Annotated in this window: 94 protein-coding genes and 4 pseudogenes (2 of these 98 running past the window's edge); 34 read left to right on the top strand and 64 right to left on the bottom strand. The window is 70.5% G+C overall.

Annotated features, from left to right (window positions below):
• Nucleotides 1-41, top strand: the end of a protein-coding gene (locus tag M2157_RS41210; protein ID WP_280856028.1) for a class I SAM-dependent methyltransferase. The gene continues 559 nt to the left of window position 1, outside the view; only the last 41 of its 600 coding nucleotides appear in the window; its start codon lies beyond the left edge, outside the window; it ends in the stop codon at nucleotides 39-41.
• A gap of 6 nt (nucleotides 42-47) precedes the next feature.
• Here the strand turns inward: M2157_RS41210 and M2157_RS41205 are convergent, their stop codons facing one another.
• Nucleotides 48-803: an alpha/beta hydrolase gene (locus tag M2157_RS41205; RefSeq protein ID WP_280856029.1), complete on the bottom strand. Its 756-nt coding sequence runs from the start codon at nucleotides 801-803 to the stop codon at nucleotides 48-50.
• A 108-nt stretch (nucleotides 804-911) separates the two neighbouring features.
• Here M2157_RS41205 and M2157_RS41200 point away from each other — a divergent pair, with 108 nt between their 5' ends.
• Complete coding sequence (locus M2157_RS41200; protein ID WP_266524326.1) at nucleotides 912-1,445, top strand: PadR family transcriptional regulator; 534 nt, start codon at nucleotides 912-914, stop codon at nucleotides 1,443-1,445.
• A 57-nt stretch (nucleotides 1,446-1,502) separates the two neighbouring features.
• Here M2157_RS41200 and M2157_RS41195 read toward each other — a convergent pair whose 3' ends face one another.
• Nucleotides 1,503-2,861, bottom strand: coding sequence for a monooxygenase (locus M2157_RS41195; protein WP_280868340.1), 1,359 nt, complete (start codon nucleotides 2,859-2,861; stop codon nucleotides 1,503-1,505).
• A gap of 279 nt (nucleotides 2,862-3,140) precedes the next feature.
• Here M2157_RS41195 and M2157_RS41190 point away from each other — a divergent pair, with 279 nt between their 5' ends.
• Entirely contained in the window at nucleotides 3,141-3,437 is a 297-nt protein-coding gene (locus M2157_RS41190; RefSeq protein WP_280867692.1) for a hypothetical protein, read from the top strand.
• Between the two features lie 135 nt (nucleotides 3,438-3,572).
• Nucleotides 3,573-4,550 carry a hypothetical protein gene (locus M2157_RS41185; RefSeq protein WP_280856032.1) on the top strand — a complete coding sequence of 326 codons (978 nt, stop codon included), beginning with the start codon at nucleotides 3,573-3,575 and terminating at the stop codon, nucleotides 4,548-4,550.
• Between the two features lie 53 nt (nucleotides 4,551-4,603).
• On the opposite strand, the gene M2157_RS41180 is transcribed toward M2157_RS41185, so the two are convergent.
• Both M2157_RS41180 and M2157_RS41175 read right to left on the bottom strand, forming a co-directional pair.
• Nucleotides 4,604-4,786: a hypothetical protein gene (locus M2157_RS41180; protein WP_280856033.1), complete on the bottom strand. Its 183-nt coding sequence runs from the start codon at nucleotides 4,784-4,786 to the stop codon at nucleotides 4,604-4,606.
• A 132-nt stretch (nucleotides 4,787-4,918) separates the two neighbouring features.
• Nucleotides 4,919-5,977 carry an acyl-CoA desaturase gene (locus tag M2157_RS41175; RefSeq protein WP_280867691.1) on the bottom strand — a complete coding sequence of 353 codons (1,059 nt, stop codon included), beginning with the start codon at nucleotides 5,975-5,977 and terminating at the stop codon, nucleotides 4,919-4,921.
• Nucleotides 5,978-6,209: 232 nt separating this feature from the next.
• Here M2157_RS41175 and M2157_RS41170 point away from each other — a divergent pair, with 232 nt between their 5' ends.
• Together M2157_RS41170 and M2157_RS41165 are read left to right on the top strand one after the other, a co-directional pair.
• Complete coding sequence (locus M2157_RS41170; protein ID WP_348541837.1) at nucleotides 6,210-9,047, top strand: DEAD/DEAH box helicase; 2,838 nt, start codon at nucleotides 6,210-6,212, stop codon at nucleotides 9,045-9,047.
• A complete protein-coding gene (locus tag M2157_RS41165) occupies nucleotides 9,044-10,312 on the top strand; it encodes an SWF or SNF family helicase (protein ID WP_280867690.1) in 1,269 nt (422 codons plus the stop codon). Before M2157_RS41170 ends, M2157_RS41165 begins: the two co-directional genes overlap by 4 nt.
• Here the strand turns inward: M2157_RS41165 and M2157_RS41160 are convergent.
• Nucleotides 10,292-11,467, bottom strand: a complete 1,176-nt coding sequence (locus M2157_RS41160) for a cytochrome P450 (RefSeq protein ID WP_280867689.1) — start codon at nucleotides 11,465-11,467, stop codon at nucleotides 10,292-10,294. The genes M2157_RS41165 and M2157_RS41160 overlap by 21 nt on opposite strands.
• Before the next feature lie 52 nt (nucleotides 11,468-11,519).
• Entirely contained in the window at nucleotides 11,520-12,365 is an 846-nt protein-coding gene (locus tag M2157_RS41155; protein ID WP_280867688.1) for a patatin-like phospholipase family protein, read from the bottom strand.
• Nucleotides 12,366-12,465: 100 nt separating this feature from the next.
• On the opposite strand from M2157_RS41155, the gene M2157_RS41150 reads away from it, so the two are divergent.
• The gene (locus M2157_RS41150; RefSeq protein ID WP_280856040.1) at nucleotides 12,466-13,146 is read left to right on the top strand and encodes a TetR/AcrR family transcriptional regulator; all 681 of its coding nucleotides are present in this window, start codon (nucleotides 12,466-12,468) and stop codon (nucleotides 13,144-13,146) included.
• Nucleotides 13,147-13,284: 138 nt separating this feature from the next.
• Entirely contained in the window at nucleotides 13,285-14,625 is a 1,341-nt protein-coding gene (locus M2157_RS41145) for an esterase-like activity of phytase family protein (protein WP_280867687.1), read from the top strand.
• Nucleotides 14,626-14,633: 8 nt separating this feature from the next.
• Here M2157_RS41145 and M2157_RS41140 read toward each other — a convergent pair whose 3' ends face one another.
• Nucleotides 14,634-15,089, bottom strand: coding sequence for a hypothetical protein (locus M2157_RS41140; RefSeq protein ID WP_280867686.1), 456 nt, complete (start codon nucleotides 15,087-15,089; stop codon nucleotides 14,634-14,636).
• 181 nt (nucleotides 15,090-15,270) lie between these two features.
• Complete coding sequence (gene xylA / locus M2157_RS41135; RefSeq protein ID WP_069762445.1) at nucleotides 15,271-16,437, bottom strand: xylose isomerase; 1,167 nt, start codon at nucleotides 16,435-16,437, stop codon at nucleotides 15,271-15,273.
• Nucleotides 16,438-16,599: 162 nt separating this feature from the next.
• Here xylA and xylB point away from each other — a divergent pair, with 162 nt between their 5' ends.
• From xylB to adh, 6 genes are all read left to right on the top strand, one after another.
• A complete protein-coding gene (gene xylB, locus M2157_RS41130; RefSeq protein ID WP_280856043.1) occupies nucleotides 16,600-18,045 on the top strand; it encodes a xylulokinase in 1,446 nt (481 codons plus the stop codon).
• A 7-nt stretch (nucleotides 18,046-18,052) separates the two neighbouring features.
• A complete protein-coding gene (locus tag M2157_RS41125) occupies nucleotides 18,053-19,261 on the top strand; it encodes an ROK family transcriptional regulator (RefSeq protein WP_280856044.1) in 1,209 nt (402 codons plus the stop codon).
• A gap of 197 nt (nucleotides 19,262-19,458) precedes the next feature.
• The gene (locus M2157_RS41120; protein WP_280856045.1) at nucleotides 19,459-20,472 is read left to right on the top strand and encodes an acetamidase/formamidase family protein; all 1,014 of its coding nucleotides are present in this window, start codon (nucleotides 19,459-19,461) and stop codon (nucleotides 20,470-20,472) included.
• A gap of 29 nt (nucleotides 20,473-20,501) precedes the next feature.
• Nucleotides 20,502-21,101, top strand: a complete 600-nt coding sequence (locus M2157_RS41115; protein WP_280867685.1) for a peptidoglycan recognition family protein — start codon at nucleotides 20,502-20,504, stop codon at nucleotides 21,099-21,101.
• 279 nt (nucleotides 21,102-21,380) lie between these two features.
• Complete coding sequence (locus M2157_RS41110) at nucleotides 21,381-22,661, top strand: GAF domain-containing protein (RefSeq protein WP_280867684.1); 1,281 nt, start codon at nucleotides 21,381-21,383, stop codon at nucleotides 22,659-22,661.
• Nucleotides 22,662-22,716: 55 nt separating this feature from the next.
• Entirely contained in the window at nucleotides 22,717-24,240 is a 1,524-nt protein-coding gene (adh, locus tag M2157_RS41105; protein WP_280867683.1) for an aldehyde dehydrogenase, read from the top strand.
• Between the two features lie 232 nt (nucleotides 24,241-24,472).
• Here the strand turns inward: adh and M2157_RS41100 are convergent.
• Nucleotides 24,473-24,804: pseudogene (locus tag M2157_RS41100) on the bottom strand (transposase); the annotation flags it as partial.
• A gap of 296 nt (nucleotides 24,805-25,100) precedes the next feature.
• On the opposite strand from M2157_RS41100, the gene M2157_RS41095 reads away from it, so the two are divergent.
• The 7 genes from M2157_RS41095 to M2157_RS41065 all read left to right on the top strand — a co-directional run bounded on the left by M2157_RS41095 (nucleotide 25,101) and on the right by M2157_RS41065 (nucleotide 32,606).
• Nucleotides 25,101-25,925 (top strand): IS5 family transposase, encoded by an 825-nt coding sequence (locus tag M2157_RS41095; RefSeq protein ID WP_280867682.1) that lies wholly within the window; start codon nucleotides 25,101-25,103, stop codon nucleotides 25,923-25,925.
• Nucleotides 25,926-26,221: 296 nt separating this feature from the next.
• Nucleotides 26,222-27,046 (top strand): IS5 family transposase, encoded by an 825-nt coding sequence (locus tag M2157_RS41090; protein ID WP_280867682.1) that lies wholly within the window; start codon nucleotides 26,222-26,224, stop codon nucleotides 27,044-27,046.
• 1,001 nt (nucleotides 27,047-28,047) lie between these two features.
• A complete protein-coding gene (locus M2157_RS41085) occupies nucleotides 28,048-28,158 on the top strand; it encodes a keywimysin-related RiPP (RefSeq protein WP_106409850.1) in 111 nt (36 codons plus the stop codon).
• Between the two features lie 26 nt (nucleotides 28,159-28,184).
• Nucleotides 28,185-30,035 carry a lasso peptide isopeptide bond-forming cyclase gene (locus M2157_RS41080; RefSeq protein ID WP_280867681.1) on the top strand — a complete coding sequence of 617 codons (1,851 nt, stop codon included), beginning with the start codon at nucleotides 28,185-28,187 and terminating at the stop codon, nucleotides 30,033-30,035.
• Nucleotides 30,036-30,067: 32 nt separating this feature from the next.
• Entirely contained in the window at nucleotides 30,068-30,322 is a 255-nt protein-coding gene (locus M2157_RS41075; RefSeq protein WP_280867680.1) for a lasso peptide biosynthesis PqqD family chaperone, read from the top strand.
• Nucleotides 30,319-30,756, top strand: coding sequence for a lasso peptide biosynthesis B2 protein (locus tag M2157_RS41070; protein ID WP_280867679.1), 438 nt, complete (start codon nucleotides 30,319-30,321; stop codon nucleotides 30,754-30,756). Before M2157_RS41075 ends, M2157_RS41070 begins: the two co-directional genes overlap by 4 nt.
• The gene (locus M2157_RS41065) at nucleotides 30,753-32,606 is read left to right on the top strand and encodes an ABC transporter ATP-binding protein (RefSeq protein WP_280867678.1); all 1,854 of its coding nucleotides are present in this window, start codon (nucleotides 30,753-30,755) and stop codon (nucleotides 32,604-32,606) included. The genes M2157_RS41070 and M2157_RS41065 overlap by 4 nt, the downstream gene beginning before the upstream one ends.
• Nucleotides 32,607-32,713: 107 nt before the next feature.
• On the opposite strand, the gene M2157_RS41060 is transcribed toward M2157_RS41065, so the two are convergent.
• Nucleotides 32,714-33,262 carry a hypothetical protein gene (locus M2157_RS41060; protein WP_280867677.1) on the bottom strand — a complete coding sequence of 183 codons (549 nt, stop codon included), beginning with the start codon at nucleotides 33,260-33,262 and terminating at the stop codon, nucleotides 32,714-32,716.
• 517 nt (nucleotides 33,263-33,779) lie between these two features.
• Here M2157_RS41060 and M2157_RS41055 point away from each other — a divergent pair.
• Nucleotides 33,780-34,154 carry a hypothetical protein gene (locus M2157_RS41055; protein WP_280867676.1) on the top strand — a complete coding sequence of 125 codons (375 nt, stop codon included), beginning with the start codon at nucleotides 33,780-33,782 and terminating at the stop codon, nucleotides 34,152-34,154.
• A gap of 69 nt (nucleotides 34,155-34,223) precedes the next feature.
• Here the strand turns inward: M2157_RS41055 and hypE are convergent, their stop codons facing one another.
• The 21 genes from hypE to M2157_RS40950 form a co-directional block, all read right to left on the bottom strand.
• A complete protein-coding gene (gene hypE / locus M2157_RS41050; RefSeq protein ID WP_280867675.1) occupies nucleotides 34,224-35,303 on the bottom strand; it encodes a hydrogenase expression/formation protein HypE in 1,080 nt (359 codons plus the stop codon).
• Nucleotides 35,296-36,423 carry a hydrogenase formation protein HypD gene (hypD, locus tag M2157_RS41045; protein WP_280867674.1) on the bottom strand — a complete coding sequence of 376 codons (1,128 nt, stop codon included), beginning with the start codon at nucleotides 36,421-36,423 and terminating at the stop codon, nucleotides 35,296-35,298. Before hypD ends, hypE begins: the two co-directional genes overlap by 8 nt.
• Nucleotides 36,420-36,728, bottom strand: coding sequence for a HypC/HybG/HupF family hydrogenase formation chaperone (locus M2157_RS41040; protein WP_280867673.1), 309 nt, complete (start codon nucleotides 36,726-36,728; stop codon nucleotides 36,420-36,422). Before M2157_RS41040 ends, hypD begins: the two co-directional genes overlap by 4 nt.
• A gap of 31 nt (nucleotides 36,729-36,759) precedes the next feature.
• A complete protein-coding gene (hypF, locus tag M2157_RS41035) occupies nucleotides 36,760-39,150 on the bottom strand; it encodes a carbamoyltransferase HypF (protein WP_280867672.1) in 2,391 nt (796 codons plus the stop codon).
• Nucleotides 39,147-39,902 carry a hydrogenase nickel incorporation protein HypB gene (hypB, locus tag M2157_RS41030; RefSeq protein WP_280867671.1) on the bottom strand — a complete coding sequence of 252 codons (756 nt, stop codon included), beginning with the start codon at nucleotides 39,900-39,902 and terminating at the stop codon, nucleotides 39,147-39,149. The genes hypF and hypB overlap by 4 nt, the downstream gene beginning before the upstream one ends.
• A 3-nt stretch (nucleotides 39,903-39,905) precedes the next feature.
• Nucleotides 39,906-40,304, bottom strand: a complete 399-nt coding sequence (locus tag M2157_RS41025; protein WP_280856066.1) for a hydrogenase maturation nickel metallochaperone HypA — start codon at nucleotides 40,302-40,304, stop codon at nucleotides 39,906-39,908.
• A 261-nt stretch (nucleotides 40,305-40,565) separates the two neighbouring features.
• The gene (locus tag M2157_RS41020; RefSeq protein WP_280867670.1) at nucleotides 40,566-41,111 is read right to left on the bottom strand and encodes a hydrogenase maturation protease; all 546 of its coding nucleotides are present in this window, start codon (nucleotides 41,109-41,111) and stop codon (nucleotides 40,566-40,568) included.
• A complete protein-coding gene (locus M2157_RS41015; protein ID WP_280856068.1) occupies nucleotides 41,108-42,538 on the bottom strand; it encodes a hypothetical protein in 1,431 nt (476 codons plus the stop codon). The genes M2157_RS41020 and M2157_RS41015 overlap by 4 nt, the downstream gene beginning before the upstream one ends.
• Nucleotides 42,535-43,218 (bottom strand): DUF6084 family protein, encoded by a 684-nt coding sequence (locus tag M2157_RS41010; protein WP_280867669.1) that lies wholly within the window; start codon nucleotides 43,216-43,218, stop codon nucleotides 42,535-42,537. Before M2157_RS41010 ends, M2157_RS41015 begins: the two co-directional genes overlap by 4 nt.
• Nucleotides 43,215-43,856 carry a DUF5947 family protein gene (locus M2157_RS41005; RefSeq protein ID WP_280867668.1) on the bottom strand — a complete coding sequence of 214 codons (642 nt, stop codon included), beginning with the start codon at nucleotides 43,854-43,856 and terminating at the stop codon, nucleotides 43,215-43,217. Before M2157_RS41005 ends, M2157_RS41010 begins: the two co-directional genes overlap by 4 nt.
• On the bottom strand, nucleotides 43,853-44,371 hold the full coding sequence (locus M2157_RS41000) for a hypothetical protein (protein WP_280856071.1): 519 nt from the start codon (nucleotides 44,369-44,371) through the stop codon (nucleotides 43,853-43,855). The genes M2157_RS41005 and M2157_RS41000 overlap by 4 nt, the downstream gene beginning before the upstream one ends.
• Nucleotides 44,368-46,152, bottom strand: a complete 1,785-nt coding sequence (locus M2157_RS40995) for a nickel-dependent hydrogenase large subunit (RefSeq protein ID WP_280856072.1) — start codon at nucleotides 46,150-46,152, stop codon at nucleotides 44,368-44,370. Before M2157_RS40995 ends, M2157_RS41000 begins: the two co-directional genes overlap by 4 nt.
• Before the next feature lie 80 nt (nucleotides 46,153-46,232).
• Nucleotides 46,233-47,321, bottom strand: coding sequence for a hydrogenase expression protein HypE (locus M2157_RS40990; RefSeq protein ID WP_280856073.1), 1,089 nt, complete (start codon nucleotides 47,319-47,321; stop codon nucleotides 46,233-46,235).
• Nucleotides 47,322-47,384: 63 nt separating this feature from the next.
• Nucleotides 47,385-49,160, bottom strand: coding sequence for an enoyl-CoA hydratase-related protein (locus M2157_RS40985; RefSeq protein WP_280867667.1), 1,776 nt, complete (start codon nucleotides 49,158-49,160; stop codon nucleotides 47,385-47,387).
• A gap of 146 nt (nucleotides 49,161-49,306) precedes the next feature.
• Nucleotides 49,307-49,564 carry a hypothetical protein gene (locus M2157_RS40980; RefSeq protein WP_280856075.1) on the bottom strand — a complete coding sequence of 86 codons (258 nt, stop codon included), beginning with the start codon at nucleotides 49,562-49,564 and terminating at the stop codon, nucleotides 49,307-49,309.
• Nucleotides 49,551-49,817, bottom strand: a complete 267-nt coding sequence (locus M2157_RS40975; protein WP_280856076.1) for a DUF6400 family protein — start codon at nucleotides 49,815-49,817, stop codon at nucleotides 49,551-49,553. The genes M2157_RS40980 and M2157_RS40975 overlap by 14 nt, the downstream gene beginning before the upstream one ends.
• Nucleotides 49,818-50,031: 214 nt before the next feature.
• On the bottom strand, nucleotides 50,032-51,849 hold the full coding sequence (locus M2157_RS40970; protein ID WP_280867666.1) for a glycoside hydrolase family 15 protein: 1,818 nt from the start codon (nucleotides 51,847-51,849) through the stop codon (nucleotides 50,032-50,034).
• Between the two features lie 25 nt (nucleotides 51,850-51,874).
• Nucleotides 51,875-53,293 carry a DUF2252 domain-containing protein gene (locus tag M2157_RS40965; protein ID WP_280867665.1) on the bottom strand — a complete coding sequence of 473 codons (1,419 nt, stop codon included), beginning with the start codon at nucleotides 53,291-53,293 and terminating at the stop codon, nucleotides 51,875-51,877.
• Nucleotides 53,290-54,876, bottom strand: a complete 1,587-nt coding sequence (locus tag M2157_RS40960) for a GMC family oxidoreductase (protein WP_280856079.1) — start codon at nucleotides 54,874-54,876, stop codon at nucleotides 53,290-53,292. The genes M2157_RS40965 and M2157_RS40960 overlap by 4 nt, the downstream gene beginning before the upstream one ends.
• A gap of 80 nt (nucleotides 54,877-54,956) precedes the next feature.
• Nucleotides 54,957-55,871: a YhjD/YihY/BrkB family envelope integrity protein gene (locus tag M2157_RS40955; protein ID WP_280856080.1), complete on the bottom strand. Its 915-nt coding sequence runs from the start codon at nucleotides 55,869-55,871 to the stop codon at nucleotides 54,957-54,959.
• Nucleotides 55,872-56,058: 187 nt separating this feature from the next.
• A complete protein-coding gene (locus tag M2157_RS40950) occupies nucleotides 56,059-56,991 on the bottom strand; it encodes a cyclase family protein (protein WP_280856081.1) in 933 nt (310 codons plus the stop codon).
• 131 nt (nucleotides 56,992-57,122) lie between these two features.
• Here M2157_RS40950 and M2157_RS40945 point away from each other — a divergent pair.
• Nucleotides 57,123-58,086 (top strand): annotated as a pseudogene (locus M2157_RS40945) (DUF389 domain-containing protein).
• A 15-nt stretch (nucleotides 58,087-58,101) separates the two neighbouring features.
• Here the strand turns inward: M2157_RS40945 and M2157_RS40940 are convergent.
• The 10 genes from M2157_RS40940 to M2157_RS40895 all read right to left on the bottom strand — a co-directional run bounded on the left by M2157_RS40940 (nucleotide 58,102) and on the right by M2157_RS40895 (nucleotide 69,582).
• Nucleotides 58,102-58,644: a gluconokinase gene (locus M2157_RS40940; protein ID WP_280856084.1), complete on the bottom strand. Its 543-nt coding sequence runs from the start codon at nucleotides 58,642-58,644 to the stop codon at nucleotides 58,102-58,104.
• Nucleotides 58,645-58,660: 16 nt separating this feature from the next.
• Complete coding sequence (locus M2157_RS40935; RefSeq protein ID WP_280856086.1) at nucleotides 58,661-59,086, bottom strand: hypothetical protein; 426 nt, start codon at nucleotides 59,084-59,086, stop codon at nucleotides 58,661-58,663.
• A 204-nt stretch (nucleotides 59,087-59,290) separates the two neighbouring features.
• A complete protein-coding gene (locus M2157_RS40930) occupies nucleotides 59,291-61,069 on the bottom strand; it encodes a cation:proton antiporter (RefSeq protein ID WP_280856088.1) in 1,779 nt (592 codons plus the stop codon).
• Between the two features lie 248 nt (nucleotides 61,070-61,317).
• Nucleotides 61,318-62,358, bottom strand: coding sequence for a cytochrome d ubiquinol oxidase subunit II (locus M2157_RS40925; RefSeq protein WP_280867664.1), 1,041 nt, complete (start codon nucleotides 62,356-62,358; stop codon nucleotides 61,318-61,320).
• A complete protein-coding gene (locus M2157_RS40920; RefSeq protein ID WP_280856090.1) occupies nucleotides 62,358-63,842 on the bottom strand; it encodes a cytochrome ubiquinol oxidase subunit I in 1,485 nt (494 codons plus the stop codon). The genes M2157_RS40925 and M2157_RS40920 overlap by 1 nt, the downstream gene beginning before the upstream one ends.
• 54 nt (nucleotides 63,843-63,896) lie before the next feature.
• Entirely contained in the window at nucleotides 63,897-65,216 is a 1,320-nt protein-coding gene (locus M2157_RS40915; protein ID WP_280867663.1) for an NAD(P)/FAD-dependent oxidoreductase, read from the bottom strand.
• A gap of 6 nt (nucleotides 65,217-65,222) precedes the next feature.
• Nucleotides 65,223-66,059: an SDR family oxidoreductase gene (locus M2157_RS40910; RefSeq protein WP_280856092.1), complete on the bottom strand. Its 837-nt coding sequence runs from the start codon at nucleotides 66,057-66,059 to the stop codon at nucleotides 65,223-65,225.
• A 286-nt stretch (nucleotides 66,060-66,345) separates the two neighbouring features.
• On the bottom strand, nucleotides 66,346-66,630 hold the full coding sequence (locus M2157_RS40905) for a hypothetical protein (RefSeq protein ID WP_280867662.1): 285 nt from the start codon (nucleotides 66,628-66,630) through the stop codon (nucleotides 66,346-66,348).
• A 116-nt stretch (nucleotides 66,631-66,746) separates the two neighbouring features.
• The gene (locus tag M2157_RS40900) at nucleotides 66,747-68,120 is read right to left on the bottom strand and encodes an RICIN domain-containing protein (RefSeq protein ID WP_280867661.1); all 1,374 of its coding nucleotides are present in this window, start codon (nucleotides 68,118-68,120) and stop codon (nucleotides 66,747-66,749) included.
• Between the two features lie 31 nt (nucleotides 68,121-68,151).
• On the bottom strand, nucleotides 68,152-69,582 hold the full coding sequence (locus tag M2157_RS40895; RefSeq protein ID WP_280856095.1) for an endo-1,4-beta-xylanase: 1,431 nt from the start codon (nucleotides 69,580-69,582) through the stop codon (nucleotides 68,152-68,154).
• A gap of 447 nt (nucleotides 69,583-70,029) precedes the next feature.
• On the opposite strand from M2157_RS40895, the gene M2157_RS40890 reads away from it, so the two are divergent.
• Complete coding sequence (locus M2157_RS40890) at nucleotides 70,030-71,496, top strand: non-reducing end alpha-L-arabinofuranosidase family hydrolase (RefSeq protein WP_280856097.1); 1,467 nt, start codon at nucleotides 70,030-70,032, stop codon at nucleotides 71,494-71,496.
• Between the two features lie 136 nt (nucleotides 71,497-71,632).
• Nucleotides 71,633-72,853: a metallophosphoesterase gene (locus M2157_RS40885; protein ID WP_280867660.1), complete on the top strand. Its 1,221-nt coding sequence runs from the start codon at nucleotides 71,633-71,635 to the stop codon at nucleotides 72,851-72,853.
• An 11-nt stretch (nucleotides 72,854-72,864) separates the two neighbouring features.
• Here M2157_RS40885 and M2157_RS40880 read toward each other — a convergent pair whose 3' ends face one another.
• From M2157_RS40880 to M2157_RS40860, 5 genes and pseudogenes are all read right to left on the bottom strand, one after another.
• Nucleotides 72,865-73,713 (bottom strand): endonuclease/exonuclease/phosphatase family protein, encoded by an 849-nt coding sequence (locus M2157_RS40880; RefSeq protein WP_280856099.1) that lies wholly within the window; start codon nucleotides 73,711-73,713, stop codon nucleotides 72,865-72,867.
• Between the two features lie 64 nt (nucleotides 73,714-73,777).
• Nucleotides 73,778-76,711, bottom strand: a complete 2,934-nt coding sequence (locus M2157_RS40875) for a hypothetical protein (RefSeq protein WP_280867659.1) — start codon at nucleotides 76,709-76,711, stop codon at nucleotides 73,778-73,780.
• Nucleotides 76,712-76,713: 2 nt separating this feature from the next.
• A complete protein-coding gene (locus tag M2157_RS40870; RefSeq protein ID WP_280867658.1) occupies nucleotides 76,714-78,570 on the bottom strand; it encodes an HSP90 family protein in 1,857 nt (618 codons plus the stop codon).
• A gap of 49 nt (nucleotides 78,571-78,619) precedes the next feature.
• Nucleotides 78,620-79,606, bottom strand: a complete 987-nt coding sequence (locus tag M2157_RS40865; RefSeq protein WP_280856102.1) for a hypothetical protein — start codon at nucleotides 79,604-79,606, stop codon at nucleotides 78,620-78,622.
• A gap of 118 nt (nucleotides 79,607-79,724) precedes the next feature.
• Nucleotides 79,725-79,994, bottom strand: a pseudogene (locus tag M2157_RS40860) (gamma-glutamyl-gamma-aminobutyrate hydrolase family protein); the annotation flags it as partial.
• On the opposite strand from M2157_RS40860, the gene M2157_RS40855 reads away from it, so the two are divergent.
• Nucleotides 79,932-80,060 (top strand): hypothetical protein, encoded by a 129-nt coding sequence (locus M2157_RS40855; protein WP_280867657.1) that lies wholly within the window; start codon nucleotides 79,932-79,934, stop codon nucleotides 80,058-80,060. The pseudogene M2157_RS40860 and the gene M2157_RS40855 sit on opposite strands and share 63 nt — an antisense overlap.
• 6 nt (nucleotides 80,061-80,066) lie before the next feature.
• On the opposite strand, the gene M2157_RS40850 is transcribed toward M2157_RS40855, so the two are convergent.
• The 5 genes from M2157_RS40850 to M2157_RS40830 form a co-directional block, all read right to left on the bottom strand.
• Nucleotides 80,067-81,800 (bottom strand): trehalase family glycosidase, encoded by a 1,734-nt coding sequence (locus M2157_RS40850; protein ID WP_280856103.1) that lies wholly within the window; start codon nucleotides 81,798-81,800, stop codon nucleotides 80,067-80,069.
• A gap of 58 nt (nucleotides 81,801-81,858) precedes the next feature.
• The gene (locus M2157_RS40845) at nucleotides 81,859-82,668 is read right to left on the bottom strand and encodes a carbohydrate ABC transporter permease (protein ID WP_280856105.1); all 810 of its coding nucleotides are present in this window, start codon (nucleotides 82,666-82,668) and stop codon (nucleotides 81,859-81,861) included.
• Nucleotides 82,665-83,618: a sugar ABC transporter permease gene (locus tag M2157_RS40840; RefSeq protein ID WP_280856108.1), complete on the bottom strand. Its 954-nt coding sequence runs from the start codon at nucleotides 83,616-83,618 to the stop codon at nucleotides 82,665-82,667. Before M2157_RS40840 ends, M2157_RS40845 begins: the two co-directional genes overlap by 4 nt.
• A gap of 20 nt (nucleotides 83,619-83,638) precedes the next feature.
• Nucleotides 83,639-84,886, bottom strand: a complete 1,248-nt coding sequence (locus M2157_RS40835; protein ID WP_280856109.1) for an extracellular solute-binding protein — start codon at nucleotides 84,884-84,886, stop codon at nucleotides 83,639-83,641.
• 125 nt (nucleotides 84,887-85,011) lie between these two features.
• Nucleotides 85,012-86,043, bottom strand: coding sequence for a LacI family DNA-binding transcriptional regulator (locus M2157_RS40830; protein ID WP_280856110.1), 1,032 nt, complete (start codon nucleotides 86,041-86,043; stop codon nucleotides 85,012-85,014).
• A 395-nt stretch (nucleotides 86,044-86,438) separates the two neighbouring features.
• Here M2157_RS40830 and M2157_RS40825 point away from each other — a divergent pair, with 395 nt between their 5' ends.
• Nucleotides 86,439-90,044, top strand: coding sequence for a LamG-like jellyroll fold domain-containing protein (locus M2157_RS40825; protein WP_280858942.1), 3,606 nt, complete (start codon nucleotides 86,439-86,441; stop codon nucleotides 90,042-90,044).
• Between the two features lie 18 nt (nucleotides 90,045-90,062).
• Here M2157_RS40825 and M2157_RS40820 read toward each other — a convergent pair whose 3' ends face one another.
• Nucleotides 90,063-91,139 carry a LacI family DNA-binding transcriptional regulator gene (locus M2157_RS40820; protein ID WP_280856111.1) on the bottom strand — a complete coding sequence of 359 codons (1,077 nt, stop codon included), beginning with the start codon at nucleotides 91,137-91,139 and terminating at the stop codon, nucleotides 90,063-90,065.
• Nucleotides 91,140-91,362: 223 nt separating this feature from the next.
• Between M2157_RS40820 and M2157_RS40815 the strand changes: the two genes are divergently transcribed.
• A complete protein-coding gene (locus M2157_RS40815) occupies nucleotides 91,363-91,914 on the top strand; it encodes a CGNR zinc finger domain-containing protein (RefSeq protein ID WP_280856112.1) in 552 nt (183 codons plus the stop codon).
• Nucleotides 91,915-92,016: 102 nt separating this feature from the next.
• Here the strand turns inward: M2157_RS40815 and M2157_RS40810 are convergent, their stop codons facing one another.
• Entirely contained in the window at nucleotides 92,017-94,122 is a 2,106-nt protein-coding gene (locus M2157_RS40810; protein ID WP_280856113.1) for an alpha-galactosidase, read from the bottom strand.
• Between the two features lie 19 nt (nucleotides 94,123-94,141).
• Between M2157_RS40810 and M2157_RS40805 the strand changes: the two genes are divergently transcribed.
• The 6 genes from M2157_RS40805 (at nucleotide 94,142) to M2157_RS40780 (ending at nucleotide 102,132) form a co-directional block, all read left to right on the top strand.
• On the top strand, nucleotides 94,142-94,975 hold the full coding sequence (locus tag M2157_RS40805; RefSeq protein WP_348541820.1) for a LacI family DNA-binding transcriptional regulator: 834 nt from the start codon (nucleotides 94,142-94,144) through the stop codon (nucleotides 94,973-94,975).
• Between the two features lie 411 nt (nucleotides 94,976-95,386).
• Nucleotides 95,387-96,697, top strand: coding sequence for an extracellular solute-binding protein (locus M2157_RS40800; RefSeq protein ID WP_280856115.1), 1,311 nt, complete (start codon nucleotides 95,387-95,389; stop codon nucleotides 96,695-96,697).
• Nucleotides 96,698-96,862: 165 nt separating this feature from the next.
• Entirely contained in the window at nucleotides 96,863-97,819 is a 957-nt protein-coding gene (locus M2157_RS40795) for a sugar ABC transporter permease (protein WP_280856116.1), read from the top strand.
• Nucleotides 97,816-98,670, top strand: coding sequence for a carbohydrate ABC transporter permease (locus M2157_RS40790; protein ID WP_280856118.1), 855 nt, complete (start codon nucleotides 97,816-97,818; stop codon nucleotides 98,668-98,670). The genes M2157_RS40795 and M2157_RS40790 overlap by 4 nt, the downstream gene beginning before the upstream one ends.
• Nucleotides 98,671-98,728: 58 nt before the next feature.
• Nucleotides 98,729-101,305 carry a CBM35 domain-containing protein gene (locus M2157_RS40785; RefSeq protein ID WP_280867656.1) on the top strand — a complete coding sequence of 859 codons (2,577 nt, stop codon included), beginning with the start codon at nucleotides 98,729-98,731 and terminating at the stop codon, nucleotides 101,303-101,305.
• A gap of 35 nt (nucleotides 101,306-101,340) precedes the next feature.
• Nucleotides 101,341-102,132 carry an IclR family transcriptional regulator gene (locus tag M2157_RS40780; protein ID WP_280867655.1) on the top strand — a complete coding sequence of 264 codons (792 nt, stop codon included), beginning with the start codon at nucleotides 101,341-101,343 and terminating at the stop codon, nucleotides 102,130-102,132.
• A 57-nt stretch (nucleotides 102,133-102,189) separates the two neighbouring features.
• Here the strand turns inward: M2157_RS40780 and M2157_RS40775 are convergent, their stop codons facing one another.
• The 11 genes and pseudogenes from M2157_RS40775 to M2157_RS40725 all read right to left on the bottom strand — a co-directional run.
• Complete coding sequence (locus tag M2157_RS40775) at nucleotides 102,190-104,628, bottom strand: FAD-dependent oxidoreductase (protein ID WP_280867654.1); 2,439 nt, start codon at nucleotides 104,626-104,628, stop codon at nucleotides 102,190-102,192.
• 181 nt (nucleotides 104,629-104,809) lie between these two features.
• Nucleotides 104,810-105,775 carry an ABC transporter substrate-binding protein gene (locus tag M2157_RS40770; RefSeq protein ID WP_280867653.1) on the bottom strand — a complete coding sequence of 322 codons (966 nt, stop codon included), beginning with the start codon at nucleotides 105,773-105,775 and terminating at the stop codon, nucleotides 104,810-104,812.
• A gap of 13 nt (nucleotides 105,776-105,788) precedes the next feature.
• Nucleotides 105,789-107,798 carry an ABC transporter permease subunit gene (locus tag M2157_RS40765; protein ID WP_280867652.1) on the bottom strand — a complete coding sequence of 670 codons (2,010 nt, stop codon included), beginning with the start codon at nucleotides 107,796-107,798 and terminating at the stop codon, nucleotides 105,789-105,791.
• Nucleotides 107,798-108,886, bottom strand: coding sequence for a glycine betaine/L-proline ABC transporter ATP-binding protein (locus M2157_RS40760; RefSeq protein WP_280856124.1), 1,089 nt, complete (start codon nucleotides 108,884-108,886; stop codon nucleotides 107,798-107,800). The genes M2157_RS40765 and M2157_RS40760 overlap by 1 nt, the downstream gene beginning before the upstream one ends.
• Nucleotides 108,887-108,906: 20 nt before the next feature.
• Entirely contained in the window at nucleotides 108,907-110,376 is a 1,470-nt protein-coding gene (locus M2157_RS40755; protein WP_280867651.1) for an aldehyde dehydrogenase family protein, read from the bottom strand.
• 196 nt (nucleotides 110,377-110,572) lie between these two features.
• Nucleotides 110,573-112,243 carry a choline dehydrogenase gene (gene betA / locus M2157_RS40750; protein WP_280856126.1) on the bottom strand — a complete coding sequence of 557 codons (1,671 nt, stop codon included), beginning with the start codon at nucleotides 112,241-112,243 and terminating at the stop codon, nucleotides 110,573-110,575.
• A 145-nt stretch (nucleotides 112,244-112,388) separates the two neighbouring features.
• Entirely contained in the window at nucleotides 112,389-112,820 is a 432-nt protein-coding gene (locus tag M2157_RS40745) for a tetratricopeptide repeat protein (RefSeq protein ID WP_280856127.1), read from the bottom strand.
• A gap of 57 nt (nucleotides 112,821-112,877) precedes the next feature.
• Nucleotides 112,878-113,984, bottom strand: a complete 1,107-nt coding sequence (locus M2157_RS40740; protein WP_280856129.1) for an LLM class flavin-dependent oxidoreductase — start codon at nucleotides 113,982-113,984, stop codon at nucleotides 112,878-112,880.
• 106 nt (nucleotides 113,985-114,090) lie between these two features.
• Nucleotides 114,091-114,321: pseudogene (locus tag M2157_RS40735) on the bottom strand (MarR family transcriptional regulator); the annotation flags it as partial.
• A 177-nt stretch (nucleotides 114,322-114,498) separates the two neighbouring features.
• Entirely contained in the window at nucleotides 114,499-114,837 is a 339-nt protein-coding gene (locus M2157_RS40730; protein WP_280856130.1) for a GNAT family N-acetyltransferase, read from the bottom strand.
• 21 nt (nucleotides 114,838-114,858) lie between these two features.
• Nucleotides 114,859-115,343: the 3' portion of a pirin family protein gene (locus tag M2157_RS40725; RefSeq protein ID WP_280856131.1), read on the bottom strand. The gene runs 442 nt beyond the window's last position; 485 of the gene's 927 nt are visible here — the last part of the coding sequence; its start codon lies beyond the right edge, outside the window; the stop codon is at nucleotides 114,859-114,861.

The raw sequence follows: 115,343 nt of genomic DNA, 5'->3' as shown, positions 1-115,343 counted from the left end.
AGGACGCCCGCTTCCTGGCCCTGGCCGTCCGCGAGGACTGACCGGGCTCACTCCGTCCCGGCGACCGCCGCCGCGAAGGCGTCGGGGTTGTCGAGCATGACGTTGTGCCCCGCGCCGGGGACGGTCACCACTCGCACTCCTGTCGCCTCCAGTGTCTTTCGCCCCTCCAGTTCACCGCTGACCTCGCCCTGGAGATACACGCGGTCGATGGACAGCCCTTCGAGGATCGCGCGCATCATGGGCGCCGATCCGCGCCTGAGCCCGGTCGCGCTGCGGTGCAGGGCGCGCGGGTCGGCCAGTCGCATGGTCGCCGCCCACAGAGGGCCGGCCTTCTCGAGCACGCGCGCGTGGGCGCCGGCGACGAAGTCGTCCTCCTCATAGGCGTCGATCCAGGTGCTGCCCGCCGTGGCCGGAGGCGAGGCGTCGAGGTTGGCCTCGGTGAGGACCAGCCGGGAGACGAGTTCGGGCCTGCGGTGGGCGAGCACGAGCGCGACGGACCCGCCCATGCTGTGCGCGATGAGTTCGACGCCGGTCAGATCCGCGGCGTCCAGAGCGGCGGCCAGGGCGTCCGCGTGGTCTTCCAGCGTGTATCCGAAGTCCTCGGGGCGGTCGCTGATCCCGTGCCCGGGCAGATCGACGAACAGGCTGCGCCGACCCGCGAGTTCGGGCCGGGCCGCGATGTGCGCGTGATAGACGGTCGAGATCGATCCCAGCCCGTGCACGTACACGCGTGCCGGCTCCTCGCCGGGCGTCTCGGTCCAGCGGATGCAGCTTCCCTTGCCGTCGAACTCGGCATGCTTCATGGTGCCCTCCCTCGATGTGCCACCGAGGACAATACATCGTCACCGATGTATAGCGAAGCATAGGTAATGCGGCAGGGATGTACAGCGCCGATGCGGCAGAATGTGTGCATGCTGGAGCTCGCCATCCTCGGATTCCTCTACGACACCCCGCTGCACGGTTATGAGCTGCGCAAACGCATCACAGCGCTGGCCGGTCACGTGCGGCCCGTGGCCGAGAGCACGCTGTATCCGGCGATCAAGCGTCTGGAGAAGGCTGGGCTGCTGGCGCGCGCGACGGAACCCGGTGCCGTGGCCGCGCCTCGCCATGTCCTGACGCTCACCGATGAAGGCCGTCAGGAGTTGCGCCGCCGGCTCGCCGAACCGGCCGCGCGCGACATCACCGACGAGAACCGGTGGTTCACGGTCCTCGCCTTCCTACGGCACCTGGACGACGCGGGCGCGCAGGCGGCCGTGCTGCGGCGCCGACTCGCCTTCCTGGAGGAGCCGGCGAGCTTCTTCTACGAGGGCGACCGGCCGCTGAGCGCCGAGGAGTTGGACGATCCCTTCCGGCGCGGTGTGCTGACCATCGCGCGCGCCACCTCCCGGGCCGAGCTCAGCTGGCTGCGGGAGACGATCGCGTCACTCGACGGGGCCTCTTCGTAGGCGTGGCCGAGCGCCGGAGGATCGGCACCGAAGCGCACAGCCCGAGTGAGCTGATCACTACGCCCGGGACCCGGGCTCCTCCGGTGCCGCGGGCGGCTCGGTGGGCGTCGGCGAGGGTGGCCGGAAGAGGACGGCCCGGGCGACGGGCGGAGCGAACAGGGCGGTGACGGGCGCGGAGAGGGTCAGCACGGCACGGAAGGCCCGCCCCACGACAGGGTCGCCCGGGGCCCGTTCCTGGACGCGCCTCAGGTACCAGCCGGCGACCTGGTCCGCGGGCCCACCGTCGATCGCCGTGCCGACCGCGCCCGGCATCTTGCGGTCCGCCCCGGCGGAGATGTCCCACGCCAGCCGGGACGCCGCGAGGAGCGCCTGCTGCACACGCCGTGTCGTGGGCGTCCGGCGCCGGTCGGCCAGCGCGTCACGCAGGGCGACCGCGCTCATCGCGGCAACGGCCATGCCCTGCCCGTAGATCGGGTTGAAGGTGCACAGGGCGTCGCCGGTGGCGAGGAACCCCGCCGGATGGCCGGGAAGGTCGTAGCGGCGGCGGATGTTCGCGGTCCGTCGGAAGCCGAAGGCCGGGGAAAGCGGTTCGGCCTCGTCCAGCCACCGATGCAGGAGCGGATGCGGCAACCTCTTGGCGTACGTCACGAACTCGTCGTCGTCGGTGGGCGGTTCGTCACCGCGCAGGCCCGAGACGATCACCAGGTGGCTGCCGTCCTCCAGTGGCAGTGCACCGCCGGCGTGCACCTGCTCGGGGTCGGGATAGGCGTAGTAACCGCGGGTCTCACCGTCGAGGGCGCCGTTCGTGCCGCGGTAGACGCGGGAGGCGTAGGCGAGTCCCGTGTCGATGGTCTCCTCCTGCGGGCCCTCGGCGCCGATCGCCGCAAGCCACTGCGGACCCTTCGTGCCGCTGCCGGAGGCGTCGACGACCAGATCGGCCTCCCGGGGCCGGGACTCCGCACGGGCGTCGCCGGAGCGGTCCCGCACCAGCACACCCCGCACGCGCGAGGCGTCACCGAGGAACCCGACGACGTCGGTCCCCGCCAACACGCTGATCACCGGGTTGGCGAGAACCCGCCGCCGCACCAGGTCCTCCAGCTGCGCGCGGGAACCGGTGTAGATGTGTGTCGTCGCGGGCAGCCGGCGGAACCAGCGGCCGGTCTGCCACATCACCATGTCCGACGGCATGCCCACCCGAGGCGCCCCCGCCTCCCGCAGCTCCGTCAGGAATCCCGGCAGCAGCGACTCCATGGCCACCTGCCCGCCCTGCAGCAGGACGTGCGGATGCCGGCCCTGCGGCACACCGGGCCGCGGCTGGGGGCCGTCCGGCAACCGGTCGCGCTCGACGACGGTCACCCGGTCGGCGTGCCCGGCCAGGACGTGCGCCGCGAGAAGCCCAGCGAGGCTTCCGCCCACGACGACGGCGTGCCGACCGCCCCGGTCGCCGCTCGCGTCCCAACGGGCCTTCTCTCCGGCAGAGTTCACCGAACCACTCCCCTGGTAGTCATGTCGCGAGAAGGCACAAGTATCCCGTCCCGCAAGACGGGTTGGCCGTTTTCCGGCCCTTCCGAGCGTCACCCGGACTGAGGCTTCGCCGCCCCATGCCCCTTCTGCGGCGAGGGCTCCGACCTTACGTTGAGTAGCAGAAGATGAACGTTCGACAGGACCACGTCGCTCAGGGGGAAGGTAGTCGCCATGTGGGGCAGGATCCGCAAGTCCAGCGTCAGATTCATGAATGGGTCGCGCACCGAGGAGGCCGCCGGCCGGGAGGGCCGCACGCACAATCTGTTCGAGGCCGCCGCCGCGTACGTCTCGGCCTGCGCGGAGGACGATCAGGACCGGATCGACGAGGCCTCGGCCTGGGTATCGCCGGAGGCACTGTCGTTCGGGGTCAACGAGCTCGCGTGCCGGGCCGTCATCGCCCTCGCGCGGGAGCGCGACGAGTCGCCGCGTACGGTGGCACGTGCGCTCCTCGGACTGCCGGCGGCGTGACTCGCCGGCAAGGGATGGTCGATTCGCCCCGTGCAGCCGGAAAACTGCAGCTCCGGGTGTGCTTGGGAGTCGTGACAAGGGCCTTCCGCGCACACTAGGGTGCGCGCCGTTGGACGAACCGATGGGGAGGCTGGGATGGCCGGGACGGACGAGGACGCCGTCGCCGCTGCGGACGACGCGCTCTATGTGCTGACGGCGGTGCTGCTGACGCCGGCGAAGTTCCCGAGCGTGCTGGGCGACGACTATCCGGAGGCCTGCGCGGCGCTCGGGCTGGCACCGCTGGCCGACGGGTACGGCCTGGTGCTCGGCCAGGACAGCGGCGGTGCCCGATGGACGGTCGTCATCGACGACGTCTCATTGGTCGCCGTCGCCATCGCGTCCTGGGACTGCGGCATGGAGTACGACCTGTCGCCCGACGAGCGCACGGTCGTGGCCGCGCTGCCCGGCTGGCCGCTGGCGGTCGCTGTCGCCGCGCCCGGTGTGCCGGCGCCGCACGACCCCGATCCCGAGGCCGGCGACGGCCCGCCGCTGGCGCCGCCGGACACGTCCACGTGGGGATCCGCCCAGCGGCGGCTGGGCGCCGACGAGATCGCGCTCCAGTGGGCGATGTGGCGGGAGCAGATCAACGACGCGGACTTCTCGAACCCGAACGGCGGGTCCACCGGGGGCGACAAGGCCGTGGCCGGCAAGGTCTCCGACGGCGAGACCGCGGACAGCGATGCCCCGCAGGACACGGCCACGGGCGACGAGGGCTCGGCCCACGAGGGCTCGGGAGAAAAGGCTGCGGGAGACCAGGCTGCTGGAGACAAGATTTCGGGCGGTGCCGAGAAGAAGGCGCGCAAGGGCCACAACGGCATCCGGCGTGTCCTCGCGGAGGCTCGCGCCTACGTGGATTCGCCGCCGCCCCTCGGGCGGGTCCGGTCGTCCTTCGCGTCGGGAGACGCGCGGACCCTGCGCGCCGACGGTCCCGGCTGGTCGCTGGTGGCCAGGACCGACGACATCGCGTTCGTGCTGCTCGATGACGAGCCCGGGGAGGTCCTGCCGGTGGGCCGGGGCCCGGAGCTGCCGGGGCTGCTGGAAGCGCTCGACAAGATGGCCGTACGTCCCAGTTGAGCCGCCGCGCCGCACCGTCCGGGCCTGTCGTGCTCCCGGCCGGTGCGGGTGCGTCAGCGGCCGAGTTCCTTGCGGGTGACGCGGCGCAGCCGGCGCCGCTGCGAGGGGTCCAGGGTCAGGTACGCGGCGGCCGGGACTCCCAGGATGATCAGGACCGAGGCCCACCAGGGCAGCCAGAACAGCAGGAGCAGCCCGACCGCAACTCCCCCTGCGGCGATCTTCGCGTTCTTCGACATGTGCGTCGCCTCCTTCGCGGCGGTTGCCGCTCTCTGTCCAGAGAAACGGGTCCGCGCCTCTGGCAGTTCCGAACCGCGACCCTGAGACATCCCTGAGACCTCGCCCTGAGACGCCCCGGATGGGCGCGCTTCCTAGCGGTCCGCCCGCAGTGGCTCGCCCACCTCGTGCATGTGGCCAAGGGCCTGTCGGTAGGAGTCGACGAGTCCGGTCTCCGTATAGGGGATACCCAGATCCCGGCAGTGGGCGCGCACCAGTGGCTGTGCGAGGCGCAGATGGGGCCGGGGCATGCTGGGGAAGAGGTGGTGCTCGATCTGGTAGTTGAGGCCGCCGAGGAACCAGTCGGTGAGGGTGCCGCCGCGGATGTTGCGGGAGGTGAGCACCTGACGGCGCAGGTGGCCCCAGGACTCGCCGTCCGGGTCCGGCATCTCCATGCCCTTGTGGTTGGGGGCGAAGGCCATCCCGAGGTGCAGGCCGAACAGCGCCTGGTGGATCGCGGCGAAGGCCAGCGCCCTGCCGGGGGACATGGTCGTCAGCAGCAGGGTGGCGTAGGCGGCGAGATGGCCCACCAGGAGGGCGCCCTCCACGGCACGCTCCCCCGGCGCCTGTCGGCGCAGGTCCCTGAAGCCCTGGACCTTCAGGGCGACGCCTTCGAGGAGAGTGAGCGGGAAGAACAGCCATGCCTGATGGCGGGTGAGCCAGCGCCTGAAGCCCGTACGTCCCTTGGCCTGCTCGCCGGTGAAGACGAGGACGTCCGCGGCGACGTCGGGGTCCTTGTCGATGTGGTTGGGGTTGGCGTGGTGGCGATGGTGTTTGTGGTTCCACCAGGAGTAGCTCATCCCGAGCAGCAGGTTGCCGTGGACAAGGCCGATGGTGCGGCCGGCCGCCTTGTCGCCGGTGATCTGCGCGTGGCCCGCGTCGTGGCCTATGAAGGCGGTGCGGGCGGAGAACACGGCGAGGAGTGGGGCCAGCAACAGGGTCCGCCAGGAGTCGCCGGACAGGGCGACGGCGGTGACGAGACCGGCGAGGGCGAGTGCGTTGACGGCGATGGCCCGGGCGTACCAGCCGTGGCGGCGGTCCAGGAGGCCCTGGCCCTTCACCGCGCGCAGGAGGGGTGCGAACTCGCTTCCGCCGGGCGGGGAGCCGGACGTACCGCGCGGGCGGGGTGCGACGGTTGCGGTGCTCTGCGGCATGTCCGGGCTCCGGCTCTCTCAGGAAACGTGCTGACCTGAGGAAACGTACGGACCGGTGACCGGTCGCGACCATGTGGCGACCCCCCGTCTCCATGCGGGGGGTTGCACCGGCCGCACCGGGGGGTTGACAACACCCTGGCGTGAATGTGATACAGCCCACTCGGCGGTGGGCCCGAGCGGTGATGTACCCTCGACCACTCCGCCGACGTAGTCAAGTTTGAGGAGTCTCGCGATCTCTGTCCAGAGGTTCCCCGCGGCATCACCGTCCGAGATCTCCGAACTGGCTTTGTGCTGTGCCGTGTTCGTGCCCGGCGACCCGGCCCGCACGGGCAGTGTGGCCTTCTGGCGGCCCGACGGTGCTCCTCCTCCCGCTGTCGTGGCAGGGACGATCGAGGATCTGGCGCTCGTGGTGCCGGGGAACCGCGGTGTGGATCTGGTGAGCCTGCCCGCGGTGCTGCTGCCGGTCCGCGCCGCCCTGCCGGTCCTCACGCGTGCGCGTGCCTCCACGCACGGGCACCGGGCGACCCTCTTCTGGGGCGCCGCCGCCGTGCTGGCCCTGCAGTGCGCGGCCCGCGGGCTGCTGCTGCCCGGACTGTCCCCCGCCGACCACGACGCCTGGCGCATGGGTCCCCTGGGGGCGGCCGACATCGAGCGGGTCCGCCGGCTCGCCGCGGCGATGCCGCCCGAGGCACACGCCGTACCCCTGAGCGCCGTCGAGCCGCTCCGGCTGCCCGACCCCGAACGGCTGGTGCGCGCCTTCCTGGACGCGGTCGCCGACACCCTGCCCCGCTCCCCGGCGGCGCCCCTCGTGACGGGCGGACCCGCCTACGCCGCCCAGGCACCGCAGCACCTGCCCGAGCAGCGCGCGTGGGCGGCGGATGTCGCCGCGGGCCACGACGCGGGCGTACGCGTCTCGTTGCGCATCGAGGCGCACGGCCTGGCCACTGGTGAGGCGCCCTCCTTCCGGGCCGTTCTCCAGGTGCACAGCGTGAGCGATCCGACGACCGTCGCGGACGCCGCCGACGTGTGGGCCGGGTCCACGGCCTTCGGCCCTCACACGCAGCTGGACTGCCTGCTCGCGCTCCGCAGGGCCGCACGCGCGTGGCCCCCGCTCAACCCGCTGCTCTCGGCCACCGTCCCGGACGCGGTCGAACTCGCCGACGAGGAGATCACCGATCTGCTCGGAGCGGGCGCGCGCAGTCTCGCCGACCTGGGGGTCGAGGTGCACTGGCCGAAGGAGCTGGCCAGGAACCTCACCACGCGCGCGATGGTCGGTCCGCCGGAAGGCAGCGACCGGATCGGGTCCGGCACTCCGTCGTTCCTGTCCGCCGACGCGCTGCTCGCGTTCGACTGGTGGTTCGCGCTGGGCGACCAGCAGCTCACGCGCGAGGAACTGGACCGGCTCGCCGAGGCCAACCGGCCTGTGGTGCGGCTGCGTGACCAGTGGGTGCTGGTCGACCCGCACGAGGTACGCCGGGCCCGTGCCCGGCAGGACCGCAAGGTGACGCCCGTGGACGCCCTGAGCGCCGCTCTGACGGGCTCGGCCGAGGTCGACGGCCGCAGGGTCGAGGTGCAGCCCACCGGGTGGCTGGCGGCGCTGCGGGACCGGCTGGCGGACCCGGAGGCCCAGGAGCCGGTCCCGCAACCCGCCGCGCTCGCCGCACCCCTGCGTGACTACCAGCGCCGGGGCCTGAACTGGCTGGCCCGTATGACGTCCTCGGGGCTCGGCTGCTGTCTCGCCGACGACATGGGACTCGGCAAGACGATCACCCTGATCGCGCTGCATCTGCACCGGCAGACCGACACGGCCACCGCGGGCCCCACCCTCGTGGTGTGCCCGACGTCCCTGATGGGCAACTGGCAGCGCGAGATCGAGAAGTTCGCACCGGGTACGCCCGTGCGCCGCTTCCACGGTCCGCGGCGCGAGCTCGACGGCCTGGCCGACGGGGAGTTCGTGCTCACCACGTACGGCACGATGCGCCTGGACGCGCCCCGGCTCGCCGAAACCGCTTGGGGGATGGTCGTGGCGGACGAGGCGCAGCACGTGAAGAACCCGTATTCGGCGACCGCCCGGGAACTGCGCTCGATCGGGGCACGCGCACGCGTGGCGCTCACCGGAACCCCGGTGGAGAACAATCTGTCGGAGCTGTGGGCGATCCTCGACTGGACGACTCCCGGTCTGCTGGGCCGCCTCGGCGCCTTCCGCAGCCGGTACGCGCAGGCCATCGAGAGCGGTCAGGACCCGGCCGCCGCGGAACGTCTCGCCCGGCTGGTGAGCCCCTTCCTGCTGCGGCGCCGCAAGTCGGATCCTGGAATCGCCCCGGAGCTGCCACCGAAGACCGAGACCGACCGTGCCGTGTCACTCACCCAGGAACAGACCGGCCTGTACGAAGCAGTGGTGCGCGAGACCCTGGCCGAGATCTCCGGGGCGGACAGCATGGCGCGGCGCGGTCTGATCGTGAAGCTGCTGACCGGGCTGAAGCAGATCTGCAACCACCCGGCGCAGTTCCTCAAGGAGGATCAGCCGAGGATCGCCGGCCGTTCCGGCAAGCTGGAACTGCTGGACGAGCTCCTCGACACCATCGTCGCCGAAGGAGCGAGCGTCCTGGTGTTCACGCAGTACGTGCGCATGGCCCGACTCATCGAGCAGCACCTCGCGGCGCGTGGCCTGCCGTCGCAGTTCCTGCACGGCGGGACACCGGTCCCCCGGCGGGAAGCGATGGTGCGGCGGTTCCAGGAGGGTGAAGTGCCCGTGTTCCTGCTGTCGTTGAAGGCGGCCGGCACCGGTCTGAACCTCACCCGGGCCGAGCACGTCGTGCACTACGACCGCTGGTGGAACCCGGCCGTCGAGGCGCAGGCCACCGACCGCGCGTACCGCATCGGCCAGACGCGGCCCGTGCAGGTGCACCGGCTGATCGCCGAGGGGACCGTCGAGGACCGCATCGCCGACATGCTGCACCGCAAGCGGGAGTTGGCCGACGCGGTACTCGGTTCCGGCGAGGCGGCACTGACCGAGCTGACGGACGCGGAGCTGGCCGATCTGGTCGAGCTGCGAGGGGGTGCACTGTGACCGGACACGACGGTGACACGGAGCGCACGTTCGCGGCGCTGCCGCCCGCGCACGGGCGGGGTTTCGCACAGACCTGGTGGGGCCAAGCCTGGCTGCGGGCACTGGAGGACGCCGCGCTGGACTCGGGGCAGGTGAAGGCGGGCCGCAGGATCGCACGCGCGGGCGCTGTGGGCGCGGTGTCGGTACGTCCCGGGCGCATCACGGCCGTCGTCCAGGATCGTGATCGCACCGCGCACCGCGCCGACGTTCTGCTGGCCGAACTGTCTGCCGAGCAGTGGGACCGCCTCCTCGACATGGCCGTCGAGCGGGCCGGTCACGTCGCGGCCCTGCTGGACCGTGAGATGCCGCCGCATCTGGTCGAGGACGCGGCGTCCGCGGGCATCGAACTCCTGCCGGGGCTGGGCGATCTGGAACCGGAGTGCGATTGCGGCGCCTGGGACCACTGCGGGCACACGGCGGCTCTCTGCTATCAGGTGGCCCGGCTGCTGGACCAGGACCCCTTCGTACTGCTGCTGATGCGCGGTCGCGGCGAACACGCCCTCCTCGATGACCTCCAGGACCGCAGCGCCGCGCCCGTGGAGGAAGCTCCCGAACCGGAGGGGGTGGACGCCGCCGAGGCGTATGCGGCCGGCGACATCCTGCCGCCCCTGCCCGTGACCGCGGAGCGGCCCGAGAAGCCCGGCCCGCCTCCCTCTCTGGACACCGAGGCCCTACCCGGAGCGGGAGTCGACCCGGTCGCCGTCCGCCATCTGGCCGCTCGGACCGCCGTAGAGGCTCATCGGCTGCTCACTGAGGCTCTCCGGCAACCGTCCGAACAGCTCGCCGCCGTACGTGAACTGACGGTCGATCAGGACGCGGCACGTCTCGCCGTCGACGCGCCCGACCCGGCGCTGACGGAACGGCTCGCCGTCGGATCGGGACGTGATCCGCAGTCGCTGGCGGACGCCACGCGCGCGTGGCGGCTCGGTGGTGCGGAAGCGCTGGCGGTGCTGGAGGAGGAATGGGCGCCCTCGGGCGGCACGCTCGCACGCGCGCGTGCCGCTCTGGACTCGGCCTGGGACGAGGACGAACGGCCGTCGCTCAGGGCAGAGGGCAACCGGTGGACGGTCGTCGGCGCACCGGCCCAGGTGCGCCTGGGGCGGGACGGGCGGTGGTGGCCGTACCGCCAGGAGCGGGAACGCTGGATACTCGCGGGCCCGGCTGCCCTGGATCCGGCCACGGCTCTGTCCTCGGCGGAGCTCTCCTCAGCCGAACCGCAGCGGTAGTTCGGCCAGGCCCCTCAGGAGCGTGCTGCTGCGCCAGGTCAACGCGCCCGGGTCGGTCCCGAAGGCGAGAGCGGGCCGGTGGCGCAGCAACAGGCGCAGAGCGACGGCCGCTTCCACGCGGGCCACCGGGGCGCCCAGGCAGTGGTGCGGGCCGTGGCCGAATGCCAGATGCGCGCGCGTGGGACGCCGTAGGTCGAAGCGGTCGGGGTCAGGAAAACGCAGCGGATCGCGGGAGGCCGCGGCGAGTGAGACCTGCACGGAGTCGCCCGCCGGGATCCGGGTGCCGTCGATGTCGAGCGGCTCGGCCGCGAAGCGGAACGCGGTGGCGTGGACGGGTGAGTTGTAGCGCAGGGACTCCTCGACGGCCGGGCCGGTGAGGTCCGGGTCGGCGCGGAGCAGGGCGAGTTGGTCCGGGTGGTCCAGCAGCGCGTGGACGGTTCCGGAGATCAGGTCGACGGTCGTCTCGTGGCCTGCGACGAGGATCAGGAACGCCATGCCGAAGAGTTCTTCGGAGGTGAGGTCCGAGGCCGCCACGAGGTCGCCGAGCAGGCCTGTCGCCCGCCGTTCGCGTCCTCGGGCGAGCAGACCGGCGAGGTACTCGGTCAGTGACGCCGCGGCGGCGGTCGCCGTCTCGGCCGAGGCGGGCATGACGAGTTCGTCGGCCCAGGCGTGGAACACCGCGCGGTCGGCCGCGGGCACCTCCAGAAGGTCACAGATCACCGTGACGGGCAGCGGCAGCGCGTACCCGGCGACCAGGTCCGCCGTACCCCGCTCCGGCAGCGCGTCCAGGAGTTCGAGGGCGGTGGCCTCGATTCTCGGTCGCAGCGCGGTGATCCTCCCTGCCGTGAAATGGGCCGCCACCACTCGGCGCAGCCGGGTGTGCTGCGGGGGGTCGCTCTGGAGCATGTTGCGGCCGACGGCGTGTCCGCCGTCGCTCCGCCAGGACGAGGAATGCCGGATGTCGTTGCGCAGGCGCGGGTCGGTCAGCGCGGCTCGCGCCGCGTCATGGGCGACGACGAGCCAGCTCTCACCGCTTCCGGGGACGAGGACGCGGTGCACGGGGCCTTTGGTCCGCAGCGCGGCATAGACGGGGTACGGGTTCGAGGCGAAGTCATGGCCGTCCGGGGTCAGCTCCTCCAGAGTGGGCGCGGGCACGGTGGTTCCTTTCGGTAGTGGTCGTCAGGCTGACGGCGTCCCGACCCGGCCTTCACCGCTCGGCGCGCCAGAGCGGGTGCACCGAGGCCGCGAGGGCCGTCGCCTGGGCGTGGCCGGCCCGGGCGGCCGCGGGGCGGCGCGTGTCGGACGTCATGTCGCGGCCCATGGCCCGGCGTGCGGCGCGGTCCGGCGTCACGAGGGTGACGTGGGCGCCTTCGGCGGCGAGGACGGCCGCCTGCTGTTCGGCACTGGGATGAGGTCCCACGGCGGCGGGGATGGGGGCGATGGCCAGGACGTGGTGATGGCCACGCGCGAGGTGGATGTTGGCCGTGGAGCGGCTGCCCCCGTCCATCCAGCGGCGCCCGGTCAAGGTGATCGGGGGCCAGACCACGGGCACCGCGCAGCCCGCGACGACGGCTTCGAGGAGCGTGACCTCCGAGTCGGCGTCGAAGGCCGTCAGTCGCCCGGAGAGGGCGTCGACGGCCGTGATCCGCAGTGCGCGGTCGGGCCAGTCCCCCACACTCCTCAGCAGCGGACGCAGGGCGTCGTACACATCGGACTCGGGACCCGCGCGGGCCCTCAGCGCCGCTCGCCCGAGGCGCAGCACGGAACGCTCAGGATCGCGGGAGCCCAGTGCTGCCCACAGAAAGCGAAGCGTCTGACACGACGTCACAGCGAGGCCCACCCGGTCGGCGCCGGCCAGTTGGCGTTCGTACAGCTCGCGCGCGGGCTCGCCCGCGAGGAGACGCGACCCGAAGATCGCACCGGCCGAGGTCCCGATGACGACATCCGCGCGGGCCGGGTCGACACCGGCGTCGCACAGGCCGGCGAGAACTCCCGTCATCCAGGCTCCGCCGACGAGGCCACCCCCGCCGAGGACGAGCGCCGTACTGCCCATGTCCCACCCCTCCCAGCAAAGTGGGGAGTGGTCCCCACTTCACTGGACGACGATAGCATCACTACCGGGGAACACTCCCCGGTAGTGCGAAGGGGCGATCATGGCGGACGACGCGACGGCGCCGGTACGGCGTCGCGATGCGCGACGCAACCGGGAGTTGCTGGTCGAGGCCGCTCACGAGGTGTTCACGGAGCAGGGGTTGGAGGCACCCCTGGACGTCATCGCGCGGCGGGCGGGGGTGGGAAACGCCACGCTGTACCGGCATTTTCCGAGCCGTGCCGCCCTGGTCGACGCGGTCTTCCGTGACCCGCTGGCGGGCACCATGGCCGCCGGCGAGCAGGCCCGGACCGCCGCTGACCCCTGGGCGGGACTCGTCGGCTACACGGAAGCCGTGTTCGCCGTCCTGGCGACCGATCGCGGTACGAACGACCTGATGACCACGCACCTCGAGGGCGTCGAGTCGTTGCAGGCCGTGCACGCACACAACCGGGCGACCATGGAACTGCTGCTGCGCCGTGGGCGCGAGGAGGGAAGCATCCGGGCGGACGTCACGACGGAGGACGTCCTCTTCGCACTGGCCGCGCTCGGCCGGGCCGTCCCCTCCCTCGCCACGGCCGTCGGCCCCGAGGCCTGGCGTCGCCCTCTCGCCCTGCTCCTCGACGGTCTGCGCGCCTCGCCGGCCGTCGCGTCCCTCCCGTCCCCCGCGCTCACGGCGGACGAACTCGGCGACGTACTCCAAGGACTGGGACCGCACCGGCCACCTCGCAGCTCGCCCGGCTGAGCACGCGCCACGCGCGCGCGTGCCGCGATGCCGGGCCGACGCACGGCCGACGCCAGCCGTTCACTCTTCGGTCGTACGGCGTTCCGAGCGAGGCCCAAATCTGGCCGCTGTCACCGAACTTGGTTCCCAGGAGGCCCCATGTCCCCGCACGCCGACGGCCGACGCCCCGCCAGACGCACCGCAGCGGCGGGTGTACCCCTCGCCCTGATCGCCGCCCTGATCGCGGCGGGGCCCGCCATGGGTGCCCCTTCGGGCGAGGCGCGTGTCGTCCGGACGGCGACGCTCGGCGACATCCCGCTGGGCGCGTTCAGCAACAGGCTCCTGCCGGGCACGGTGGCCGACGACCGCGGGGTGGACCTCGGCGGCATCGGCAGTGACATCTACCCGGCGGGACGCAAGGGCGAGTTCTGGACGATCACCGACCGCGGACCCAACGGCCAGATCAAGGTGGCCGGCACCAAGCGCCGCACGTTCCCGGTCCCCGACTTCGACCCCGCGATCGTGAAGATCCGCGTCTCCGGCGACACCGTGAAGGCGCTGGACGCGATCCCGGTCACCACCTCCTCCGGCAAGCCCGTCACGGGGCTGCCCAACCAGCAGGGGCGCGACGAGACGCCGTACGACTACAACGCGCTCACAGCGCTGTCGTACAACCCGAACGGCCTGGACACCGAGGGCATCGTGCGGGCCTCGGACGGGACGTTCTGGCTTGTCGACGAGTACGGGCCGAGCCTGGTCCACGTCTCCGCGCGCGGGAAGGTCCTCACGCGCTATGTGCCCAAGGGGCTGAACCTCACCGGCGCCGGCTACCCGGTGGTGGAGGCGCTGCCCTCCGTCCTGCTGCACCGGAAGATCAACCGGGGCCTCGAGGGGCTCGCCCAACTGCCCGGCGGCGATCTGGTACTGGCGGTGCAGAGCCCGTTGTCCCTGCCGGACACGGACGCCGGAGAGGCCTCCAGGACCACCCGGCTGCTGCGTTTCTCGCCGAAGAGGAAGGCGGTCACCGCCGAGTACGCGTACCGCTTCGACCCGGTGAACGTCGTGGACCCGAGCGAGGACGACACCTCCGAGCTCAAGATCTCCTCGGTGGTCGCGGTGGGCGGTGACCGGCTGCTGGTCGAGGAGCGCACCGACAAGGCGGCACGGCTGCAACTGGTGCGCCTGGACCGGTCCTCGAACATCCTCGGCGGCACCTGGGACGACGACACCACGTCTCCGTCGCTGGAGCAGCTCGCCGATCCGGCCGCCTCGGGCGTGCCCGTACTCGCCAAGAAGCCGGTCGTCGACCTGGGCACGGTCGCCGGGGTGCCCGGGAAGATCGAGGGCGTCGCACGGGTGGACCACGACACACTCGCTCTGATCAACGACAACGACTTCGGGATGACGGACGGAGCGGGGGCGTTCGACGCCGACGGCCGACTGGTCGACAGCGGGGTGGAGACGACGGTGACCTACGTCAGGCTGCCGCGCGGTCTCTGAGGCCCGCGTCAGCCGATCAGGGACGGCAGCAGCGACTCCAGGTCGCTCGGGAACTCGCTGGGTATGTCGGTCGGGAACTGCGACGGCAGCTCGCTGGGCAACTCGCTGGGAAGCCGGGTGGGCAGGCTGAACGACGGCTTGGGAGAACCGCTCGTACCGGTCGCCGGGGCCGGGTCCTTGTCCGGCGAGTCGTCGTTCCCCGAGGCCATGAAGACCACCACGAGGGCGACGGCCACGCCCGCCGCGATCACGGCGAGCAGGGCGAACAGCGGGCTCCGGCGCTTTCTCGGCCCGCTCGCCCCGGGGTCGCCGACCGGACCCATCCGCTGGGTCGACGGCAGACTGCCGTACGGGTTCGGGCCGTTGCGCCCGAAGTCGTCAGGAGGTGGTCCGAAGCCACCGCCCGGAGGCGGTGTGTCACCCGGCGGTCCGGGCGGCTGGGGCGGTACCGGCGGCATGGCCATACCGCCCAGAGTCGCCTCGAACCGGTCATGGGGCGACCCCCGCGCGGAAGTTGATACGCCCCCATGGCGTGGATCGCATGGTTCCGGCACATTCCCCGCGGGGGGTCGCTGCAAGGCCGCACGCGCGCTTGCCGTCGGCGGAGGCCACTCAGGGCCGACGGCACACGCGCGTGAGTCTCATTCAGCCGCGCGCACCCAGCAGGTGGTCCATGGCGAGCTGGTCGAGCTGCTCGAAAGCCATGCCGCGCGCGGCGGCCGCCTCCACGTCGAAGTCCTCGAAGGCGCTGCGGTCCGCGAGCAGCGACTTCAGTCCGTCCGCCGCCGTCTGCTGCGCCAGCTCGTCCAGACGCGAGGCACGCAGCGCCTCCTGGACCTGCGGGTCGGCACGGAAGGCAGCAGCACGCTCCTTGAGGATGAGGTAGTTGCGCATGCAGCCCGCGGCCGACGCCCACACACCGTCGAGGTCCTCGGTCCGCGGCGGCTTGAAGTCGAAGTGCTTGGGGCCGGCGTAGCCGGCGCTCTCCAGGAGGTCCACGAGCCAGAAGGCGGCCCGCAGGTCGCCCGCGCCGAAGCGGAGGTCCTGGTCGTACTTGATGCCGGACTGGCCGTTGAGGTCGATGTGGAAGAGCTTGCCCGCCCACAGGGCCTGCGCGATGCCGTGCGGGAAGTTCAGCCCGGCCATCTGCTCGTGGCCGACCTCGGGGTTCACGCCGTACAGCTCGGGGCGCTCCAGTCGCTCGATGAACGCCAGGGCGTGGCCGACGGTGGGCAGCAGGATGTCGCCGCGCGGCTCGTTCGGCTTGGGCTCGATCGCGAACTTCAGGTCGTAGCCCTGCTCGGTGACGTACTCGCCCAGAAGGTCGAAGGCCTCCTTCATGCGGTCCAGCGCGACGCGTACGTCCTTGGCCCCGCCGGACTCGGCGCCCTCGCGGCCGCCCCAGGCCACGTAGGTCTCGGCGCCGAGCTCGACCGCCAGGTCGATGTTGCGGATCGTCTTACGCAGCGCGTAACGGCGCACGTCGCGGTCGTTCGCGGTGAACGCGCCGTCCTTGAAGACGGGGTGCGTGAAGAGGTTGGTGGTCGCCATCGGCACCTTCATGCCGGTCGCGTCCAGTGCCTCACGGAAGCGCTTGATGTGACCCTCGCGGGCGCTGTCGGACGATCCGAAGGGGATCAGATCGTCGTCGTGGAAGGTCACGCCGTGGGCGCCGAGCTCGGCCAGGCGCTGCACCGTCTCGACGGGGTCGAGGGCACGGCGGGTGGCGTCGCCGAACGGGTCCCTTCCCTGCCAGCCGACGGTCCAAAGGCCGAAGGTGAACCTGTCCTCGGGGGTGGGCTGGTAGTTCATGACGCGGCTCCTTGCTGCTGCGGACTATTTCGTCATGGCGGTTTACAAATTAGTATGCACACACGTCCCCGGGAAGAGACAAGACGTCTCCCGATGGAGACAAGAGCCGCATCAAGGTCACGAGCCGTATTACGGTCAAGAGCCGCAAAAAGGGAGAGCCCGATGTCAGCAGCCGAGGGTCCGCTCGTCGTCGGCGTGGACACGTCCACCCAGTCCACCAAGGCGCTGGTGGTCGACGCGGCCACCGGCCGGGTCGTCGCACGCGGCCAGGCGCCGCACACTGTGACCTCCGGGGCGGGCCGTGAGAGCGATCCCCGCCAGTGGTGGGACGCTCTGTCAGAGGCGCTGCGCCAGTGCGGGGACGCGGCCCGCGAGGCCGCCGCGGTGTCGATCGGGGGGCAGCAGCACGGCCTCGTCACGCTCGACGCACAGGGCGAACCGGTGCGCCCGGCCCTCCTGTGGAACGACGTGCGCTCAGCTCCCCAGGCCCGGCGTCTGATCGAGGAACTGGGCGGCCCGAAGGCCTGGGCGGAGCGGACCGGCAGCGTGCCGGGCGCCTCCTTCACGGTCACGAAGTGGGCCTGGCTCGCCGAGCACGAGCCGGAGGCCCTGCGTGCCACGAAGGCCGTGCGACTTCCGCACGACTACCTCACGGAGCGCCTCACCGGCGAAGGCACGACGGACCGGGGCGACGCCTCCGGCACCGGCTGGTGGGCGTCGGCGACGGAGTCGTACGACGACGAGATCCTCGCGCGCGTGGGCCTCGACCCCGCCCTGCTCCCCCGCGTGGTCCGGCCCGGCGAGGTGGCAGGCACCGTGCGCGACGGCCATGACCTGCCGTTCTCCAAGGGCACCCTGGTCGCCCCCGGCACCGGCGACAACGCCGCGGCCGCGCTCGGCCTCGGGCTGCGCCCCGGCACGCCGGTGATGAGCCTGGGCACCTCGGGAACGGTGTACGCCGTCTCGAAGCACCGCCCCACCGACCCCACCGGCACCGTCGCGGGCTTCGCCGACGCCCACGGAGACTGGCTGCCGCTGGCCTGCACCCTGAACTGCACGCTCGCCGTGGACCGCGTCGCGGCGCTGCTGGGCCTGGACCGCGAGGCCGTCGAGCCGGTCTCGGGGGTCACCCTGCTGCCCTACCTGGACGGCGAGCGGACCCCGAACCTGCCGAACGCCTCCGGGGTACTGCACGGCCTTCGCCACGACACCACCGGCGGCCAGCTCCTCCAGGCGGCCTACGACGGCGCCGTGCAGGCACTGCTCGGAGCGCTGGACCTGGTGCTCGACCAGGACGCGGATCGTTCGACGCCCCTGCTGCTCATCGGCGGCGGCGCTCAGGGCACCGCCTGGCAGGAGACCGTACGGCGGCTCTCGGGGCGTCCGGTCCAGGTGCCCGAGGCCAAGGAACTGGTCGCGCTCGGCGCCGCCGCGCAGGCCGCCGGACTGCTCACCGGCGAGGACCCGGGCGCGGTCGCCCGGCGCTGGAACACCGCCGCCGGGCCGGTGCTGGGGGCTGTGGAGCGGGACGACGAGACGCTGGCCAGGATCGCCGGGGTACTCTCCGACGCGGCGCCGCTGCTGGAGCGGGGGACCTCTGAGGGGTGAGGGAGGCATGACGGCACCGCTGCACGACGCCCACCCGGCGGGTCCGGGGCGTGGCCTGCCCGACACCCAGCAGGGCATGCGCCGCCGCAACCTGGCACGGGTCATGCACACCGTGAGCGCCGAGGGACCGCTGTCGCGCGCCGCGGTCGCCTCGCGCATCGGGCTGACCAGGGCCGCGGTGTCGACTCTCGTCGACGAGCTCATACGCTCGGGGCTGCTCGAGGAGCTGGGTCCCGAGCGTCCCGGCCGGGTCGGCAGGCCGGGCTCCGCGCTCGCGGTCAGTGGGCGGGGGCCGGCCGGGATAGGCGCCGAGGTCGGCGTGGACCACCTCGCGGTCTGCGCGGTCGATCTGCGCGGGCAGGTGCGCTCGCGGGTGGTGCGGTACGCCGCGAACCGGGGCCGCTCCCCCGAGCCGGTGATCGCGGAACTCACCTCCCTGGTGCACCAGGTGGTGGCCGAGGCGGAGGCCGAGGGCCTGTGGCCCGCGGGCCTCGCGGTGGCGGTGCCCGGTCTGGTGGCGCGTGACGCCCGGACCGTCGTCCGGGCCCCGAATCTCGACTGGCACGACACTGATCTGGGCGCCCTGCTGCCCGAGGACCTCCCGCTGACCGTGGGCAACGAGGCCAACTTCGGCGCGCTGGCCGAACTCTGGCTCGGCGACGGCACTCCCCACGACTTCCTGCACGTCTCGGCGGAGATCGGCATCGGCGCGGCGCTCGTGGTGGACGGGCAGCTGCTGCGCGGCACCCGCGGTTTCGCGGGCGAGCTGGGCCATGTGCCGGTCCGCCCCGACGGCCCCCGGTGTCCGTGCGGCGGGCGCGGCTGCCTGGAGCAGTACGCCGGCGAGGAGGCGGTGTTGCGGGCGGCCGGCCTGGAGCCGGGCGAGGACCGGGTCGGGCTGCTCGCGGAGCACGCCGCGGAGGGCGACGAGGACGTACGGGGTGCCCTGCGCGAAGCCGGCGAGGCGCTCGGTATCGCGCTGACCGGGGCGGTCAATCTGCTGGACCCCGAAGCCGTTGTGCTCGGCGGCGCGCTGGCCGGGCTCGCGCCCTGGCTGCTGCCCTCCCTGCGGGACGAGCTGGCCCGGCGCACGGCGGGTCCGGCCTGTCCGGTGTCCGTGTCCCGCCTGGGTTCGGAGGGTCCGCTGCTGGGGGCCGCACATTCGGTGGTGCGGGCCGTGCTGGACGACCCGGCGGTTGTGGGCGAACGGGCCTGAGCCGCGGCGACCTCACCCCATCGGGTGAGGAAGTTGTCCACAACCCCAAGGTTGTCCACCGAAACACCAAGCGCTCTACTGCCCAACCGGCCGCCGCCGTACCGTGATTCACGCGAGGCACCCAGCGGCCTCCGGAGCGCATGGCCGCCACCGCCCGTGGCCACCTCGCCGACCCCGCAGAACGGAGCTGTACAGCCATGAGGGACCCCCGGATCCTGACCGTACGGCCCGAACCCGACGAGTACGCCTGGACGTTCGGCGGCGCACCGCCCGTGGCCCGCATCGTGCCCGGCACGGTCCTCGACCTGTACACGGAGGACTGCTTCGCGGGGCGGGTACGGTCCGAGAAGGACCTGGTGTCCGAGGTGTGCGAGTTCCCCTTCTTGAATCCGCAGACCGGTCCCTTCCACATCGAGGGAGCGGAGCCGGGTGACACGGTCGCCGTGCACTTCGTGTCGATCGAACCGGCCCGGGACTGGGCCGCGTCGACCACGGTCCCCCTGTTCGGCGCGCTCACCTCGACGCACACCACCGCCACGCTGCAGCCCCCGCTGCCGGAGACCGTGTGGATCTGGCAGTTGGACCGTACCCGGCGCACGGCACTGTTCCGGGCGCGCGACAGCGACATCGAGATCGAGCTGCCCATGGACCCGATGCACGGCACCGTGGGAGTGGCTCCCGCCAATCTGGAGGTGCGTTCGGCGCTGGTGCCCGACGCGCACGGCGGGAACATGGACACACCGGAGATGCGGGCGGGTGTCACCTGTTATCTCGGGGTCAATGTGGAGGGCGCCCTGCTCAGCCTCGGCGACGGGCATGCCCGCCAGGGCGAGGGAGAGACCTGCGGGGTCGCCGTCGAGTGCGCGATGAACACCGTGGTGATCGTCGAGCTGCTCAAGGGGCTCGCCACACCCTGGCCGCGCATCGAGTCGGACACCCACATCATCTCGACCGGTTCGGCACGCCCGCTGGAGGATGCGTTCCGGATATCCCAGCTCGACCTTGTGCAATGGCTGGTGCGCGACTACGGGTTCAGCGAACTGGACGCGTACCAGTTCGCCACCCAGGCGGTGGAGTCGCCGTTGGCCAATGTGTGCGACACCAACTACACCTGCGTGGCGAAGATCCGCAAGGAATGGCTGCCGGCGCGCGAGACTCACCGCGGAGTACACGACCGGCTCCGTGAGACCGCGGTGGCCCTGCTTGGCTGAACACCGCTGAGACGAAAGGCACTTGATTCATGGAACGCGCCAGACCGCTGCTCGGCAGACGGCGGTTGCTGAAGGGGGCCGTCCTGGCCGCCGCACCGTACGCGCTGCTTCCCGAAGCCCAGGCCGGGGCGACCCCGCAACCCGTCGACCACCCGTTCGCCGAGTGGCAGCCTGCCACCCCGTCCAACTTCACGGCGGCGGAGCGACCCTGGTCCTACCGGGTGGACCGGGTGATCATCCACGTCACGCAGACCGCCTACACCGGCACCCTGGCCATCTTCCAGAACCCGGCGAAGCAGGTGTCCGCGCACTATGTCGTGCGATCGGCCGACGGGCACATCGCGCAGTGCGTGCGGGAGGCGGACATCGCCTGGCATGCCGGGAACTGGGACTACAACACCCGCAGCATCGGTATCGAGCACGAGGGATGGGTGGACAAGCCCGCCTACTTCACCGAGGCCATGTACCAGGAGTCCGCGAAACTCACGGCGGGGATCTGCGGGAGATACGGCATCCCCAGGGACCGCACGCACATCCTCGGGCACTACGAGGTACCGGGCACCGACCACACCGACCCGGGGCCGTCCTGGGACTGGGAGCGCTACTTGCGCATGGTCGAAGCCGTGTGAGCCGCCGGGTGGAGGCCAACGACCCCGCCCCGATCGGCACGCGCGCCCACGAGATCCCCATCTCGGCCGCCCTCTGGCGACAAAGGCGCGCTGGTCCGCCCTGCCGGCAATCGATGCCCGGGCGCTGGTCGACTTGGCTGAGCAATCCGGCGTGCGGGGTGCCCTCGGCGATACGGGTCCGTTCGGCGCATCGTTCGGGTGATGCCGGTCGAGGAGGTTGTTTGCGCGCGCACCCGGAGTGACGATGGTCGCAGCCGCGTCGCGTTCCGGGAGGCCGAGTTGACCGATCCATGGGTGGCCCTGGAACCGGGGGCCGACCCTGCCGAGCATCTCCGGCTGCTGCGGCGCGCGCACGAGACGTTCACCGAGGCGGGCACGGTGCAGCGGCCGGTGCGCCCGGTGGTGGCCGACTCGTGGCGGCGTTCCGCGCAGGCCGGTGTCGGGCCCGATGGGACCGCGAGCGTCGAACTGAGCGACGGGGACCTCGGCTCGTATCGGGCCGAGCACCCGCTGGCGCGGGTCATGCCGCTGTTCCGTGAGCTGATGGGGACCTTCGCCTCCGACGGGGAGCACCTGCTCGCGGTGTGCGACGAGCACGGCAGGCTGCTCTGGGTCGAGGGCCACACAAGGACCCGGCGGCAGGCTGAGTGGATGAACTTCGTGCCGGGCGCGCGGTGGGCGGAGACCGCTGTCGGGACGAACGCGCCGGGTACCGCGGTCGCGGTGGACCGGCCGGTGCAGGTGTTCGCGGCGGAGCACTTCATCCGCCGGGTGCAGCCGTGGACCTGCGCGGCGGCGCCGGTGCACGATCCCCGGACCGGGCGGGTCCTGGGGGCCGTGGACATCACCGGCGGGGACGGGCTCGCGCATCCGCACAGCCTGGGCTTCGTCCAGGCGGTCGCGCGGGCCGCCGAGTCGCAGCTGGCGCTGCTCCTCCCGCAGCAGCCCGCCACCGACACCTCTGAGCTGACCGCACTGGGCCGGGACGAGGCGCTGCTGGTCGGCGCCGGCCGCACGGTCAGGCTCAGCCGCCGGCACAGCGAGATCCTGGTGCTGCTGTCCCGGCACCCGGAGGGTCTGACCGGGGACGAGTTGCTGTGTGCGCTGTACGAGGACGAGTCGGTGACACCGGTGACGCTGCGGGCCGAACTGGCGCGGCTGCGCAGGGTGCTGGGGCCGGTGCTGTTGTCGTCGCGGCCCTACCGGCTGACCGTGCAGGTCGAGTCGGACGTGGCCGCCGTGGAGCGGCGGCTGGAGAGCGGCGCGGTCACCGCGGCGGCGCGGGGATACACCGGTCCGCTGCTGCCGGCCTCGCAGGCACCGGCGGTGGTCAGGCTCAGGCGCCGGATCGCCGACGGGCTGCGGACGGCTTTGATCGCCGGCCGCGACCCGGACCTGCTGGCGGACTGGGCACACGCGCCGTGGGGCGAGGACGACGTCGACGTGTGGCGGGCTCTCGCCGCCGTGCGGCCCACGGCGAGCGTCCGGGCCCGGCTGGCCGCGCTGGAGTCCGAGCTGGCCGCGCCGACGGCAACGTGGTTGCAACGTCCGCGCTCCTAGCCTCACGCCAGAGCTGCCCAACGGCGGGCAGCGCTGCTGAAGGAGGCTGGCCGGCATGACCCGTTACGCGGCACCAGGCACCGAGGGCGCGATCGTCTCCTACCAGGCGCGCTACGAGCACTTCATCGGTGGCGAGTACGTGCCGCCGGTGCGCGGACAGTACTTCGAGAACCCGTCCCCGGTGAACGGGCAGCCGTTCACCGAGGTCGCGCGGGGCACCGCGGAGGACGTGGAGCGGGCGCTGGACGCCGCGCACGCCGCCGCTCCGGGCTGGGGCCGGACCTCGGTGACCGAGCGGTCCGACATCCTGCTGAAGATCGCCGACCGCATGGAGGCGAACCTCGAAAAACTGGCGGTCGCCGAGAGCTGGGAGAACGGCAAGCCGGTGCGGGAGACGCTGGCGGCCGACATCCCCCTCGCCATCGACCACTTCCGGTACTTCGCGGGGGCGATCCGCGCGCAGGAGGGTTCGCTCGGCGAGCTCGACGACGACACGGTGGCGTACCACTTCCATGAGCCGCTGGGTGTCGTCGCGCAGATCATCCCGTGGAACTTCCCGATCCTCATGGCGGTCTGGAAACTGGCCCCGGCCCTCGCGGCGGGCAACGCGGTCGTCATCAAGCCCGCCGAGCAGACCCCGGCGTCCCTCCACTACTGGATGAGCCTGATCGCGGACCTGCTGCCGCCGGGCGTGGTGAACATCGTGAACGGCTTCGGTGTGGAGGCGGGCAAGCCGCTCGCGTCCAGTCCGCGGGTGGCCAAGGTGGCGTTCACCGGCGAGACCACCACGGGGCGGCTGATCATGCAGTACGCCTCGGAGAACATCAAGCCGGTGACCCTCGAACTCGGTGGCAAGTCACCGAACATCTTCTTCGACGACGTCTGGGCGCGGGACGACGACTTCCGCGACAAGGCGCTCGAAGGGTTCACGATGTTCGCCCTGAACCAGGGCGAGGTCTGCACCTGCCCCTCCCGGGCACTGATCCAGCGCGGCAACTACGCCGAGTTCCTCGAGGCCGCCGTCGCCCGCACCGAGCTCATCAAGCCGGGCCATCCCCTCGACACCGACACGATGATCGGCGCCCAGGCCTCCAACGACCAGCTGGAGAAGATCCTCTCCTACCTGGACGTCGGCCGGCAGGAGGGCGCGAAGGTCCTCACCGGCGGCGAACGCATCGAGTACGACGGCGAGTTGAAGGGCGGCTACTACGTCCAGCCGACGATCTTCGAGGGTGACAACCGGATGAGGATCTTCCAGGAGGAGATCTTCGGCCCTGTCGTCTCGGTGACCTCCTTCGACGACTTCGACGACGCCCTGAAGATCGCCAACGACACGCTGTACGGGCTCGGGGCGGGCGTGTGGACCCGGGACATGAACACGGCGTACCGGGCAGGTCGCGCGATCCAGGCGGGCCGCGTCTGGACCAACTGCTACCACGCGTACCCGGCGCATGCCGCCTTCGGTGGGTACAAGCAGTCGGGGATCGGGCGGGAGACGCACAAGATGATGCTGGAGCACTACCAGCAGACGAAGAACCTTCTTGTTTCATACAGCCCGAAGAAACTTGGGTTCTTCTAGAGCCTGAAGTCGGTTGCCTGGAGGCTTCGTTGCGCTCCAGGCAACGCGACATGAGAGTACCCAATGTAATGATTTGGATTCTTCTCGTTACTCTATGGCGTCCTTTGGAGTTCCACCCGGAGCAGTCGCGGACCAATTGGCGTCGGAGAACATCGCCCCGCGAGCCGCCTGCTCATGTGTGCAGCGACCAGACGAATACCCGTAGGCAGCACTCGAACCCGTACACCACTTCCCTGGACGCAACCGAGTCGATCGCGCACCGTGACCAGTCCAACTCTCCGCTCGCGCCGAGCTGATCCAGCATGACGCGATGCAGTTTGGCCCACACCCGATTCTTCGACCAGTACGTGAAGCGACGATGGACCGTCTGCCAGGAGGCGCCGAAGACCGGCGGTAGTTGTCGCCAGGTGCATCCCGACGTGGCTACGAACACGATCGCGGCCAGCACGGCGCGGTCATCACATCGACGACGCCCCCACCCTGCAAACGAGTTGGCGCCTTCGGCGCCACGTTCAGGAAGATCTCCCACAACCCATCAGGCACGAGTCGTGCCGCCATCCCCATACCGCAGCAACGACTCAACGCCAATCAAGACATCTTCTAAGTGAGCGTTTGGTTATGGTATTGAATGGTTCATGGCGAATTTCGGGAGCCAGATCGAGCGCCCAACGAAGTGATTCGCCGGAAACGCCGCTTCTGCGGCAATCAGCAGAACGGTAATGCGCCGGTTTCCTGGTAAGAGCTCCTGTCTCATTCAGGAACCTACCGGTTCGTACCGAGTTGAGAATGCACGCCCCGGTGCACCCAGCACCCCCGCACACGCCCTGCTCAGACCGACGGCCACCGCATACCCAGGCATCATGCAGCCCCCGCGGCCCTACCCCAGCGACCTGTCCGACGCCCGCTGGGAACTCATCCGCCCCACCCTCGAAGCCTGGCGCCAGGCCCGCAACGGCATCCGCAAACCCACCCACGACCTGCGCGCCCTGATGAACGCCATCCTCTACGTCGACCGCACCGGCATCCCCTGGCGCTACCTGCCCCACGACTTCCCGCCCCACCAGACCGTCTACGGGTACTTCGCCCACTGGGAAGCTGACGGCATCTTCGACCAGCTCACCGGGCTATTACGCGGCAAAGTCCGCCAGGCCGAAGGCCGCACCAGCGAGCCCAGCGCCTGCCTGATCGACAGCCAGAGCATCAAAACCTCCGCCACCGTCCACCTGACCAGCCAAGGCATCGACCCCGCCAAGAAAATCATCGGACGCAAGCGGCACATCGCCACCGACACGCTCGGCCTCCTGCTGGCCGTCGCCGTCACCGCCGCCAGCGTCCACGACTCCGCCGCCGGCACCCAGCTCCTGACCAACGTCCGCGAGCGCCACCCCACCATCACCAAAGCCTGGGCCGACAACGGCTACAAGACCAAAGCCGTCGAAGAAGCCGCCCACCTCGGCATCGACCTCGAAATCGTCCAACGCGACCCCACCACCCGCGGCTTCCACGTCCAGCCCCACCGCTGGGTCATCGAACGCACCCTCGGCTGGCTCATGCACCACCGCCGCCTGGCCCGCGACTACGAAACCCACCCCCACCGATCAGCAGCCATGATCCAAATCGCAGCCATCAACCTCATGACCCGCCGCCTCGCCCACGAAACCACCACCAACTGGCGCGACAGCTAAGCCAAACGAAACAGACAACGGAGAACCAAACGCTCACTAAGTGAGCGTTTGGTTCTGGTATTGAATGGTTCATGGCGAATTTCGGGAGCCAGATCGAGCGCCCAACGAAGTGATTCGCCGGAAACGCCGCTTCTGCGGCAATCAGCAGAACGGTAATGCGCCGGTTTCCTGGTAAGAGCTCCTGTCTCATTCAGGAACCTACCGGTTCGTACCGAGTTGAGAATGCACGCCCCGGTGCACCCAGCACCCCCGCACACGCCCTGCTCAGACCGACGGCCACCGCATACCCAGGCATCATGCAGCCCCCGCGGCCCTACCCCAGCGACCTGTCCGACGCCCGCTGGGAACTCATCCGCCCCACCCTCGAAGCCTGGCGCCAGGCCCGCAACGGCATCCGCAAACCCACCCACGACCTGCGCGCCCTGATGAACGCCATCCTCTACGTCGACCGCACCGGCATCCCCTGGCGCTACCTGCCCCACGACTTCCCGCCCCACCAGACCGTCTACGGGTACTTCGCCCACTGGGAAGCTGACGGCATCTTCGACCAGCTCACCGGGCTATTACGCGGCAAAGTCCGCCAGGCCGAAGGCCGCACCAGCGAGCCCAGCGCCTGCCTGATCGACAGCCAGAGCATCAAAACCTCCGCCACCGTCCACCTGACCAGCCAAGGCATCGACCCCGCCAAGAAAATCATCGGACGCAAGCGGCACATCGCCACCGACACGCTCGGCCTCCTGCTGGCCGTCGCCGTCACCGCCGCCAGCGTCCACGACTCCGCCGCCGGCACCCAGCTCCTGACCAACGTCCGCGAGCGCCACCCCACCATCACCAAAGCCTGGGCCGACAACGGCTACAAGACCAAAGCCGTCGAAGAAGCCGCCCACCTCGGCATCGACCTCGAAATCGTCCAACGCGACCCCACCACCCGCGGCTTCCACGTCCAGCCCCACCGCTGGGTCATCGAACGCACCCTCGGCTGGCTCATGCACCACCGCCGCCTGGCCCGCGACTACGAAACCCACCCCCACCGATCAGCAGCCATGATCCAAATCGCAGCCATCAACCTCATGACCCGCCGCCTCGCCCACGAAACCACCACCAACTGGCGCGACAGCTAAGCCAAACGAAACAGACAACGGAGAACCAAACGCTCACTTAGAGGTCGTTTTCATCGGCAGAGCCTGTTTCATCCCAACAAGTCCCCGTGGCGGAGCGGCCCTTCGGGGACTTTAGGGGCTGGCGTGATTGACGCGGCTTGAGGGACGCCTCTATTGCCCGTCTCATCCCGTGAAGCCTGTCTCATTCCAAGGGCAGTTGATATCGGCCATTACTCCCGCCGCCCTGTACAGGAACCCGAAACGTGAGAGGTACGAGTATCCATCCGTGACGCGTGAAGCGACACAAAGTAGCTAAAAACGACCTCTAAGGCCATCACCGTGGTGTTGACGAACTCGGGCGACCGGCCCATGAGCCCGAGTCGGCATCGGAGACGATCCGGAACGCCTCATGACGGGCACGGGGGTCCTCGGCCGACCTCGGTGGCACGAACGCGATCGGGACCGGGACGTGGCGCCGGGCAGGCGTCGGCGGACGCCGCCCCACCGGCTCACCGAGAACCTGTCCATTCATGTCCAGCGGGCTGCGGCCCCGTCCCGGCAGGGCGCCTCCGGTTCCGCGCCTGCGCTCGGCCCCGGCGAGATGTCCGGGGACAGTCCGGAGGGTGGAGCGAAGGGAAGCGGCGCACGTCCAGGAGCCAAGAGTGCGCCCGGCGGCGCTGCCCGTGACCGCCGTCGGGCGCACTCCGAGGGGAACGGCAGGCATCTGCCGAGACTCAGGTCAAAACGCTTCTTTGAACAAGCGCATACCCGACGCTCGAAACAATGCCGTGCAAAAGCAATCCGGGGGAATGGGCGCGCACTCCGAGGAGTTCAAATTCTCCATATTAACTGAGCTTCGTAAACGCTCTTGCCCTGGGCTCACGGTCTGCAGCTAGCTAGGTGCTGCGCCCACTTCCTGGTCCGGGTTCCCGATGAGCCTTGGGCAGACCGACGGCACGCCGGGCAGTCCCGGGGCCGTCGGTCAGGGAGGCGGTCGGGAAATCCGTACGTGAGGAGTAGTCATGAAGAAGGCCTACGAGGCGCCGACGCTCGTCCGGCTCGGTACGTTCCGCAAGGAGACGGGTCTGCTGGGCAAGCACGGCAACGACCGGCTGATCCTGAGCAAGAACTGACGACCGACGGTCCCTGACTCGACGTCATGACTGAACTGCACGAAAGTGCGGGGACGGGCCCCGGCGACGCGCACTTCGCGGTCTTCACCGACCGTGCGGACGCGGCCGCTGTGGCCCGCTCCTTCGCCCGTCCCGGAAGCCGGACCCTCGCGCACCCGTCGGGCCGGCCCTGGCTGGTCGGCCACTGGCACGACGACGAGGTCGTCACGGCGAACACCGGCACCGCCGCCGTCGCCCTCGTCGGCTGCTGCCCGATCGAAGCCGACGACCTGCGGCGCCGGATCGCACGGCTGCGTGATCTCGCGGAGCTCGACGCACTGGCCCGTTCCCTCCCCGGCAGTTTCCACCTCGTCGGCGCCCTCGACGGACAGGTCAGAGTGCAGGGCACCGCCTCCGGACTGCGCCTGGTCTTCCACGCGGAGATCGACGGCGTACGGGTGGCCGCCAGCCGCGCCGACACACTCGCCGCCGTCCTGGGCCTCGAACCCGACGTGGAGGAGCTGGCCGTACGACTGCTGTGGCCCGCCCCGTATCCGCTGTTCGAGACGTCCCTGTGGCGCGCGGTCACCGCCGTTCCCCCGCAGGACGCCGTGGTCGTCGCCGCGGACGGGCGCACCGTCCGGCACACCCGTTGGTGGACGCCGGCCGAGCCGATCCGACCGCTCGCCGAAGCGGCGCCGCAGATCCGGAAGGTGCTGGAGGAGGCGGTCGGCGCGCGTACCCGGCAGGGCGGTGTGGTGAGCTGCGACCTGTCCGGCGGCCTGGACTCCACCTCCGTCTGCTTCCTGGCCGACCGGTCCCCGGCCCGCGTGGTGGCCAGTACGTGGCCGGGACGCGATCCGGCGGACACCGACCTGTACTGGGCCGAACAGGCGGCGAGCCACCTCCCGGACGTCGAGCACGTGATCTGGGACGCCGACGACTCTCCGCTGGTCTACGAGGACCTGCTCGGCATCGACGACCTGCTCGACGAGCCCACCATCGGCGTCATGGACCGCTCCCGGGTCCTGCACCACCTGCCCGGCCTCGCCGCACGCGGCAGCCGACTGCACCTGACCGGCATCGGCGGCGACCACGTGGCCTGGTGCTCCGAGGCGTCCTACCACCGGTTGCTGCGCACCCGTCCGCTGTTCGCCCTGCGGCAGCTGCGGGGGTTCCGGGCGCTGTGGCAGTGGCCCCTCGGCGGCACGGTCCGCGCGCTCGCCGACTCCCGGCCGTACGGGAAGTGGCTCGCCGACGCGGCCCGCCAACTGCGTGACCCCATGCCGACGTCCGTCGCGACGGGTCTCGGCTGGGGCATGGCCCCGCGCCTCTTCGACTGGGTGACCCCCGAGGCCGAGAGGATGGCCCGCCGGGCACTGCTGAAGGCCGCGACGACGGCTTCGCCGCTCCATCCGGACCGGGGCCTGCACACCGACCTGGAACAGATCCGCTCGTGCACCCGCGTCATCCGGCAATGGGACTGGATGGCGGCCCGCGCCGGCCTCCCGATGGCGTCCCCGTTCTTCGACGACCGCGTCATCGAGGCGTGTCTGGCCGTCCGCCCGAGCGAGCGCGTCACGCCATGGCGGTACAAACCCGTCCTGAGCGCCGCGATGAGCGGAATCGTGCCCGAGGCCTGCCTGCGGCGGACCAACAAGGCCACGGCCTCCATGGACGCCTCCAACGGGCTGCGCGAACACCGCGCCGAGTTGCTGGCGCTGTGGGAGGGCTCCCGGCTTGAGGAGCTGGGGCTGGTGGACGGTGCCGAGCTGCGCCACCTGGTCCGGCGACCCGCCTCCCGCGGGCTGTCCGACGCCATCCTCTACTCCACGATCGCCGCCGAGGTGTGGCTGCGGGGACTCGCCCGCGACCGCGGCCGCGTCCCGCGCCCCTGACCACATCCGCCACGTCAGAAAGGCCCACCCACATGCCCTTGCGGTTCGGTGACAATGTCTCCACGGCCGAGACCGACTACGGCACGGTGCTGCTGGACGAACGGGCCGGCGCCTACTGGGAGTTGAATCCGACCGCCACCCTGGTCGTGCGGACGCTGCTCGACGGCGGCGAGGAGTCGGACGCGGCCGCCGCCCTGGTCCGGGAGTTCGACATCGACCAGGCGCAGGCCATGCAGGACGTCGAGACGCTCGTACGGGAGCTGCGGTACTCGGGGCTCGCCTCATGACGACACCCAGCGCGCTGCAACGACCCACCGGTGTTTCCCTGGCCCGACGCCTGGCCGCCCGCCTCGTCCTGCTCCCCGCCGTCGCCCTCGCCCTCCTGCCACCCCGCAGCATCCGTACCGTACTCGGCATCCTGCGACGCGGTGCCGCGCCGGCCACCACGGCGCAGGCTCAGAACGCGCGCGACGCCATGTGCGCCGCCAGCCTGCGCTGCGCCGGACCGAAGGGGTGTCTGCCGCGCTCTCTGGGGGCGGCACTGCTGTGCCGGCTCGGCGGAACGTGGCCGACCTGGTGCACCGGCGTACGCGTCGTCCCACCCTTCACCGCGCACGCCTGGATCGAGGCGGAAGGCAGTCCCGTCGGCGAGGGTGTACCGGAGGGCTACTTCGCCCGGCTGGTGGCCGTCCCCCCGCTGTCGCGACCGACGGACCGATGACCGGCACGACGGTCGCGAACGGCGGCCGGGCCCGGGTCGCAGAGGGGGACAAGTCCACCCGGACGGCGGTGGCCACGATGTACCGGCTCACCGCCGGGCACCGGAGCGCCATCGCCGTCGCCACCGTACTGACCCTCGTGGGCTCCGCCCTGGGTCTGGCCCAACCGCTCGTCGCCAAGCACGTCGTGGACGCGAGCGGCCGTGGACAGGTCATCTGGCCACTGCTGGCACTCCTTGGCGCGCTGTTCGTCACCGAGGCGGCGACGGGAGCCGCCGGGCGCTTTCTTCTGGAGCGGATGGGCGAACGTGTCGTACGGCAGCTCCGGCACGGGCTGGTGGGGCGGCTACTCCGGCTGGAGATGAGGGAGTACGACCGCCAACGGGGCGGCGACCTCATCTCTCGGGTGACGGCCGACACCACCTTGCTCCGGGAGGTCGTGTCGCAGGCCCTCGTCGATCTGGTGACGGGAAGCCTTGTCGCCGCAGGGGCGATCGTCCTCATGGCGTGGCTCGACCCCCTGCTGCTGCTCATGGTCGCCGTCACCGTGGCCGCGGCGGCCCTGGTCGTCGCCTCGCTGCTCACGCGCATCCGATGCGCGTCCGAACAGATGCAGGACTCGGTCGGTGCCATCGCCGCCGACCTTGAACGCGCCCTCGGTGCCCTGCCGATGGTCCGCGTGCATTGCGCCGAGGAGCGCGAGGCAGCGGGCATCGGCGCACGCGTCGAGGAGGCCTACGGCGCGGGGGTACGCACCGCGAAGATCGCATCTGTCATGAGCCCCGCTGTCGAACTCGCCGTCCAGGGCTCCTTCCTCATCGTCCTGGTCGTCGGCAGCCTGCGTGTCAACGGCCATGCCGGCTCCCTCGGAGATCTCGTCGCCTTCCTGCTGTACGCCTCGTACCTCGTCCTGCCGCTGTCCTCCGTCTTCCATGCCATGGGCCTCATCCAACGCGGGATGGGCGCCTACCAGCGCATCGACCAGACGCTCCGTCTGCCCGTCGAGCCCACCGCACCGCGGATCCCACGAGTCCCCGTCGCCACACCCCCGCCGGCCGGGCCGTCCGACACCCCCGAGCAGCCCGCCCTCGCCCTGCGCGACGTCCACTTCGGCTACCTCCCGGACCTGCCAGTCCTCCGCGGCGTCTCGTTCGCCGTCGCGCACCGGCAGCACGTCGCCCTGGTGGGTCGGTCCGGAGCCGGCAAGAGCACGTTGTTCGCCCTGGTGGCGAGGTTCTACGAGCCGGATGCGGGCCACGTGCTCTTCGACGGGCGGCCCGCGACCGAACTCACCCGTGCCGCATGTCGCCGACACATAGCGGTCGTCGACCAGAACGCGCACGTCGTCCGCGGCACCCTGCGCGACAACATCGCCTACGCCGTGCCCGACGCCTCGGAAGCGGAGATCCGGCGCGTCATGGAACTGGCCCGACTCGAAGAAGTCGTCGACCGGCTGCCCGGCGGGCTGACCGCCGTCATCGGTGAACGCGGCGCCACCCTCTCTGGCGGCGAACGCCAACGTGTCGCCCTCGCCCGCGCGTTGCTGGCCCGCCCCACGCTGCTCCTGCTGGACGAACCCACCTCCCACCTCGACGCGATCAATGAATCGGCGCTCACCACCGTCATGAAGGACGTCGCCCAGGAGTGCGCTTTGCTGGTCATCGCGCACCGCCTGTCCACCGTGCAGCACGCCGACCACATCGTCGTGCTGCACGAGGGCCGCACCGCCGCCGGCGGACGCCACGAGGAGCTACTGGCCGACAGCGCCCTTTACCGCGAACTGGCCGTGAGCCAGATACTCAGGCCTGGCGGGCGCCCCGGAAGGGGCAACCGAGCGGGGACATCGGGTTGAAGCCGTCCCGTCCTCGCGGCCCAGCCGGCCCGAGAACCGGACCACGCATGGGCCAACGGCCCGGCGGTCGCGGACATGGACATGGACATGGACATCGTTCCTGCTGGTCAATCGCGGTGCGGCAGCTGGACCACCATGAGATGAAGAACCTCGAGATGGGCCTGCCAGGATTCGGCCTCGAAAGACTGGCCGACATCGCCCACGGCGGCGCCTGGCACATCGGTGTCCTCGCCGCACCCGGCATCCCCGAGATGCTCCTGGCCGACCGCGAGCGGGAATTTTGGGGACAGTTCGCGTGGCCATGCAAGCGTCCCATCAGCCGGCCGACCGTCAGTATCAGAAGGCGGCACGGGTGCCGTCGGCGTCGGCGGGGCCGGGAAAGCCGGAATGGACGTTCCGCCGTCTTGCAAGCGCCGGGACCTCCTGGTGCACTTCCGCACCTTTGGCGGGACCTGGCGGAGCGCTGCCGGGAACAGGTCCACGCTGACGTGCTTCGGCAACTCGGCCTCGATGTCAGCCCAGTACTGCTGGATGTCGTGTCCGTGCCCGGCGGTCGTCTCGTTGACGCCCTCACCACGGTCGTGCCGGAAGTCCTCGGGGCCGGCGACATTCGCCGCCCGCTGCTGGACGCGTTCCGTCAAGGTGGTCAGGGCCATCACTGCTCCTTCTTGGGCACGCGCAGCACACGGGCGCAGCACGCCTCGTACTCGGTGGGGTACTTCTCCTTGATCAGGTCCATGTCGAGGACCTCCGGCCGCCGTCCGACACTCGGCGGCGATCTCCGGGTACATCTGCGCGAACCGCTTCTTCGCTGCCGCAGACCAGGCGCATCTGAGCGTTGCGTCGATCGGGAGGGCAGTCCGAGACCAAGATCCGGGCCATTCTCGGACCACGTTGCCACCCGTCGGCCGACAGCGCACCGTCACCGCAGGTCAGCGTGGGTACTGCTCATGTACCACCAAGAGACGAAGAACCTCTTGGTCAGTTACTCGCCCAAGAAACTGGGCTTCTTCTAGATCACCTCGACCACTTACATGAGGGCCTCTCCGGGAGGCCCTCACCCACGTCAAGGACACGCATAGCGTGCCCAAAATATTACAAGGTGGGATAATTTACTTAACTTGAGACGCGTTACCGGCGCTCCCCACCGACCGTGAAAAGGCGGATCCGACCATGTCGAAGAAACCACGTTCGTCCGAGCCACCGCACGGAAAGGGCCCCAGTCGGCACCAGGACACCGAACATCACGGCTGGTCACCCGACGTGGACGAGACCCGCCAGCAGGACAACCCGAGCGCCGAGCGCTCCTTCCGTGCCGAGCATGCCGGAAAGCGCGGCCCGGGCCGGACGAAGTCCGCCGAGGAGACGAAGTCCGTCCCCGGTGACACGGTCGAGAGCCCGAACGCGAGCGGCGAGGAGTACGGCGACGCGGACGAGAAGGGCAGGCGCGACACCGGACGCAAGGGCCGCTCCCAGCGCCCCAGCGGCACGAAGGACGCTGCCGCCAAGACCGGCGTGGACCCACAGGATCCGCCGTCCGGGCGCTGACCGGATCAGCCCCTCCGATCGGGCCCGGTCGGTCCCGGACGGCAGGTTCTTCGCCGAGCGCCATCCCTGTCAGCAGATCCGCGGCAGTTGCTCCCCGATCGGCAGATCGACCACCCGCGTTCCTCCCAGGCCGGTCCGTGCCACGACCATGCCGGGATGCGCCTCCACGGCCTCACCGATGATCACGGAGTCCGCGCCCAGCGGATGGGTGCGCATCGCCCCGAGGACGGCGTCGGCGTGCTCGCGCGGGACGAAGGCCACCAGCTTGCCCTCGTTGGCGATGTACATGGGGTCCAGTCCGAGAATGGCGCAGGCGTTGGCCACGGCCGGCGGGACCGGGACATCACGTTCCTGGATGACCACCCCGGTGCCGGAGGCCTGCGCGATCTCATTGAGCGAGGCGGCCAGGCCGCCCCGGGTGGGGTCGCGCAGGACGTGCAGATCCGGGGTGACGGCGAGCATGGCGTCGACCAGGCCGCCGAGCGCCGCGCAGTCGCTCTTGATCTCCACCCCGAATTCCAGTCCCTCGCGGACGCTCATGACCGCCACCCCGTGGACGCCGATGGCGCCGCTGACGATCACGACGTCGCCGGGGACGACCCGCTGAGGGCACAGATCGACGCCCGCCGGGACGAGACCGATGCCCGCGGTGTTGATGTAGATCCCGTCGCCGTGGCCGGCCTCCACCACCTTGGTGTCGCCGGTGGCCACCTCCACACAGGCGGTGCGCGCGGCCGCGCCCAGCGCCTCGGACACGCGCGTGACCACGTCGAGCTCGACGCCCTCCTCCAGGATGAATCCGCAGGAGAGGTAGGCGGCGCGGGCGCCGCTCATGGCGAGGTCGTTGACGGTGCCGTTGACCGCCAGGTCGCCGATGCTGCCGCCGGGGAAGAACAGCGGCCGCACCACGTAGGAGTCGGTCGAGAACGCCAGCCGGGCACCGCCCAGGGACAGGACGGCGGCGTCACCCATCTGGGCGAGCACCTCGCCCCCGAAAGCGGGAGCGAAGATCTGCTGGACCAGTTCGGCGGAGAGCACTCCGCCGCCGCCGTGGCCCATGACGACACGCGGCCGGTCCCGCAGGGGCGCCGGACACGTCCACGCCTCGACGTCCAGGGCGGGGACGGGGAGATCGGTGGTGTCAGACAACGGGGGTCGCCTCCTGTGCCTTGGTGGCGGGCATGTCCAGCCGGCGGTAGAGGTAGTACGCGGCGCAGGCTCCCTCGCTGGAGACCATGGTGGCCCCCAGCGGCGTACGAGGCGTGCACAGAGTGCCGAAGGCCTCGCACTCGTGCGGCTTGAGCAGTCCCTGCAGGACCTCTCCGCTGCGGCACTCGGCCGGCTCCTGGGTGCGGATGCCCTCGACGGAGAAGCGGTGCTCGGCGTCGTAGGCGCGGTATTTCGGTGCCAGCCGCCAGCCGCTCTGCGGGATCACCCCGATGCCGCGCCAGGCGCGGTCGGTGACCTCGAAGACGTCCTCCAGCATGGCCCGGGCGGCCGGGTTGCCCTCCGCGCGAACGGCACGGGCGTAGGCGTTGTCGACGGTGTGCTCACCGCGTTCCAGCTGCCGGACGGTACGGCGTACGCCTTCGAGGATGTCCAGTGGCTCGAAGCCCGTCACGACGATCGGCACCCGGAAGCGCTCCGCCAGTTCCGGGTACTCCCCCATGCCCATCACGCTGCAGACATGGCCGGCCGCGAGGAAGCCCTGCACCCGGCAGCTCGGCGAGGACATGATGGCCTCGATGGCGGGCGGTACGCGGACATGGGACACCAGCATGCTGAAGTTCGGGATGCCCAGTTTCCGGGCCTGATGGACCGTCATGGCGTTGGGGGGTGCGGTCGTCTCGAAGCCGATGCCGAAGAACACCACCTCGCGGTCCGGGTTCTGCTGGGCGATCCGCAGCGCGTCGAGCGGTGAGTAGACGACGCGCACGTCACCGCCCTCTCCGCGGACCTGGAACAGGTCCCGTCCGGTGCCCGGCACGCGCAGCATGTCGCCGAAGGAACAGAAGATCACCTCCGGTCGGGAGGCGATCTCCAGAGCCTTGTCGATGACCTCCAGCGGAGTGACGCACACCGGACAGCCGGGTCCGTGGATCAACTCGACCTTGTCCGGCAGGAGTTGGTCGATGCCGTGCCGGATGATGCTGTGCGTCTGCCCTCCGCACACCTCCATCAGCGCCCACCGCCTGGTCACCGTGGCGTGGATGTCGTCGAGCAGCCGGCGGGCCAGCTCCGGGTCCTGGAACTCGTCGATGTACTTCACTTGTTGCCCACCTCTTCCACCGGTTCCGAGCCCGCCGCCTCCGCCGCCGCGGTTTCCCAGGGGTCACCGAACTCCTCCTGCAACAGGCCGAGTTCGGCGAAGAGTTCGAGCGTCTGTCGCGCCGACTCCTCGTCCAGCCGTTGCAGGGCGAACCCGACGTGGACGATGGCGTACTCGCCGACCTGGAGGTCGGGCAGATACTCCAGGCACACCTCCTTGACCACGCCGCCGAAGTCGACGGTGGCCATCCGGGTGCCGTCCCGTTCCTCGATGTCCAGCACTCTGCCGGGTACCGCCAGGCACATGAGCCTCTCCTCGCTGTGGTCGCGCGTTTGCTCAGTCGGTGGGAGTGAGTGTGGGAGTGACGCGGGCGGCCACCATCAGTTGGCCCAGGGCCAGGCCACCGTCGTTGGGCGGCACCAGGTGGTGCCGCAGGACCGTGAAGCCGTCCTCGCGCAGGGTGGCGGCACAGGCCGAGGAGAGCAGCGTGTTGGCGAACACGCCTCCCGTCAGGGCGACCGTCTCCAGCCCGTGCCGCTCTCGCGCCCGCGCGCACATCCGGTGCACCAGGCCGGTCACGCCCCGGTGGAAGCGCGCGGCGACCAGGGCCGGCTCGACGCCCGCGCGCAGGTCGCCGACGATCGCCGCCAGTACGGGTGCCGGATCGGCCCGTACGGCGCCGTCCCGGTTCTCCTCCGGCGCGTGCAGGGCGAAGGCGTACGCGGTGGTGTCGTCGGCCGGTGCGTGCAGAGCCGCCCCCTCCAGTTCGACGGCGGCCTGTGCCTCGTATCCGGCTCGGTGGCACACCCCGGCGAGAGAGGACACGGCGTCGAAGAGCCGGCCCATACTGGACGTGGGGACACAGTTCAGGCCGCGCTCCAACTGCCTTTCCAGGACGTGGAGTTCGTCGGGCGGGCAGGCGGTCGTACAGACGAGGTCGTCGGACCAGTCGATCCCGGCCGCCCGCAGATGGGCCAGCGCCATGCGGTACGGCCGGCGCACCGCGGCGTCACCACCGGGCAGTGGAACATACGCGAGATGCCCGAACCGGGTGAAGCCGTCGTAGTCCGCGAGCAGGAACTCCCCGCCCCACACGGCGCCGTCGTCGCCATGGCCGGTGCCGTCGAAGGCGACGCCGATCACCGGCCGGGTGCCGTCCAGTCCGTGCTCGGCCATGGCGGCGGCAATATGCGCGTGATGGTGCTGGACGCGTACGACGGGCCGGTGCACCGCGTTCCGGTCGGCCCATCCGGTGGAGCGGTAGCCAGGATGCCGGTCGCAGACCAGGGCCTCGGGGTGCACCCCGGTAATGGACTCCAACTGCGCCACCGCGCGCTCGAAGACCCGCTGTGTGCCGACGTCGTCCATGTCGCCGATGTGCGCCGACAGCCAGGCCTGCCGGCCCGCCCCGAGACAGAAGGCGTTCTTCAGGTCTCCGCCGACGGCGAGGGCCGGCCGCACGGGCAGCGGGAGGGAGACCGGCAACGGGGCATAACCACGCGAGCGGCGGATCACGAGTGGCTCCCCGTCGCAGACGCGGACCACGGAGTCGTCGCACGGGACGTGGATCGGCCGGTCGTGGGTGAGCCAGGCGTCGGCCAGGTGCGCGAGTCGCTCCAGCGCCTCGTCGTCGTCGGTGACGATCGGCTCACCGGACAGGTTGCCGCTGGTCATGACGAGCAGCCCGGGACCGTCCGGGTCGCCTGGCAGACCGAGCAGCAGATGGTGCACGGGCGTGTAGGGCAGCATCACGCCGAGGTCGGGGCTGCCGGGTGCCACGGCCTCGGCGGGCCGGGGATCCCCGCCGGCGTGCGGACGCCGCCTCAGCAGGACGACCGGCCTGGCACGGCCTTCGAGCAGGCTCCGCTCCGCCGGACTCAGCCGGACGAGGTGACGGACGTCGTCCGCGGTCCTGGCCATGACAGCGAACGGCTTGTCCCCGCGTGCCTTCCGTCGGCGCAGGAGGGCGACCGCCTCCTGGTTCGAGGCATCGCAGGCCAGGTGGTAGCCGCCCAGGCCCTTCACGGCGAGGATCGCGCCCCGCTTCAGCAGCGCGCGGGCCTCGGTGACCGGGTCCGCCCCCTCGGCATTCCCGAGCCGTGCCTCCTGCGCGAGGACCAGCCGCAGACGGGGCCCGCAGGCCGGGCAGGCGACCGGCTGCGCGTGGAAGCGGCGGTCGGCCGGATCCGCGTACTCCCGGGCGCAGTCGGGGCACATCGCGAAGCCGGCCATGGTGGTGTTCGCCCGGTCGTACGGCACGCCCGTGACGATCGTGAAGCGCGGGCCGCAGTGAGTGCAGTTGACGAAGGGGTGCCGGTAGCGCCGGTCCGCCGGGGCGGCCAGTTCGGCGAGGCAGTCGGCACAGGTGGCGGAGTCGGGGGAGACCAGGGTGCGGGCCGGTCCGCCGGTGCGGGAGGTGAGGATGGTGAACGCGGTGCCGCCGCCGACGGGAGGCATCTCCCGGTGGTGGACGGACTCCACGCGGGCCAGCGGCGGTGCCTGGGCGGCGATCAGGTCGCAGAACCGGGCCACGGCCGAGGCGCTGCCCTCGACCTCCGCGACGACGCCCTCCGGGGTGTTGGTCACGTGTCCGGCCAGGGCGAGTTCGGTGGCAAGGCCGTAGAGGTAGGGCCTGAAGCCCACGCCCTGCACCACTCCCCGGACGGTGACCCGGCGGCGTCGCAGGGTGTTCTCGGCGACGGCGGTCGGAGCCTGCGGACCGCTCACGAGTGGGTGTGGGCCATGGTGCCGGTGGCCTCCGGGTGCGTGTGCGGGTGACCGTGGTGATGAGGCTGCCGGGCCATGACCGGTGAGTGGACGGGTGTGCCGTCCACGGCGGCCAGCGCCCGGTCGAGCAGCGCGCCGACTCCCTGCCCCCGGCGTGCCGACGTCAGGATCACCTCGACTCCGGGGTTGACCTGCTCCACATTCGCGCGGAACGCCGCCTCGTCGAACTCGACGGCCTCCGCGATGTCGGTCTTGGTGACCACCACGAGGTGGGCGAGGCCGAAGGCGGTGGGGTACTTGAGGGGCTTGTCCTCGCCCTCCGTCACGGAGGCGAGGGTGACCCTCAGTGTCTCCCCCAGGTCGTAGGAGGCCGGGCAGACCAGGTTGCCGACGTTCTCCACGAACAGCAGCCGGGTGTCGTCGGGCAGCCACCCGTCCAGGTGTCCGGCGAGCATCCCCGCCTCCAGATGGCACAGTCCGTCGGTGAGCACCTGCTTGACGGGGACCCCCGAACGCGCCAGCCGGGCCGCGTCGTTCTCGGTGGCCAGATCGGCGCTCAGCGCCGCGACGGGAACGGCCCTCTCCCGTGCCCGCAGCAGTTCGCGCTCCAGCAGCGCGGTCTTTCCGCTGCCCGGACTGGACAGCAGGTTGACGACCGCGGTGCCTCGAGCCGCGAGGTGCGCGCGCAGTTCGTGGGCGCTCGCGTCGTTCTTCGCGAGTACGGCCTGCCGCAGGTCGACGACACGACACATGGTTCAGCGCTCCTCGGAGATCGGTTCGCGGGTGGGTGTGTGCGTGGGGTCGCCGTCCTCCCAGTGGACGTCGAGGATCTGCAGTTCCCGGCCCGCGAGCAGGTCGGTCTGCGTACCGCCGCACCTGGGGCAGGTCAGCCGGGGCGGCATGCCGACGGCCCATTCGTGTGCGCAGGGGGTGCAGCGGGCCCGCCCCGGCACCGCTTCTGTGATCAGTTCGGCGCCTTCCAGCAGGGTTCCGGCGCAGGCCAGCTCGAAGGAGAAGGCGAGCGCATCGGGTACGACGCCGGCCAGTTCGCCCACCTGGAGCCGTACCGATCGCACCGCTGTGACGTCACCCGCCCGCGCGGCGGCCTCTTCCACCTGGTCGACGACGGCCAGCGCGACGGACATCTCGTGCATGGTTTCCGTCCTTCCGTCCGCGGCTGCCTCCGGTCGGCCTTCATTAGAGGCGCGCGCGGCCGGGTCGCACGGCCCGGCACGCCGTTGCCGGCCGCCGGGTAAGCCGTTCGACCCAACCGCGCGGCACACCGGAGGCGGCCACGATTCACATCCGTCTGATGCGCAGGTAGCGCCTCAGGTCGGGAAGTACCTCGACGACGACAGCGACCATGGCGGCGACGGCCGCCCCGCCGATGACGATCTTCTTCATCCCGTCTCTCCTCATGTCGGAGCCTCAGCGGTTGAGGCCCGTGCCACGGACGGCTCGCCGTCCCGCAGCAGCTCTTCGATCAGCCGGACGGCCTCCGGTACGGCGTCGGACACCGGCGGACTGAGACCGATGCCCTCGTCCACCGAGGCCGGTTCACATCCCACGACCAGGACGCGACGTGGTGGCTCGCCGCCGGTCCCGGCGCACAGGGTGCCCAGCAGTGCCAGGACGGTGTCCGGGGTCATCCGGTGGCCGTCCAGCGCGGGGGCGGCGGGTGAAGGGCTCCCCCCGCCGACGTCGTGTTCGATCACGTACAGCGTCCCAGGGGCTTCGCCACGTGCCGTGGCGTCCACGAGGACGAGGGTGTCGTAGCCGTCCAGCAGCTGATAGGCGAGGTGCACCCCGCGGACCCCGATGTCCACGACCTCGATGTGTCCTGGCAGGTCGAGCTCGGCGAGCCGGCGGGTGATCTCCACGCCGAAGCCGTCGTCCCCGAGGAAGATGTTGCCGATGCCGGCGACGAGGGTCCTGGGGCCCGACTGCGGCGAGGGGTTCATACGTCGTCCTCCAGCGGTGTGACCTCGTCCGGCTGGAAGTACAGGAACCGTCCCTGCTCGCGGCGGACGTCGGCGCCCGGGTCGCCCTCCACCGTGACCGCCAGGTGCACCCCGCCGTCCACGTCGTGCAGCACCGCCTCGACCTTCGCGGTGCGGCCCCGCAGGAAGATGTCCTGCGCGTCGGTGCGCCGCAGGCCCGGGTGCAGCTCGACGCGGCTGCCCTGGCCCACCGACCGGCCGTCCACGACCACCCGGTCCCGCGCCGGGTCGAAGCCCGCCTCGCTCGCGGGGTCCCACCAGGGGGTGTCCGGCCGGATCACCCCGTATTCGTCGGGGAAGCCGCCGTCCGGGGCGGCGGGGCCGGGACCGGTCACCTCGCGCAGGCTCCGCACCGCCCCGTGCAGACGCTCCAGAACCTCGGGCGGCATCGAGTCCGCCAGCTCGATCACGGCGGCCGCCCGCTCGTCCGTACCCCGGGCCTCGCGTTTCTCCTCGTCGGTGAGGGCCGCGGTGCGCAGCGCGAGGATCTCGTCGATCTCGGTGGCGTCGTAGAGCGCGCCGGGACTCTCCGGCGCGATGGCCGGATGGTCCTGCAGGATGATCGGCGAGGACAGCACGAGGTCGTCGCGGCCGGGCTCGCCGGCGAGTACGGGCCAGGTGTGCAGGTTGCGGCAGGCGGCGACGGCGCCTTTCGCCCACTCGGGGGGATCGGTCATCGACAGGAATGATCCGGCGCTGAGAGCCATGAGGAGGTGGGTGGCCACGAGGGAGTGAGGCAGCGCCGCCTCCCGGTCCGCGCCGCGGCCCGCGGGCGGTGTCCAGTCGCTGGTGTTCTCGACGACGGCGGTCAGCCGCACGGTCCGGTAGGGGCCGTCGAGTTCGAGGGCGGAGAGCCGTACCGTCCCGCTGATCTCCTCGCAGCGCCTGACCAGTCGGCCGACGGCACGGCCGGTCTCGTCCAGGACCGGCGCGGTGTCCTCGCGGGCGGGGAGCCGGAAGGGATGCGTGACGCCGTCGCCGAGGAGCTCGTCCATCGACGCGACCACCTCGACGCGCTCCTCGCTTCCCTCGTCCCAGGGCACCAGCACCCGGTCGTCGAGGTGGAGTTCGGGCACCGTGTCGAAGCCGCCGCCCGGACGGGCCCGCTGCACCGTGCGCCTTCGGGCGTGCAGGAAGCGCACCTCGACCGAGAGGGTCGCCCCCGCCTTCGGTTCCATCAGGCATTCGGTGTGCTGGAAGTCGTGCTCCTCGCACTCGGCGCCCCAGCCGGGCGGCACGAGCACACCGAACTGCCAGCGCAGCCGGTTCTTGGCCGCCGAGGCGCGGTACGGGTAGAGGACATAGCCCTCGAAGAGGACGGCGTCGGCCACCTGCCGGGCGAGAGCGAAGCGCTCCTCGGTCTCGGGGGCGAACGCGGTCACGGTCACGGTTCGGTCCTTCCGGTGGTGGCGGTGAGGGCGCGCAGCGGGTCGTGCGCGGGCGGGTCGGCACCCTCCAGCAGCGCCGCGACGGTCGCCTCCCAGGAGGGCAGGGCGTGCCGGGAGCGGTAGGCGAGGAGGGCGTCCATGGTGTCGCGGGGCAGCCGGATCCAGCCGCAGCCGGGGAAGTGCTGCTCGACCATCTCGCGCCAGGCGGTGACAGGCATCCGGAAGGCCGCCTCGCGGTCCCACGGGACGGGCTCCACCTGGAAGCCGCCGGTTCCGGTGAACGCCGTACCGGAGAAGAGCATCAGCAGGGGGACCTCGCCGTCGGTGAGGGCGGTGAGATAGCGGGTGGCGGCGATCTCCATGTCGTAGGTGCAGGGCACCACGAGGTCGGTCTCGATCTCTCCGGTGAAGCTCGGGACCATGACCGAGACCTGCGCGAACTGCACCGGCTGGAGCGTGCTGCCCCAGCGTGAGCGCTCGCCGAAGAGGTCCGCGAGACCGTCCGCCTCGGCGGGCGCGTAACCGCGGCGGGCGGGTTCGATGCGGATCTGGCAGCGCAACGCGAGGGCGTGCACGCGCGCGTTGTCGGCGGCGGTGACGCGCAGCCGGAAGACGAGGGTCGGTCCGGCGGCGTACTGGTCGGCGCGAACGCCGGTGCAGGCGAAGGAGAACGCGGTCACGGGCGCACCGCCTCGTCCACGGGCCGGGCACGTCGTGAGACGTCCGCGAAGAACGCGTCCAGCGCGGCCCGGGCCTCGGCTCCGCCGTCGAAGCCCTGCCACAACAGGCGCATACGGCCCACGAGTTCGTAACAGATGTCGATGGGTACGAGGTGGCACTCGCAGCCGCCGTTCGTGCGGCGCAGCAGCAGCGCCTCCACGTCGGGTTCGAGGAGTTCGGCGAGGCGGCTGTCACCGAGGACGTCCGTCCAGGTGGCCGGGTCGAGTTCGCTCTCGGTGGCTCCGGCCGGGCTCGGGTAGAGGGCGACCAGCCGGTCGAGCGCCGCGTTGCGGAAGAGGAAGGCGACGCCGACCGGGATCTGCAGCGCCTCCCACGCGCTCTCGTCGAGGCGGTGTCCGGGGTCGGTGAGGTAGCGGGCCGGGACCGTACGGAAGCGGCCCTCGGCGGCGCCCGGCTGCTCCATCAGCAGCGCGCACGGGGCGCAGGCGCAGACGAGGGCGCGTTTCTCGGTGTCGACGAGATGACGGTGACCCGCCTCCACCGCCACAGCGCACAGCTCACACCGTTCGGGCTGCGGAGGCTTCTCGGTGAGGAACCTCCGCAGGCCGGGCGGGCGCGTCGCCGGGGACGCCGTCATCGGGCCCCCGTCGGTGCGGTGCCGATCTGGAGGAGCGTGGGCCCCGCGGGGGCGGTCTGTACGTCGACCGCCCTCACCTCCGGTGCGAAGCAGGCGAGCGCTGCCTCCGCGGCCTCCCGGGCGCCCGTGCCGGAGCCGCAACCGCAGCCGTCGGCCTCCCGGGCCCGCAGCGTCAGGGTGCCGCTCTCGTCGTCGAAGCCCACCACCTCCAGGGCGTGTTCCCGGACACCGTCGAGGGCGCGGGCGATGCGGGTGTCGCGGTCCTCGGGGTGCAGGTCGTGCAGGACGAGCAGGCTCGCGACCAGGTCGTCGCCCAGGAGGCGTGCCGCTGCCTCGCCGGGAGCGGCGGACAGCAGGTGGAGGATGCGGGCGAGACCGGCACCGTAGAAGTCCATGAGGGAGCGGACGAGTTCCTCCGCGGCCGCGGCGGCGGCCGTGTCGCCGCGCTCGGCCAGCCTGTCGAGGACCTCCTCGACGCGGCGCCCCGTCTGCTCCGCGGAGCTGACCGCGCTCATCCGCCCAGTCCGCTCAGGCCGGTGGGCACGTGCATCGACTTCACCGTCTTGCCGCCCCCGACGTACATGTGGACGCCACAGGGCAGACAGGGGTCGAAGCTGCGGACGGCGCGCATGATGTCGATGCCCTTGAAGTTCTCCGGGGTGTTCTCCTCGAAGATGGGCGTGTTCTGCACGGCGTCCTCGTACGGGCCGGGCGTGCCGTAGGTGTCCCGGACGCTGGCGTTCCAGGGGGTCGGCGGGTACGGGTGGTAGTTGGCGATCTTGCCGTCCCGGATCACCATGTGGTGGGAGAGGACACCGCGGACCGCCTCGGTGAAGCCGACGCCGATGCTCTCGTCCGGAACCTCGAACTTCTCCCAGGTCTGGGTGCGTCCGGCGCGGACCTCCGCCAGCCCCTTCTCCGCACAGTGCAGGGCGACGGCGGCGGCGTACGCCTGGAAGTAGGTGCGGGCGCGGTTGCGCTCCAGCGCGTTGGACCACTTCGGGATCTTCCACTCGAAGGTGGTCTCCGGCTTGGTCATGGTGCGGGGCAGGTTGATGACCACGCTCTGGCCGGTGGCCTTGACGTACCCGATGTCGACGAGACCGGACAGGGCGGTCGACCACAGGCGGGCGATGGGGCCGCCACCGGTGTCCAGGGCGAGGTGGTCCTTGCCGTCGAACCAGCGCGGGGACATGACCCAGCTGTACTTGTCGTCGAAGTTCCGCTTCTGCGGGGTGGGGATGGTGTGCTGGTTCCACGGGTGGCGGGGGTCCACCGGGTTGCCGAGCGGGTCATGGGTGACGAACTGCTCCTGGCCCTGCCAGTCCTCGTAGTAGGAGCTGCCCAGCAGGATGCGGATGCCGAGGTTGATCTCGGTGAGGTCGTTGGTGACGAGCTTGCCGTCGACGATGATGCCGGGCGTGACGAACATGCGCCGGCCCCAGTCGGTCATGTTGGCGTAGGTGAAGTCGCAGTACTCGGGGTCGTTGAGCGCGCCCCAGCACCCGAGCAGGACACGCCGGCGGCCCACTTCCTCGTACCCGGGCAGCGCCTCGTAGAAGAAGTCGAACAGGTCGTCGTGCAGGGGCACGACCCGCTTCATGAACTCCACGTACCGCATCAGGCGGCTGAGGTAGTCCGTGAAGAGCTGCACGGAGGCGATGGTGCCGACGCCGCCCGGGTAGAGCGTGGAGGGGTGCACATGGCGGCCCTCCATCAGGCAGAACATCTCCCGCGTGTAGCGGCTGACCTGGAGGGCCTCGCGGTAGAACTCGCCCTCCAGGGGGTTGAGCGAGCGCATGATGTCGGCGATCGTGCGGTAGCCGTGCTCCGCGGCGTGCGGGGCCTCGGTGCGCTCGGCGAGCTCGAGGACGCCGGGGTTGGTCTCCTTGACCATCTTCTCGCAGTAGTCGACCCCTACCAGGTTCTCCTGGAAGATGTTGTGGTCGAACATGTACTCCGCGGACTCGCCGAGGTTGATGATCCACTCAGCGAGGTGCGGGGGCTTCACGCCGTACGCCATGTTCTGCGTGTACACCGAGCAGGTGGCGTGGTTGTCTCCGCAGATCCCGCAGATGCGGCTGGTGATGAAGTGCGCGTCGCGGGGGTCCTTGCCGCGCATGAAGACGCTGTAGCCACGGAAGACCGACGAGGTGCTGTAGCACTCCGCGACCCGCTTCTGCTTGAAGTCGATCTTCGTGTGGATGCCCAGGCTGCCCACGATCCGGGTGATCGGGTCCCAGGCCATCTCCACCAGGCCGCTGCCGTCGCCGGCCGCCTTCGTCGTCGGTGCCATCTGTGTGCCGTGCCCTTCGTTGCGCGGGAGGTTCGGGTGGGGGTGCACGAAGCGGGGAGCTGATTACGGGGGGCGGATGCTCACCAGGGGGGCCGGTATCCGGTGGTGATCTTGTCTCCGGTGCGGCGCCACTTGGGCTCCTTGTCCACCGTCTTCGCGGTGATCGACCGCAGCTTGCGGACCACTGCGCCGTAGGCTCCGCTGGCGCCGCTGGACACCTTGGCGCCGGGGGGCTCGTCCATGAACGGCATGAACTTGTCGGGGAACCCGGGCATGGTGCAGGCGATGCAGATGCCGCCGACGTTGGGGCAGCCGCCGATCCCGTTCATCCAGCCGCGCTTGGGCACGTTGCACTTGACGACCGGGCCCCAGCAGCCGAGCTTGACCAGGCATGTCGGTGAGTCGTACGACAGGGCGAACTGGCCCTGCTCGTAGTAGCCCGCGCGGTCGCAGCCCTCGTGCACGGTGGCCCCGAACAGCCAGGTCGGGCGCAGCTTGTCGTCCAGCGGGATCATCGGGGCGGCGCCGGCCGCCTGGTAGAGCAGGTAGGTGAGCGTCTCGGAGAAGTTGTCGGGCTGGATCGGACAGCCGGGGACGCACACGATGGGGATGCCGGCGTGGGACTTCCAGTCCCAGCCGAGGTAGTCCGGCACGCCCATCGCGCCGGTCGGGTTGCCCGCCATCGCGTGGATGCCGCCGTAGGTGGCGCAGGTGCCGATGGCGACGACCGCCAGGGCCTTCGGGGCGAGGCGGTCGATCCACTCGCTGGTGGTGATCGGCTGGCCGGTCTCCGGGTTGTCGCCGAAGCCGCACCAATAGCCCTCGGGCTTGATCGCCTCGTTGGGGATGGAGCCCTCGACGACCAGGACGAACGGGTCGATCTCGCCCCGCTCCCCCTTGAAGAACCACTCGATGAACGTGTCCGAGCCGCCGACCGGACCGCACTCGAAGTCGATGAGCGGCCAGTGGACGGCGATCTTGGGAAGGCCCGGCAGCACACCGAGCACGATCTCCTCGATGCTGGGCTGCATGGCCGCCGTCAACGCGACCGAGTCACCGTCGCAGCTCAGGCCCGCGTTGATCCAGAGAATGTGGATCGTGGGTGTCTCGTCGGCGGGCGCGCCGCTCGCGTCCGCAGCGTCGACCGTGTCCGTCGTCGCCTCAGTCATGGGACCGCCTCCTGGGGAGGTAAGGGATGAAAGCCCAGATTTCGACCATCGCTTTTCTTCGTATCAGCCGTTCGGCCGCGATGAGATGCCATGGAGGGCCGTTCCGGTGACATCCGCGGCGGAGGGGGTCGGCCCGGTTTGCGCAACCTGGGCGGGACCGAGGTGCGGCGGGGTGCACGCCGGCCGCTCCTTGTGGACGAAGGCACGACGCAGCGAGTGGTACGGGGCATCCGGGTCGTCGAAGGTCCGGCGCATCCGGGCCAGCTCCTGCTCACGGAAGCCGGCCAGCGGGGTCACGCTCTCCAGCCGGTCCAGCTCCGTCTTCTTCGCGGTGATCCGTGACGCCGTCGCAGGCAGTGACGCCAGACGGGCCGCCAGGCCGCCGACCTCCCGCGCGAACTCGTCAGGAGAGCAGTCGACCACCCGGTCGACGAGCCCCAGGCGCAGTGCGCTCGCCGAGCTCACGGGCAGTGCCTCATCGAGGAGCCGTTCGGCCGTCGCGGCACCCACCCTGCGCGGCAGGGTGTGCGTCCAGTACTCGGAGCCGTACAGGCCCATCAGGCGGTAGTGGGGGTTCAGCACGGCGCCCGAGCGGCACCACACCTCGTCGGCCGCCAGGGCGAGCATCACCCCGCCCGCGGCGGCGTTGCCCGCGACCGCCGCGACCACCAGCCGGTCCGTCGTCGTGAGGACCGCCTCGACCAGATCGTCGATGGCGTTGATGTTCGCCCAGGACTCGGCAGCGGGGTCGTCCGCGGCCTCGATGACGCCCAGGTGGATCCCGTTGGAGAAGAAGTCCCGTTCGCCGCCCAGTACCAGTACGGACGTGGGTCGCTCGCACGCTTCCCGGTAGGCGTCCAGCAGACGTCGGCACTGCTCCGTGCTCATGGCACCGCCGGGGAAGGAGAACGAGAGGAACCCGACGTTCCCGTCCTCCCGGTAGCGGATGTCCGCCCAGGTACGGTGCCGCACCTCGGGCAGCAAGGGCAGGGCCTGATCGGGCAGGGGCGGCAGCAGGTCGCCCAGTGCCCGCACGGCAGGCAGTTTGTACGTGGGCGGCTGCCCGGGCACGCGCCGGGGCCGCAGCTCGGGGATCCACACGGCGCCGTCCTTGGTGGCCCGGCACACCGCCCCGGCCCTGGTGGCCAGCAGCTCGCCCGGGCGGCCGCGCAACACGCGCTCGGGATGACCGCCATGCAGGTACCACTCACGGCCGAGCAGTACGTCCAGCACACCGGGCTGCGAGTCCGCCGCTCTCAGCTTGCGCAGGACGTCGTGTGTGGAGTCCTCGGCCCAGTCGATCCGCCGGACGCTCTGGTCGAGGTAGGGGCGCGGGCGAGCCTCGGCCGTTTGTGCCCCGTCCTGCTCGCGCGGTACGTAGGTGCTCCCGGCGAAGCGCTCGACGGCCAGCAGGACGGCCTCCAGCGCGGCGTCGGCGATCTCGCCGCGGTACAGCTCGCTCTTGGAGACAGGAGGGACCCGGCACGGTACGGAGGCCCACACGTCACCGGCGTCCATCTCCCCGTCGGCCTGCAGGACGGTGACGCCCCACTGGTCGACGCCCTCGTGGATTGCCCAGTCCAGGGAGGAGGGTCCGCGGTCGCCCACGGGCCCCGGATGGACGACGAGGCAGGTGTGCGCTGTCCATACCTCCTCGGGAATCGCCGTCTTCAGCATCGGCGCCACGACGAGCCGCGGTGCATGCCGCCGCACGGTTTCGGCCAACCGGCTGTCGGGCAGGGCGAGTTCCACCGCCACGGCGTGGCCACGGTCGCGCAGCTCGGCGTGGACACGCTGGGTGAGGCTGTTGAACGCACTGGCCAGGATCAGGATGTGCACGGCTGCCTCCGGGACGGACGAACGGCAGGCAGGGGTGGCCGCCGAACGCGATCCTCGGGCAAGACGACCTGCCGTCCCCGACGACAGGCGGTGAGATCATCCGAAAGCGGGCGCCGCTCCGCCGTCCGGCCTCACCGGGTGAACGATCACATGCGTCGCAGGCCGCTGGTTATGCGCTCCCACCGGGAGCGGGTGGCGCCGAAGTGGGTCTCGTGCGACCAGATGTGGGTGCACGACCGGCACTGCAGGTGGAGCAGGCTGCCGACGTGGGAAAGCAGGTAGCGCCAGTGCTCGGAACAGGTGCGCCCCTCCTCGCAGGTCGCGCACCCGCGACGGTCGTCGCAGTTCGGGCAGGCCACCCAGGCACGACGCCCGATGTCCGCCTGCGGGTCAAGCGGCAGCATCGCTACCGCCTCTCCGCGGCAGGACACCGGCCGAGACGAGCTCGTCGTACACCTGCTGTTGCTCCGCGCTGAGGCCGGAATACAGCAGCTCGTACGCCGCTTCCTCGCCGCGCAGCGCGGCGACGGGGTCCCAGTCGGGGCCGAGGGCGTCCAGGACATGGGCGCGCCGGAGCATTTCATGTGAGCTCAGGTCGACGTCCAGGTCGACCGTCGGGAGCTGTTCGCCCGGAAGGGCGCGGCCATGGGAGGACATGGGACCGAACGTAGGCAAGCGCTTCTCGCCCCGGCAAGAGCAGGTGGGAGAAGTCACAGCAGGCCCACGCCCTCGTGGAACGTCCGGAGGCGACCCGTATGTGCCAGGTCCGGCGGGCCATGGTGTGCTGCGGCATCATCGGGATCCCGGAGTCGGCGCCATCGTGTGGATCGCGGCGCGCCTCGTGGCCGCGCACCCGCTCAGGAGCCCCCGTTCAGCGCGGAGCCCGGTCGAGCGCCTCGTCCAGCGTCGTCGCGGCCATGATGAGGGAGAGGTGGGTGAAGGCCTGGGGGAAGTTGCCGAGTTGCTCGCCGCTCGGGCCGATCTCCTCGGCGAACAGGCCGACGTGGTTCGCGTACGTCTGCATCTTCTCGAAGGTGTAGCGGGCCTCCGGGAGCCGGCTCGCGCGGGCCAGGGCGTCGACGTACAGGAACGTGCACAGGCTGAAGGTTCCCTCGGAGCCGCGCAGTCCGTCGGGAGAGGCCTGGGGGTCGTAGCGGTAGACGAGGCTGTCGGAGACGAGGACCCGCTCCATGGCGTCGAGGGTGTTGAGCCAGCCGGGGCTGCGCGGGGACACGAAACCCACCCGGGGGGCCAGCAGCAGGGAGGCGTCCAGGACGGCGCCGCCGTAGTGCTGGACCATGGCCTGCTCCTTCTCGTTCCAGCCGCGTTCCATGACCTGTTCGAGGATCTCGTCGCGGGCCCGTGTCCAGCGCACGGTGTCGGCCGGCCTGCTGAACTCCGCCGCCATCTTCAGGCCGCGGTCGAAGGCCGCCCAGCACATCACCCGGCTGTAGGTGAAGTCCTTGCGTCCGCCCCGGGTCTCCCAGATGCCCTCGTCGGGGCGGTCCCAGGAGTCGGCGAGCCAGTCGAGGGTGCGGGTCATGCCCTTCCACCCGTGGTAGCCCGCCTGCTCGCCGACCTCGCGGCCCTCGGCCAGGGCGTAGAGGGCCTCGCCGTAGATGTCGAGCTGGAGCTGGTCGGAGGCGGCGTTGCCGGCCCGGACCGGGTACGAGCCGCGATAGCCCTCGAAGTGGTCCAGGATCTCCTCGGTCAGATGCGGGTCGCCGTCGACCCGGTACATGATCTGGAGCGGCTCGTCGTCCGGTCCTTCGCGGGCCTGGAGACGGTCGCCGAGCCAGTGGGTGAAGCGGGTCGCCTCCTCCACGAAGCCGAGGTCGAGCAGCGCCCGCACCGAGAGGGAGCCGTCCCGGACCCATGTGTAGCGGTAGTCCCAGTTGCGCTCGCCGCCGACCTGCTCGGGCAGCCCCATGGTGGCGGCGGCGACCGGCGCGCCGCTGGGGGCGTAGGTGAGGAGCTTGAGGGTGATCGCCGAGCGGTGCACCATCTCCGTCCAACGGCCGCGGTAGTTCGAGGTGCGCACCCACTTCTGCCAGAAGTCGACGTTCTCCCAGAGCTCTTCGGTGATCTGTTCGGTGGTGGGGGGCGGTGGCGCCTCCCCGTCCTGCGCGCACACCGTGAACACCACGGCTGCCGAGTCTCCGTCGCTGAGGGTGATGCCGCCCCGGACGTCCTGGCCGTCCCGTTCGAGCGGGATGCTGCCCTGGAGGTAGGCGGTCGTGCCCGGGGCCCGGAACGTGGCCGTGCCGTCCGTCAGGTCGAGGTCGTGGGTGGCCCGCGCGTAGTCGAACCGCGGCCGGCATTCGAGGGCGAAGTGCACGGTGCCGCGCACCGCGCGGACGACGCGCACCAGTTGATGCCGGTCCGTGGGCGTCGGGCCCGTCAGGACCGGCATGTGATCGACGATCTCGCCGACTCCGTCGGGTGACATGAACCGGGTCACCACGACGGCGCTGTCCGGGTAGTAGAGCTGCTTCCAGGTGCCCTCCGGATGATCGGGCGCTAGGAGGAAATGGCCGCCACCGTCATGGTCGAGCAGGGCGGCGAAGACACTCGGCGAGTCGAAGCGCGGTGCCGCGAACCAGTCGATCACGCCCTGGGACGACACCAGAGCTGCGGTCTGCAGATCCCCGACGAGTCCGTGATCGGCGATGGGCGGGTAGCGTTCCATGGCGTTCTCCCTGCTGCTCGCCCCGTCAGGCCGCCTGAGCCGTAACCCGTCCCGAACGGACGGCATCGACGAGCGCCTGGTGGTCCTTCTCGTTCTGGTCGGCGTAACGCTCGGCGAAGGTCACGAGCGCCCGGTCGAAGGAGTCGCCCCCGCCCAGGTACGCGGCGATGGCGATCCGGTCGCCCGACCGCGCGTGTGCGCGGGCCAGCGTGGCGCCGCACAGCTCGCCGAAGGTCCGCATTCCGGCCGGCACCATCGCCTCGGGTTCGGCGATGCCCTTCCAGTCCCGCAACTGCCGTACATAGAAGTCCCGTCGGCGACCGTCGATCCCCTCGACCCGCTCCCAGCCGAGGAAGATGTCACTGGTGGCCTGCATGAGCCGCTGGCCGGAGACCACGCGCTCGCCCTGCGTTCCGTAGGCGCTGGCGCCCGCGAAGGGCGCCAGCACCGACTGGTCGGCCTCCTTGGCCTGCATGAGCAGCGGATCCTGGTCGTCCCGGCCGAGCAGGAGCACGATCCAGCAGCGGGTGCCCACGCTGCCGACCCCGACCACCTTGCGGGCCATGTCGGCCACCCGGTACTGCTCCAGAAGGGACCGCCGGTCCGACTGCAGGGTGCGGCCGTACCGTTCGATCAGCCGGTGGATCTCCTTCTCCAGCGCGTCGCGTTCGACGCCCTGAAGCAGGTCCTGGAGCGGGGTGATCAGCGGTGGAACCGCGGCGATGCGGACCTGCCCGTCGACGATGTGGGTGAGCTTGCCGAAGGCCTGGAGACCGTCCCGGCTGCGTGCCTTGGTCACCGCCTGCGACCAGCGGTCGCGGCCCCGTGCGCTCAGTTCCGCGCCGAAGTGCTCCCGCACCCACGCCTCGTCGAACTGGGCGTACCACACGGCGAGATTGCCCATCTTGGCGAAACGTCGCATCCACTCGCGGTAGGACCGCACCGTCGCCCGTACGATGCCGGCCCGCTCCTTGGTGCTGAAGCCGTTGGCCCGGCCCGCGATGACGAAGCTCGCCGACAGGCGTTTGACGTCCCACTCCCATGGGCCGGGCAGCGTCTCGTCGAAGTCGTTGATGTCGAACATCATGCGGCGCTCGGGCGAGGCCAGCAGCCGGAAGTTCAGCAGGTGCGCATCTCCGCACAACTGCGCCCTGATCCCGGACACGGGGGTGTCGGCGAGGTCTCCGGCCATGATGGCCGCGGCACCGCGGTAGAAACGGAACGGCGACTCGGTCATCCGTCCGTAGCGGATCGGTACGAGCTCGGGAACCCGCGTCGCCGACTGTGCCTCGATGATGTCCACAGGGTCGGGCCGTTTCACCGTGGGCGCGAACTCCACGTGGCTGGAGCGGGGCACGGACGACCGGACGGCCTTGCCGCGTTCGGCTCGCTCCTGAGGTGTGCGGTGCCGCATTTCGCTGTTGTCCGGGTGGTTCGACGTCATTGAAGTCGCTCCGCGATGTGGTCGCCGACACGCAGGGCGTTGGCGATGGCGGTCAATGAAGGGTTGACCGCTCCGATGCTCGGGAAGAAGCTCGTGTCGACGACATAGAGGTTGTCGAGGTCGTGGGCCTTGCAGTTGACGTCGAGGGCGGAACTTTCGGGGTCGCGGCCGAAGCGAACGGTGCCCGCCTGATGCGCGGTGGCGCCGATGGGCATGCCCTTGTGCAGGTAGATGCTGTGCGACAGCAGATGGTGTTCGTGCATGCCCAGGTGGCTGAGCATGCCTTGCAGCTTGTGCCGCAGGCGCTTCAGCCCGGCGATGTTGTTCTTCTCGTCGAGGGCCAGGTGGATGTCGCCGTCCCGGTCCAGGGTGACGCGGTTCTCGGCGAGGGGCAGGTCCTCTCCGCACAGCCAGAAGTCGACCGCGTGGTGGGCGAGCACCTCGAAGGGCATGTCGGGGGCGACCGCCCCGGCCCAGCGGGGCGCTTCGCCGTGGATCTGCTCGGAGTCGGACTTGCCCAGCATCTGGATGCCGCCGAGGGGGTAGTCCCAGTCGTCGGATCCCAGATACCAGTCGTGCAGCGCCAGGGTCTTCTGGAACTTGGTGTCGTTGGGTTCCTTGGACACGGCCATCAGGGCCAGGTTGTTGTGCCGCATGTAGTGCCGGCCCACCACGTCCGAGCTGTTGCCCAGGCCCTGAGGATGCCGGTCGTTGGCCGAACGCAGCAGCAGGGCCGCCGAGTTGACCGCACCACAGGCGACGACCACGACGTCGGCACTGAACTTCACGGTGGCCGGGTCCCCGTCCCCCACCGTCGCGACGACCGAGGTGACACTGCGACCGGTCCCGTCCGTGTCGAGGCGCCGCACGTCCGCATGGGTGACCATCTCGACGTTGGCGTGTTCGAGGGCGGGATCGACGCAGATGACCTGTGCGTCGGACTTGGCGCCGACCAGGCACGGGAAGCCGTCGACCCGGTCGCAGCGGATACAGACGCTGGTGTGGGTCGCCCGGCCCCGGTCGTCCTGGGTGAGGTTCACCCCGATCGGGAGGTGGAAGGGGTGCAGCCCCTGCTTCTCCAGATCGTGGCTGAGCTGCTGGATGCGCGGCTCGTGCTGGACCGGCGGGTAGGCGTACTGGGCGCTGGTGGGGCCCTCGGACGGGTCCTCACCGTGCCGGCCGTGGACGAGGTAGAGATGCTCGGCCTGCGTGTAGTACGGCTCGAGCTCGTCGTAGCTCAGTGGCCAGGCCGGGGAGATGCCGTCGTGGTGCCGGAGTTCACCGAAGTCCTCGGGGCGCATACGGAAAAGAGCGGCACCGTAGAACTTGGTATTGCCGCCCACGTAGTAATTGACCTCGGGCGGGAATTGGTTTCCGTTCTTGTCGTACCAGAACTCCGGAGCGCGGTATTTGCCTTTGACGAAGACCGCGGTGGATTCCCAGTTGTCGCGTTCTCGGGGCAGATAGTCGCCGCGTTCGAGGAGGAGGATCCGTTTTCCGGTGGGGGCCAGGCGGTGGGCGATGGTGCCGCCGCCCGCACCGGTACCAATGATGATGACGTCGTAATGCAGTTCGTCGGTCATGCCGGCCACCGTTCTCGGAGCACGCTCCGGTCCCCGCCGGGTGCAGGGGACTCCTGATCCGCTACCAACGTATCCCTGGGTCACTTTTCCGGCGAGTTGGGCCAAGCGGGTGATCCAAGACGTCGGGCCACGGCGGGTTCCCGGGCGATGACCGCACCGACGGTGATGCCGAGGGCCACCACGACGCAGAGTCCGATCAGCCACGACAGCACGGTGAAGACGGCACCGAGAGACCCGTACCGGTCCAGGCTGCGGTTGAGCGCGGCCGGGACGTAGAACTTCGCGAACACCGACAGTGCGGTCATGGCGACCCCGGTGAGGACCGCCCCGGGCAGCAGGGGCATCCAGGGAAGGCGCCCGGCCAGCAGCAGGTGCTGGGTCCACCACCACACGGCCACCTCCACGGTCAGCAGGAGCGGCACGCCCAGCCACAGTCCGGCGCCGAACCCCTCCCGCAACGGCCCCTGCAGAACGACGACGACAAGCCAGACCGCGAGCCACACGGGCCATCTCCACGCGGCGACCCGGGCGCCCGCACTCGGCATCCGCCAGGCGCGTTGGCACAACCGCTGCATCGCGCGGCTGCAGGCGGTCGCGGAGAGCAGCACCATCAGCGCGCTGACCACCCCGGTGCTCTGCTGCAGACTGGCGGGGTTGGCCTGGTAGACCTTCTTCAGCTCGTCGTCGGCGGCGCCATGGATGCCGAAGAGGTCGTGCACAGAGGCGATGATCTGGTCGCGCAAGCCCTGCGGGGCGATGGAGGCGACCAGGAAGAGAAGGGGTACGGCGGTCAGGAAGGCCTGGGCCGCCAGCCGCGTCGCGGAGTCCAGCAGGTTCACCGCGATCAGGTGGGTGGTGAGGCGGGTGATCACCGGGAACCGTTCCTCGGCGGTGCTGCGCAGCCTCAGCAGCCGGGTCTTCAGATCCGCCGCCCGTTCGCGCCAACGGCTCTTCCCGCCGTCTGCGGGCGAGCCGGATCCTCTGTCTGCGCGCATGCTGCTCCCGCTGTCCGGTCCGGGCGTCACGCGCGGGGGGCGTGACCGCCTCACCAGAGTGCCGCTCCGCGCGGCCCATGGGGCCCGCGGCACGTGCGCGGCTGTGCTGTACGGGTGAGGAGAGCGGTCCACCGGCTGACCGCCCGAGCCATGGGACGCCGGACGATCGCTCATCTGCCATCTGCCATCACAGGATCGCGAGGGGGTTGACCGGGGAGCCGGTGGCCGCCGGCAGCCGGAGGGGGGCGATCACACAGAGGAACGTCCAGCGGCCCTCCCGCGCGCAGATCGGCGCGAGGTCCTCGAACCGCAGGTAGTCGAGCAGATGCAGTCCCATCGCGTGGACGGCGAGCACATGCACCGGGAACGCGACTCCATCCACCGGACTGGGGGCCGTGTCGCTGTTGCCGTCACTGCCGAGGACGGCCGCCTCTCGCTCGGCCAGGAACTCCATGGCGGTCGGGTGGAGTCCCGCACGGGCGTCGGCCACCTCCCAGGGGCCGAGCTCCTCACGGCGCCGGCGGTGTCCGACCCGTACGAGGACGATGTCGCCGCGGCCGACCCGGGCCTCCTGCCGCGCCTCGGCCGCGGAGAGGTCCTCGGCTGTCACGCTCGTCCCGGGTTCGAGCCAGGGGACGCCGCGCAGCCGGGGAACGTCGAGCAGGACCCCGCGTCCGACGATGCCGTCGCGGACCAGGTCGACGGAGAGCGCGCTCGCTCCGGCCGGGGACAGGGCGCCCGCCCCCGGTGCACCGCCGTGCAGAGTGCCGTCGTAGATGACGTGGCACAGCGCGTCCAGGTGACTGTTCACGTCACCGTGGATGTTCATGGCGAAGCGGTCCCGCGCGAATTCCAGGCCTGTCGGCGCCGGTTCGGCGTCTGCCGGAGCCGTGAGCCGGTGCTCGGCCGGATCGGCGTCGTCAGGTCCGGGACGGGTGTTCACCGGGGCCGCGAGCGACACCGTACGTCCCGACCGCACCTCGCGGACGGCCGCCAGCACCTGTTCCCCGGTGATCGTGTCCAGGGCACCCCTGGGCGTGCCACCGCCGGGGGCCGTGGCGCGCAGGCGGCGATACAGCGACCGGAAATCGGCCTCGCTCAGCTCGTCGGGCGTTCGCATGTCCCCACCCTCCGACAGACGCCGGACACCGGCACGCCGAGTTGCCGGGACCGGGGACCGCCGCGTTAATGGGCCTACGCCCCCGTCCGGGGCCGTAGGCCGCCGCACCGAACCGATCCGCGGAGGTCCGGATGGACATGATCCATGTCCGAGCGGTGTGTCCGCCGGACCTCACCGAACGCACCATGGCCCTGCTGAGCGCCGAGACATGCGTGCTGAACCTGCATCTGCAGCCGGGCCGGGTACGCAACCCCGAAGGCGACGCCATCGAGTGCGACGTGCTGGCCGGAGCCGCGAACGAGGTGCTGCGCGGCCTGCGGGACCTCGGGCTGGAACACCGTGGCACCCTCGTCCTCGAGCCGGTGGACACGGTGTTCTCGGACCTCGCGGCCAGGACCGGGGCCGAGGAACTCGGGGCCCCGGCTGCGTGCGCCGGTGTGGGAGCAGGTGGAGGCCCGCATCCGGGCCGAGGGCAGGTACCCCCCGAGCTTCTACCTGTTCCTGGTCATCGCCGGGCTCATCGGGGCGGTGGGCATCATCACCAACTCGCAGATCCTCATCGTCGCGGCCATGGTGGTCGGACCCGAGTACGGGGCCATCACCAGCGTCGCGCTCGGGATCGACCACCGCGCCCGGCCGCGAATCGAGCAGGGCCTGACGGCGCTGCTCGTGGGCTTCCTGCTGGCCATTGCCGCGACCTTCCTCTTCGCCCTGCTGGTCCGGGGCTTCGGACTGCAGCCGAGGGCCTTCGATCTGGGGCTCAGGCCCGTCTCGAGTCTGATCGACACCCCCAACTTCTTCTCCGCCGCAGTGGCGGTGCTGGCCGGGATCGTCGGCATCGTCTCCCTGGCCGAGGCCCGCACGAGCGCGCTGCTCGGCGTCTTCATCTCGGTGACCACGATCCCGGCGGCGGCGGACATCGGCGTCTCGTCGGCGTTCGCCAGCTGGGACGAGGCCTGGGGCTCACTGCTGCAACTGCTGCTCAACATCGTCGTACTGATCGTGGTCGGGACCGGCACACTCAAGTGTCAGCGGGCCATCTGGCGCCGGGTGAGTGCACGCCGGCGCGAGCAGGCGGTCGGGCCGACGGCATAGCGCCCCACCAGGCTTTCAGCTGCCTGCGCGCCCCTCGCAGCGTGTGACAGCGGCCCGCGCCCGGCTGAGCAGAGCGGGAAGACCGGCGGTGGCGTCCAGGGTCAGGCCCGGCTCGTCCGGTTGCAGCGGCTCCAACGTCGCGAACTGCGACTCGACCAGCCCGGCGGGCATGAAGTGACCGGTACGCCGGGACACCCTCTCCCAAGCGGTGGCCCGGTCCAGGGCGAGATACAGACACCACAGCCCGGCACCGGCGGCCGACCGCAGTTCGTCGCGGTAGGCGCGCTTGAGGGCCGAACAGGCGAGGACCAGCCCCTCGTGGGCCTCGGCGGACTGACGGATGCGCTCGGCGAGGGCACGCAGCCAGGGCTCGCGGTCGGCGTCGTCCAAGGGATGGCCGGCGCTCATCTTCGCGACGTTCACTGCCGGATGGAAGTCGTCGCCCTCGAGGAACGGCACTCCGAGCTGCTCCGCGACCGCCTTGCCGACGGTGGTCTTCCCAGAGCCGGAGACCCCCAGGACCACCACGATCGGCGGCCCGTGGGCGGTGACCTTCACAGCGCCGCGCCCTGTCCTAGCCGGTGCGGGCCTCCCGGCTCCTTCCGAAGCACAGCGCCCAGATGACGAAGGCATCCACGGCGATCAGCACGACGGCCCAGACGGGGTAGTACGGCAGCCACACGAAGTTGGCGATCATCGACAGGCCCGCGAGCGCGATGCCGATCACACGCGCCCACATCGCTCCACTGAAGAGGGCGACGCCGGCGACCACGACGAGGACACCGAGGGCGAGGTGGATCCAGCCCCAACTCGTCAGAGAGAAGTCGTAGGTGTAGTTGCGAGTGGTGACGAAGACGTCGTCCTCGGCGATGGCGGCGATGCCCTCGAATATCGCCATCGCTCCGCCGAAGATCATCATGACCCCGGCGAAAGCGGTCCAACCGGATGCCCACACTCCTGTGCTGCCGGTTCGGTGTTGGTGCGTTCCCGCTGTAGTCATTTTCCAGATCCTCCAGCGTAGACCTTGCCACTGACCTGCAGCCGATCGGTGGCCATATTTCAGCTTGCCACGAGAATCTCCGACCGGCAGAACTGAGAATTGCTCCCCGGCGTCGGTCGTTTAATTCCCGTACCCGGTGCGCGAAAGGAAACTGCGGCCCGCTGGTAATGACGGGCTCACGGCGGTCGACTGCCGACGGCCGGCCTACCCTTGCGGGCTCTCGCCGGCCCGGCCGCCCGGTGTCAGCAGGACGACCGTGTCCCCTGGCCGGGGCAGCGGCGTGCTGCCTGCCGTGACCGGATCGAGGCGGCCGTCCCGCCGCACGAGGAACAGCGGATCGCTGCCGGGCCGCACGGCGTCGCCGGCGGGCTGCCCCAGCACGGCTGCCCCTTCCTCGTATCTACGGGAGAGCGTCGGCCAGGTCAGCTCCGGGCCGAACAGAACCTCGCCGCCGATGAACGGCGCCACCGCGCCCTGACTGTCGGCCGGTGCGTTGAGGCGGTGGACCGTGCCCTCCACGCTGCCTCGCAGAAACACCGCCGCCAGTGCGTTGAAGTCGTCCTCGGCGGTGAGGAAGTACACCGCCGTGATGCCCTCCAGCTCGGCGGCCCCACCCGTGGCAGCACCCAGCAGCTCACCGGGCGCAAGGTCGATCCCCGCCCGGCGGATACGGTCGCGTTGTTCCTCTTCGCCTGCCCACATCAGGACCTCCAGCCCCGCCGATTTCAGGGCGGCGCCCAGGTCGACCACCCAGGGGTCGCCCCCGACGAGCAGGGGCCGCGAGCGGGACGGGCGCACGATGCCCAGGCGCCGGGCGACGGGCGAGGCGGTCAGGCCGTAGAGCGTCACGGTCGCGACGATGACGACGAAGGTGGCCGGAAGGATCTTCGAGGCGCCGTCGATCCCCTTGGCGACCAGGCCGGCCGAGAACGTCGAGGCGGTGGCGGCCGCGACGATTCCGCGCGGCGCCATCCAGCCGATGAAGCCCCGCTCGCCACGCGTCAGATCGGTGCCGAGGGTGGACACGGCCGCGACCAGCGGCCTGACGACCAGCACCAGAAAGGCGGCCAGCCCGAGCGCGGGCAGCCACACATGGCGCAGCGAGTGCGGGGTGACGGTGGCCGAGATGGAGATGAAGAGCAGGCCGAGGATCAGGCTGACCAGGGTCTCGAAGAACGGCCGACGTGCGGGTGCGCTCATGCCGGGGAGGTTGGCGACGGCCAGGCCCATCACCACGGCGGCGATGAGTCCCGTGTCGTCACGCAGCACATCGCACAGCGCCGCCACACCGATCACCGCGGCGAGCTGCGCTGTGGTGCCGAGGACCTCGCCGAGCCGCAGTACCCGGAACAACAGCCACAGCAAAGTCGCCCCGGCGGCTCCTCCGGCCGCTCCGATGCCCACGCTGGCCAGGAATTGTGCCGTCCCGCTGCCGAGGTGGTGGCCCGAGCTCGCCACGACCGCGTGGAAGACCAGTGCTCCCAGGACGCCACCGACCGGGTCGATGAGGGAGCCCTCCCAGATCAGGATGTGCTGGAGACGGTCCTTCGGCCGCACGAAGCTGAGCAGCGGTCCTACGACCGTCGGCCCCGAGACCACGAGGATCGCGCCGATCATGATGGCCGCACGCTGTGACATCCCCAGCAGCGGCGCGGCGAGGAGCGTGCCGAGCAACCAGGTGATCAGGACACCGATCCAGATCAGCCGGACGACGACGCGGCGGATGTGGCCCTTCAGCCTCGCCAGGTCCAGCCCGAGGCCCGCGTCGTAGAGGATCACGGCGACGGCCAGCGACACCAGCGGTGAGAAGGCCGCCCCCAGCAGCTGCTCGGGATCGACGTCGTCGATCAACGCGCCCGCGGCGAAGCCGACCGGCAGCAGCAGAATGAGGGCAGGGATGCGCAGGCGGCCGGCCAGGACCTGCGATCCGACGGCCAGGACGAGGATCAGGCCAACGCCGATGAGCACCTGGTCCGTTGTCACAAGTGGGCCTTTCGATGCGTGGTCGTACGAGTCGGTGGTCTTGCCCTGGATCAGGTCGGAGCTCGTGACGGCGCCTTCACTCTCCCCACGGCGAAATCCGGTTGGGCCACGGCACCAGGATCTGGCCGCGCCCGCCGGTGATCCGGTCCTGTTCGGCGAATCCGTCGACCACCGCGCGTTCACCGACCGCGTACGAACGAAGGGCCGCACCCAACCCGGGGCCACAGGCAGCGAGTCGGCTGAGGTCGCTACAGGTTGTCCCCCGCTGCTCCGACGGCCCCGGTGTCGCTGTCGGTGAGCTCCTCCAGCTCGCCCATCGTGTCGAGCCGGTAGAGCAGTACCAGCGCCGGACCGACCAGGACGATCGCGATGGCGGTGACGATCACCAGCCAGCGCAGGGTGTGAGCGGCGCCGGCCGCCTCGGTCACCGTCAGGGAGGTGGGCAGCAGGTAGGGCCGCTGCGCGAGGCCCCAGGCGCCGACGACCAGGGCGACGCTCGCCACCGAGGTGTAGCGGGACCAGCCGTGGGACCGACGCCACAGCAGCACCACCGTGGCCAGACCGCAGACTGCCGCCAGGATGATCAGCAGCAGGCCCCAGCCCCCGGTGAGGCCGTCCCAGACGTACCGGGCGTCTTCGTGGGTGACGGGCAGGGCGACGATCGCGAGGACGACGATGGCGGCGAAGGCGATCAGCGCCCGCAGGCGGAAGTAGTCGACGAGGTCGTGCGCGCCGAAGCGCAGGGCATCGGAACAGAGGAAGACCGCCCCGAGGAACGCGGTGGCGGCGATCGCCAGCAAACCTGTGAGGACGGAGGTCCCGTTGGCCCAGGCGTCCGCGGAGGCGGGCGTGCCCACCGCGACCCGACCTGCGGCGATGCCCCCGAGTACCACTCCGAAGAAGAACGGCGTGAGCAGAGACGAGACGGCGAACAGCGCGCCGTAGACCCGTCGTTGGGCCAGCCTGCGGGCCGGCTTGCGCAGGGCGAATCCCGCGCCGCGGAGCACGAGCCCGATGGCGGCGAGGGTGAGCGGCAGCCACATGGCCTCGAAGACTGCCTGGAACATGGTCGGGAAGCCGGTCCACATGACAATCAGGATGAAGATCAGCCAGACGTTGTTGGCCTCCCAGACCGGTGCCATGGCGTGGTCGATGAGCCAGCGCGGCCGCTTGCCGCGCTCCGCCCCTCCGGCCAGCAGGTCCCAGAAGCCGGCGCCGTAGTCGGTGCCCCCGGCGCACGCATAGGCGGCGATCACGACCACCAACACCCAAGCGATGAATTCGGCCATCAGAGCGCACCGCCGGACGTGTGGTCGGACCCGCCACCTGGCGCGACCCCGGTGGCCGCAGGCTCCGGCTCGCCTCTGGGTCCGTAGGGGGTGTCGGTCTCCGGGGCCGGTGCTTGGCGTTCGGCGGCATAGCCCTCGTCCGTGATGCGCCATCGGGTGCGCATCTTCAGGACGACCGCGAGGAACGCGCCGAAGACGGCCACGTACACGACGATGACGATGCCGAGCATCGCCCACAGCGACCCGGCGCCCGTGCTGGTCACCGCCTCGGAGACCCTCATATGGTTGTAGACGATCCAGGGCTGACGGCCGACCTCGGTGGTGATCCAGCCGCACTCCACCGTGAAGAGGCAGGCGACTCCGGCGAGCGCGGCGCAGCGGTAGAACCAGCGGCTGGCGGGGTTGTCGCGGTGCCGCCACCAGGACCAGGCGTACCAGAGCGCGAGCAGGATCAGCACGCTACCGACGGTTACCATGATGTCGAAGGCCCAGTGGGCGATGGTGGCCTGGACGATGGTGGGACGGTCGGCGGCCGGCACCGATGTCAGCCCCGTCACCTGAGTGCTGGGCTTGAAGCCGGCGAGGATCGAGTCCAACTGGGGGATCTTGAGTCCGCCGGAGACCGTCCCGTCACTGTTCAGCTTCCCGAACATGTACTCGGGCACATGGGTGTCGGTCTTCCAGACGAGTTCCGTGGCGGCGAACTTGACCGGCTGCTTGTGGAAGACGGCGCGAGCGGCGGAGTCGCCGAGCATGAACTGGACCGGCGTGAGGATCGCGGCCACGGTGAACGGCAGGGTGAAGCCGAGGCGGTGGTAGCGGTCTCGGCGCCCGCGCAGCCAGCCGACCGCGTACACGCCGGCGACCACGTAGCCGGCGGTCAGCAGCATCGCGACCACGAAGTGCCAGTACTCCGGGCCGAAGATCGGTGTGAAGATCGCCCGCCGAACGTCGACATTGACCGGCTTGCCCTGGGCGTCGAGGCTGAATCCCTGGGGGGTGTTCATCCAGGAGTTGGCCGCGATGATGCCGAACGCCCCCATCAGGGCCGTCAGCGGCAGCGGTACGGCCAGCCAGAAGTGCGTCCAGGGCTTGAGCCGGCGCCATCCGTAGAGGTAGATCGCGATCAGGACGGCCTCGAGGAAGAACGCCCATGCCTCGACACCGAATCCGAGACCGAAGACGTCTCCCCAGCGGCCCATCATGCCGGGCCACAGCAGGCCGAACTCGAAGGACAGCACGGTGCCGGTGATGATGCCGATGGCGAACTGAACGGCCATCACCGCCGACCAGCGCCGGGCGAGCAGGAGGGCGACGGGATCGTTGCGACGCAGCCCCCGGTGGTGCATCAGCAGGGTGATGAACGGCAGTGCGACGCCGAACGGGACCAGCAGGATGTGCGAGGCCAGGGTGAAGGCCATCAGCTCACGGGCCGGCAGGAGTTGGTCCGGCGTGTTCGCGAGAAGGACCGCTGTGCTGAACATGTGCGCCTCGGAGGTCTGCCCCTCATGAGCAGGTGGGGCTGAGGAAGGACGGGTTTATTGAGGGGGCGGCCCGGCGGCCGGAGCGTCGGTGTCGGCCATGGTGAAGGCGCGTTCGCGGCGCGAGCTGGTGGCGAAGGCGACGAACCAGCTGAGCACCGCTCCCAGCCTGCTGCGGAAGCCGGTGAGGAAGGCCACGTGGATGAAGAGCCAGGCCAGCCAGCCGGTGAAGCCCGACAGATGCAGAGGGCCGGCCTTGACGACTGCCCGGCCGCGGGCGATGTAGGCGGCGCTGCCGAGATCCACGTACGTGAAGGGCTTCGGCTTCTTCGTCCTGCCTTCGACCTGGTGTCGCACCATCCGGCCCGCGTACGCACCGGTCTGCATGGCGACTTCGGCCAGGCCCGGCAGCCGGTTCAGGCTCATCACGTCACCCGTGACGCGGATCTCCGGATGGCCGGGGACGGTGAGATCGGGTTCGACGAGGATGCGTCCGGCCCGGTCCTGTTCGGCACCGGTTGCCCGGGCCAGCACGGCTGCGATGGGCGGCGCCTCGACGCCGGCCGTCCACAGGACGGTACGGGCGTCGAACCGGGTCGTCGCGCCGTCATGATCTTGTACGGTCAGGCCGTGAGCATCGATGTCGGTGACCATCGTGCCGAGGTGGAGCTCCACACCGAGACCCTGCAGGGTTCGGGCCGCACGGTGGGCCAGTCGAGGGCCGAACGCGCCCAGCACCGCGTCGGACCCCTCGAAGAGCAGCACCCGCGCGTTGGCGGAGTCGATCTTCTGGAACTCCCGGTCGAGGGTGTGGCCGGCGATCTCCCGGATCTGTCCCGCGAGTTCCACACCGGTCGGCCCGCCACCGACGAGCGCGAAGGTGAGCCATTGCTGCCGTTCCCGGTCGTCCGCGGCCGTTTCGGCCATCTCGAACGCCCGGTAGATCCGTCGGCGGATGTCGAGCGCGTCGGCCAGGGTCTTCATACCGGGGGCGTGCGCGGCGAACTCGTCGTGCCCGAAATAGGACTGGCGCATCCCCACCGCGAGGATCAGTTCGTCGTACGGCAGCACGAGGGCTCCGCCGTCGGCTCGCCGGGCGTGGACCAGCCGGGCGCCGGCATCCACGTCGGTGGCCTCGGCGAGCACGCACCTCACGTTGTGGTGGCGCCGCAGGACCCCGCGCAGCGGCTGGGCGATCTGTCCCTCGGACAGGATCCCGGAGGCGCACTGGTACAGCAGCGGCTGGAAGAGGTGGTGGGCGCGGCGGTCGACCACGGTCACCGCGACCGGTGACTTCCGCAGGGCGCGGGCGGCGAACAGTCCGGCGAACCCCCCGCCGAGGATCACCACCCGGCGGGGCGTGATGTGATCCTGCATGGGGGCTCAGCCGCCGGTGGCGAAGCCGGGGAAGAGCGTCATTCCGCCGTCGACGTAGAGGGTGCTGCCGACGACGTAGTCGAGCAGGTCGGACGCCATGGCGACGACGGCGTTGGCGATGTCGTCCGGATCGCCCACACGGCGGTACGGGATCAGACGCAGCAGGTCGGCCTCGGCCTCGGGGGTGTCCCAGGCGTCGCGGTTGATCGGTGTGCGGATGGCGCCGGGTGCGACGGCGTTGACCCTGATCCGCTTGGGCGCCAGCTCCTGGGCGAGGGTCTGCATCAGCATGCCCACACCGCCCTTGGACGAGGCGTAGTTCACGTGGCCGGACCACGGGACGATCTGGTGGACCGAGCTCATGCAGATGATCTTTCCCGCCGAACGGGAGACCTCCTCCACCACGCCGCGCCGGATGAACTCCTTGGCGGCTTCCCGTGCGCACAGGAACTGACCGGTCAGGTTGACGTCGATGACCTTCTGCCACTGGGCGAGCGTCATCTCCGTCAGGGCCGCGTCCCGCTGAAGGCCCGCGTTGGCCACCATGATGTCGATGGTGCCGAACTCCTCGACCATCCGCGCGACCATAGCGGTCACCTGGTCCTCGTCGGACACGTCGGCCTCGTGGGCGTAGGCGCGGACGCCGAAGCTCTCGATCTCCTTCACGACGTTCTCTGCCTCGTGCGCGCCGACGACGTAGTTCACCACGACGTCCGCTCCGGCCCGGCCGAGGGCAACGGCGGTCGCCAGGCCGATGCCCGAGTTGGCCCCGGTGACCAGGGCCTTCTGGCCCCTGAGAAGCTGCGCGGACGTCGTGCCGCGGTTCTCGACTTTCGTTGTCATCGCGATGTCTCCTCGGACGTTTCGGACGGCACGCCCTCAGGAATCGGGCGGGGCACGAGGTGGGCGGGGCTTCGGCCGGCCGCCAGGACTGACACAGAAGTCGTCGCACACCCGGCCTCAGACGAAAGCACCCTGCGCCGCGGGCGCGACCGACCGGCACACCGTGCCGCCGATTTCGGCGGGGCATGTCACACCGTCGGGCTACTGGCCGCCACTCCGCTTGTGTGGCGGGGACTGGGCGTGCTCGCCGTACTGGAGATCATCGAATGGCCGGTGGCGAGGGGACCTAGCGGGCGAGCGACCCGTTCTGGGCGTCGGACGCGGCCTGCCACGCCCGCGCGCCCGCCAGGGACGCCTCCTTGGCCTGTCGCCACTTCATGGCCGCCTGCTGGGAGGGGGGCACGTCCATGTCGCGGATCATGCGCCGACCTGCCGAGAACACGGCGAAGGCCGCGACGCCCATGCCGGCGCACACCACCACGGCACCGGCCGCGGTGAGCATGGCGCCGGTCCTGATGAGCCGGGTGTCGATCTCGATCGTCCGCTGAGACTGGCGGTAGTCCTTGTTCATGGCTCCACCATCCAACGGAGGGCGCCGCCTCGCATCCCGGCCAGTGGCCCGAACGCCACCTGGAAAGGCCGGAGTGGGGCCAGGGTCATCCTGGCCCCACCCGTGGTGCGGGCATGTCACTGGAACTGTGCGAAGAACCTCCAGATCTCTGCTTTGGTCCAGGTGGTGACGCCGCTCTCACCGGAGGAGCCGTCGACCGGGCCGGGTATGTGGCCCCCGTCGAACGCGGCCCATTGGACCGGGTATCCGGCACGGCATCCCGAGTAGGTGGTGGTGATGTGCGTTCGGCTGCCCGGGGCGGGCTCGCGCGGGCTTTGGGCAGTGCAGCCGTTGTTGGTGACGAACTTGTCGCGCAGGGAGCGTCCCTGCCCGATGTTGAGGACGTTGTCGCTGACGCCGTGGATTCCGAAGTAGGCGATGGGCTGGCTGCCGCCGCTGCACCCGCTGATCTGGGCGCCGGAGATGACCGCGACGGCCCTGAAGACGTTCGCCCGGCTGCAGGCGAGTGCGTAGCTCATACCGCCGCCCCAGCTGAATCCCGTGGCGAAGCGCTGTGCCGGGTTGACACAGAGGCCGCCCTCGATGCGCCGGATCATGTCGTCGACGAAGGTGATGTCCTCACCGCCCGAGTTGGCCCAGCCGTTGCCGAGGCCCTGGGGGGCGACGAGTATGGCGCTGTTGTTCGACTGTTCCTGTTGGCCGTAGTAGGACCAGGCGGTCCCGCTCGTGCCGCCCGAGGCGACCTCGCCGGCGGTTCCGCCGCGCCAGTGGAACGCGAAGATCAGCCGGTAGGGGTGGCTGTTGGCGTAGTCGGCGGGAACCCTGAGGATGAAGCTGCGGCTCTTGCCGCCGCTCTGAATCGTGTGCGTACCGCTCGCCAGAGTCGGGGCGCTGCCGCATCCGCCGCCCCCACCGCCACCGGACGACAGCTTGATCATCTGCCATTGCTGGTTGGCGCCGCCCCAGTCGGAGTACTGGACGACATTGCCGCCGTCGGCGGTGGAGGCGCCCTGCACCTCCACCGCCTTGCCGCTGGTGCGGTTGATCAGCCGGACGTGGCCCGCGTCGGAGTCGGCCAGGCGGAACTGCTGGTTGGCGCCGTTCTGGTCGGCCCACTGCTGGATCGCGGCACCGTCTGCGGTCGAGGCGCCGGCCACGTCGAGGACCTTGCCCGAATGCCGGGCCTTGAGCCGGTAGAAGCCGCCGCCGGAGTCCACGAACTGCCACTGCTGGTTGGCTCCGTCGTGGCGCGTCCACTGGCTGACCCGCGCGCCGTCGGCGGTGGACGTGTCGGAGACGTCCAGCGCCTTGCCGCTGTTGCGATTGACCAGGACGTACCAGGCGTTGGTGTCCACCGTCGCCGCCTCGGCGGGCGCCGGGTTCACCACGGCGAGCATGCCGATCGCGAGGGCCGCCGCCACCACGGCGGCGATCCGGGGCCACCAGCGATGTCGTGGTGGAGGGGCGGGAGCCGCACCGTAGGTCTTCATCGGTTCACCCTTTCGTTGGTGGCAGGTGCCATCAGGTGCGGGTCCAGCGTTGGTTGCTGCCGTTCGAGCAGGTGTAGAGCTGGATCAGGGTGCCGTTGGCGGTGCCGGCCGCGACGGCGTCGAGGCAGAGGCCGGACTGGACGCCGACGATGGATCCGTCGGAGTTGAGGCGCCATTTCTGGTTGTCGGCGCCCCAGCAGCTGTAGATCTGGACCCTGGTGCCGTTGCCGGTGCCGCCGGCGTCCAGGCACTTGTTGCCGTAGACCCTGAGCTCACCGGCCGCGGTGTACGTCCACTGCTGGTTGGTGCCGTTGTTGCAGTCCCACAGCTGGAGCTGGGTGCCGTCGGTGGTACTGCTGCTGGGCACGTCCAGGCAGCGGCCCGACCCGACGCCCTTGATCTGTCCGGAACCCGAAGGGGGCGTGGAGGTACCGCCGTTGAGTGCGTTGAGGACGGCGGTGTAGGCGGGCTTCTTGCTGCCGTCGCCGTTGAACAGCAGTGGCGTGTCCTGCGCTCGCCAGGAGTCGGTGTCGCGGACACCCCAGACGGTGATGCCGAGGCAGCGCGAGACGGCCAGGCAGTCGTTGGTCACGTTGGCGTAGGTCGTGGCCGAGGCGCCCTGGATGTCGAGTTCGGTGATGGCCACGTCGACGCCGAGGGCGGCGAAGTTCTGCAGGGTGGTGCGGAAGTTGCTGTTGTAGGGGCTGCCGCTGTTGAAGTGCGCCTGGAAGCCCACGCAGTCGATCGGCACGCCGCGCTGCTTGAAGTCCCGGACCATGGCGTACATGGCCTGGGTCTTGGCCCAGGTCCAGTCCTCCACGTTGTAGTCGTTGTAGCAGAGCTTGGCTGCGGGGTCCGCAGCGCGCGCGGTGCGGAAGGCGACCTCGATCCAGTCGTTGCCGGTGCGCTGCAGGTTGGAGTCGCGCCGGGCTCCCGAACTGCCGTCGGCGAAGGCCTCGTTCACGACGTCCCACTGGGCGATCTTGCCCTTGTAGTGGGCCATCACGCCGTTGATGTGGTCGATCATGGCCTGCCGCAGAGTGCTGCCGCTGAGGCTCTGCATCCAGCCGGGCTGCTGGGAGTGCCAGGCCAGGGTGTGGCCGCGCACCTTCTTGCCGTTCTGTACCGCCCAGTTGTAGACGCGGTCACCGGAGGTGAAGTTGAACTGGCCCCGCTGCGGCTCGGTGGCGTCGATCTTCATCTCGTTCTCGGGCGTCACCATGTTGAACTCACGGCTCGCGATCGTCGTGTACGCCGAGTCGCCCAGCCTGCCCGAGGCGATGGCGGTGCCGAAGTAGCGGCCGCTCTGCGCCGCCGCGGCACCGAGCGTGGTTTCGGCGGCGTGTGCGGGCGGCGGCGCGACCAGTGCGGCGACCGTACCGAGGACGCCGACGACCAGCGCCAACAGCAAGCCGCGGATCTTCCGGCGGACAACGGGTCCGGGAAGGGCATACGAGCCCATGACTGTGCCTCCAATGCAGAAATCACGGAAGGACTGAAGCGCAGGGGAATGCGTCGTCCGTCTCCCACTCGGCAGACGGACGGGACGGGCCGGAACCCGGGCAGCACGGAAGCACCGGGCACCGCGGTCATGGAACCGGGACGGTCTCAACCGGCTGCTCAGATTGCCCAGGGCCGACGTGTGTCGATATCTCGAACCCAGGCCGGGTTCTCAGACAGGGATGATTGAGGTGTTGACGGTGGATCGTCAATACTCGCCGCAGAAAAAGTTTCCGTTCGATGTCCGAAACATTCGGAACCCCCGACTGGCTGGGCGAAGCGCTGTTTGTGGACAGATCAGCTGCAGCTCTTGACCGGAAGGCCTCGCATTCCTAGCTTGTGGCGTCGAAGCATCCGGGAATTCTTCGAAACTTTCGAGAATGCCCCCACCCCCAAAGGAGGCCCTCTGATGTGGGTTCGCCGCCCGTCCCCGGTCCGTCTCAGACGCCTGTTCGCCGTCCTTGCGCCCTTGCTGCTCGTGGCCACCTTCCTCGGCGCCCAGCCCGCCGGCGCGGCGACCGTGGACACCAGCGCCTCGTATGTGCTGGTCAACCGCAACAGCGGCAAGGCCCTGGACGTCTACAACCTGGCGACCGGCGACGGCGCCCGCATCACCCAGTGGTCCAGGAACGATCAGGCCCAGCAGCAGTGGCAGTTCGTCGATTCGGGGGGCGGCTACTACCGCATCAAGTCCCGCCACTCGGGCAAGGTGCTGGACGTCCACAACTGGTCCACCGCGAACGGCGGCGCGATCGTCCAGTGGACCGACCTGAACGCCACCAACCAGCAGTGGCGGCTGGCCGACAGCTCGGACGGCTACGTGAGGCTCATCTCGCGCCACAGCAACAAGGCCCTCGAAGTGCAAGGCGCCTCCACCGCCGACAACGGGAACATCGTCCAGTACGACGACTGGGGCGGCACCAACCAGCAGTGGCAGCTCGTCAAGGTCGGCGGCGGCACCTCCGGCCCGTGCGATCTTCCGTCGACATACCGCTGGACATCAACGGGCGCGCTGGCGCAGCCCAAGCCGGGGTGGGTCTCGCTCAAGGACTTCACCGTCGTCCCCTACAACGGCAGGCAACTCGTCTATGCGACGACGCACGACACGGGGACGAGTTGGGGTTCGATGAACTTCAGCCTCTTCACCAACTGGTCCGAGATGGCCTCGGCCGGCCAGAACGCGATGTCGTCCTCCACTGTCGCGCCCACGCTCTTCTACTTCGCACCGAAGAACATCTGGGTGCTCGCCTACCAGTGGGGCGGGACCGCCTTCTCCTACCGGACGTCGAGCGACCCCACCAACCCGAACGGCTGGTCGTCCCCGCAGGTGCTGTTCTCCGGAAGCATCTCCGGCTCCGGAACCGGACCGATCGACCAGACGCTCATCGGTGACGGGACGAACATGTACCTGTTCTTCGCCGGTGACAACGGCAAGATCTACCGGGCCAGTATGCCGATCGGGAACTTCCCGGGCAGCTTCGGCTCGACCTCGACAGTGGTCATGAGCGATACGACGAACAACCTGTTCGAAGCTCCGCAGGTATACAAGCTGCAGGGCCAGAACCGGTACCTCATGATCGTCGAGGCGATCGGCTCGCAGGGCCGCTACTTCCGCTCGTTCACGGCCACCAGTCTGAACGGCTCATGGACACCCCAGGCCGCGACCGAGAGCAATCCCTTCGCCGGCAAGGCCAACAGCGGCGCCACCTGGACCAACGACATCAGCCATGGCGAACTGATCCGCACCAGCGCCGACCAGACCATGACCGTCGATGCCTGCAATCTGCAGCTGCTCTACCAGGGGCGCAGCCCCAGCTCCGGCGGCGACTACGGCCTCCTGCCCTACCGTCCGGGTCTGCTGACACTGCAGCGCTGACGGCGTGGCGGGCTCGGTGGAAGGCCGAGCCCGCCCGGGTCAGGCGTCACGCCAGGCTTCGGTGAACGCCGGTCCGGTCGGCCCGAGGGCGACCGGATACAGTGCGCGAGACGGCAGCCTGGTCTGGAGGGGCAGCGTGACCGAAACCAGCAACACCCGACCCGCCGACAGCGAGGCGCAAGCTCCGCGGCAGAGCCGGCTGCTCCGCCTGATGCGCTACCTGCCCCTGATCGCCCCCGTCCTGCTGTGGGCCGTGCCCTGCTGGGTGCTTTTGTACGCCGGCCAGCACTGGCCGCTGCCCGTCACACTGGCCGGCACCGCCCTGTTCGTCCTCGGTCTCGTCGGTATGCCGCTCGCGATGGCGCGCGGTCACGGCCGGCGCCAGCAGGACCGGGCGGCGATCGTCGGTGACACCCTGCTGGGCGCCGGCTGGGTCCTGTTCACCTGGTCCGTGCTGCTCGGCGTCCTGCTACGGCTCGCCCTGACCGTGGCCGGCGTCGGCGAGGGCCAGGACCGGGCCCGCATCGTCACTTGGGCCGTCCTCGGCGTCACCGCCGTACTGCTCGCCTGGGGGTACGCCGAAGCCCGGCGCGTGCCGCGCGTGCGCCGGCTCGATGTGCAACTCCCCCGGTTGGGTGCCGGGTTGGACGGCCTCCGCGTCGCCCTCATCACCGACACCCACTACGGCCCGCTCGACCGCGCCCGCTGGTCGGAGCGGGTGTGCGAGACGGTGAACACCCTGGAAGCCGACCTGGTCTGCCACACCGGCGACATCGCGGACGGCACGGCCGAACGCCGCCGTGCCCAGGCCGTCCCACTCGGTACCGTGCGGGCCACCCGGGCCCGGGTGTACGTCACCGGCAACCACGAGTACTACAGCGAGGCCCAGGGCTGGGTCGACCTGATGGGCGAGCTGGGCTGGGAGCCGCTGCGCAACCGCCATCTGCTGCTCGAGCGCGGAGGCGACACCCTGGTGGTCGCCGGCGTGGATGACGTCACCGCCGAGTCCTCCGGCCTGGCGGGCCACCGCGCCCACCTCGCCGGAGCCCTGAACGGCGCCGACCCCGACCTGCCCGTCCTGCTCCTGGCACACCAGCCCAAGTTCGTCGACCGGGCAGTGGCGGACGGCATCGACCTCCAGCTCTCCGGCCACACCCACGGCGGCCAGATCTGGCCCTTCCACTACCTGGTCCGCACCGACCAGCCCGCCCTCGCCGGCCTCAGCCGGCACGGCACCCGCACCCTCCTCTACACCAGCCGCGGCACCGGCTTCTGGGGCCCGCCGTTCCGCGTCTTCGCCCCCAGCGAGATCACCCTGCTGGTGCTCCGCTCCCCGCGCGTGCCCCCTTCGGCGTAGTTCTACGCAGGTCAGCGGCGCGAAGTCAGGTTCAGGTCGGCGTACACCAGGTGGTGGTCCGAGACCGCGTTCGGATGCACGCGCTGCTCGATCGGGACGTAGCCTCGCAGGAACACGTAGTCGAACTTGCTCTGCCAGTCGGTGGTCGGCTCGCAGGCGCCGGTCGGCGAGGGGTGGCACTGTGGGTCCGCGTCCTTGGCCAGGGCCCACATCCTGGTGAGTTCGGAGGCGTCCGGTACCGCGTTGAAGTCGCCGATGACGATCGTGCGGTCGTACCGGGCGACCTGTTCGGCGAGTACGCCGACCTGGTCCGCGCGGACCGCCTCCTGACGCCGTTCGGCGAGGTGGGTGTTGAAGACCCGGACCTGGCGGCCGCCCACCGTGGTGGTGACCGCCATGTATCCACGGTCCTCGGAGCCGCCGTCGGGATATTCCTTGGTGACGACGTCGGTCATCGGGGCCGCCGAGAGGATCGCCTCGCCGTAGCCGCCCGGGTTCCAGGGCGCTCCCCCGCAACGGCCCCAGCTCTGGAGAACCGCCCCGTACTCGACGTGGTAGACGAGCCCGTGGAGGTTCTCCAGATAGTCGCGGATCTGCTTGACGTCGCCCACGCACGCTTCCTGCAGGCCGATGACCTGGGGCGCGAACGTGGCGATCTCCGCCGCCCGGTCGTCGTTGCCCGTCTCGCAGGGGTTGCAGAGGTTCCACGTCACGACCCGGTTCGGTACGACGTCCCGGACGGCTTTGTCGGGCAGCGACCTGGCGTCGAGGGCACCGCTGGGTGCACTGGGTCCGGAGAGCACCATCCAGGCCACGATCATGGCGCCCACGAGCAACCACGTGCCCTTTCCGAGCACCATTGCCTCCTCGACGTGGATCCACCGGACAACTGACGTCCGCGTGAACGATTTTATGGGACGGGGCTCACTCCTCGTCGCGCAGCCGGGCCGCCAGGGAGGTCAGCGGCTCGGCCTCCTCGGTCTGGCCCAGGGCGGTCAGGTGGGAGACGGCGGCGTCGAGGCGGGTGAGGGCGGGGACGGGGCGTTTCAGGTAGAGGCCCTCCACGGCACCCGCGAGGCGGACGCACTCGGCCCACTCGCCGACCCGGTCGTCCTCCGGCCCCGGCTCGCCGAGCAGGGCGAGGGCCTTCTCCAGGGCGGTCAGTGCGTCCTCGTACGCGCCGGCGTAGGCGTTGACCCGCCCGTGTTCGTAGGCCAGCGCGCTGTCCAGGGAGCGGCCACGCGCCTCGTACCCGGCGGCGCGGGCCTCGTCGGCGATCCGGCCGGCGTCGGCGAGGAAGGCGAGGGCGTCGGCCAGGCCCTCGGCGCCCTGCTGCTGGGCCTGGAGGCGGGCGAGTTCGCGCAGGGAGTTGCTGAGCAGCTCGTAGCGCGGGTCCCGGGCATGGGCGGCGATCGCCTGGTCCGCGGCCTCACGGGCCGGGCCGAACTCGCCGGACTCGCCGAGGAGTACGGCCGTCTCCGCGGCGATCATGGCGTGGCTGCCCGGGTCGTCGTCCCAGCCGGCCGACTCGGCCGCGAGCGCGGCGAACTCCGCCGTGGCGGCCTTGAGGTCCTCCCCCGCGTGCAGTGCGCGGGCCCGGGTCAGGCGCAACTGCGCGGCGAGGCGGGCGTCCAACTCACCGGACACGACGTCCGGTTCGGCCAGCAGGGAGTCGAGCAGGGCGATGCAGTCCTCGACGCGGCCCAGGTCGAGGCTGAGCTGGGCCGCGTTGCTGTAGGTGCAGAACGCGTCGATCCGGCTGCCGTGCCGAAGGTCCGCCTCCGCCGAACGCGTCAGGTGCCGCAACGCCTCGTCGGGACGCCCCAGGTGCATACAGGCCTCGGCCAGATCACTGTGGAGGCGGGTGGTGTCGACCGTGTCGGCCGGCCAGTCGGCGGCCAGCCGCAGACCTTCGGTGAGGTTCGCGTACGCGGCCTCGGGGTCCCGGAGGGCGAGCTGGAGCCGGCCGCGCAGCCCGAGGGTGCGGGGCAGGTGCCAGGCCGGGCCGTGCGCCTTCAGCCGGTCGAGGAGGGCGTCGATCTCGGTGACCGCGGCGGGCAGGTCGCCGGAGATGGCGTGTGTGCTGGCCCGCAGCATGAGGGCGCCGGAGATCTGCCCGGCGACGTCGTGCCGGGTGGCGAACCGGTGCAGCAGGTCCGCCTCGGCGAACACCGGCGCGACGTACTCCTTGCTTCCCGTCGTCTGCAGGCGCAGGCCGAGCGTGGTCGCCCGCAGCCGCAGCAGGCGGGCCTCCTGATAGGGGGCGAGGCCGGCCATCGCCTCGTGCAGCCGGACCACGGACGCGTGGGCGGCGGTCAGCGCGGCCGCCTTCGCCTCGGCCCCGTCCGCGTCCTCCGCGGGGACCTGGGCGGTGGCGAGCAGGGCGCAGGCGCGGGCGACTGCCGCGTGACCGGGCTTTGAGGCGTCGTCGTAGAGGGCGGCGGCCTCCTCGTTGAGCGCGGCGGCTTCGGCGAAGTCGTCCTTGTTGGCCGCCGAGGTCGCCTCGTCGGCCAGCAGGTCCGCGCGCAGCTGGACCAGCGGGCCCACGGCAGGGTCGTCGGGGTGGGTGTAGTCGCGGGCGGCGACGAGCGTGCGCAGCCGCGCGAAGCAGGCCTGGGCGTCCGGATGCCCCAGTTCCTCCAACTTCCGTGCCTGGAGGATGAGTTCGGGCAGCGCATCGGGAACGGCGGCGGCCGTACGAGAGGCGGGCGCGGCGATCGGGGCGGCCGGGGCGACGTCGTCGAGGCTGCGGGTGCGCAGGGTCAGTTCCAGCGCGTCGAGGAGAGGTGCCCGGTCGAGGCGGGCCCGGCGGCGGCCGGTGTGGGTCGAGGTTCCGTTGCGGGCGTCGAAGCGGGCGGCGAGGTCGTCCGCGCGGCCCCGTACCTCGGCGTGCAGCCCGGACACCGTCCAGGTACGGCCGGCGTATCCGGCGGCGGGCAGTTCGCCGTGGCCGAGGTGCTCGACGCGCTGGAGGAGGACCTCGACGCCGGTGAGGAAGTCGAGCTGGTCCAGGGGCGAGTCGACCTCGTCGAACAGGTTCCGGTTCTCGGCGAGCAGCTCCAGGCCGCGGGCCTCGTTGCCGGTCAGCGCGCAGAACTCCAGGTGCCGGCCGACCTCCCCGGACATCGCGGGGTTGCGGCGGCAGCCACGGTAGCCGACGAGGTGCAGTTCGCGCGCCCGGTCTGCGTGGCCGGTGCGCAGCAGGGGCAGCAGCGCGTACGACAGGGAGCGGGCCGGCTCCTCCTGGCAGGACTCCTTCCCCGCCAGGACGGGCTCCCAGGTGCGCAGCGCCCGTTCGTCGTCGCCGGCGGTGAGGTGGAACAGCGCGCGCTCGCAGATCTCGCAGGCCTCGCAGTCGCTGAGCCTGGTACGGACACGGCCGGCCCACAGTTCGTAGGCGAGCGCGGTGTCCTCGCCGACATGGGCGGCGAGCTGGTAGGCCTGTCCGTAGTAGGGCTGGAGGCCGAGACCGGCCTTCTCGTAGCGGTCGCGCATCTCCGTCAGCCACTGGCGCAGGCTGGCCAGCGGTATCTCGGGCAGCTGGCGCAGGGCGTGGCCCACCCACTTGAACCGCCAGAACACCATGTGGCGCAGGCGCTCGTCGAAGACGTCGGGCTGCTCGTCGAAGAGGGTCAGCAGACGGGCGAAGACGACGGGCGACTTCCGGGGTTCGGAGCCGTAGGTGTACGCCTCCTGGAGTTCGAGGAGGGCGTGGACGAGCGGGACGGGCTCCTCGAACTGCTCGGCGGCGTCGACGAGTTCCTCGGCGGTGACGGTGCGGGTACGGCCGTAGGGACGCTCGTCGTTGTCCTGGAGCGCCTGGTACAGCTCGTCGGTGGTCTGGATCGTCGTGGGCATCGTCAGCTGTCCTTGCGGAGGGCGTGGGCGAGGAGGTCGAGGAAGGAGCGGTTGATGAGGCTCGACTCGGCGGGCCTGAGCGGGCGCCGGGACAGCATCGCTGCCTGCCCATAGAGGGCTTCGGCGCTGGTGCGGGCCAGCTCAGGCTCGCCGATGGTGACGGCGGTGCGCACCAGCGGGTTGAGCTGGTTGAGGATCAGCTGGGCCCGCGGGGCCTCCTGGCGCAGGGCGCCGAGGATGTCGCCCCACACGCCGCCCTGCTGTTCGCGGGCCAGCTGCGAGCGGGTGCGTTCGTGCCGGGCCTCACGGCTGTCGAGGAGGAGGGCGGGGGCGGAGGCGGGCTGGAAGGTGCGCAGCGCGACGTCGCAGTCGAAGACGGCGAGGGCGTCGCGGGCCTGGGCGAGATAGGCCGCGGCGGCCAGCTCCGTCTCCCGGTCGACGGGGTCGAGGTGGGCGGTGAGGGTCCCCGGGTCGAGGTCGGCGACGCTGACCTCGGGCCTGATCTCGGGCAGCCGGTGGACGAGTTCACGGTCGTAGGTGTAGCCGCCGTTGACGACGCCGAGCCCGGCGGCCGAGGCGATCGCGGCGACCTGGCGGAACTCCTCCACGCTCGAGGTCACGAGGACGGTGCGGTGGGTGCGCGCGAACTCGTCGAGGGTGGCGTGCCCGTCGGTGGTCTCGAACGGCAGCCAGGGCAGCAGCATCCGCATGATCTCGTCGTCGTGCACCGCGAGCGACTTCACGGCCAGATGGTGAACCTGGAGGAAGCGGCCGAGCAGCTCGGGGTCGCTGGCGGCGGCCCGGGCGATCCATGCGCGCAGGCGCTCGGCGAGCGCATCGCGTACGGCGGCCAGGGTGTCGTCCTCGTACAGGGACTCGCGGGACGCCGTCGGGCGCAGGCTTTCGGCGTCGACGACACAGCGGACGAAGAACGCCCAGTCGGGCAGGATCTCCTCGGCCTGCTCGGACAGCAGCATGCCTTTGACGTGCACACGGTGGCCGTGGCGGCGCCCGGCCGGTACCGCCTCGGGCAGCACGCACGCGATGCCCTTCAGGCCCACGGCCGGCAGGTCCAGCTCGATGGTGTCCAGTGGCGTGAACCCGAAGACCTGTTCGCCGTAGGCGGCCAGGGCGCGGGAGCGGGCTCCTGGGGTGGGGTGGGAGCGCGCCCAGGGTGCGGGATCGGGGTTGACCGGCGCGCCCTGGCCGCCGGGCCCCGCGGTGCCGTCGTCGAAGGTCACCGGGTGGCGCAGCAGGGAGCCGAAGTGCCGGGCCAGCGCGTGCACCTGGGCCGGGCGGGTCCAGTCGCCCGCGTCGGCGCGGGGCGTCAGGGTGACGGTGGTGCCGGGCCGGGGGCGGGCGGATGCGGGCAGGGTACGGACGGTGTAGCTGCCGTCGCCGCGTCCGCGCCATTCCACGGCGGGGGCGTCGGGGGTGCGGGCGGAGCGGCTGACGACGTGGATCTCGTCCGCGACCAGGAAGCAGGAGAGCAGGCCGATGCCGAACTGGCCGATGAAGTCGGCGCGTTGCTCGGCGATCCGCTCGGCCCGCTTGCTGCTGCGGCCGATCGTCGCGAGGAAGGTGTGCACGTCGGCCTCGGTGAGGCCGACGCCGTCGTCCTCGACGCGCACCACGGAACCGTCGGCGAACAGGCGGATGCCGTAGGCGTCGGCGGGGCCGGCCGGTGCGAGGCTCTGCCGGGCGGTCAGCGCGTCCACCGCGTTCTGGAGGAGTTCGCGCAGGTAGACGCGGGGACTGGAGTAGAGGTGATGGGAGAGGAGATCGACGAGGCCGCGCAGATCCACCTGGAAGGTGCGGTCGGCGCCGGCCGGGCTCGAAGGGGTGTCGGGCAGAGTCATCGGGCAGTCCGGGGTGGGTGATCGAGGGGTGGCAGGCGGGGTGGCGGGGTCAGGCGTTGCGCCGGGCGCGGGCGTACATCTTTTCCGGCTGTGCCATGTACTCCCAGGGCCACGCCGTGTAGGCGCCTTGCAGCTCCTGGAAGACGCGCGGCAACGCGATGCCCTCGGAGGCCAGCGACAAGGCCATCGCGAAGGTGTTGAAGTCCCCCTGCCAGCCCGGGCGCCGCACGTAGGCGGGGTGGAGGATGCTGCGCTCGGCCGCGTCCAGCAACTCGTCCCGGATCTCGGGGGTCTCCAGGCAGTTCTTGTGGTCCGACTCCACCCAGTCCTCGATGTGCGCCATGGCGATCACGCAGCCGAGGCGGTGCCCGTCGGGCGCGCCGGCGAAGGCTTCGCGGGCGAAGGCCAGGGCCTGGCCGGGCTCACCGCTCCATCGGGGCTGCAGCTGGGACACCCACTCGACGTGGGTCTCCAGGTCCAGCGGGTCGCGGCGCAGGGCGGCGTCGCGCCGGGTCTCGTTCACGGCCGGGCCCAGGGACATGCCACGGCCGGAGGTGAGGAGGCGGCGCCACGGGGTGACCCAGTCCGGCCGCAGCTCGGCGGCCTCGAGCAGCTGTTCCTCGGCGATCTCGAGCCGCTCGTGGAAGACGCGCCACTGCTCCTGCGTGACGTTCACGGCACGCGCGGAGGTACGCGCCTCCCAGCCCCAGATGATGTGGCGCGCACCGGATATCAGCAGGGCGGTCGCCCGGTGCTCCTTGTCCTCCTGTACGGCCCGGCCGATCCAGTCCTGCACACCGTCCACGTCGGCGAGCTCGCCCAGGACCGAGTGGTCGCGGCCGAGGTCGAAGGGGGCGAGGGCCTCCTTGACCGCCTCCCAGTCACCGGCGTCGGCGGCCTCCACCAGTGCGAGCACCCGCGTGTCCCCGAGCGCGCGCAGCGTGTACATCCCGTTCTTCGATCTGCGCGGGACGGGCAGGGCGTGCGGATCCGCCGCCGGTCTCTCCGCATCCCTGCCGAACAGCTTGCCGAACATGCCGCGCCCTCCCCTGGTCCCGCGTGATCGTCCGGTGCAGCATAAGCGGCACCACTGACAGCGCTTCCACCGGGTTTTCACCAGCACTTCACCAGTCCGGTCCCGGGGGCGATGCCCCTCAGGCCCGCGTCAGCCGCCGTCGCGCGGTGCGCACCAGGGCGTCGAACAGGCCCTGCTGGGCGGGGTCTTCGTGCGCGGTGTCCTCGGGGTGCCACTGGACGGCGGTGAACCATCCGGGCGGGCCCGGGAGTTCGAGTCCCTCCACCGTGCCGTCGGCGGCCCGCGCGGTGACCGCGAGCCCGGCGCCGAGGCGCTCCACTCGCTGGTGGCGGTAGCAGGACACGTCCGCCTTCTGGGCGCCGGTGGCCCGCTCCAGCAGCGTGCCCCGCTCCCGCGCGTCCGTTCCTTCGTCAACGGCATCAAGAAGCTGCCGGTCGAAATCACCCTGGCCTGACCGGTCTCACCGGCCCTCTCGCTGTGCGTGGGCTTCGGCGAGGAGGAGGTAGGCGGCGGCCGTCCACGTGTAGGCGCGGTCGCGCAGGCCCGTGCCGGTCAGGGCGTCGAAGTTCTCGGCGAAGCCGTGCTCCTCGCACAGAACGCGGAAGCGGGCGCTGATCTCGTCCGCCAGCCGGTGGTGCCCGCCGCGCCGCAGGCCGTCCTCGACGAGGATCGTGGCGGGGGCCCAGATGGGGCCGCGCCAGTAGCCGTCGGCGAGGTAGTGCGGCGAGGCCGGCAGCTCGGTGGCCAGGCCGTACGGGGTCAGATGCGCCTCGATACGGGCGGCCAGCACATCGCCGATCTCGGGCGGCAGATGCTCGCCCAGCACGATGGGCATCAGGTCGAGCAGGCTGGAGGTGCCCCAGGTGTCGCCGCTGTCGACGCTCCGGGCGACGAACCGGTCGCCCGTCCAGAGCTGGTCGAGCATCGCCTGCTGCGTCTCCTCGGCGGCCCGCGTCCACCCCCGGGCGTCTTCCGGTCTCTCCAAATGCGCTGCCAGGTCGGCGAGTTCACGCAGTTGGAGGGTGAGGAAGGCGGCGAGGTCCGCGGTGACGACCACGCGCTCGGGATCGAAGGTGGTGGCGTTGTCCCAGCCGCTGTCGTTGCCGTGCTGGTAGTGCGGCAGGTCCGCGCCGGGGGCACGGCGGGCGGTGAGCCAGAATTCCGTCCAGCGTTCCAGCCTGTCGTACGTGGCGGACAGTTCCGCGCGGTCGGGGGGCGTCGGCAGCCGGCGTCGCAGGTGGCCGAACGCCCAGCCGTGGATGGGCGGTTTGACGAAGTTGTGGAGCACCTCGGAGTGGGTGACCGAGTCGGGCAGCGCCCCGGTCTCGTCCTGGTGGTCGAAGGGCAGCTGGAACTGGTCCCGGGCCAGCTCGGGGCAACCAGGGGCCAGGGCAAGGGCGTTGAAGCAGTGGTCCCAGCTCCACACCTTGTCCATCCAGTGCTTGGACATCAGGACGCCGGGCCGGGTGACCAGACCGGCCGGGCGTACGGTCGCCGACCACAGGACGTAGGCGGCGAGTTCGGCGGCCGGGGTGGCGGCCGAGCGCCAGGGGGCCACGGTGTCGACGAAGTCCGCGAAGGAGTTCCGCGCGGCCTCGACGACCTTGCCGAAGGCCGCCGTCGACACGTAGGGAGGGCGGGCGGTGTCGAGTTCCTCGACCGCGATCTCCCATCCGCCGTCCGCGTCGGCGACGGTGACACCGCGGTCGGCGCTGCCCAGGGCCTGGCTGCCGAACACGTCGGCCACCGTGCCGGAGAGCACCGAGACGCGGTAGCGCCGTCCGGTCTCGTACGACGTGAACACGTAAGCCTCGGCAGCCGGTTCACGATAGAAGTACGTGCCGCTGAACGGGGTCAGCGTCCGGGCCGCCGCCGAGATCCGCAGCGGCGCGCCCGCACCGCGCAGTCGTACGGTGTCCGGCGACTCGTAGGCGAGGTCGATGCGCCCGTCGGCACCGGTCCAGCTGAGCAGGCCCGGTGTCGCCTCGACGCGGGTCCCGGCCCGCTCGCCGGTCACGGGGTCGAGCGGCACCAGGCTCAGGACGGCGTGCATGCCGTTCTGGTGCGAGACGAGGTGGAGGTCCTCGGCGTACGTCTTCTCCGCCACCACGGGCGAGATGCCGAACCAGGATCCGTAGGTGCTGAACGGGATGTCGTGGACGGAGAAGGCCGGGCCGGAGCGGTCGGCGGTCATGAAGGGGCACTCGTTTCTCGAGCAGGGATCGTCAGAGGGAGGGGCTGCGCCGCGGAGGTCAGTCCTTGACGGCACCCGCGGTCACGCCGGCGGCGACGTAGCGCTGGGCGAGGACGAGGATGACGGCGGCGGGCAGGGAGGCCACGACGGCGGTGGCCATGATGGCGTTCCACTGCTGGTTGTTGTTGCCGATGTAGTGGTAGATGCCCAGGGTGATCGGCTCGTGGGCGCCGCCGTTGACCAGGGTGCTGGCGAAGACGAAGTCGGACCAGGACCACAGGAAGGCGAACAGGGACACCGTGACGACGGCGTTGCGGCTCATCGGCAGAACGACCGACCAGAAGGTGCGCAGGGGTCCCGCGCCGTCCGTCTTCGCGGCCTGGAGGAGTTCGCCGGGGATGCCGGACATGAACGCGGTGAAGATGAGGACGGCGAAGGGGACGGCCAGGGTGGAGTCGGCGACGATGAGGCCGGGAACGGTCTGGAGCAGGCCGAGTTGGAGGTAGATGGCGTAGAAGCCCATCGCCATGATGATGCCGGGGATCATCTGGGCGGCCAGCAGGACGAAGCTCATGACTCCGCCGCCGCGCGGGCGCAGTTTGGCCAGTGCGTAGCCGGCGGGGGCGGCCAGCGCCACGGTCAGGGCGACGGTGCCCAGACCGATGACGAGGCTGGTGCCGAGGTAGGGCAACTGCTGGTCGACGACGGCCCGGTAGCCCTCCAGGGTGACGTGGGAGGGGAACAGGTCCGGTGGGCTCTTGCGCATGTCCTGGTCGCGGGTGAGGGACACGTTGAGCATCCAGTACACCGGGAAGAGCATGATCCCGGTCAGCAGCAGGCCGAGGGCGGTCTTCAGCCGTGTTCTCATGACAGCGCCTGCTTTCGCTGGACCCGCGCGTAGACCAGGCCGAAGACCAGGGCGGCGACCACCAGCAGGTTGCCGACGGCGGCGCCGGGGCCGAAGGCGGGCAGGAGGTTGCCGAAGCCGAGCTGGTAGGACCAGGTGGCGAAGGTGGTGGACGAGTCGGCCGGGCCGCCCTTGGTCATGATCCAGATGATGTCGAAGACCTTGAGTGTGTAGACCAGGCCCAGCAGCAGGGTGATGGCGGAGACCGGGCGCAGCAGCGGGAAGGTGATGCTCCAGAAACGCCGCCAGGGACCCGCACCGTCGAGGGCGGCCGCCTCGTAGAGGCTGCCCGGGATGGACTGGAGGCCGCTGTAGAGCACGACCAGGTTGAAGGGGACGCCGATCCAGATGTTCGCGATGATCACCGAGGCCAGCGACCAGGACGGCGAGGTCAGCCAGTTCACCGGGCCGATCCCGATGGCTTGCAGGACGGCGTTGACGATGCCGGACTCGCTGTTGAGCATCCACGACCAGGTCGAGGCCGACACGATCAGCGGCAGCAGCCACGGCACCAGGAACAGGGCCCGCAGGGTGGCGGAGAGCCGGAAGTGCTGGTTGAAGAAGACGGCCAGCGCCAGGCCGATGCTGTACTGGAAGACCAGGCACACGCCGGTGAACACCACTGTGTGGAGCAGGGCCGGGGCGAAGGTCGGGTCGTCGAAGACCGTCCGGTAGTTCGCCAGGCCGGTGAAGGGCGCGTCCCCCTGCACGAACGAGCGCACGGTGTAGTGGCGCAGGCTCAGGTCGAGGTTGCGGTACAGCGGATAGGCGTAGAACAGGACGAGGTAGAGGGTCACCGGGGCGAGGAAGGCCCACGCGGCCCACTGCGGGGAGGCGGGACGGCGCCGCGCCTCGGGGGCCGCGCCCTTGGAGTCGGTCCGCGGGCGCTGCACTTGTGTCGTCTGGCTCATCAACTGGCCCCGGGGTGTGCTCACTTGACGGCGGACTGGGCGTCGGTCAGCGCGTCCTTCGGCGACTTCGAGCCGCTGAGGGCGGACTGGACGGCCTTCCACATCTGCTCGGAGATCTTGGGGTACTTGGTGCCCAGGTCGTCGCTGGTGCGTCCCTTGGCCGCCTTGACCGCGTCGACCCAGGGCTTCAGCTCCGCCGTCGCGGCCACCTGCTTGTCCTGGACCTCGCTGGTGGGGGCCACGTAGGACAGGGTGGTGTCGGTGTCGTACAGGTTCTGGGTGCTGGTCAGGCAGGTCGCCAGCTTCTGGGAGGTGGTGTAGCGGCCGGTGTCGTCCTGGACCGGGAGGGTGACGAACTCGCCGCCGGTCGGTGCGGCGGCGCTGCCGCCGGAGGCGCCGGGTATCGGGAGCACGCCGTAGTCGAAGCCGGCCTTCTTGGCGTTGGCGAGCTGCCAGGTGCCGTTCTCGGCGAAGGCGTAGTCGCCGGTCGCGAACTCCTGCCAGCTGGTCGTCTGGGTGTTGTTGAGGACCGAGTTGGGGGCGTAGCCGCCCTTGACCCAGTCCTTCCACAGGGAGAGCGCCGACTCGCCCTGGGCGGAGTCGAGTTGGGTCAGCTTCGCGCCCGCGCCCCAGAACCACGGCAGGAACTGGAAGCTGCCCTCCTCGGTGCCGATCGCGGAGAAGGTGATGCCCTTCTTGCCGGCCTTCTTCACCTTCTCCAGGGCCGCCGTCAGGGACGCCCAGTCCTTCACCGAGGCGATGTCGACGCCGGCTTCCTTCAGGACCTTCTTGTTGTAGTAGAGGGCGAGGGTGTTGGCGCCGATCGGGGTGCCGTAGGTCTTGCCGCCCGACTGGCCGGCCGCGAGGAGGTTGGGGTCGACCTTCGAGGTGTCCAGCTTGTTGTCGTCGGTCGTGGTGAGGACGCCCGCCTCGGCCAGGGTCGAGACGACCGGGTTGTCGACGATGAGGATGTCCGGGGAGTTGCCCTGCTGGGCCGCCAGCAGGGCCTTGTTCGTCAGGTCACTGGTGTCGAAGCCGGTCCGCTTGACCTTCACGCCCGCCTCGGTGCCGCACTTGTCGAGAAGGTTCGTCCAGGCCGAGCCCTTGGCGAACTGCGGGTAGGGGTCCCAGACGGTGTACGTGCCGCTGTCGGCGCCCTTGGTGCCGCTGCTGCCCGAGCCGGAGCCGCAGGCGGTGACGCCGGTGGCGACGGCCAGGGAGATCAGGACCGCGGCGGTCGGACGGTGCCGTCCGGAGAAGCTGTTCATGGTGGGTTCCTTCGGTTTGTGGCATGCGGGTGCCGCGGCAGGGGGTCGCGCGGAGATGAGGGCACCGCGAGCAGCGCCGTGGTGTTCGGACGTGCGGCGGTGTGACGAGTGGTTCCGGAGTGCGGTCAGGCCGTCGTGTCGGCCCGCGGAGGCCCCGCGGGCCCGGTACTCGCCCGCAGCGAGATCGGTGGGATGAGCAGGTGCTGCCGGGGCGGCGCGTCGGAGTGGTCCAGCCGCTCCACCAGCAGATCGACGGCGAGCCGGCCCATCTCGGCCGCCGGTACGTCCGCCGCGGTGAGCTGCGGGGTGACCGTCTCCGCCCAGCGGTTGGCGACGATCCCTGTGATGGAGAAGTCGCGCGGTACATGGCGGCCGGCGTGGGCGAGCCCCCGGTAGAGGCCGCCCAGCGCGGCCTCGTTCAGGGTGACCAGGGCCGTGGTGGCCGGGTCGTCGTGCAGGATCCGTTCCACGCAGGCCTGGCCCGCGGCGGCGTCGTCCCCGCAGCAGTACGTCCGCACCGTCAGCCCGCGTTCGGCCGCGGCCTTCGTGAAGCCGTCCAGTCCGCGGTGGGCGGACTCGTAGCCGGTCCTCAGGAGTTGTTCGGGCCGGTTGACGAAGGCGACTCGGCGGTGGCCGAGGTCCGCGAGGTGATGGACGCAGGCCGCCGCCAGCGCGGTGTGGTCCAGGCCGACGTACCAGCCGTCCTCCGGGTGGGCGGTACGGCCGATGGCGACGGAGGGGAAGCCGAGCGCGGCCAGGTGATCGGCCCGGTCGTCCTCCAGCCTGATCTCCATCAGGATCGCGCCGTCGACCCTCCGCTCCCCCAGCAGCCGCTGGAAGGAACGGTCGCTGTCCATGCCGCTTGGCGACAGCAGCACGTCGTAGTCGTAGGCCGCGGCGGCCTCCACCACGCTGCCGATGAAGTCCAGCTGCATCCCCGTGTAGTGGTTGCCGGCCGGCGGGAAGACCAGGCCGATGGTGCTGGTCCGCCCGTTCGCCAGGGCGCGGGCGCTGGCGCTGGGCTGGTAGCCCAGTTCGTCGACGACCTGCTGGATCTTCCGGCGCGTGTCCTCCGACACCGGGCGCTTGCCGCTCAGTGCGTAGGACACGGTGCTGCGCGAGACACCGGCCCGCCGGGCGATCTCACCGATGTTCACGGCGACTCCTTGGGACGGGCGACCGGCTTGTCGAACCGGTTCGCGTGGAGTGAACGTAGGAACTGACCCGACGCCTGTCAATACCCTGAACGTATTCGCTGACGGGGTGGGAGAGACGCGGAGATCCCCGTGTCGAAGGGATTGCTGGCCCGATGTCCCGGTGCTAGCTTCGCCGAACCGGTTCGACACGGTCGCCCCTGGCGACTCCCTCGCACCCGCCGTCACAGAGCCGCCGTACCCGCACTGCCTCAACACGCGCTTCCTCCCCCTGCACGCCTGGATCGAACCGATTCGACGGCGACTGAGACGGGCCGACCGGAACCCGTTACTCGACGATTGAGGACGTATCCATGTCATCCGCTGACAGATCCACGCGCCGCCGCGCGCCGGCCGCCATGGCGCTGGCCCTCGGCGCGGGCCTGCTGGCCGCGCCCGCCGTGTCCGCGCACGCGGCCGAGGCGCCCGGGCCCGCCGCCCGCTACACCTTCGACCAGGACGACCTCGCCTCCGGAAAGATCACCGACAGTTCCGGCAACGGACTGACGGCGAGCCTGGTGAACGGCTCGACGGCCCAGTCCGTGGCGGGCACGGACGGCGGCAAGGCGCTGGCCCTGCCCGGCGGGGCCCCCACCTCCGACGGCGCCTACGTCCGTCTGCCCCGCGAAGTGGTCGGCGACGCGAGCGACCTGACGGTCTCCGCCCGGGTGAAGTGGAGCGGCGACACGTCGTCCTGGCAGCGGATCTTCGACCTGGGCACCGACACCACCAAGTACCTCTTCAGCACTCCGTACAACGGCAACGGGCTGTTCCAGACCTCCGTGACCACCGGCGGAGGCGGCGCGGAGACCCAGGTCCGCGGCTATGCGCCACTGCCCGCGGACGCATGGCGGACGGTCACCGTCACCCTCGACTCCACCGCCGGCCGGCTCACCACCTACCTCGACGGGGTGGCGGTCTCCTCCGCCGCGACCGCCATCAAGGCCAAGGACCTGCTGAGCGGTTCGGCGACCGCCGCCGGCTACATAGGCAAGTCCCTCTACCCGGACCCGCTGCTCAAGGGCGCCGTCGACGACTTCGCCGTATGGCACTCGGCGCTCACCGCCGAGCAGGTGGCCGGCCTGGTCGGTGCCGTGCCGACCCTCCAGGAACTCTCCAAGACGTCCTTCGACGTCCGTACGACCGACGGGACCGCCCCGACCCTCCCCGCGGCCGTCCGCGCCGGCTTCTCCGACGGATACGACCGCGACACACCCGTCACCTGGGACGCCGTACCGCCCGAGAAGTACGCCGCGCCGGGGACCTTCACGGTCGCGGGAACGGCGGCGGGACGCGCGGTGCGGGCGAACGTCACCGTGGTCCGCGAGGGGCAGCTCACCGTCGACCTCGGCTCGGACACCGGCGCGTTCCACGGCGGCGCCTCCGGCACCCTCTACGGGGTGTACGGACCGGACGTCCCCACCAACAACCTCATCGAGGGCATGGGCCTGCGCACGGTCTCCACCAAGGCCCAGGACGGTCCGCAGCATCCCGGCGCCGACGCGCTGGACGTGGTCAAGCCGCTGGCCGACTCCACCGACGGCGACGTGTACATCTACATGACCGACATCCACCGCGGCTTCCCGTACGAGTGGCCGGGCGACACCCCCGCGGAGAAGCTCAAGCTCTATGAGGAGAAGATCGCCAAGCAGGTCGACCAGGTGCTCCAGCTGCCGAAGCAGTACCAGGACAACATCGTCTTCGTGCCGTTCAACGAGCCCGAGGGCAACATGTTCGGCACCGGCCAGTGGAGCTACAACAAGGTCAGCTGGCTGAGCGACCCCGACGACTACTTCGCCGCCTGGGACTCCGCGTACAAGCTCATCAAGACCAAGATGCCGGACGCCCGTGTCGCCGGTCCCAACACCAGCATCCTCTACGACCAGGTGAAGGGCTTCCTCACCCACGCCCTGGCCGCGGGCACCCTCCCGGACGTCATCACCTGGCACGAGCTGAGCCACCCGGAGGCGGTGCGCGCGAGCGTCGCCAAGTACCGGGTGTGGGAGAAGGAGTTGTTCAAGGGCACCGACCGCGAGGGCACCCAACTCCCCGTCAACATCAACGAGTACGCCTTCAACTACCACACCTCCGTGCCCGGCCAGATGATCCAGTGGGTCTCCGCGATCGAGGAGTCCAAGGTGGACGCCGACATCGCGTACTGGAACATCGACGGCAACCTCTCCGACTCCGCGGTGCAGTCCAACCGCGGCAACGGCCAGTGGTGGCTGCTCCATTCGTATGCCTCGATGAGCGGGCACACGGTGGCGGTGACCCCGCCGTTCCCCGGCGAGAACTACACCATGCAGGGCGTGGCCACGCTGGACCAGAAGAAGAAGCAGGCCCGGCTGCTCTTCGGCGGCTCCACGGGCAAGGGTCACATCACCTTCTCGGACGTTCCGAAGAAGCTCTTCGGTGACCGTGTGCACGCCTGGGTGCGGGAGATCGAGTGGAGCGGGCAGGTCGGCGACTCCTCCGGCCCGAAGCTGCTCACGGAGACGAACCTGAAGGTCGCGGACGACGGCACGGTCACCGTCGACTTCGGTGACGGCGCGCTGCCGAAGCTGAAGGAGTCCTCGGCGTACGAGATCGTCCTCAGCCCGGCCGGGAAGGCGGCGAAGACCCAGTCCCCGCCGGTGCGTTGGCAGGGTTCGTACGAGGCGGAGGACGCGGCCCACACCGGGTCCGGCTACTCGAAGAACGGCCCGGAGGGCTCCACCTCCGACGTGTCGAAGTTCTACACGTCCGGCGGCTACGACGTGGGCGGACTGCGCACCGGCTCGGACGTCACGCTCGACTTCACGGTGGACGTGCCCGAGGACGGCACCTACGACCTGAGCGTCTTCGCCAACTCCCTCAACACCTTCGACAAGGTGAAGGAGCAGGGCCCCACCAATGTCTTCCTGCGCGTGGACGGCCAGGCCGACAGCGAGCAGCAGCTGTATCTGCCGCTCGGCTACAAGTGGGTGGTGTGGGACCACACCGACACCAAGGTGAAGCTCACCAAGGGCAAGCACACCCTGACGCTCGCGGCGAAGAGCCTGGACGGCAAGCGTGCGACGAAGGGTGACGCCATCGTCGACCGCCTCACCCTCGCCCTTCCCGGGGCGTCGGCCGGCACCCAGGTCCACGAGGGCGAACTGGCCTGGCTGAGCGGCGGGGCACAGCCCGTCTACACGCTGCCCGAGCGGGCGGCCACCGGCTCGGGCGCGGCCCGGCTCGCCAAGGGCCAGACCGCCACGTTCTGGGTGTACTCCCCCGCCGACCGCGAGGCCACCCTCGGGGTCGACACCCTCGCCGGCGCCGGCGCGCGGCTCTCCGTCAACGGACACGACGTCCTGCGCCTGGCCAAGGGCAGGAGCAGCGTCGCGGTCTCCCTCTCCGGCGGCGTCAACAAGGTGACGCTGACGGGCGGTTCGTCGGCCACCCTCGTCGACCGCCTGACGGTCACACCGACCGAGGGCGCGCTGAAGGCCCGTACGTACGAGGCCCAGGACGCGGTGCTCGCGGGCTCGGCCGCACTCACCCCGCTGGCCCTGGCCACCGACGGCACGGCGATCACCGGCATCGGCGGCGACCCGGGCAACGGCAACACCGCGACGTTCACCGTCACCGCGGACCGGGCCGGTCTGTACGCGCTGCGCGTCCGCTACTCCAACCCGGAGCAGTCCGAGGCCACCCACTACAACCCGGACCCGCTGGCGCGCCACGCCGACATCACCGTCAACGGCGGGGAGATGCGGCGCGTCGGCTTCCCGCACAGCTTCCACCAGGACAACTTCTGGGAGCTGACCGTCCCCGTCACCCTGAAGAAGGGACAGAACACGATCGCCTTCCGCTCCGAGGAGCTGCCGAACTTCGACGGCGCGACCTACGCCTCGGAGACCTTCCCCGGGGTGCTGCTCCGATCCCGGTACGCGCCGCTGATCGACCGGATCACCGTGGCGCCGTACTCGCGGGAGAAGTGATCACCACCGGCGGCGCCGTCAGGCGCCGCCGGTGCCTCTCCATCCGGATGGCCGCCGCCCGCCCGTCGGCGGGGGCGCCGTCGAGGCGCGTACGACGAGCTCGACCGGAGGGTCGGTCGCCGGGGCCGGCTCGGCGTCCGGTTTCTCGATGGCCTGCACCAGCAGCCGCAGCCCTTCCCGGGCCACGGCGTCGAACGGCTGGCGCACGGTGGTCAGCGGTGGGGTGACATAGGCGGAGACGGGGATGTCGTCGAAGCCGACGACACTCACGTCCTCCGGCACGCGCAGGCCCGCTTCCAGCAGTGCGCGGACCAGGCCGACGGCCATGTCGTCGTTGGCGGCGAACACCGCGGTGACATCACCGGCGGCGGCGAGTTCGCGGCCCGCCGCGTAGCCGGACGAGGCCGACCAGTCGCCCTCGATGACGGGCGGCTGTTCCCTGTCACGTTCCGCGAGCGCCGCCCGCCAGCCCAGGAGACGGTCCCGGGCGGCGAACCACCTTTGCGGACCGGCCAGATGATGGACCGTCACATGCCCGAGGTCCAGCAGGTGTTCGGTGGCCGCCCGCGCCAGTGACTCCGCACCGACGCCTGCCGCCACCGCGCGCGGGCCCCCGAACGTCGCGGGCGCGCCGAGGATCAGGACCGGGACGTCGACCCTGAGCGGCACCGAACCCTCGTCGATCGGTTCGGACACGACGATGCCGTCCACGCCCTGTTCGAGGAGCGACTCCACGGCCCCCGCGACACCCGCCGGATCGCCCTCCCGCGTGTTGACCACCCGGAGCGCGTATCCCGCGTCCCGGGCGGCCCGCTCGATGCCGATGAGCAGGGAGGCGGGGCCGTACAGGGCGGTTCCGAGCGCGACCACGCCGATCGAGCGGGTACGTCCGGAGGCCAGGGCCCGGGCCGCGCCGTTCAGCCGGTAGCCGAGTTCCTCCGCGGCTTGCAGCACCCGTCCCCGCACGTCGGCCGACACGTACCGCTCGCCGTTGAAGACCCGCGAGACCGTCTTCTGCGAGACGCCGGCCAGCCTGGCCACATCCACGGCACGCGGCGCGCCAGGGCTCTGGCCCTGTCCTCCCACTGGCGTCATTGAGTCTCCCGATGTCCGGCAGCTCGAATCCTACGCAAGCCGTTGCCCGGTGTGGCCGTCGGAGCGGCGGCGGTGCAGCGTGAACGTCTCGAAGACCGACAGGTCGTCGACGTGACCGGTTCCGACCGTCAGGGCGTCACCGATTCGACCCTCAACACATACCCTGCGCGAGCCGAAGCGGCGCGCCTTGCCCGCATGACCCGTCACCTGTCAGAATGGTGATGTGAACCTCGACCATGTCTTCGTGTGCGGCAACCCGGCCCTCGACTTCGCCGCGACGCTCCGGGCGCGGCGTTCGACGCGCTTCGAGATGTTCGCCGCGCCGGAGAGGCTCGACGCATGGTATCGGGAGTCCGGCGTCGTCGACGCGGTCTCCCCGAGCAGCGAGGCCGACGTCGAGCAGGCGACGACCGTACGGGAAGCCGTGTACCAGCTGGTGACCGCCCGCCGGCTCGGTGAGGGGTACGACACCGGGGCGCTGGCCGTGCTCAACAGCGCGGCCCGCAAGCCGCCCGCGGTGCCCCAGCTCACGCCGTCCGGGCGGTGGACGCAGGCCGACCCGGAAGAAGCGCTCTCCACGGTGGCCCGCCTCGCGGTGGAACTCCTGAGCGGCCCCGACGTACCCCTGATCAAGGAGTGCGGCAACCCCGAGTGCACCCGCATCTACATCGACCGCTCCCGGGGCATGCGCCGGCAGTGGTGCGGCATGGAGTCGTGCGGCAACAAGATCAAGGCCGCGGCGTACCGGGCCCGGAAGAAGAGCGTCAGCCCGTGACCGGTCCCGGGAGGGGCGGATCCGGCAGAGCGGGCCCGCCCCGTCCCACGCTCAGGCGGACGCGGCCGGCCTGAGGAGTACGGCCATGTCACCGCCGCGCGTTCAGACGGTCGTGGCCAGCCTGAGCAGTACGGCCGTGTCGGTGCGCGGCAAGCCGACGGTGAGCTTCCCCTCGGCCGCGTCCCACTCCACCGTGGCGTCGGCCGTCGTGGGCTGAAGCACCTCCGGCCTGGACTCGACGCAGCGCAGGTGGGAAAGCGTGAGCGTACGGCGCTCCGGGGCGTCGGTCCGATCCCGCCGCCACACCGCGACGAGCGTCGCGTCGCGCCCCCGCAGCCCGTGGGCGATCCAGCCGTCCTCCCAGCCCGGCAGGCCCAGCGGCCAGAAGGGACGGGCGTCGGCGATCTCCGGCCGGATGTCCTTGTACACCCGGATCGCGGAGCGGACGAGCTCGAACTGCTCGGCGTCCATGCGGTCGAGGAAGCCGGAGAGATGGATCCGGCCCAGCAGTGCGCCGGTGAGGGTGAACGCGATCCTGTCGGGGGTGTGGTCGGGCTGCGGGTAGGCCCACACCGCGGCCTGTTCGGGGGCCGCGGCGGTGGCGGCGGCCGCGGCGATGGGCGGGTAGCGCAGCAGGTCCTGCTGGTCGCTGGTGGACTGGAGCTGGGTGACGGCTAGTTGGGCGTAGTCCATGCGCAGACCGCCTGAGCCGCAGTTCTCCAGGACCAGGCCGGGATGCCGGTCCAGGAGGGCGGACATCCAGTCGAGGTGGGCGCGGTGGTGGCCCAGCAGACCGGCGCCGGGACTCTCCGGGCCGTTCTCCGTGCCGGGTCCGATGTTGATGTTGTAGTCGAGCTTGAGGTACCCGACGCCCCACTCTCCGACCAGCCGGTCCACGACCGCGTCGAGGTGGGCGCGGGCGGCGGGGTGGCGCAGGTCCAGGTGGTGCCGTCCGTGTTCCGTCACGCGCAGGCCGCCGCGCCGGAAGAACGCCTCGGGAGGCAGGCTGTCGGCCAACGGGCTGCGCACGCCCACGACTTCGGGCTCCAGCCACAGCCCCGGGACCATGCCGTGCCCCCGGATCGCGTCCAGCACCTCCTGGATGCCGCCGGGGAAACGGCCCCGGGCGGCCTGCCACGCGCCGACGGCGTCCCACCAGCCCTGGGCGTCGTCGTCGTACCACCCGGCGTCGATGACGAAGACCTCGGCGCCGGCCCTCCCCGCCGCCTCGACGAGCGGCAGGAGCTTGTCGGTGGTCGGGTCGCCCATGAGGGTGTTCATGTAGTCGTTGTAGATCACCGGCAGGGCGCGGAGGTCGGGGTGGTCGCGGCGGATCAGCCTGCGGTAGTCGGTGAGTTCACCGAAGGCGGCGTCGAGACCGCCCGTCTCACCGCGGACGAGGACGGCGGGAACGGTGTGGAAGTCCTCGCCGGGCGCGAGGGTGTGCTGCCACTGGTGGTGGGCGTCGTCGGGTCCGAACAGGGCGACGTAGGCGGCGCCTTCGCGTTCGCCGGACTCGAAGCGCCAGCCCGCGCTGGACTCGATCTGCCACAGCCAGGTGCGGCCGGAGAGGTCGGTGAGCGCCCCCATCGGCAGGTGCCGGCCGGTGGACCAACTCCCTTGCGAGAAGCGCTCGAAACAGCCGCGCCCCTCGTGACCGTGCGCGGGCCGGCTCAGCGGGACGACCTGGTCACGGAAGGAGGCGTTGCGCCAACGGCACTCGGCGAGCCAGTCGTTGTCCGCCCAGTGCAGGGTCAGTCCGTCGAGACCGCCGGCCACGTCGGTGATGCCGCCGACGGTCAGGGTGCTCACGCTCTCGAGCCGGAGGGGTGTGCTGCCCTCGTTGACCAGACGCACCCGCGAGCGCAGGAAACCGGCACCCGGAGCCGTCTCCAGGACCACCTCGGCGACCAGGCCGGTCTCGGGGTCCGCGAGCCGGATCGTCGTACGCTCCTTGCTCCCCTCCCGGACCGTCTCGTGGTCGCGGTAGGTCAGGCGGTCGCCGATCGCGGTCTCGATGAAGCGCTCCCCCGACCACAGGCGTCCGTGCCCGGTGGCGGTGACCTCGACGAGCGGGACCAGACCGGCCCAGTCCTGGTCGGGCGCCCCCAGCCGGACCGAGCCCGTGGCGTCCACGACGGCATGCAGCCTGAGCTCCGGGTGCGACCAGAGGCGGGATCTCTCGAGTGTTCCGACGGCTGCGGTCAACGCAATTTCCCCTTCCGGGATGGTTCGGTACTGCCACGGTCTCGTCTGGGCTGAGCTGGGAATTCGCGCTCGGCGGGCGAGAGTTGGCCGCGTCGGCGGTTGTATTTCAAAGGTAAATCCCCAGTTACGGTCTCTTGACGCCCGCAATGTGACCGCTCACAATCCTCGCATGCATGTGACCGGTCACACAAGCTTCGACGGCCAGACCGCGCCCTCCCCGGGGCGGCGCAGGCCTGTCGGCATCCGCGCTGTCGCACGCGCGGCGGGCGTCTTCCACCCGACCGTTTCGAGGGTCATCAGCGGCCGTCCGAACGTGAAGGAGGAGACCGGCAGACGCGTCGAAGCGGCTGTACGAGCCCGGGGGTCCAGGCGCGACGCCACCGCGTTCGCCCTGGCCGGCGGGGTGACCCGGGCGGTCACGGTCCTCACCTCGAACACCGTCCTCCGCGGCTGCCCGGCCACCCCGCGGGGTCTGGAGGAGGCGTCCCGCTCCGCCAGGTTGGCGCTCGGCGTGCGGGTGGTGACACCGGAGGACGACTTGGACCCTACGGTCGCCGGGGCCGCCGATACCCGTGGGCGGCCTGGTGGTCATCGGCTACGACCGTCTCGGCGCCGCCGTCCTGGACCGCGTACCGGCGCGTGTGCCGTGCGCGGCGCCGGTGAAGGCGCCGCCGCCCGACCGGCCCTGTGTGTGCCGACGACCGGGAGGCGGCCCGGACCGCCGCCGAACGCCTTCTCGGACTCGGGCACGAAACCGTGCACTACATCGCGCTCCCCGCTCCCCGCCTCGACCGGAACCCGTGCACGGCATCACCCCGCGCCGAGGGCCGGCGTCAGACCGCACGGTTCCTGAACCGGACCGGCACGCGACCACCCGCCCCCGACAACCACCCCCCACTCCCCCTCCACCAGACCGCGCGCTTCCAGAACCAGACCGACACCCAACCGCCCCTCCCACTCCCCCACAACCACCCCGCTCCACCGGACCACGCAGCTCCCGAACCAGACCAACACCCAGCCACCCCACCCCCACATCCACCCCGCACCACCGAACCACCCAACTCCCGAACCAGACCAACACCCAGGTCCCCCGGGCACCCGACAGCCACCCCCTCTCCGCCGACCCGCACCGCACGCCCACCGCGACACCGCACCCCGACCTCCGCAGCACCGCACGCCCACCGACACCGCACCCCGACCTCCGCAGCACCGCAGAGCACCGCACCGCCCCGCCCTCGCCCTCCGCACGACCAAGGATCTCGCCATGAGAAGAGCCGTCTCCGTCCTCGCCACTGCCTGTGTCATCGGGCTGACCGGCACCGCGTGCAGCGACAGCACCGCCGGAGGTGCCGGCGCCGCGCCCACCGGGTCGGTCGATGCCACCGCCTCGCTCAAGGGCGTCAAGCTCACGATGTGGGTCGCCCAGAACAGCGTCTCCGAGCCCAAGCAGGTCATCGAGGCGTTCGAGAAGGCCACCGGGGCAAAGATCACCACCGAGGTGATCCCCGACCCGTACGAGTCGAACGTGCCGACCAAGCTCGCCTCGGGCACCAAGCCGGACCTGATGTTCTGGCAGCCCACGGGCAGCACCCTGCCGTTCGTCCAGCCCGCCCAGAACCTGCTCCAGCTCGACAACGAGGACTGGGTCTCCAAGCTCGGCAAGACGGAGCAGAGTCTCGGCCAGGTCGACGGCCACCGCTACGCCGCGATCGTCACCAGCCCCGCGGTGCTCGGCGTCTACTACAACAAGGCGGTCTTCAAGAAGGCCGGCATCACCGAGATGCCCACCAGCTACGACGCCATGCTCGCCGACGCCAGAACCATCAAGGAGAAGACGGGCGTGGCCCCCTTCTTCGAGGTCGGCGGCGACAAGTGGCCGCTGCAGTGGCAGGTGCAGCTCCAGATGACGGACCTGCCGCAGACGTTCTGGGACAGCCTCAACAAGAACAAGGATTCCTGGACCGACAAGACCATCGTGGACGCCATCACCACGTACAAGACGAAGGTCCTCGACGGTGGCCTCGCGCAGAAGAACTACAAGACCGCGACCTTCGTCGACCAGGGCAAGGCGATCATGGACGGCAGCGCGGCGATGGCCGTCAACGTCACCTCGCTCCAGTCCGAGATCCAGGCGACCTCCAGCACCGCCGAGATGGACGCGAAGCTGGGCTGGTTCCCGCTCTCCAACAGCGCCGCCCAGGCCGAGTACTCGCCCGACCAGACCAACGGTGTGGTCGCCTTCAACACGGGTGACAGCAAGCGGCAGACGGCCGCCCGGCAGTTCATGTCCTTCTGGCTCGGCAAGGACTACCCGGCCTACATCAAGGCCAACAAGCTCGTCTCGGTGCAGCCGTCCGTGCCCAACCCCGACGGACTGCCGCAGACCGCCATCGCCCAGGCCGAGGCGCTCTCCAGCGCCACCGGTGTCTTCCAGGTCAAGGCGCTGACCGCCCCTGACATGCACCTCGCGCTCGCCGACATGATCTACGGCAAGAAGACCCCGCAGCAGGTCGCCCAGGCCGCCGAGGACCAGTTCGACCAGGTCCTCAAGGCCCGCGGAGTCTCGGGCTTCTGACGGCGCCGAAGCGCTCCGCCGGGAGTGCCGCGCGCGTGCCGTCGATCGTCTGCGGCACCGTCGTGGCTGGTCGCGCCCACGCGGCGGAGGCGCAGATCTTCGTCCGACCCTCCCCCGGGCCGCCCGTCGGCGGCGAGCCCGGGGTCCCGTACCGGAGGTTGAAACGTGGCGGACACAGCCACCCTCGGCGTCGGTGACGCCACGCGCGCGAAGGAAGCGGACCGGGCCGCGCGTCCCGGCCGGCCCGGACGGTCCCGTCGCGGGGCCGACCAGCCGTGGTGGTTCGCGGTGCCCGCGCTCGCCGTGTTCGGAGTGTTCTTCCTGCTGCCGAACCTGCTGAACTTCGTCTACCCGTTCACCGACTGGTCGGCGTTCCACCCGCAGATCGGCTTCGTGGGCCTCTCGAACTTCTCCACGATCCTGCACGACGGGTCGATGGTCCGTGACATCCGTATCACCCTGGAGTACGCCGTCCTCGTGGCCGTCTTCCAGAACGGCTTCGGTCTCGGGCTCGCCCTGCTCCTGGAGCGCGACACCCGCTTCAACCGTTTCTTCCGCGCGGTGTTCTTCCTGCCGGTGCTGATCTCCGCCCTGGCGGTGGGGTACATCTTCCGGGCCCTGCTCGCCCAGGACGGGGCGCTCAACAGTGTGTTGTCGTCGCTGGCGGGTCACCCCGTCGACACGCCCTGGCTCGGCTCGACCACCTGGACGCTGGTCGTCGTCACGCTCATCCACGGCTGGAAGTGGATGGGCCTGGCCATGCTGATCTATCTGGCGGGGCTGAAGAGCATGCCCGGTGATGTGCTGGAGGCGGCCCGCATCGACGGGGCCGGTGGCTGGCGGACCTTCTGGTCGATCAGGTTCCCGCTGCTGGCACCGGCGGTGACGTTCAACGTGACCACCGCGCTGATCGGCTCCATGAACACCTTCGACATCGTCCAGGCCACCACCGCGGGCGGCCCTGGCAGCGAGACCGAGGTGTTCAACATCTACATGTTCCGCATCTTCGGTCAGGGCCTCTACGCGCAGGCCTCGGCGATGAGCCTGGTGCTGTTCCTCATCGTCGTCGTCCTCGCCGTGCCCGTCATCGTCGGTCTGCGCCGCAGGGAGAACAACCAGTGACCACCGTCGGCGCGTTCGCGCCCGTTCACCGGCGTCCGTGGCGCTGGGTGCAGCCCGTCGTCGTGCTGCTGATCGCCGCCGTGACCATCGGCATCCCGCTGTGGCTGGTCGCGGTCACCTCGGTCAAGCCGCAGGCCGAGGCCGTCAAACCCAACCTCTCCCTGCCCCACCACGCCCAGGCCGCCGCGAACTACCAGCAGACCTTTGACGAGGGCAAGATCGTCCAGGGTTTCGTCAACAGCCTTCTGGTGGTGGCCCCTTCGGTCGTCCTGGTGCTGCTGCTCGGGGCCGGTGCGGCCTGGGTGTTCGCCCGCCGCAAGGGGCGGCTGGTCAACGCCCTGTACGCGCTGAGCATCAGCGGACTGCTGCTGCCGCCCGCGGTGATCACCATCGTGATGGAGCTGCGCCAGCTGGGCCTGGCCGGCACCCGGCCCGGCATGATCGGCGTCTACGCCGGGATGTACCTGTCCACCTCGATCTTCTTCATGACCGGGTTCATCCGCGCGCTCCCCGAGGAGTTGGAGGAGGCGGCGCGCATGGACGGGGCCGGTCCGGTGCGGGTCTTCTGGCGCATCGTCCTGCCGCTGCTGCGACCGGTCATCGCCACCGCGACGATCATGGTGATGCTGTTCGCCTGGAGCGACATCTTCTACGCCTTCTTCGTCCTCGGCGGAGGGGACAGGGCCACCCTGCCGCTCAACCTCTACCAGGTCGCCAGCGCCCAGCTGTACCTCAACAACTGGCATCTGATCTTCGCCTACGTCGTGATGATGAGCCTTCCCATGGTGCTCGTCTTCGTCATCGCCCAGCGCCGCATCGTCTCCGGCATCACCAGCGGCGCCGTCAAGTAATCCCACCCCCCGAAGCAACACGAGCCTCCCGCGACGGTGCGGGAGGAGGAGGTCAGCCATGCCTCGTACGTCTGCCCTGCCCGAAAGTCCCCGCACCACCCGGCGTCTCGTCGGCCTCGCCGGCGCGGCCGTCGTGTCCGCACTCGTCGGCTCCTTCCTGACCTCACCCGCTGCCCAGGCCGCCGCCCCACAGCTCAAGGTCGACCTCGGCACCACCACCGGCGCGGTCATGCACGGTGCGAACGGCGCCCTCTACGGCCTCAGCGACGACGGCGTGCCCGGGGACAGCGTGGTCGCGCCCCTGCATCTGAGGACCATCGCCCAGAAGGCGCCGGACGGGGCCCAGCACCCCAACGGCGACGCGCTGGTCGTCCAGTCCCAGTACGCCAGGACGGGCGGCGGCGACAACCTGATCTACATGCAGGACATCTACGCCAACTGGCCTTACGAGGATCTGGGGTTGAGCGACTACCTGACCAAGGTCGACACCATGGTCCGCAAGGTGGCGGCCCGTCCGGACGCCGGTACGTTCGTGTGGGTGCCGTTCAACGAGCCGGACGGCAACTGGTACACCGGCCTGGGCAGTTCGGACGCCACGACCTACGCGAACGCGCTGAGCCGCTTCAAGAGCGACTGGACGACCGTCTACGACAAGATCCGGTCGATCATCCCGGACGCCCGGATCGCCGGCCCCAACGAGACCCACTACGACCCCCGGCTCATGGGCGACTTCTACCCGTGGGCCAAGGCCAACGACGTCCTGCCGGACATCACCACCTGGCACGAGCTCGACCCCGGTTCCCTGGCGCACTTCGAGTCCGACCTCGCCGCCTACCGGACCCTCGAGACCGACGCGGGCATCAGCCCCCGGCCGGTCAACATCAACGAGTACGCCGACCGCCGCGACCTGTCCGTGCCGGGGCAGATGGTCCAGTGGATGTCGATGTTCGAGCGGAACAAGGTCGACGCCGACCTCGCGTACTGGGACATCGCCGGGAACCTGGACGACAACGTCGCCCAGACCAACATCCCGAACGGCAACTGGTGGCTGATGCGCTGGTACGCGGGACTGAGCGGCCAGACCGCCAAGGTGACCCCGCCGCAGGCCAACACCACCGACACGCTCCAGGGCGTCGCCTCCCTCGACACCGGCCGCAAGCAGGCCCAGGTGCTCCTCGGCGGCGGCACCTCCGGCTCGGCCGACACCGTCGTCCAGCACATCCCGTCCTCCTTCGGCAGGAAAGTCAACGTCTCGGTGGAGCGCACCGCGTGGAGCGGTTACGAGGGCGGTGCGCCCGCGCCCAGGGTGCTGGCCCGCAGCACCTACGCCGTCGCCGCCGACCGCAGCATCACCGTGCCGCTGACCGGCCTCGACCCGATGTCGGCCTACCGCATCACCGTGAACCCCGCCGGCCCCGGCTCGCCCACCGCGGCCTCCGTCCCCTGGTCGGCGTCGTACGAGGCCGAGAACGCGGCCATCACCGGCGGCACGGTCTACAGCCAGGGCTCGGTGTCCAACGCCTACGGCTACGCCACCTCGGGCACCAAGGACGTCGGCAGCCTCAACCGGCCGACCAGCAAGGTCGCCTTCACGGTCAAGGTCCCGAGGACGGGCAGCTACGACCTCGACGTCTTCTACGGCAACCAGTCGGGCGCCCCGGCGACCCAGACCCTCACCGTGGACGGCGGCGCGGCCCAGACCCTCACCTACGGGCCGACGCTGAACTGGACCTACCGCGCCACCGCCCGCGCCTCGGTGTCACTGACCGCCGGCAGCCACACGATCGCCCTGGCCAAGGGCACGAACGAGGTCACCCTCGACAAGGTCGACCTCACCGCCGCCTCCACCGCGCAGACCCTCTACCCGGCCGCCTACACCGACGTCACCGGCACGCCCACGTACGGCTACTCCGCGTCCGGCATCACCGGCGCCGGTTCCCTGGCGCTGGACTCCGCGGACTCGGCGATCTTCGACGTGTACGCCCCGGCCGACGGCTACTACACGGTCCACACCGACTACTCCTCCGACGGCACCGGCACGCTCGCCCTGGACGGCGCCACCGCCGTGACCCTGCCCTCCACGCGCGGCAGGCTCACCGACAAGTGCTCACGGCTGTACCTGTCGGCGGGCAACAACCGCATCACCGCCACCACTTCGGGTTCCACCACGCTCACCCTGCGCGACCTGCGCGTCGCCGCGAGTGGTGACACCAAGGGCGTGACCTCCTACCAGGCCGAGGACGCCACCCTCGCCGGGACCGCCGTCGTCACCTCGGACACCTGGGCCTCCGGCGGCAAGTACGTCGGCTACATCGGCAACGGCGCGGACAACACGCTCACCTTCAAGGTCGACGCGGCGAGCGCCGGGCGCTACGTCATGAACGTCCGCTACGCCAACAACCAGGTCTCCGGCTCCGGGAACTACAACACCAACGTCGTCTCCCGCGCGGCCCGGATCAGTGTCGACGGGACCGCCCGGACGGTCATGTTCCGCAACAACTACAGCTGGAACAACTACTGGGACCTGCCGGTGCCGGTGACCCTCTCCGCGGGCACCAACACCGTCACCGTGGCCAACCCCACGGCGTACGCGCCCAACGTCGACCGGATCACGTTCGCACCCCTCACCGGCTGAGGACGACTGTTGACCTGCTCGCATAGAGTTCCGCCATGAGCAGCTACGGTACCGAGTCCGGGGGCACGTCCAGCGGCGGTGTGCAGTCCGTCGACCGGGCTGTCACCGTGCTGGAGATCCTCGCCCAGCGTGGCGAGGCAGGCGTCAGTGAAGTGGCCGAGGCGATCGACGTCCACAAGTCCACCGCGTTCCGTCTGCTGGGCGCGCTGGAGGCGCACGGGATGGTGGAGCAGGAGGGTGAGCGGGGGAAGTACCGCCTCGGCTTCGGCATCGTGCGCCTGGCCGGGGCGGTCACCGGGCGCATCGACGTCACCAAGCACGGCCGCGGGATCTGCGAGCGCCTCGCCGACAAACTGGGCGAGACGATGAACATCGCGGTCCTGGAGTCCCACCATGTGATCAACCTCGACCAGGTGCGCGGCCGGTCCGCCATCACCGCGCAGAACTGGGTCGGCCGGCTGACGCCGATGCACTGCACGTCGAGCGGCAAGGTCCTGCTCGCGCATCTCACGGAGCAGCGCCGGGACGAGCTCGTCGCCGCGGCCGGGCTCGAGCGGATGACCGCACGCACGCTGACCTCCCGGCAGCAGCTGGAGGCGGAGCTGGTCCGGGTCCGCGAGCAGGGTTACGCCCTGACGGTCGAGGAGTACGAGGAGGGCCTCAACGCCATGGCGGCGCCGGTTCGTTCCGGCGACGGCAAGGTCGTCGCCGCCCTCACCGCCTCGGGGCCCGCCTTCCGTCTCACCGAGGAGCGGATGCACGAGCTGGCCCCGGTGCTGATCGAGGGCGCCGACGAACTCAGCCACCGGCTCGGCTACTTGGGCTGACGCCGTCCGGGCGCTGGGTCCGGGCGCCCCGGCGCCCGGACCATGGCTATGACCCGCTCACCCCCGAAGGCGGGACATCGCCGGGTCGAACAGCGGCTCCTCGGCCACGACGGCCTCCACGCGCTGGTCGAAGTAACCGATGTGCAGCGCACGGCCGGCCTCAGCGAGCTCCGCGGGCAGCCAGGCGTACGCGATGCCCTTGCCGATCGTGTGGCCGAAGGCCGCGCTGGTGACGTGACCGACCGGGCGCTGCCCGTCGTACACCGGCTCCTTGCCCATGACGACGGCCCGCGGGTCCTCGATCGTCAGGCAGGTCAGCTTCCGCCGCACGTCGGCCTTGCGTCGCTCCAGTGCCGCCTTCCCGACGAAGTCCTCCTTGTCGGCCTTGACGGCGAAGCCGACCCCGGCCTCGTACGGGTCGTGCTCATAGGTCATGTCGGTGCCGAAGGAGCGGTAGCCCTTCTCCAGGCGGAGGCTGTTGAAGGCGCCCCGCCCGGCCGCGATCCCGCCCAGCGGACGGGCCGCCCGCCACAGCGTGTCCCACAGCTTCAGGCCCTGGTCGGCGGTGGTGTACAGCTCCCAGCCGAGCTCACCGACGTACGACAGGCGCATGGCCGTCACCGGGACGGACCCGATGTGAGCGCGTTTGGCGCGGAAGTACTTCAGGCCCGCGGCCGAGAAGTCCTCGTCCGTGAGCGGCTGGAGGACGTCCCGGGCGAGAGGTCCCCACAGGCCGACGCAGCAGGTGCCGGGGGTGATGTCACGGACCTGGACCGTGCCGTCGGCGGGGAGGTGGCGGGTGAACCAGTCGAGGTCGAGGTTGCCGTTGGCGCCGACCTGGAAGAGGTCGGGGGCCAGCCGCGCGACGGTGATGTCGCTGCGGATGCCTCCGTCGTGGTCCAGCAGCAGGGTGTACGTCACCGAGCCGACGGACTTGGCGACCTTGCCGGTGCACAGCCGCTCCAGGAAGTCGGCAGCTCCCCGTCCGCTCACCTCCAGGCGCTTGAGGGCCGTCATGTCGTACATCGCGACGGTCTCGCGGGTGGCCTGGGCCTCGGCACCGACGATCGGCGACCAGTACCGCGCGGCCCAGTCGTTCGGGGTGACGATCGAACGGCCTTCCACCAGTCCCGCGTTGGCCTCGTACCAGTGCGGCCGCTCCCAGCCGTTCGCCTCCAGGAAGAAGGCGCCCAGCTCCTGCTGGCGGGCGTAGAAGGGGCTGGTGCGCAGGGGACGCGGGTCACCGGAGGGCTGCAGCGGGTGCAGGATGTCGTAGACCTCCACGAAGTTCTGGCAGTCGCGGGCCAGTACGTACTCCGGGGCGAGCTGGTGCGGCTCGAAGCGGTTGACGTCGCACTCGTGGAGGTCGAAGGAGGAGCAGTGGCCGTCGACCAGCCACTCGGCGACGGCTCGTCCGACGCCGGCGGAGTGGGTGACCCAGACGGCCTCGGCGACCCAGAAGCCCTTGACGTCCGGGGACTCGCCGAGGAGGGGCAGGCCGTCGGTGGTGAAGGAGAACAGGCCGTTGATGGCCTCCTCGATCTTGGCCTCGCGGGTGGCCGGCAGCAGTGACTGCGTCTCGGTCCAGGCGTCCGCGAAGTCGTCCTCGGTGAACTTCAGGACCGACGGCATCCCGTCGGCCTCGTCGACGGAGAGGATCTCGTCGGCGGTGATGGGCAGGGGGCGGTGGCCGTAGTAGCCGATGCCGAGGGTGTCGTGGCGGTCGCGGTAGTAGAGGTCGGCGTCCTGGTGGCGCAGGATCGGGCGCACCGCCTCCTCGGTCTGGCCCTCGAGCGCCGGGACCGGGCCGGTCCAGGCGAGCTGGTGGGCGAGCGGGGTGAGCGGGAGGTTCATGCCGGCCATGCGGGCGATCCTCGGGCCCCAGATGCCGGCGCAGCACACGACGATGTCGGCCTGCAGGTCGCCCCGGTCTGTCCGGACTCCGGTCACTTCCCCGTCGGCCTGGAGGACGTCGAGGACCTCGTGGCGGGCCAGGAACGTCACTCCGCGCTCGGTGGCCCGGCGGATCTGCGCCTCGACGGCGAGGACGGCCTTGGCGAGGCCGTCGGTCGGGATGTGGAGACCGGCGAGGACCCGGTCGCGGTTGACCAGGGGGTGCTTGTCGACGCACTCGTCGGCGGTCAGGATCCGTGACTCCACGCCCCAGGAGGTGAGCCAGCCCTGGCGGCGGTGGAGTTCGGTGACGCGCTCGGGCGTGGTCGCCACTTCGAGGCCGCCGACCTGGAGGAAGCAGGGCTGTCCGTCGACGTCGAGCGAGCAGAACTTCTCGACGGTGTAGCGGGCCAGCTCGGTCATGGTCTTGGAGGAGTTGGCCTGGAAGACGAGGCCCGGGGCGTGCGAGGACGATCCCCCGGTGGCCGGGAGCGGGCCCTGGTCGACCACGGTCACCTCGGTCCAGCCGCGTGCGGAGATCTCGTCGGCGAGTGCCGCGCCGACGACGCCCGCTCCGATGATGACCACTCGGGGTCCCGCCATCGCCGCACCTCCGGTTAAGTTGCTTTGTACGCAACACGATTCAGGCTGCGCAACTCAATGTGCCCGCCGTGCCGGTGGGTGTCAAGAGGCCCGCCGACGTCACGGAACGGGCCGGAAAGCGGCAACGCCCGGTGGGCGGCGCGCGGGAGTGCGCACCGCCCACCGGGCGTCCACGAGCGGGCTACTTGATCCAGGCGTCGACCTTGTCGCGGTTGGCGTCGACCCACTTCTTGGCCGCCGCGTCCGGCGTCATCTTGTCCACCGCGATGTACTTGGCCACGGTGTTCTGGTCGTCGTTCGTCCAGTTGAACTTCTTCACCAGGTCATAGGCGGGGCTGCCGGACTTCGCGAACTTCGCGCTGACGATCTTGTCGAGGTCGTAGACGGGATAGTCACAGGCGACCTTGGCCGGATCGGCGTCGCAGCCCGTCTTGTACGCGGGCAGGTCGACCTTGACCAGCGGCACCTCGGACAGGAACCACTGCGGCTCGTAGAAGTAGCCGATCACCCACTCCTTGTTCTTCTCGGCGTTGCGGTACGCCTGGATCAGCGCGGTCTCGCTGCCCGCGTACACCACCTTGAAGTCGAGCTTCAGGTTCTTCACCAGCGCCTCGTCGTTGGTGACGTACGACGGGTCGCCGTCCAGGAGCTGGCCCTTGCCGCCGGACTCCGAGGTCTTGAACTCGGCGGCGTACTTGTTGAGGTTCTTCCAGTCGGTGATGTCCGGGTGGGCCTTGGCCAGCCACGGCGGCACGTACCAGCCGATGATGCCCTTGTTGCCGGTCGGGCCGGCCTCCACGGCGGTCTTCTGCTGGGTGATGTACTTCTTCTTCAGGTCGTCGTGGCCCCAGTTCTCCAGGACGGTGTCGACCTCGCCGGTGCCGAAGCCCTGCCAGGCGATCTCCTCCTTGAGGTCCTTCTTGGTGACCTTGCATTTCAGGTCGTGCTCGGCGACGTACGCGACGACCGCCGCGTCGGCCTCGTAGCCCACCCACGGGTTGATCGCGAGGTTGAAGGTGCCGCACTTGCCGGAGCTGCCCGAGCCGCCGGCCTCCGAGGAGTCACCGACCTTCGCGCCGCCGCAGGCCGTGAGGGTGAGGCCGAGGACGGCCAGGCCGGCCGCGCCGGCTCGCCAGTGTCTTGCCATCGTGTCGTGCTCCTCAATTACTGGTGCGGCGAGCCGCTGCTTGAGTGATCCGGTCGAACATGACGCCGAGCAGCACGATGGCCAGCCCGGCCGCCAGGCCCTTGCCGTACAGCTGTCCCTGCGAGAAGCCGGCGACCACGTCGTAGCCGAGGGCCCCGGCGCCGACCAGGCCGCCGACGACGACCATCGACAGCACGTAGATCAGGCCCTGGTTGGTCGCGAGCGTCAGGGCGCTGCGGGCCATCGGCAGCTGGACCTTGGTGATGATCTGCCAGGTGTTGCACCCGGTGGAGGTCGCCGCCTCGACCGTGGTCGCGGGCACGGTCCGCACCCCGTCGGCGATGATCTTGATGGCGACCGGGGCCGCGTAGACGATCGCGGCGACGATGGCCGTGAACCGGGTCGCGCCGAACAGGGCGAGGAACGGCACGAGATAGACGAACGGCGGCATGACCTGGGCCGCGTCGAGGGTGGGCCGCACCATCCGGTCCACCAGCGCGCTGCGTCCCATCCACACCCCGAAGACGACACCGAGCAGCATGACCAGCACGGTCGCCACGACGGTCGAGGCCAGGGTCGTCATACCGTCCGACCACACTCCGGTGGCGACCAGGAGTCCCACGCACACGGCGGTGGTGATGCCGGCGCGCCAGCCGCCCAGCACCACCGCGATCCCGATCAGGGCGGCGCCGACGAGCCACCACGGCGAGTCGGTCAGCAGCGTCTGGAACGGGTTGAGCAGGCCGTTGGTGATGGCGTCGCGGAAACCGTTGGTCAGCCCCGACAGGTTGTCCTGCGCCCAGGTGGTCACGTCGTCGGCCGCTTTGGCGATGTTGCCGCCGGTGCTGCCGTCGCCGGGGAACTCGGCCGCCCACAGATAGGTGTGCGACAGATACACGAGTACGGCCGCCACCACTCCCCCGGCGGCGAGCAGGTGCCGCCGCCACTTGAGCAGGGCGCTGCCGGAGCGCCGGGCCGCCTCCGCGCGTCCGCTCGCCGCGGTGGTGACCCGGTCCAGAACGATCGCCATGACGACGATGGCGAGGCCCGCGTTGAAGGCCGTACCGACGTCGAGGGACTGCAGGGCCTGCACGACGGTCTTGCCGAGCCCGGGGGCGTCGATCAGGGCCGCGATGGTCACCATGGCCAGGGCGGCCATGATGGTCTGGTTGATGCCCATCACCACGGTCCGCTTGGACATCGGCAACAGGACCTTCAGCAGCGACTGTCTGCGGGTGGCGCCCATCGAGGCGGCGGCCTCGACCGTCGTCGCGGGCACGGAACGGATGGCGTGCGCGGTGATGCGGATGGCCGGCGGTGCCGCGTAGATGACGGTGGCGATGGTGGCGGAGGCCCCCCCGATCAGGAAGAACAGGGTCAGCGGCGCCAGGTAGACGAAGGTCGGCATCGTCTGCATGAAGTCGAGGAACGGCGTGACGATCCGGTTGGCCCGTGGGGACAGGCCCGCCCACACGCCCAGCGGGACGGCGAACAGCAGCGCCACCAGGACCGCCGAGAGGGTCAGGGCCAGGGTGTCCATGCTCTCCTGCCACAGGCCCTGCAGCCCGAGGAAGGTGAAGCCGGCCACGGCCAGCAGCGCGACCCGCCAGTTGGCCACCGCCCAGGAGACGTAGCCGGCGAGGCCGACGACTCCGAGCCAGCCGATCTGCGGGAGCGGGCGGTCACCGGACGGCTGGGAGATCAGGTCCTGCACGAAGGTCACCAGGTTGTCGATGACCAGTCGGATCTCGTTGAAGCCGTACAGGAAGAGCGGGTTGGAGTTGCGGTTGGCGCCGATGGAGTCGTTGACGTCGTTGAGCCAGCGGTGCAGATCGGTGAGGTCGGCCGCGGCCAGCGACAGGGTCTGCTTTCCGCGCAGTACGGCGAAGAGGACGAGCCAGACGACCAGGATCGCGGCGACCACCATGGACCGGCTGATCCTGCGTACGGGAGCTGCGGGCGGAGGCGGTTCGGCCTGCTTCGTCTGCCCCGGTTGCCCGGGTTTCTCCATGACGACGGTCATCACGCGTCGCCTTCCTGCCCGGCGACCACCGCGAGGATCTCCTCGTCGCCGACGATGCCGATCAGCTTGCCGTTCTCGACGACCTTGACGGGCTTGTCGGCCGCTAGCACCGCCCGGGTGGCCTCCTTCACCACGACGTCGGGGCCCAGCTCGGGCCCGTCCAGGGGGTCTTCGGGTGTCGCCGGACGCATGATCCAGCGCAGGGTCAGCACATCGCCGCGCGCCACGTCCTTCACGAAGTCACGTACGTAGTCGTCGGCGGGGGCGCCCACGAGTTCGTCGCCGGTGCCGCACTGGACCATCTTGCCGTCGCGCATGATGAGGATCCGGTCGCCGAGCTTCAGCGCCTCGGAGAGGTCGTGGGTGATGAACACCATCGTCTTGCCGACCTCGTGGTGCAGCCGGATGACCTCGCTCTGCATGTCACGGCGGATCAGCGGGTCGAGCGCCGAGAACGGCTCGTCGAAGAGGAGGACGTCCGGATCCCCGGCCAACGCCCGTGCCAGGCCCACGCGTTGCTGCATACCGCCGGAGAGCTGGTCGGGATAGGAGTTCTCGTACCCCGACAGGCCCACGAGTTCGACCACCTCCAGCGCCCGCCTGGTGCGCTCGGCCCGGCCCATGCCGCGGATCTCCAGCCCGAACGCCACGTTCTCGACGACGCGGCGGTGGGGCAGCAGACCGAAGTGCTGGAAGACCATGGAGAACTTGCTGCGCCGCAGTTCGCGCAGCCGCCGCTCGTCGGCGTCCCGGATGTCCTCGCCCTCGAAGACGATCTCACCGGCGGTGGGCTCGATCAGCCGGGTCAGACAGCGCACCAGGGTGGACTTGCCGGAGCCGGACAGTCCCATGACGACGAAGACCTCGCCGGGCGCGACGTCGAAGTGCACGTCACGCACGGCGGCGGTGCAGCCGGTGCGGTCCATGAGTTCGCGGCGGGTGAGCCCGCGCAGCTCCTCGGAGTCCGGTACCTGGTCCGCCTTCGGCCCGAACACCTTCCACAGCCCGCGTACGGATATGACGGGCGTGGGCGCCGCGTCCTCGGGGGTGCCGCGGCGCGGCGGCACCTCGGTCTGGGTTGGGGTCATGGTCGACCTCTTCTCGGCGTTCAGCCGCGGAACCAGTGCTGCGGCCGGGGTTGGATGTTCTGCCAGATGTGCTTGGGCTCGCGGTACTCGTCAAGGCCGGTCGGTCCCAGTTCCCGGCCCACACCGGAGTGCCCGAAGCCACCCCATTCGGCCTGTGGCACATAGGGGTGGTAGTCGTTGATCCACACGGTGCCGTGCCGCAGTCGGCGGGCCACCCGCTGGGCCTTCCCGGCGTCCTGCGTCCAGACGGCACCGGCGAGTCCGTACTCCGTGTCGTTGGCGATGCGTACGGCGTCGTCCTCACCGGAGAAGCGTTCCACGGTCAGCACCGGCCCGAAGGACTCCTCGTGCACCACCCGCATGTCCTGCCGGCACTCGTCGAGCACGGTGGGCGGGTAGTAGTGGCCGTTCGCGAGGGCGGGGTCGTCGGGGCGCTCACCGCCGCAGCGCAGGACGGCACCTTCGGCGAGTCCTGCGGCGACGTACGCCTCGACCTTCTCCAGGTGCTGCGCCGAGATCAGAGCCCCGGTCTCGGCCTCGGGATCGAAGGGCCCGCCGAGGCGGATCCGCCGGGCCCGGCGGACCACCTCGTCGACGAAGCGGTCGTGCAGGGAGTCCTCGACGATCAGCCGGGCACCGGCCGAGCAGACCTGTCCCGAATGCAGGAAGACGGCCGTGAGCGCGAAGTCCACGGCCGTCTCGAAGTCGGCGTCGGCGAAGACGACGTTGGGATTCTTGCCGCCGAGTTCCAGCGCGACCTTCTTCACGCTCGCGGCGGCCGTCGCCATGATCCGTTTGCCGGTCTCCACGCCCCCGGTGAAGGAGACCATGTCGACGCGGGGATCCTCGGAGAGGGGCGCACCCACCTCGGGTCCGGTACCGAGGACGAGGTTGGCCGCACCGGCGGGCAGTCCGGCCTCCTCCAGCGCCTTCATCAGCAGGATCGCGGTGGAAGGGGTGAGCTCGCTGGGCTTGAGGATGATCGTGTCACCGGCCAGAAGGGCCGGAGCGACCTTCCAACTCGCTTGCAGAAGAGGGTAGTTCCACGGTGTGATCAGACCGCACACACCGATCGGCTCGTAGACCACGCGGCTGACGGCGTCGTCCCGTCCGGTGTCGATCACACGGCCGGCGTCGGTGCCGCCGAGCCCGCCGTAATAGCGAAGACAGGAGACGACGTCGGCGATGTCGTACTCGCTCTCCACCAGCCGCTTGCCGGTGTCCAGCGATTCGGCGCGCGCGAACTCCTTGGCGTCACGCTCGAGCAGGTCGGCGGTGCGCAGCAGCAGGGCGCCGCGCTCACGCTCCGGGGTGCGCGGCCAGGGCCCTTCGTCGAAGGCCCGGCGGGCGGCGGCGACGGCCGCCTCGGTGTCGGGGCGGGTCCCTTCGGACACGGTCGCGGAAAGCGTGCCGTCGGCGGGACATCGGATCTCCCGATGGCCTCCGGCCACCGGCTCCCGCCACTTCCCGTCCACATACAGGTCTGCCACCTGGGGAGCCCTTCGAGCGATTCTCGTTGCGCATCGCGCACCGCATTGCTTGTGGTGGAACACTCTGGAGAATGCATGAACCCACGTCAAGGGGTTGGGGGATGACGGTTTCGACAATCGGGCAGCCGTGCGGGGGGCATGATCCCGAGCCGACGGGGCGGGTTTCCGACGCAAGCGGCCCCGTGAAAAAACTGCGTTACCCCGCCTGCGTCCGGGCGTCCCGGTGCCGGTAGTACGCGGCCTTGGAAGCAGGAAGCGGCTCCTTGCCGAGGATGAGGTCGGCCGCCTTCTCCGCGATCATCATCACCGGCGCGTAGATGTTTCCGTTGGTGACATAGGGCATCACCGACGCGTCGACGACACGCAGCCCCTCGACTCCGTGCACGCGCATGGTGGCGGGGTCCACGACGGCCATCTCGTCGGTGCCCATCTTGCAGGTGCAGGAGGGGTGCAGGGCCGTCTCGCCGTCCTTGGCGACCCAGGCGAGGATCTCCTCGTCACTCTCGACGGACGGTCCGGGCGAGATCTCCCCGCCGTTGTAGGGGGCGAGGGCGGGCTGGTTGAGCAGTCTCCGCGCGACGCGGATCGCCTCGACCCACTCGCGGCGGTCCTGCTCGGTGGACAGGTAGTTGAAGCGCAGCGCCGGGTGCTCGTCCGGGTTCCTGCTCCTGATCTTCACCGAGCCGAGGGCGTCGGAGTACATGGGTCCCACATGCACCTGGTAGCCGTGTCCGCCCGCGGGCACGGAGCCGTCGTAGCGGACCGCGATGGGCAGGAAGTGGAACATCAGGTTGGGGTAGTCCACGTCCTCGTTGCTGCGGGCGAAGCCGCCGGCCTCGAAGTGGTTGGTCGCGGCGGGACCCTTGCGGAAGAGCCACTGCAGGCCGATGAAGGGGGCGCGCCATTTCGCGAGGTACGGCTGCATGGAGACGGGCTGCTTGCAGGCGTACTGGATGTACACCTCCAGGTGGTCCTGCATGTTCTCGCCGACGCCCGGCAGGTCGTGGACCACGTCGATGCCGAGCGCGCTCAGTTCCCCGGCGTTGCCCACGCCGGACAGCTGGAGCAGCTGCGGGGAGTTGATCGCGCCACCGCAGAGGATGACCTCCTTGGCGCGCACCTGCTGCGGCGCACCCTTGCCGCGCCGGTACTCGACGCCGACCGCCCGCTTGCCCTCGAACAGGACGCGGGTGACGAGGGCGCGGGTCGTGACCGTGAGGTTGGGGCGTTTGCGGGCGGGCTTCAGATACGCCTTCGAGGCCGACAGGCGGCGCCCGCGGTGGACATTGCGGTCGAACTTGGCGAAGCCCTCCTGCCGGTAGCCGTTGACGTCGTCCGTGGGCGCGTACCCGGCCTCCTCGGTGGCCTTCTGGAAGGCGGTGAAGAGCGGGTTGGTGGCCGGGCCGCGTTCCAGGACGAGCGGTCCGTCGTGGCCGCGGAACTCGTCGTCGGGGTCGGCCGCGAGACAGTTCTCCATGCGCTTGAAGTACGGCAGGCAGTGCGCGTAGTCCCAGGTCTCCATGCCGGGGTCGGCGGCCCAGCGCTCGTAGTCCAAGGGGTTTCCGCGCTGGAAGATCATGCCGTTGATGCTGCTGGAGCCGCCCAGCACCTTGCCGCGGGCGTGGTAGACGCGCCGGCCGCCCATGTGCGGCTCGGGTTCGGACTCGTACTTCCAGTCGTAGAAGCGGCTGCCGATCGGGTAGGTCAGTGCCGCGGGCATGTGGATGAAGACGTCCCACGGGTAGTCGGGCCGGCCGGCCTCCAGGACCAGCACCCGGTTGCCCGGGTCGGCGGAGAGCCGGTTGGCCAGTGCGCTGCCGGCCGATCCACCGCCGACGATGACGAAGTCGTACTGCTGAGGAGCCATGATGCCTCGTCTCGCTCGCGCCGTAGATACGCGCGGCATGCTAGTACGGGTAGCGTCATACGCACCAGGTTGCGAGCCACGCAACTACTGATCGAACGAGCACCGCGTGGCCCCGGCCGGGGCCACGCGGTGCTCGACATCTCCGTCACTCGCCGTCCGGGAACTCGCCCGCGAACGCGCCCGCCATCCGCAGCCAGGGCTCCGCCTCGTCCTGGCGTCCCTGACGCTGCAGGGTGCGTCCCAGCATCAGGTGGGCGTAGTGCTCCACCGGATCGCGCTCGACGATCACGCGCAACTGCTCCTCGGCGCGCTTCAGTTGTGCGGAGTGGTAGTAGGCGCGGGCCAGCAGCAGCCGGGGACCGGTCTGTTCCGGCGCCTCCTCGACGACGACGGCGAGGAGCTTCGCGGCACCGCTGTAGTCCCGCGCCTCGAACAGCAGCCCGGCACGCTCCCAGCGCTCGACCGTGGTCTCCTCGTGCGGCACCCCGACGCCATTGTCGAAGAGGTGCAGCGCGCTGGCCCAGCGGTCGGGCGCGACCCCGTCGGTGGCCGGGTACGCGTTGACGTTGTCGGTCATGATTCCTCTCCCTCCCGGACGCGTCTGCACGCGGTCCGGAGTGCGGTTCGTACGGTCTCAGACCCCTTGCCCGGCGGCCCGCGCGCTCTCGGCGTCGCGGGCCGCGAGCAGGGAGGCGTGGGTCGGGGCGTCCGGCACTCCGGCCGGCCGCCGCGCCGCGAACTCCTCGCGCAGCACCGGTACGACCTCCTCGCCGAGCATGTCGATCTGCTCCAGTGCCGTCTTCAGCGGGATGCCGCCGCCGTCCACCACGAACAGCTGGCGCTGATAGTCACCGGCGTACTCGCGGAAGGAGAGCGTCTTCTCGATGACCTGCTCGGGCGTGCCGACGGTCAGCGGGGTCTGCTCCATGTACTCCTCCATCGAGACGCCGCCGCCCATCACCGGTGAGTGGTCGAAGACCGGGCGGAACTCCCGGATCGCGTCCTGGGAGCTGTGCCGCATGTAGACCTGGCCGCCGAGGCCGACGACGGCCTGCTCGGGTGTGCCGTGGCCGTAGTGGGCGTACCGCTGCCGGTAGAGGTCGATCAGCTTCCCGGTGTGCTCCTTCGGCCAGAAGATGTTGTTGTGGAAGAAGCCGTCGCCGTAGTACGCGGCCTGCTCGGCGATCTCCGGGGAGCGGATGGAGCCGTGCCAGACGAACGGCGGTACGCCGTCCAGCGGCCGCGGCGTGGAGGTGAAGCCCTGCAACGGCGTGCGGAACTTCCCCTCCCAGTCGACGACGTCCTCGCGCCACAGCCGGCGCAGCAGCGCGTAGTTCTCGATGGCGAGGCCGATGCCGTCGCGGATGTCCTTGCCGAACCACGGATAGACCGGGCCGGTGTTGCCGCGGCCCATCATCAGGTCGACGCGCCCGTCGGCCAGGTGCTGGAGCATCGCGTAGTCCTCGGCGATCTTCACCGGGTCGTTGGTGGTGATCAGCGTGGTGGACGTCGACAGGATGATCCGCTCGGTGCGCGCGGCGATCCAGCCGAGCAGGGTCGTCGGCGACGAGGGCACGAACGGCCGGTTGTGGTGCTCACCGGTCGCGAACACGTCGAGTCCGACCTCCTCGGCCTTCCGCGCGATCGCGGTCATCGCCTTGATCCGCTCGTGCTCGGTGGGCGTACGACCCGTGTGCGGGTCGGTGGCCACGTCACCGACGGTGAAGATGCCGAACTGCATCGCCCTCACCCTTCCTGCTGGTTGATGCATCAACTATACCCCCGCAACGCACCCCCGCCCCCGGCTATTCCGCACACCTCAGCGCCACCCGGCTCCCCCGCGGAGTTCACTTCTCCAACTGCTCGAGCACGCGACGGGAGATACGGCAGAGCGCCTCGAGCTCCTCCGGCGTGAGGAGGTCGACGAACAGGCGGCGCACGGTCTCCACATGGCGGGGCGCCGCCTCGGCGATCGCCCCGCGTCCCTCCGGGGCGATCACCACGAACGCACGGCGGCCACCCTGGACGCACCCCTCCCGGCGGACCATCCCGCGCTTCGCCATACGGGAGACCTGGTGGCGAGAAGCGTGGAGTGGGAGCCGAGCCGGATGTCTACGGACGCGTCTCGCGCGACTTGCAGGCGGAGTCCTGTCTGTCCGTCGGCGACTACCGCGTGCCGGTCCGTCTCGCGGAGGCCCCCGAGGGCCGTATGCGCTTCTCGGAGCCCATCGCGGTCGTGCGCGATTCCCCTCCGCTCAGCGGAGCTCCTCCTCCAGCCAGTGCAGGACCTCCGGTGTCACCGGGTCGGCGAGGTCGGCGAACTCCTCATGCCGCTTGAGGAACTTGGCCACGTACGGGCAGACCGGCACCACCCGCTTCCCCGACTCCCGCACGTCGGCGAGTGCCGCCTGGACCAGCTCGGCACCCAGGCCCTGGCCGGCGAAGGCGTCGTCGACCTCCGTGTGGAAGAAGACCCGCTGGGCACCGCGGTCGCGGTAGGCCGTCAGACCGGCGCGTCGGCCGTCGACCAGAATCTCGTACCGGTGACGGGCGTCCACGCGCTGGACAGTCCGGATGCCGGAGGACTGGTTCATGGGATTCCTTTCGGACGGGGGTCAGCGGCGCGGGGGGTTGCCGCGCGGCGTGATGACGGCGTTGGGCAGGGCCGGGGCGGGCAGGCGACTTCCGGGGTGGCCCTCGACCTCGCCGAAGCGGTCGGAGCCTGCCTGCCAGTCCTCCCGCGCCTTGACGATGTCCTCATGGCTGCGGCCGATGAAGTTCCACCACATGACGATCTCCTCCTCGAAGGGAGGGCCGCCGAGCAGGATCGTGCGCGCGGGAACGTCCGACTCGTTCACCACCGTGAGGGTGTCGGTGCCACAGGGGACGTAGCCGAGTTCGGCCGGGCGCAGCGCGGTGTCGAGCAGGCGGACGTCTCCGCTGTCGACGAGGAGGCCGTGCTCGAAGGCTGAGTCCACGGCGAGCGTGAGCGACGCACCCGGGTCGAGGACGATCTCGGCACCGACCAGCGGGGTGAAGGTCCGGACCGGGGAGGTGCTGCCTGCGAGTGAGCCCAGGAAGACTTTGATCTCGGCGCCGT

The organism is Streptomyces sp. SAI-127, from assembly GCF_029894425.1.
In the GTDB taxonomy this organism is placed as follows: Bacteria; Actinomycetota; Actinomycetes; order Streptomycetales; family Streptomycetaceae; genus Streptomyces.
This window is presented reverse-complemented; position numbering and strand designations above follow the sequence as displayed.

Bases quoted from the DNA above. Each gene is read 5' to 3' on its own strand.
- M2157_RS40765 (WP_280867652.1), bottom strand. From the start codon at position 107,798: ATGACCGTCGTCATGGAGAAACCCGGGCAACCGGGGCAGACGAAGCAG.
- M2157_RS41115 (WP_280867685.1), top strand. From the start codon at position 20,502: ATGGAACGCGCCAGACCGCTGCTCGGCAGACGGCGGTTGCTGAAGGGG.
- M2157_RS40995 (WP_280856072.1), bottom strand. From the start codon at position 46,152: ATGGCACCGACGACGAAGGCGGCCGGCGACGGCAGCGGCCTGGTGGAG.
- M2157_RS40960 (WP_280856079.1), bottom strand. From the start codon at position 54,876: ATGACCGACGAACTGCATTACGACGTCATCATCATTGGTACCGGTGCG.
- M2157_RS40990 (WP_280856073.1), bottom strand. From the start codon at position 47,321: ATGACTGAGGCGACGACGGACACGGTCGACGCTGCGGACGCGAGCGGC.
- M2157_RS40805 (WP_348541820.1), top strand. From the start codon at position 94,142: ATGGTTCGGTACTGCCACGGTCTCGTCTGGGCTGAGCTGGGAATTCGC.
- M2157_RS41055 (WP_280867676.1), top strand. From the start codon at position 33,780: ATGTCGAAGAAACCACGTTCGTCCGAGCCACCGCACGGAAAGGGCCCC.
- adh (WP_280867683.1), top strand. From the start codon at position 22,717: ATGACCCGTTACGCGGCACCAGGCACCGAGGGCGCGATCGTCTCCTAC.
- M2157_RS40780 (WP_280867655.1), top strand. From the start codon at position 101,341: ATGAGCAGCTACGGTACCGAGTCCGGGGGCACGTCCAGCGGCGGTGTG.
- M2157_RS40910 (WP_280856092.1), bottom strand. From the start codon at position 66,059: ATGACAACGAAAGTCGAGAACCGCGGCACGACGTCCGCGCAGCTTCTC.
- xylA (WP_069762445.1), bottom strand. From the start codon at position 16,437: ATGAACTACCAGCCCACCCCCGAGGACAGGTTCACCTTCGGCCTTTGG.
- M2157_RS41175 (WP_280867691.1), bottom strand. From the start codon at position 5,977: ATGCCGCAGAGCACCGCAACCGTCGCACCCCGCCCGCGCGGTACGTCC.
- M2157_RS41190 (WP_280867692.1), top strand. From the start codon at position 3,141: ATGTGGGGCAGGATCCGCAAGTCCAGCGTCAGATTCATGAATGGGTCG.
- M2157_RS40835 (WP_280856109.1), bottom strand. From the start codon at position 84,886: ATGAACAGCTTCTCCGGACGGCACCGTCCGACCGCCGCGGTCCTGATC.
- M2157_RS41155 (WP_280867688.1), bottom strand. From the start codon at position 12,365: ATGGGCAGTACGGCGCTCGTCCTCGGCGGGGGTGGCCTCGTCGGCGGA.
- M2157_RS40925 (WP_280867664.1), bottom strand. From the start codon at position 62,358: ATGGCCGAATTCATCGCTTGGGTGTTGGTGGTCGTGATCGCCGCCTAT.
- M2157_RS41095 (WP_280867682.1), top strand. From the start codon at position 25,101: ATGCAGCCCCCGCGGCCCTACCCCAGCGACCTGTCCGACGCCCGCTGG.
- M2157_RS40900 (WP_280867661.1), bottom strand. From the start codon at position 68,120: ATGAAGACCTACGGTGCGGCTCCCGCCCCTCCACCACGACATCGCTGG.
- M2157_RS40800 (WP_280856115.1), top strand. From the start codon at position 95,387: ATGAGAAGAGCCGTCTCCGTCCTCGCCACTGCCTGTGTCATCGGGCTG.
- M2157_RS41040 (WP_280867673.1), bottom strand. From the start codon at position 36,728: ATGTGCCTGGCGGTACCCGGCAGAGTGCTGGACATCGAGGAACGGGAC.
- hypB (WP_280867671.1), bottom strand. From the start codon at position 39,902: ATGTGTCGTGTCGTCGACCTGCGGCAGGCCGTACTCGCGAAGAACGAC.
- M2157_RS40975 (WP_280856076.1), bottom strand. From the start codon at position 49,817: ATGTCCTCCCATGGCCGCGCCCTTCCGGGCGAACAGCTCCCGACGGTC.
- M2157_RS41150 (WP_280856040.1), top strand. From the start codon at position 12,466: ATGGCGGACGACGCGACGGCGCCGGTACGGCGTCGCGATGCGCGACGC.
- M2157_RS41075 (WP_280867680.1), top strand. From the start codon at position 30,068: ATGCCCTTGCGGTTCGGTGACAATGTCTCCACGGCCGAGACCGACTAC.
- M2157_RS40875 (WP_280867659.1), bottom strand. From the start codon at position 76,711: ATGCCCACGACGATCCAGACCACCGACGAGCTGTACCAGGCGCTCCAG.
- M2157_RS40950 (WP_280856081.1), bottom strand. From the start codon at position 56,991: ATGCGAACGCCCGACGAGCTGAGCGAGGCCGATTTCCGGTCGCTGTAT.
- M2157_RS40880 (WP_280856099.1), bottom strand. From the start codon at position 73,713: ATGGTGCTCGGAAAGGGCACGTGGTTGCTCGTGGGCGCCATGATCGTG.
- M2157_RS41120 (WP_280856045.1), top strand. From the start codon at position 19,459: ATGAGGGACCCCCGGATCCTGACCGTACGGCCCGAACCCGACGAGTAC.
- M2157_RS41180 (WP_280856033.1), bottom strand. From the start codon at position 4,786: ATGTCGAAGAACGCGAAGATCGCCGCAGGGGGAGTTGCGGTCGGGCTG.
- M2157_RS40760 (WP_280856124.1), bottom strand. From the start codon at position 108,886: ATGACCCCAACCCAGACCGAGGTGCCGCCGCGCCGCGGCACCCCCGAG.
- M2157_RS41025 (WP_280856066.1), bottom strand. From the start codon at position 40,304: ATGCACGAGATGTCCGTCGCGCTGGCCGTCGTCGACCAGGTGGAAGAG.
- M2157_RS40895 (WP_280856095.1), bottom strand. From the start codon at position 69,582: ATGGGCTCGTATGCCCTTCCCGGACCCGTTGTCCGCCGGAAGATCCGC.
- M2157_RS40935 (WP_280856086.1), bottom strand. From the start codon at position 59,086: ATGACTACAGCGGGAACGCACCAACACCGAACCGGCAGCACAGGAGTG.
- M2157_RS41205 (WP_280856029.1), bottom strand. From the start codon at position 803: ATGAAGCATGCCGAGTTCGACGGCAAGGGAAGCTGCATCCGCTGGACC.
- M2157_RS41070 (WP_280867679.1), top strand. From the start codon at position 30,319: ATGACGACACCCAGCGCGCTGCAACGACCCACCGGTGTTTCCCTGGCC.
- M2157_RS40920 (WP_280856090.1), bottom strand. From the start codon at position 63,842: ATGTTCAGCACAGCGGTCCTTCTCGCGAACACGCCGGACCAACTCCTG.
- M2157_RS40785 (WP_280867656.1), top strand. From the start codon at position 98,729: ATGCCTCGTACGTCTGCCCTGCCCGAAAGTCCCCGCACCACCCGGCGT.
- M2157_RS41060 (WP_280867677.1), bottom strand. From the start codon at position 33,262: ATGGCCCTGACCACCTTGACGGAACGCGTCCAGCAGCGGGCGGCGAAT.
- M2157_RS40775 (WP_280867654.1), bottom strand. From the start codon at position 104,628: ATGGCGGGACCCCGAGTGGTCATCATCGGAGCGGGCGTCGTCGGCGCG.
- M2157_RS41185 (WP_280856032.1), top strand. From the start codon at position 3,573: ATGGCCGGGACGGACGAGGACGCCGTCGCCGCTGCGGACGACGCGCTC.
- M2157_RS41145 (WP_280867687.1), top strand. From the start codon at position 13,285: ATGTCCCCGCACGCCGACGGCCGACGCCCCGCCAGACGCACCGCAGCG.
- M2157_RS40845 (WP_280856105.1), bottom strand. From the start codon at position 82,668: ATGAGAACACGGCTGAAGACCGCCCTCGGCCTGCTGCTGACCGGGATC.
- M2157_RS41090 (WP_280867682.1), top strand. From the start codon at position 26,222: ATGCAGCCCCCGCGGCCCTACCCCAGCGACCTGTCCGACGCCCGCTGG.
- M2157_RS40730 (WP_280856130.1), bottom strand. From the start codon at position 114,837: ATGAACCAGTCCTCCGGCATCCGGACTGTCCAGCGCGTGGACGCCCGT.
- xylB (WP_280856043.1), top strand. From the start codon at position 16,600: ATGTCAGCAGCCGAGGGTCCGCTCGTCGTCGGCGTGGACACGTCCACC.
- betA (WP_280856126.1), bottom strand. From the start codon at position 112,243: ATGGCTCCTCAGCAGTACGACTTCGTCATCGTCGGCGGTGGATCGGCC.
- M2157_RS40915 (WP_280867663.1), bottom strand. From the start codon at position 65,216: ATGCAGGATCACATCACGCCCCGCCGGGTGGTGATCCTCGGCGGGGGG.
- M2157_RS41140 (WP_280867686.1), bottom strand. From the start codon at position 15,089: ATGGCCATGCCGCCGGTACCGCCCCAGCCGCCCGGACCGCCGGGTGAC.
- M2157_RS40850 (WP_280856103.1), bottom strand. From the start codon at position 81,800: ATGACCGCCGACCGCTCCGGCCCGGCCTTCTCCGTCCACGACATCCCG.
- M2157_RS40965 (WP_280867665.1), bottom strand. From the start codon at position 53,293: ATGACGTCGAACCACCCGGACAACAGCGAAATGCGGCACCGCACACCT.
- M2157_RS40890 (WP_280856097.1), top strand. From the start codon at position 70,030: ATGTGGGTTCGCCGCCCGTCCCCGGTCCGTCTCAGACGCCTGTTCGCC.
- M2157_RS40980 (WP_280856075.1), bottom strand. From the start codon at position 49,564: ATGCTGCCGCTTGACCCGCAGGCGGACATCGGGCGTCGTGCCTGGGTG.
- M2157_RS41005 (WP_280867668.1), bottom strand. From the start codon at position 43,856: ATGACGGCGTCCCCGGCGACGCGCCCGCCCGGCCTGCGGAGGTTCCTC.
- M2157_RS40770 (WP_280867653.1), bottom strand. From the start codon at position 105,775: ATGGCAAGACACTGGCGAGCCGGCGCGGCCGGCCTGGCCGTCCTCGGC.
- M2157_RS40955 (WP_280856080.1), bottom strand. From the start codon at position 55,871: ATGCGCGCAGACAGAGGATCCGGCTCGCCCGCAGACGGCGGGAAGAGC.
- M2157_RS41020 (WP_280867670.1), bottom strand. From the start codon at position 41,111: ATGAACCCCTCGCCGCAGTCGGGCCCCAGGACCCTCGTCGCCGGCATC.
- M2157_RS41085 (WP_106409850.1), top strand. From the start codon at position 28,048: ATGAAGAAGGCCTACGAGGCGCCGACGCTCGTCCGGCTCGGTACGTTC.
- M2157_RS41080 (WP_280867681.1), top strand. From the start codon at position 28,185: ATGACTGAACTGCACGAAAGTGCGGGGACGGGCCCCGGCGACGCGCAC.
- M2157_RS40740 (WP_280856129.1), bottom strand. From the start codon at position 113,984: ATGCAGTTCGGCATCTTCACCGTCGGTGACGTGGCCACCGACCCGCAC.
- M2157_RS40820 (WP_280856111.1), bottom strand. From the start codon at position 91,139: ATGACGCCAGTGGGAGGACAGGGCCAGAGCCCTGGCGCGCCGCGTGCC.
- M2157_RS41000 (WP_280856071.1), bottom strand. From the start codon at position 44,371: ATGAGCGCGGTCAGCTCCGCGGAGCAGACGGGGCGCCGCGTCGAGGAG.
- M2157_RS40840 (WP_280856108.1), bottom strand. From the start codon at position 83,618: ATGAGCCAGACGACACAAGTGCAGCGCCCGCGGACCGACTCCAAGGGC.
- M2157_RS40865 (WP_280856102.1), bottom strand. From the start codon at position 79,606: ATGTTCGGCAAGCTGTTCGGCAGGGATGCGGAGAGACCGGCGGCGGAT.
- M2157_RS40825 (WP_280858942.1), top strand. From the start codon at position 86,439: ATGGCGCTGGCCCTCGGCGCGGGCCTGCTGGCCGCGCCCGCCGTGTCC.
- M2157_RS40905 (WP_280867662.1), bottom strand. From the start codon at position 66,630: ATGAACAAGGACTACCGCCAGTCTCAGCGGACGATCGAGATCGACACC.
- M2157_RS40970 (WP_280867666.1), bottom strand. From the start codon at position 51,849: ATGGAACGCTACCCGCCCATCGCCGATCACGGACTCGTCGGGGATCTG.
- M2157_RS40870 (WP_280867658.1), bottom strand. From the start codon at position 78,570: ATGACTCTGCCCGACACCCCTTCGAGCCCGGCCGGCGCCGACCGCACC.
- M2157_RS41200 (WP_266524326.1), top strand. From the start codon at position 912: ATGCTGGAGCTCGCCATCCTCGGATTCCTCTACGACACCCCGCTGCAC.
- M2157_RS40745 (WP_280856127.1), bottom strand. From the start codon at position 112,820: ATGACCGACAACGTCAACGCGTACCCGGCCACCGACGGGGTCGCGCCC.
- M2157_RS41065 (WP_280867678.1), top strand. From the start codon at position 30,753: ATGACCGGCACGACGGTCGCGAACGGCGGCCGGGCCCGGGTCGCAGAG.
- M2157_RS41125 (WP_280856044.1), top strand. From the start codon at position 18,053: ATGACGGCACCGCTGCACGACGCCCACCCGGCGGGTCCGGGGCGTGGC.